This is a genomic window from Pseudomonas thermotolerans DSM 14292 (assembly GCF_000364625.1).
In the GTDB taxonomy this organism is placed as follows: Bacteria; Pseudomonadota; Gammaproteobacteria; order Pseudomonadales; family Pseudomonadaceae; genus Aquipseudomonas; species Aquipseudomonas thermotolerans.
Genome location: NZ_KB822605.1, coordinates 1 through 113,457, shown reverse-complemented (window position 1 = coordinate 113,457; position 113,457 = coordinate 1). Strand labels below are relative to the sequence as shown.

The 113,457-nt window shown below is 67.0% G+C and carries 98 protein-coding genes and 1 pseudogene (1 of these 99 only partly in view); 50 read left to right on the top strand and 49 right to left on the bottom strand.

Going from position 1 to position 113,457, the window contains the following annotated elements; genetic code table 11:
- Positions 1-443 carry the 5' end (the start) of a LysR family transcriptional regulator gene (locus tag H165_RS0107370; RefSeq protein ID WP_017938279.1) on the bottom strand. The gene continues 472 nt to the left of window position 1, outside the view, so 443 of the gene's 915 nt are visible here — the first part of the coding sequence; the start codon lies at positions 441-443; its stop codon lies beyond the left edge, outside the window.
- A 209-nt stretch (positions 444-652) separates the two neighbouring features.
- Between H165_RS0107370 and H165_RS0107365 the strand changes: the two genes are divergently transcribed.
- On the top strand, positions 653-1,666 hold the full coding sequence (locus tag H165_RS0107365) for a zinc-dependent alcohol dehydrogenase family protein (protein ID WP_017938278.1): 1,014 nt from the start codon (positions 653-655) through the stop codon (positions 1,664-1,666).
- 89 nt (positions 1,667-1,755) lie between these two features.
- Positions 1,756-2,751, top strand: a complete 996-nt coding sequence (gene dusA / locus H165_RS0107360; protein ID WP_017938277.1) for a tRNA dihydrouridine(20/20a) synthase DusA — start codon at positions 1,756-1,758, stop codon at positions 2,749-2,751.
- A 51-nt stretch (positions 2,752-2,802) separates the two neighbouring features.
- Here the strand turns inward: dusA and H165_RS0107355 are convergent, their stop codons facing one another.
- The 6 genes from H165_RS0107355 to H165_RS0107330 all read right to left on the bottom strand — a co-directional run bounded on the left by H165_RS0107355 (position 2,803) and on the right by H165_RS0107330 (position 10,064).
- Positions 2,803-3,954 (bottom strand): acyl-CoA dehydrogenase family protein, encoded by a 1,152-nt coding sequence (locus tag H165_RS0107355; RefSeq protein WP_017938276.1) that lies wholly within the window; start codon positions 3,952-3,954, stop codon positions 2,803-2,805.
- 19 nt (positions 3,955-3,973) lie between these two features.
- Complete coding sequence (locus H165_RS0107350; RefSeq protein WP_017938275.1) at positions 3,974-5,044, bottom strand: enoyl-CoA hydratase/isomerase family protein; 1,071 nt, start codon at positions 5,042-5,044, stop codon at positions 3,974-3,976.
- Positions 5,041-5,937 (bottom strand): 3-hydroxyisobutyrate dehydrogenase, encoded by an 897-nt coding sequence (gene mmsB, locus H165_RS0107345; protein WP_017938274.1) that lies wholly within the window; start codon positions 5,935-5,937, stop codon positions 5,041-5,043. Before mmsB ends, H165_RS0107350 begins: the two co-directional genes overlap by 4 nt.
- 61 nt (positions 5,938-5,998) lie before the next feature.
- The gene (locus H165_RS0107340; protein WP_017938273.1) at positions 5,999-6,772 is read right to left on the bottom strand and encodes an enoyl-CoA hydratase; all 774 of its coding nucleotides are present in this window, start codon (positions 6,770-6,772) and stop codon (positions 5,999-6,001) included.
- 52 nt (positions 6,773-6,824) lie between these two features.
- Positions 6,825-8,327, bottom strand: a complete 1,503-nt coding sequence (locus H165_RS0107335) for a CoA-acylating methylmalonate-semialdehyde dehydrogenase (RefSeq protein WP_017938272.1) — start codon at positions 8,325-8,327, stop codon at positions 6,825-6,827.
- A 33-nt stretch (positions 8,328-8,360) separates the two neighbouring features.
- The gene (locus H165_RS0107330; RefSeq protein WP_017938271.1) at positions 8,361-10,064 is read right to left on the bottom strand and encodes an AMP-binding protein; all 1,704 of its coding nucleotides are present in this window, start codon (positions 10,062-10,064) and stop codon (positions 8,361-8,363) included.
- A gap of 266 nt (positions 10,065-10,330) precedes the next feature.
- Between H165_RS0107330 and H165_RS0107325 the strand changes: the two genes are divergently transcribed.
- The 3 genes from H165_RS0107325 (at position 10,331) to H165_RS0107315 (ending at position 13,876) form a co-directional block, all read left to right on the top strand.
- Complete coding sequence (locus H165_RS0107325) at positions 10,331-11,278, top strand: LysR family transcriptional regulator (RefSeq protein ID WP_017938270.1); 948 nt, start codon at positions 10,331-10,333, stop codon at positions 11,276-11,278.
- Between the two features lie 123 nt (positions 11,279-11,401).
- Positions 11,402-11,755, top strand: a complete 354-nt coding sequence (locus H165_RS0107320) for a PilZ domain-containing protein (RefSeq protein WP_017938269.1) — start codon at positions 11,402-11,404, stop codon at positions 11,753-11,755.
- A gap of 183 nt (positions 11,756-11,938) precedes the next feature.
- Positions 11,939-13,876 carry a HAMP domain-containing methyl-accepting chemotaxis protein gene (locus H165_RS0107315; RefSeq protein WP_017938268.1) on the top strand — a complete coding sequence of 646 codons (1,938 nt, stop codon included), beginning with the start codon at positions 11,939-11,941 and terminating at the stop codon, positions 13,874-13,876.
- Positions 13,877-13,949: 73 nt separating this feature from the next.
- Here the strand turns inward: H165_RS0107315 and H165_RS0107310 are convergent, their stop codons facing one another.
- Genes H165_RS0107310 through H165_RS0107280 form a run of 7 tightly spaced genes read right to left on the bottom strand, consistent with a single transcriptional unit; the run spans position 13,950 to position 20,263 of the window.
- The gene (locus H165_RS0107310; RefSeq protein ID WP_017938267.1) at positions 13,950-16,046 is read right to left on the bottom strand and encodes a flagellar biosynthesis protein FlhA; all 2,097 of its coding nucleotides are present in this window, start codon (positions 16,044-16,046) and stop codon (positions 13,950-13,952) included.
- Positions 16,043-17,182, bottom strand: a complete 1,140-nt coding sequence (gene flhB, locus H165_RS0107305; protein WP_017938266.1) for a flagellar type III secretion system protein FlhB — start codon at positions 17,180-17,182, stop codon at positions 16,043-16,045. The genes H165_RS0107310 and flhB overlap by 4 nt, the downstream gene beginning before the upstream one ends.
- Complete coding sequence (gene fliR, locus H165_RS0107300; protein ID WP_017938265.1) at positions 17,175-17,975, bottom strand: flagellar biosynthetic protein FliR; 801 nt, start codon at positions 17,973-17,975, stop codon at positions 17,175-17,177. Before fliR ends, flhB begins: the two co-directional genes overlap by 8 nt.
- A 5-nt stretch (positions 17,976-17,980) precedes the next feature.
- Positions 17,981-18,253: a flagellar biosynthetic protein FliQ gene (locus H165_RS0107295; RefSeq protein WP_017938264.1), complete on the bottom strand. Its 273-nt coding sequence runs from the start codon at positions 18,251-18,253 to the stop codon at positions 17,981-17,983.
- 47 nt (positions 18,254-18,300) lie between these two features.
- Positions 18,301-19,059: a flagellar type III secretion system pore protein FliP gene (fliP, locus tag H165_RS0107290; RefSeq protein ID WP_017938263.1), complete on the bottom strand. Its 759-nt coding sequence runs from the start codon at positions 19,057-19,059 to the stop codon at positions 18,301-18,303.
- Entirely contained in the window at positions 19,056-19,427 is a 372-nt protein-coding gene (gene fliN / locus H165_RS0107285) for a flagellar motor switch protein FliN (protein WP_017938262.1), read from the bottom strand. Before fliN ends, fliP begins: the two co-directional genes overlap by 4 nt.
- Positions 19,424-20,263, bottom strand: coding sequence for a flagellar motor switch protein FliM (locus tag H165_RS0107280; protein WP_026146438.1), 840 nt, complete (start codon positions 20,261-20,263; stop codon positions 19,424-19,426). Before H165_RS0107280 ends, fliN begins: the two co-directional genes overlap by 4 nt.
- A gap of 487 nt (positions 20,264-20,750) precedes the next feature.
- Here H165_RS0107280 and H165_RS0107275 point away from each other — a divergent pair, with 487 nt between their 5' ends.
- From H165_RS0107275 to H165_RS0107245, 7 genes are read left to right on the top strand one after another with little or no spacing between them, the layout of a single operon-like run.
- On the top strand, positions 20,751-22,118 hold the full coding sequence (locus H165_RS0107275; protein WP_026146437.1) for a sigma-54 dependent transcriptional regulator: 1,368 nt from the start codon (positions 20,751-20,753) through the stop codon (positions 22,116-22,118).
- Between the two features lie 19 nt (positions 22,119-22,137).
- Entirely contained in the window at positions 22,138-22,467 is a 330-nt protein-coding gene (fliE, locus tag H165_RS0107270) for a flagellar hook-basal body complex protein FliE (protein WP_017938259.1), read from the top strand.
- Between the two features lie 10 nt (positions 22,468-22,477).
- On the top strand, positions 22,478-24,166 hold the full coding sequence (fliF, locus tag H165_RS0107265; protein WP_017938258.1) for a flagellar basal-body MS-ring/collar protein FliF: 1,689 nt from the start codon (positions 22,478-22,480) through the stop codon (positions 24,164-24,166).
- Positions 24,138-25,190 carry a FliG C-terminal domain-containing protein gene (locus H165_RS0107260; protein ID WP_026146436.1) on the top strand — a complete coding sequence of 351 codons (1,053 nt, stop codon included), beginning with the start codon at positions 24,138-24,140 and terminating at the stop codon, positions 25,188-25,190. Before fliF ends, H165_RS0107260 begins: the two co-directional genes overlap by 29 nt.
- 10 nt (positions 25,191-25,200) lie before the next feature.
- Complete coding sequence (gene fliH, locus H165_RS0107255; protein ID WP_017938256.1) at positions 25,201-25,890, top strand: flagellar assembly protein FliH; 690 nt, start codon at positions 25,201-25,203, stop codon at positions 25,888-25,890.
- Between the two features lie 3 nt (positions 25,891-25,893).
- On the top strand, positions 25,894-27,219 hold the full coding sequence (fliI, locus tag H165_RS0107250; protein ID WP_017938255.1) for a flagellar protein export ATPase FliI: 1,326 nt from the start codon (positions 25,894-25,896) through the stop codon (positions 27,217-27,219).
- Between the two features lie 2 nt (positions 27,220-27,221).
- Positions 27,222-27,647 carry a flagellar FliJ family protein gene (locus tag H165_RS0107245; protein ID WP_026146435.1) on the top strand — a complete coding sequence of 142 codons (426 nt, stop codon included), beginning with the start codon at positions 27,222-27,224 and terminating at the stop codon, positions 27,645-27,647.
- Positions 27,648-27,666: 19 nt separating this feature from the next.
- On the opposite strand, the gene H165_RS18455 is transcribed toward H165_RS0107245, so the two are convergent.
- Together H165_RS18455 and H165_RS0107235 are read right to left on the bottom strand one after the other, a co-directional pair.
- Complete coding sequence (locus H165_RS18455) at positions 27,667-27,891, bottom strand: hypothetical protein (protein WP_017938253.1); 225 nt, start codon at positions 27,889-27,891, stop codon at positions 27,667-27,669.
- 66 nt (positions 27,892-27,957) lie between these two features.
- Positions 27,958-28,851 carry a LysR family transcriptional regulator gene (locus H165_RS0107235; RefSeq protein ID WP_017938252.1) on the bottom strand — a complete coding sequence of 298 codons (894 nt, stop codon included), beginning with the start codon at positions 28,849-28,851 and terminating at the stop codon, positions 27,958-27,960.
- A 102-nt stretch (positions 28,852-28,953) separates the two neighbouring features.
- Here H165_RS0107235 and H165_RS0107230 point away from each other — a divergent pair, with 102 nt between their 5' ends.
- From H165_RS0107230 to nfuA, 5 genes are all read left to right on the top strand, one after another.
- Positions 28,954-29,673 carry an MOSC domain-containing protein gene (locus H165_RS0107230; protein WP_026146434.1) on the top strand — a complete coding sequence of 240 codons (720 nt, stop codon included), beginning with the start codon at positions 28,954-28,956 and terminating at the stop codon, positions 29,671-29,673.
- Positions 29,670-29,912, top strand: coding sequence for a hypothetical protein (locus H165_RS0107225; protein ID WP_017938250.1), 243 nt, complete (start codon positions 29,670-29,672; stop codon positions 29,910-29,912). Before H165_RS0107230 ends, H165_RS0107225 begins: the two co-directional genes overlap by 4 nt.
- Positions 29,905-31,098, top strand: a complete 1,194-nt coding sequence (locus H165_RS18450; RefSeq protein ID WP_017938249.1) for an acetylornithine transaminase — start codon at positions 29,905-29,907, stop codon at positions 31,096-31,098. Before H165_RS0107225 ends, H165_RS18450 begins: the two co-directional genes overlap by 8 nt.
- 3 nt (positions 31,099-31,101) lie before the next feature.
- Positions 31,102-31,806, top strand: a complete 705-nt coding sequence (locus tag H165_RS0107215; RefSeq protein WP_017938248.1) for a type 1 glutamine amidotransferase — start codon at positions 31,102-31,104, stop codon at positions 31,804-31,806.
- 198 nt (positions 31,807-32,004) lie between these two features.
- Entirely contained in the window at positions 32,005-32,589 is a 585-nt protein-coding gene (gene nfuA / locus H165_RS0107210) for a Fe-S biogenesis protein NfuA (protein WP_017938247.1), read from the top strand.
- 66 nt (positions 32,590-32,655) lie between these two features.
- Here the strand turns inward: nfuA and H165_RS0107205 are convergent, their stop codons facing one another.
- From H165_RS0107205 to H165_RS0107195, 3 genes are all read right to left on the bottom strand, one after another.
- Positions 32,656-32,922, bottom strand: a complete 267-nt coding sequence (locus H165_RS0107205) for a hypothetical protein (RefSeq protein WP_017938246.1) — start codon at positions 32,920-32,922, stop codon at positions 32,656-32,658.
- A gap of 186 nt (positions 32,923-33,108) precedes the next feature.
- Positions 33,109-34,233, bottom strand: coding sequence for a catalase family protein (locus H165_RS0107200; protein WP_017938245.1), 1,125 nt, complete (start codon positions 34,231-34,233; stop codon positions 33,109-33,111).
- 9 nt (positions 34,234-34,242) lie between these two features.
- Positions 34,243-36,135 carry a di-heme-cytochrome C peroxidase gene (locus tag H165_RS0107195; RefSeq protein WP_017938244.1) on the bottom strand — a complete coding sequence of 631 codons (1,893 nt, stop codon included), beginning with the start codon at positions 36,133-36,135 and terminating at the stop codon, positions 34,243-34,245.
- Positions 36,136-36,383: 248 nt separating this feature from the next.
- Here H165_RS0107195 and H165_RS0107190 point away from each other — a divergent pair, with 248 nt between their 5' ends.
- Positions 36,384-37,712: a sigma-54 dependent transcriptional regulator gene (locus H165_RS0107190; RefSeq protein ID WP_026146432.1), complete on the top strand. Its 1,329-nt coding sequence runs from the start codon at positions 36,384-36,386 to the stop codon at positions 37,710-37,712.
- 76 nt (positions 37,713-37,788) lie between these two features.
- Here H165_RS0107190 and H165_RS0107185 read toward each other — a convergent pair whose 3' ends face one another.
- The 6 genes from H165_RS0107185 to H165_RS0107160 form a co-directional block, all read right to left on the bottom strand.
- Positions 37,789-39,051 (bottom strand): transporter, encoded by a 1,263-nt coding sequence (locus tag H165_RS0107185; RefSeq protein WP_026146431.1) that lies wholly within the window; start codon positions 39,049-39,051, stop codon positions 37,789-37,791.
- A 45-nt stretch (positions 39,052-39,096) separates the two neighbouring features.
- Entirely contained in the window at positions 39,097-39,840 is a 744-nt protein-coding gene (locus H165_RS0107180; RefSeq protein WP_051414687.1) for a hypothetical protein, read from the bottom strand.
- Between the two features lie 46 nt (positions 39,841-39,886).
- Complete coding sequence (locus H165_RS0107175; RefSeq protein WP_017938240.1) at positions 39,887-40,570, bottom strand: C39 family peptidase; 684 nt, start codon at positions 40,568-40,570, stop codon at positions 39,887-39,889.
- Positions 40,571-40,660: 90 nt separating this feature from the next.
- Positions 40,661-41,611 carry a heme utilization protein gene (locus H165_RS0107170; RefSeq protein ID WP_231492912.1) on the bottom strand — a complete coding sequence of 317 codons (951 nt, stop codon included), beginning with the start codon at positions 41,609-41,611 and terminating at the stop codon, positions 40,661-40,663.
- A gap of 47 nt (positions 41,612-41,658) precedes the next feature.
- A complete protein-coding gene (locus H165_RS0107165; RefSeq protein ID WP_017938238.1) occupies positions 41,659-42,237 on the bottom strand; it encodes a hypothetical protein in 579 nt (192 codons plus the stop codon).
- A gap of 1 nt (position 42,238) precedes the next feature.
- Positions 42,239-42,688, bottom strand: a complete 450-nt coding sequence (locus H165_RS0107160) for a hypothetical protein (protein ID WP_017938237.1) — start codon at positions 42,686-42,688, stop codon at positions 42,239-42,241.
- Between the two features lie 513 nt (positions 42,689-43,201).
- Between H165_RS0107160 and H165_RS0107155 the strand changes: the two genes are divergently transcribed.
- Positions 43,202-44,032, top strand: a complete 831-nt coding sequence (locus tag H165_RS0107155) for an undecaprenyl-diphosphate phosphatase (protein ID WP_017938236.1) — start codon at positions 43,202-43,204, stop codon at positions 44,030-44,032.
- 39 nt (positions 44,033-44,071) lie between these two features.
- Here H165_RS0107155 and H165_RS0107150 read toward each other — a convergent pair whose 3' ends face one another.
- From H165_RS0107150 to H165_RS0107110, 9 genes are all read right to left on the bottom strand, one after another.
- Positions 44,072-44,428 (bottom strand): MmcQ/YjbR family DNA-binding protein, encoded by a 357-nt coding sequence (locus H165_RS0107150; protein ID WP_017938235.1) that lies wholly within the window; start codon positions 44,426-44,428, stop codon positions 44,072-44,074.
- A gap of 15 nt (positions 44,429-44,443) precedes the next feature.
- On the bottom strand, positions 44,444-45,628 hold the full coding sequence (locus H165_RS0107145; protein WP_017938234.1) for an MFS transporter: 1,185 nt from the start codon (positions 45,626-45,628) through the stop codon (positions 44,444-44,446).
- Between the two features lie 108 nt (positions 45,629-45,736).
- Positions 45,737-47,692, bottom strand: coding sequence for an acetoacetate--CoA ligase (locus tag H165_RS0107140; RefSeq protein WP_026146427.1), 1,956 nt, complete (start codon positions 47,690-47,692; stop codon positions 45,737-45,739).
- A 62-nt stretch (positions 47,693-47,754) separates the two neighbouring features.
- Complete coding sequence (locus tag H165_RS0107135; protein WP_017938232.1) at positions 47,755-48,663, bottom strand: hydroxymethylglutaryl-CoA lyase; 909 nt, start codon at positions 48,661-48,663, stop codon at positions 47,755-47,757.
- Between the two features lie 83 nt (positions 48,664-48,746).
- A complete protein-coding gene (locus H165_RS0107130; RefSeq protein ID WP_017938231.1) occupies positions 48,747-50,690 on the bottom strand; it encodes an acetyl/propionyl/methylcrotonyl-CoA carboxylase subunit alpha in 1,944 nt (647 codons plus the stop codon).
- A gap of 78 nt (positions 50,691-50,768) precedes the next feature.
- Complete coding sequence (locus H165_RS0107125; protein WP_017938230.1) at positions 50,769-51,560, bottom strand: gamma-carboxygeranoyl-CoA hydratase; 792 nt, start codon at positions 51,558-51,560, stop codon at positions 50,769-50,771.
- 66 nt (positions 51,561-51,626) lie between these two features.
- Positions 51,627-53,234 carry a carboxyl transferase domain-containing protein gene (locus tag H165_RS0107120; protein ID WP_017938229.1) on the bottom strand — a complete coding sequence of 536 codons (1,608 nt, stop codon included), beginning with the start codon at positions 53,232-53,234 and terminating at the stop codon, positions 51,627-51,629.
- 77 nt (positions 53,235-53,311) lie between these two features.
- Positions 53,312-54,475 (bottom strand): isovaleryl-CoA dehydrogenase, encoded by a 1,164-nt coding sequence (locus H165_RS0107115; RefSeq protein ID WP_017938228.1) that lies wholly within the window; start codon positions 54,473-54,475, stop codon positions 53,312-53,314.
- A 66-nt stretch (positions 54,476-54,541) separates the two neighbouring features.
- Positions 54,542-54,931, bottom strand: a complete 390-nt coding sequence (locus H165_RS0107110; RefSeq protein WP_017938227.1) for a MerR family transcriptional regulator — start codon at positions 54,929-54,931, stop codon at positions 54,542-54,544.
- Between the two features lie 234 nt (positions 54,932-55,165).
- Between H165_RS0107110 and H165_RS0107105 the strand changes: the two genes are divergently transcribed.
- The 5 genes from H165_RS0107105 to H165_RS0107085 are packed head-to-tail and all read left to right on the top strand — an operon-like array spanning position 55,166 to position 61,261.
- Positions 55,166-57,070 (top strand): sigma-54-dependent Fis family transcriptional regulator, encoded by a 1,905-nt coding sequence (locus H165_RS0107105; RefSeq protein WP_017938226.1) that lies wholly within the window; start codon positions 55,166-55,168, stop codon positions 57,068-57,070.
- A 27-nt stretch (positions 57,071-57,097) separates the two neighbouring features.
- Positions 57,098-58,831 (top strand): ABC transporter ATP-binding protein, encoded by a 1,734-nt coding sequence (locus H165_RS0107100; protein WP_017938225.1) that lies wholly within the window; start codon positions 57,098-57,100, stop codon positions 58,829-58,831.
- A complete protein-coding gene (gene qhpE / locus H165_RS0107095) occupies positions 58,821-59,501 on the top strand; it encodes a subtilisin-like serine protease QhpE (RefSeq protein ID WP_017938224.1) in 681 nt (226 codons plus the stop codon). Before H165_RS0107100 ends, qhpE begins: the two co-directional genes overlap by 11 nt.
- Entirely contained in the window at positions 59,494-60,807 is a 1,314-nt protein-coding gene (qhpG, locus tag H165_RS0107090) for a flavin-dependent monooxygenase QhpG (RefSeq protein ID WP_017938223.1), read from the top strand. Before qhpE ends, qhpG begins: the two co-directional genes overlap by 8 nt.
- Before the next feature lie 40 nt (positions 60,808-60,847).
- Positions 60,848-61,261 (top strand): group II truncated hemoglobin, encoded by a 414-nt coding sequence (locus H165_RS0107085; RefSeq protein WP_017938222.1) that lies wholly within the window; start codon positions 60,848-60,850, stop codon positions 61,259-61,261.
- A 117-nt stretch (positions 61,262-61,378) separates the two neighbouring features.
- Here the strand turns inward: H165_RS0107085 and H165_RS0107080 are convergent, their stop codons facing one another.
- Both H165_RS0107080 and H165_RS0107075 read right to left on the bottom strand, forming a co-directional pair.
- Positions 61,379-62,695, bottom strand: a complete 1,317-nt coding sequence (locus H165_RS0107080) for an alginate export family protein (protein ID WP_026146425.1) — start codon at positions 62,693-62,695, stop codon at positions 61,379-61,381.
- 96 nt (positions 62,696-62,791) lie between these two features.
- Complete coding sequence (locus H165_RS0107075; RefSeq protein WP_017938220.1) at positions 62,792-64,285, bottom strand: aldehyde dehydrogenase family protein; 1,494 nt, start codon at positions 64,283-64,285, stop codon at positions 62,792-62,794.
- 487 nt (positions 64,286-64,772) lie between these two features.
- Between H165_RS0107075 and peaA the strand changes: the two genes are divergently transcribed.
- The 10 genes from peaA to H165_RS0107025 all read left to right on the top strand — a co-directional run bounded on the left by peaA (position 64,773) and on the right by H165_RS0107025 (position 77,185).
- Positions 64,773-66,296, top strand: coding sequence for a quinohemoprotein amine dehydrogenase subunit alpha (gene peaA / locus H165_RS0107070; RefSeq protein WP_017938219.1), 1,524 nt, complete (start codon positions 64,773-64,775; stop codon positions 66,294-66,296).
- Between the two features lie 72 nt (positions 66,297-66,368).
- Positions 66,369-67,796: a quinohemoprotein amine dehydrogenase maturation protein gene (gene peaB / locus H165_RS0107065; RefSeq protein ID WP_017938218.1), complete on the top strand. Its 1,428-nt coding sequence runs from the start codon at positions 66,369-66,371 to the stop codon at positions 67,794-67,796.
- A 1-nt stretch (position 67,797) separates the two neighbouring features.
- A complete protein-coding gene (qhpC, locus tag H165_RS0107060; protein WP_017938217.1) occupies positions 67,798-68,121 on the top strand; it encodes a quinohemoprotein amine dehydrogenase subunit gamma in 324 nt (107 codons plus the stop codon).
- A 21-nt stretch (positions 68,122-68,142) separates the two neighbouring features.
- Entirely contained in the window at positions 68,143-69,261 is a 1,119-nt protein-coding gene (gene peaD / locus H165_RS0107055; protein WP_017938216.1) for a quinohemoprotein amine dehydrogenase subunit beta, read from the top strand.
- A 191-nt stretch (positions 69,262-69,452) separates the two neighbouring features.
- The gene (locus H165_RS0107050; protein ID WP_017938215.1) at positions 69,453-71,138 is read left to right on the top strand and encodes an AMP-binding protein; all 1,686 of its coding nucleotides are present in this window, start codon (positions 69,453-69,455) and stop codon (positions 71,136-71,138) included.
- Between the two features lie 18 nt (positions 71,139-71,156).
- Positions 71,157-72,200, top strand: a complete 1,044-nt coding sequence (locus tag H165_RS0107045) for an AraC family transcriptional regulator (RefSeq protein ID WP_017938214.1) — start codon at positions 71,157-71,159, stop codon at positions 72,198-72,200.
- A gap of 84 nt (positions 72,201-72,284) precedes the next feature.
- Positions 72,285-73,913, top strand: a complete 1,629-nt coding sequence (locus H165_RS0107040) for an acyl-CoA synthetase (protein WP_017938213.1) — start codon at positions 72,285-72,287, stop codon at positions 73,911-73,913.
- 22 nt (positions 73,914-73,935) lie between these two features.
- The gene (locus H165_RS0107035; RefSeq protein WP_017938212.1) at positions 73,936-74,703 is read left to right on the top strand and encodes a 3-hydroxyacyl-CoA dehydrogenase; all 768 of its coding nucleotides are present in this window, start codon (positions 73,936-73,938) and stop codon (positions 74,701-74,703) included.
- Positions 74,704-74,782: 79 nt separating this feature from the next.
- Positions 74,783-75,973: an acetyl-CoA C-acyltransferase gene (locus tag H165_RS0107030; RefSeq protein WP_017938211.1), complete on the top strand. Its 1,191-nt coding sequence runs from the start codon at positions 74,783-74,785 to the stop codon at positions 75,971-75,973.
- An 84-nt stretch (positions 75,974-76,057) separates the two neighbouring features.
- On the top strand, positions 76,058-77,185 hold the full coding sequence (locus H165_RS0107025) for an acyl-CoA dehydrogenase family protein (RefSeq protein ID WP_017938210.1): 1,128 nt from the start codon (positions 76,058-76,060) through the stop codon (positions 77,183-77,185).
- A gap of 78 nt (positions 77,186-77,263) precedes the next feature.
- On the opposite strand, the gene H165_RS0107020 is transcribed toward H165_RS0107025, so the two are convergent.
- From H165_RS0107020 to H165_RS0107005, 4 genes are all read right to left on the bottom strand, one after another.
- A complete protein-coding gene (locus H165_RS0107020; RefSeq protein WP_017938209.1) occupies positions 77,264-77,944 on the bottom strand; it encodes a DUF502 domain-containing protein in 681 nt (226 codons plus the stop codon).
- Positions 77,945-78,019: 75 nt separating this feature from the next.
- Positions 78,020-78,697 (bottom strand): RES family NAD+ phosphorylase, encoded by a 678-nt coding sequence (locus tag H165_RS0107015; RefSeq protein ID WP_017938208.1) that lies wholly within the window; start codon positions 78,695-78,697, stop codon positions 78,020-78,022.
- Entirely contained in the window at positions 78,694-79,098 is a 405-nt protein-coding gene (locus tag H165_RS0107010) for an MbcA/ParS/Xre antitoxin family protein (RefSeq protein WP_017938207.1), read from the bottom strand. The genes H165_RS0107015 and H165_RS0107010 overlap by 4 nt, the downstream gene beginning before the upstream one ends.
- 69 nt (positions 79,099-79,167) lie before the next feature.
- Positions 79,168-80,106, bottom strand: a complete 939-nt coding sequence (locus tag H165_RS0107005) for a LysR family transcriptional regulator (protein WP_017938206.1) — start codon at positions 80,104-80,106, stop codon at positions 79,168-79,170.
- A gap of 143 nt (positions 80,107-80,249) precedes the next feature.
- Here H165_RS0107005 and H165_RS0107000 point away from each other — a divergent pair, with 143 nt between their 5' ends.
- Positions 80,250-81,479 carry an acyl-CoA dehydrogenase gene (locus tag H165_RS0107000; protein WP_017938205.1) on the top strand — a complete coding sequence of 410 codons (1,230 nt, stop codon included), beginning with the start codon at positions 80,250-80,252 and terminating at the stop codon, positions 81,477-81,479.
- A 3-nt stretch (positions 81,480-81,482) separates the two neighbouring features.
- Here H165_RS0107000 and H165_RS0106995 read toward each other — a convergent pair whose 3' ends face one another.
- From H165_RS0106995 to xthA, 3 genes are all read right to left on the bottom strand, one after another.
- Positions 81,483-82,469: a TerC family protein gene (locus H165_RS0106995; RefSeq protein ID WP_017938204.1), complete on the bottom strand. Its 987-nt coding sequence runs from the start codon at positions 82,467-82,469 to the stop codon at positions 81,483-81,485.
- Positions 82,470-82,555: 86 nt separating this feature from the next.
- The gene (locus H165_RS18445; protein ID WP_017938203.1) at positions 82,556-83,929 is read right to left on the bottom strand and encodes a substrate-binding domain-containing protein; all 1,374 of its coding nucleotides are present in this window, start codon (positions 83,927-83,929) and stop codon (positions 82,556-82,558) included.
- Positions 83,930-84,030: 101 nt separating this feature from the next.
- On the bottom strand, positions 84,031-84,843 hold the full coding sequence (gene xthA, locus H165_RS0106985) for an exodeoxyribonuclease III (protein WP_017938202.1): 813 nt from the start codon (positions 84,841-84,843) through the stop codon (positions 84,031-84,033).
- Between the two features lie 164 nt (positions 84,844-85,007).
- Between xthA and H165_RS0106980 the strand changes: the two genes are divergently transcribed.
- From H165_RS0106980 to H165_RS0106945, 8 genes are all read left to right on the top strand, one after another.
- The gene (locus tag H165_RS0106980; protein ID WP_026146423.1) at positions 85,008-85,661 is read left to right on the top strand and encodes a GNAT family N-acetyltransferase; all 654 of its coding nucleotides are present in this window, start codon (positions 85,008-85,010) and stop codon (positions 85,659-85,661) included.
- 57 nt (positions 85,662-85,718) lie between these two features.
- A complete protein-coding gene (locus H165_RS0106975) occupies positions 85,719-87,452 on the top strand; it encodes an autotransporter assembly complex protein TamA (protein ID WP_017938200.1) in 1,734 nt (577 codons plus the stop codon).
- Entirely contained in the window at positions 87,449-91,132 is a 3,684-nt protein-coding gene (locus H165_RS0106970; RefSeq protein WP_017938199.1) for a translocation/assembly module TamB domain-containing protein, read from the top strand. The genes H165_RS0106975 and H165_RS0106970 overlap by 4 nt, the downstream gene beginning before the upstream one ends.
- A 182-nt stretch (positions 91,133-91,314) precedes the next feature.
- The gene (gene tpx / locus H165_RS0106965) at positions 91,315-91,818 is read left to right on the top strand and encodes a thiol peroxidase (protein WP_017938198.1); all 504 of its coding nucleotides are present in this window, start codon (positions 91,315-91,317) and stop codon (positions 91,816-91,818) included.
- Between the two features lie 250 nt (positions 91,819-92,068).
- Positions 92,069-93,412 carry an MdtA/MuxA family multidrug efflux RND transporter periplasmic adaptor subunit gene (locus H165_RS0106960; RefSeq protein ID WP_017938197.1) on the top strand — a complete coding sequence of 448 codons (1,344 nt, stop codon included), beginning with the start codon at positions 92,069-92,071 and terminating at the stop codon, positions 93,410-93,412.
- Positions 93,409-96,507: an MdtB/MuxB family multidrug efflux RND transporter permease subunit gene (locus H165_RS0106955; protein ID WP_017938196.1), complete on the top strand. Its 3,099-nt coding sequence runs from the start codon at positions 93,409-93,411 to the stop codon at positions 96,505-96,507. Before H165_RS0106960 ends, H165_RS0106955 begins: the two co-directional genes overlap by 4 nt.
- A gap of 100 nt (positions 96,508-96,607) precedes the next feature.
- Positions 96,608-99,715, top strand: coding sequence for a multidrug efflux RND transporter permease subunit (locus H165_RS0106950; RefSeq protein ID WP_017938195.1), 3,108 nt, complete (start codon positions 96,608-96,610; stop codon positions 99,713-99,715).
- Complete coding sequence (locus tag H165_RS0106945) at positions 99,712-101,178, top strand: efflux transporter outer membrane subunit (protein ID WP_017938194.1); 1,467 nt, start codon at positions 99,712-99,714, stop codon at positions 101,176-101,178. Before H165_RS0106950 ends, H165_RS0106945 begins: the two co-directional genes overlap by 4 nt.
- Before the next feature lie 86 nt (positions 101,179-101,264).
- Here H165_RS0106945 and H165_RS0106940 read toward each other — a convergent pair whose 3' ends face one another.
- On the bottom strand, positions 101,265-101,816 hold the full coding sequence (locus tag H165_RS0106940; protein ID WP_017938193.1) for a TetR/AcrR family transcriptional regulator: 552 nt from the start codon (positions 101,814-101,816) through the stop codon (positions 101,265-101,267).
- A 108-nt stretch (positions 101,817-101,924) separates the two neighbouring features.
- On the opposite strand from H165_RS0106940, the gene H165_RS0106935 reads away from it, so the two are divergent.
- Positions 101,925-102,875, top strand: a complete 951-nt coding sequence (locus H165_RS0106935) for an alpha/beta hydrolase (RefSeq protein WP_040640597.1) — start codon at positions 101,925-101,927, stop codon at positions 102,873-102,875.
- 73 nt (positions 102,876-102,948) lie between these two features.
- Here the strand turns inward: H165_RS0106935 and H165_RS0106930 are convergent, their stop codons facing one another.
- From H165_RS0106930 to glcC, 5 genes and pseudogenes are all read right to left on the bottom strand, one after another.
- Complete coding sequence (locus H165_RS0106930) at positions 102,949-103,488, bottom strand: GNAT family N-acetyltransferase (protein WP_017938191.1); 540 nt, start codon at positions 103,486-103,488, stop codon at positions 102,949-102,951.
- 553 nt (positions 103,489-104,041) lie between these two features.
- Positions 104,042-104,521 carry a VOC family protein gene (locus H165_RS19750; RefSeq protein ID WP_026146421.1) on the bottom strand — a complete coding sequence of 160 codons (480 nt, stop codon included), beginning with the start codon at positions 104,519-104,521 and terminating at the stop codon, positions 104,042-104,044.
- A gap of 168 nt (positions 104,522-104,689) precedes the next feature.
- Positions 104,690-104,983: pseudogene (locus tag H165_RS19745) on the bottom strand (GFA family protein); the annotation flags it as partial.
- 13 nt (positions 104,984-104,996) lie between these two features.
- Positions 104,997-105,227, bottom strand: coding sequence for a hypothetical protein (locus tag H165_RS0106915; RefSeq protein ID WP_017938188.1), 231 nt, complete (start codon positions 105,225-105,227; stop codon positions 104,997-104,999).
- A gap of 158 nt (positions 105,228-105,385) precedes the next feature.
- Entirely contained in the window at positions 105,386-106,159 is a 774-nt protein-coding gene (gene glcC, locus H165_RS0106910; protein WP_017938187.1) for a transcriptional regulator GlcC, read from the bottom strand.
- Between the two features lie 263 nt (positions 106,160-106,422).
- On the opposite strand from glcC, the gene glcD reads away from it, so the two are divergent.
- From glcD to H165_RS18440, 6 genes are all read left to right on the top strand, one after another.
- Positions 106,423-107,922, top strand: a complete 1,500-nt coding sequence (gene glcD / locus H165_RS0106905) for a glycolate oxidase subunit GlcD (RefSeq protein WP_017938186.1) — start codon at positions 106,423-106,425, stop codon at positions 107,920-107,922.
- Complete coding sequence (gene glcE, locus H165_RS0106900) at positions 107,922-108,974, top strand: glycolate oxidase subunit GlcE (RefSeq protein ID WP_017938185.1); 1,053 nt, start codon at positions 107,922-107,924, stop codon at positions 108,972-108,974. The genes glcD and glcE overlap by 1 nt, the downstream gene beginning before the upstream one ends.
- An 8-nt stretch (positions 108,975-108,982) precedes the next feature.
- On the top strand, positions 108,983-110,200 hold the full coding sequence (gene glcF, locus H165_RS0106895; protein ID WP_017938184.1) for a glycolate oxidase subunit GlcF: 1,218 nt from the start codon (positions 108,983-108,985) through the stop codon (positions 110,198-110,200).
- Between the two features lie 90 nt (positions 110,201-110,290).
- On the top strand, positions 110,291-110,689 hold the full coding sequence (locus tag H165_RS0106890) for a heme-binding protein (RefSeq protein WP_017938183.1): 399 nt from the start codon (positions 110,291-110,293) through the stop codon (positions 110,687-110,689).
- Between the two features lie 120 nt (positions 110,690-110,809).
- Entirely contained in the window at positions 110,810-112,987 is a 2,178-nt protein-coding gene (locus H165_RS0106885; protein ID WP_017938182.1) for a malate synthase G, read from the top strand.
- 190 nt (positions 112,988-113,177) lie between these two features.
- Positions 113,178-113,457: L-lactate permease (locus tag H165_RS18440; RefSeq protein ID WP_017938181.1), on the top strand; the 280-nt coding region annotated here is incomplete at its 3' end.

The following is a 113,457-nucleotide window of genomic DNA, read 5'->3' as shown; positions in this document are numbered from 1 at the left end:
CCGGAGGCGAGCATCTGCGGGATCAGCAGGTAGTTGGTTCGGCGCACCACCAGTGCCACCCCCGGCGCCTCGGCGCGGATGCGCTTGAGCAGGGCTGGCAGCAGGGCGAGCTCCACTTCGTCGGAGAGGCCAATGCGGAACACTGCAGTGCTGGTGGCGGGATCGAAGTCCGCGGCGCGGCTGACCGCGGTAGAGATGGCGTCCAAAGCCGGGGAGAGCAGGGCGAAGATCTCCTGGGCGCGCGCCGAGGGTTCCATGCTCCGCCCGGTGCGCACGAACAGCGGGTCGTCGAACAGCGTGCGCAGGCGGGCCAGGGCCGCGCTGATCGCCGGCTGGCCGAGGAACAGCTTTTCCGCCGCGCGGGTGACGCTGCGCTCGTGCATCAGCGTCTCGAAGACGATCAGCAGGTTCAGGTCGACGCGGCGCAGATCGTTGCGGTTCATGGACGTTCCCGTGCTGTGAGGGAATTAAACTGACCGTGCCGGCGGCGGGCGTCAAGTCGCCGGACGGCCGAGCGTTTCGCGGCGCTCGCGGAGGCCGGCATTCCTGCAGCATCATCCCCATTCATGTGTACTATCGATGTCAACGGGTGGTCCTATCCGGAAAGCCCGGATACAGTCCGTGGCATTAGAGATTGCCGGCGAGGTTCGCGATGTCCCGCATGATCCGCTTTCACCAGTTCGGCCCTGCCGAGGTCCTCAAGGTCGAGCAGGTCGAACTGCCGTCGCCCGCTCCGGGAGAGGTGCTGGTCCGCAGCGAGGCGATTGGCGTGAGCTGGTTCGACGTGCTCTGGCGACAGAACCTCTCCAACAGCCGGGCGCGCCTGCCCGCCGGCCTGGGCTTCGAGGTGGCCGGTGAGGTCGTGGCCGTCGGCAGCGGGGTCGAGGACCTCGTGGCCGGCGACAAGGTGGCCAGCTTCCTCGGCCACAGCATCAACGACTACCCGGCCTGCGGCGACCAGGTGCTGCTGCCGCGCAGCTCGCTGGTCCGCTATCCCGAACGGCTCGATCCCCGGCAGGCCGCGGTGCACTACACCGCCTTCCTCACCGCCTGGTTCGCCTACGTCGAGCTGGCCCGGGCCCAGACAGGCGAAACCGTACTGCTCACCGAGGGCGCGCACGGCAGCGGTCCGGCCATGCTCCAGCTGGGCAAGGCCCTGGGCCTCAGGGTGATCGCCGCCACTCGCTGGGCGGAGGAGCGCGAGATCCTGCTCGCCCTAGGCGCCGACAAGGTGATCCTCAGCGAGGAGGAGGACCTGGTCGGCCGGGTCACCGCGCTCACCGACGGGCGCGGCGTGGACATCGTCATGGACGGTCTCGGGGGACCGCAGATGTGTCTGCTCGGCGACGTCGTCGCACCGCGCGGCAGGCTGATCCTCTACGGCCTGCAGGGCGGCAACAACACGCCGTTCCCGGCCTGCGCGGCGTTCCAGAAGAACATCCAGTTCTTCGTCCACTGTCTGGGCAACTTCACCGGCAAGCCGGAGCTGGGCATCCCCCAGGACCGCCAGGCCCTCGAGCGCGCGCTACAGGCGATCGACCAACTGACCTGCGACGGCCTGCTGAGCAGTCGGGTGGGCAAGGTGTTCCCGCTGGACAAGGTGGTCGCCGCGCACCGCTACCTGGAAGGCTGTCCGAAGGACGGCCGGGTGGTGCTGGAGCCCTGAGCACTTCTACCTGGCTTTCCTGCTAGACTACGCGCCCCTGTGCCGGGCGCGTCGTCGCGCTGTGGCCGCATCACCGCTTAGATCCGCCGATGTCCCAAGCTCCTGCCCAACGCCCAGCCTTCTCCCGCCGCTTCAGCGTGGCGCCGATGATGGACTGGACCGACCGCCACTGCCGCTTCTTCCTGCGCCTCTTGTCCAGGGAGGCACTGCTCTATACCGAGATGGTCACCACTGGCGCCATCCTGCACGGCGACGCGGCGCGCTTCCTGCGTTACGACGCCGCCGAGCACCCGCTGGCCCTGCAGCTTGGCGGCAGCAACCCACAGGAGCTGGCGGCCTGCGCGCGGCTGGCGGAGCAGGCCGGCTACGACGAGGTGAACCTCAACGTCGGCTGCCCCAGCGACCGGGTGCAGAACAACATGATCGGCGCCTGCCTGATGGGCCATCCGGCGCTGGTGGCCGAATGCGTGAAGGCCATGCAGGACGCGGTGAGCATTCCGGTGACCGTCAAACACCGCATCGGTATCAATGGCCGCGACAGCTACGCCGAGCTCTGCGATTTCGTCGGCCAGGTGTGCGAGGCCGGCTGCCGGAGCTTCACCGTGCATGCGCGGATCGCCATCCTCGAAGGGCTGTCGCCCAAGGAGAACCGCGAGATCCCGCCGCTGCGCTACGACGTGGCGGCGCAGCTGAAGCGTGACTTCTCGGACCTGGAGATCATCTTGAACGGCGGCATCAAGACCCTCGACGAATGCCGCGAGCACCTGCGCACCTTCGACGGCGTGATGCTCGGCCGCGAGGCCTACCACAACCCCTACCTGCTGGCCGCGGTGGACCGCGAGCTGTTCGGCCGTGACACCCCGCAGGTCAGCCGCAGCGAGGCGCTGCAGGGGCTGCGTCCCTACATCGAGCGGCACTTGGCCGAGGGCGGTGCCATGCACCACGTGACCCGCCACGTGCTCGGCCTGGCCCAGGGCTTCCCCGGCGCGCGGTGCTTCCGTCAGCTGCTTTCGGTGGACGTGCACAAGACGACGGACCCGTTGGGTCTGCTGGACCAGGCCATCGAGTTGCTGCAGGGCCGCTGAGACAGCTCCATGAGGCAGGAAGCCCGCGCCAAGGCGCGGGCTTTTGCGTTTTCAGAGCGGGTAGTTGGCCAGCTCGCGGGCGATCAGCATGCGCTGGATCTCGCTGGAGCCCTCGTAGATCTGGGTGATGCGCGCGTCGCGGTAGTAGCGCTCCACCGGAAAGTCCTCCAGATAGCCGTAGCCGCCGTGGATCTGGATGGCCTTGGAGCACACCCACTCGGCGGCCTCGGAGGCGAACAGCTTGGCCTGGGAGGCCTCCGACAGGCAGGGCTGCCCGGCGCTCTTCAGGTGGGCGGCATGCAGGATCAGCAGGCGCGCGGCATTCAGCCGGGTATGCATGTCGGCCAGCAGATTGCCGATGCTCTGGTGCTCGGCGATGGGCTTGCCGAACTGGATGCGCTCCCGCGAGTAACCCAGGGCCGCCTCGAAGGCCGCGCGGGCGATGCCCAGGGCCTGGGCGGCAATGCCGATGCGCCCGCCCTCCAGGTTGGAGAGGGCGATGGCCAGGCCGCGGCCGCGCTCGCCGAGCAGGTTGGCGGCGGGGATGCGGCAGTCGCTGAGAGAGATGGCGCAGGTGTCCGAGCCACGGATGCCCAGCTTGTGCTCCATGCGCTCCACCTTGAAGCCGGGGGTGTCGGTGGGCACCAGGAAGGCCGACAGGCCCTTCTTGCCCAGTTCCGGGTCGGTGACCGCGAAGACCACGGCCAGCCCGGCGCGTTTGCCGTTGGTGACGAACTGCTTGGCGCCGTTGAGCACCCAGTGGTCGCCGTCCAGCACTGCGCGGGTGCGCAGGTTGTGGGCCTCGGAGCCGGCCTGGGGTTCGGTCAGGCAGAAGCAGCCGATCATCCGGCCGCCGGCCAGGTCGGCCAGCCAGGCCCGTTTCTGCGCTTCGCTGCCGTAGTTGAGCAGGGGACCGCAGCCCACCGAGTTGTGCACGCTCATCAGCGCGCCCAGGGCGCCGTCGGCGGCGGCGATTTCCTCCACGGCCAGGGCGTAGGCCACGTAGTCGGTGTAGCTGCCGCCCCATTCCTCCGGCACCACCATGCCGAGCAGCCCCAGTTCGCCCATCTGGGCGACCACGGCCTCGTCGATCCAGCCGGCCTTGTCCCATTCGGCGGAACGCGGCGCGACTTCGCTGCGGGCGAAGTCGCGGGCCATGTCGCGGATCATGCGCTGTTCTTCGGTCAGTTCGATGTCTTGCATGTCTCTCTCCTGGGCCGGGTCAGGCCCGGCTGGCCTGGAATCCGGCGAAGAAGGCCTGCACCCGCTGCGGGGCCAGCTCTTCCAGGTTGGGGGGATTCCAGCGCGGGCGCTTGTCCTTGTCCACGATAAGGGCGCGCACGCCTTCGATAAAGTCGCCGCGCTCGAACCATTGCAGATCCAGGTGCAGTTCCAGGGCGAAGCAGTCTTCCAAAGACAGCCCGCGGCCGCGGCGCAGCAGTTCCAGGGTCACGGCCATGGCCAGGGGCGAGCGGGTGTCCAGCAGAGCGGCGGTCTCCGTGGCCCAGGCCTGCCATTGCGGGCGGCTTTCCCCGCGCAGGGCGGCGCGGATGGCCGGAACATCGGGCAGCGCGAAGTGTTCGTCGATCAGCGGGCGCAGGGTGGCCAACTCGGCTTCCGGCAGTTCGGCCTGGCCCAGGCTGGCGAGCAGGCGCTGCAGGTCGTCGAGGGGCGCGGTGCTCCAGCTGATACGGTCGAGCCCGGCATCCAGGTCGACGAGGCGTTCGCGGGGCAGGCAGTGGTCGGCCAGCCCGCAGTAGAGAGCGTCGGCAGCGCCGATGTGGCGGCCGCTGACGCCCAGGTAGGTGCCCAGCTCGCCGGGCAGGCGCGGCAGGAAATAGCTGCCGCCCACGTCCGGGAAGTAGCCGATGCCCACCTCCGGCATGCCCAGCCGGGCCCGTTCGGTGATCACTCGCAGGGCCGCGCCCTGGACCAGGCCCATGCCACCGCCGAGGACGAAGCCGTCCATCAGCGCCAGTAGTGGCTTGGGATAGCGATGGATGTAGAGGTCGAGGGCGTATTCCTCCTCGAAGAAGTAGCGCTGTAGCTCGCCGCCGCTCAGGTGGCTGTCGTACAGGGCGCGGATGTCGCCGCCGGCGCAGAAAGCCTTGTCGCCGGCGGCGCGCAGCACTACGACGCGGATCGCCGGATCCGCCGCCCAGGCGTGCAGCTGGTCAGCAAGCAGGCGGACCATCTCCAGGGTCAGGGCGTTGAGCCCGGCCGGACGGTTGAGGATCAGGTGCCCGACGCCGTTGCGGACTTCGGCGAGGACCGGCAGTTCGGAACCACTCATGCGCAGTCTTCCTTGCGGTACAGCTTGATGATCGCCGAGAAGTCCAGCTGGCCGTTGCCCTGCAGGCTGAAGGCCTGATAGAGCTGCTGGGCGAGGGCGCCGAGGAGCAGCGGTTGGCGCACCTGGCGGGCGGCTTCGCTGGCCAGGCCCAGGTCCTTGAGCATCAGGTCGCTGCCGAAACCGCCGCTGTAGCCGCGCGCCGCCGGCACGTTGTCCATCACCCCGGGGAAGGGGTTGTAGGTGTCCGAGCTCCAGCAGCGGCCGCTGGAGGTGTTGATGATTCCGGCCAGCACCTTGGGATCGACGCCCAGGGCCACGCCCAGGCTCATGGCTTCGGCGGTGCCGATCATGGAGATGCCGAGCAGCAGGTTGTTGGCCACCTTGGCGGCCTGGCCGGTGCCGGCGGCGCCGCAGTGCACGATGTTCCTGCCCATGGCGGCGAGGATCGGTCGGGCCCGTTCGAAGGCTGTGGCGCTGCCGCCGACCATGAAGGTCAGGGTGCCGGCGGCGGCGCCACCAGTACCGCCGGAGACCGGGGCATCCAGCATGGGGTTGCCCTGGGCTTCGGCCTTGGCCGCCACTTCGCGGGCGCTGATGGGGTCGATGGTGGAGCTGTCCACCAGCAGCACGCCGGGGCGGACGTGGGCGAGCAGCCCCTCTTTGCCGAGATAAACCTGCTTCACGTGAGGCGCAGCGGGCAGCATGGTGATGATCAGTTCGACCTCACCGGCGGCCAGCTCGGCGGGGGAGGCGGCGGCGCGGGCGCCGGCATCCACCAGGCGTTCGACGGCGGCGGGGACCAGGTCGAAGACGGTCAGTTGGTGGCCTGCCTTGAGCAGGTTGAGGGCCATGGGCGCGCCCATGTTGCCGAGGCCGAGAAATCCGATCTGCATGGGGTGTTCCCTCCGTATGGACAAGGGGCGCTGCCGTCCGCAGGGGAGGCAGCGGCCTGGGTCAGCGGTGCTGGAAGAGCGGCGGGCGCTTCTCGACGAAGGCCTGCATGCCTTCCTTCTGGTCGGCGCTGGCGAACAGCGAGTGGAAGACCCGGCGTTCGAAGCGCACCCCTTCGGCCAGGCTAACTTCGAAGGCGCGGTTGACGCATTCCTTGATCATCAGGGTGGCCGGCAGCGAGCGTGAGGCGATGGTCTGGGCGGCGGCGAGGCTTTCCTCCAGCAGGCGGTCGAGGGGGAATACGCGGGCCACCAGGCCGGCGCGCTCGGCCTCCTCGGCGCTCAGCTGGCGGCCGGTCAGGCACAGCTCCATGGTCTTGGCCTTGCCCAGGGCGCGGGCCATGCGCTGGGTGCCGCCGATTCCGGGAATCACCCCAAGGCTCAGCTCCGGCAGGCCGAAGCGGGCGTTGTCGGCGGCGTAGATGAAGTCACACATCAGGGCCAGCTCGCAGCCGCCGCCCAGGGCGTAGCCGGCCACCGCGGCGATGATCGGCTTGCGGCGGTTGGCGATGCGATCGGCGCTGGCGAAGAAGTCCTCCAGGTAGATCTGCGGATACTGCTTGTCGGCCATCTCCTTGATGTCCGCGCCGGCGGCGAAGGCCTTGGCGGATCCGGTGATGACCAGGCAGCCGATGCCGGGGTCGGCATCCAACTGGGCGAGGGCCTGGTTGAGCTCGGCGATCAGCTGGCTGTTCAGCGCGTTGAGCGCCTTGGGACGGTTCAGGGTGATCAGGCCGACGCGCTCGCGCACCTCGACCAGCAGGGTTTCATAGCTCATCTGCATACTTCCTGGGCCGGGCCGACGACATGGACGCCGGCCCGGCGATGGGTCACTTCAGGGAAATGGTGGTGTTCACGGTGCCAACCTCGGCCTCGTCGAACCAGCGTTCGGTAACGGTCTTGGTCTGGGTGTAGAACTGGATGACCTGCTTGCCGTAGGGGCCGAGGTCGCCCAGCTTGGAGCCGCGGGAGCCGGTGAAGGAGAACAGCGGCACCGGTACCGGGATGGGCACGTTGATGCCCACCTGGCCGACGTCGATCTCCTCCTGGAAGTGCCGTGCGGCGGCGCCGGAGCGGGTGAAGATGGCGGTGCCGTTGCCGTTGGGGTTGGCGTTGATGATCTGGATGGCCTCGTCCATGGTGGCCGCCTGCATCACGCAGAGCACCGGGCCGAAGATCTCTTCCTTGTAGATAGTCATCTCGGGAGTGACCCCGGCGAAGATGGTCGGGGCGACGAAGTTGCCATCGGCGTAGCCCGGCACCTGCGGGTTGCGGCCGTCCAGCAGCAGTTGGGCGCCTTCCTCCACGCCACGGGCGATCAGGCCGTTGACCCGCTCCAGGGCGGCGCGGGAGATCAGCGGGCCGACATCGGTGCCCGGCTCGACACCGGCGCCGACCTTCAGGGCCCTGGCCTTTTCCACCAGCTCAGGCAGCCACTCATTGGCCTCGCCGACCAGCACGGCGACCGAGACCGCCATGCAGCGCTGGCCGGCGGCACCGAAGGCCGCGCCCACCAGGTTGTTGAGGGTCTGCTGCTTGTGGGCGTCGGGCATGACCACGGCATGGTTCTTGGCGCCCATCATGCACTGCACGCGCTTGCCGGCCAGGGAGGCGCGCTGGTAGACGTGCGTGCCCACCCCGGTGGAGCCGACGAAGGAGATGGCCTTGATGTCCGGGTGGTCGCAGAGCAGGTTGACCGCGTCTGCGCCGCCGTGGATCACATTCAGCACCCCGGCGGGGATGCCGGCCTCGAGGGCCAGTTCGGCGAGGCGCATGGTGACCATCGGGTCCTGCTCGGAGGGCTTGAGGACGAAGGTGTTGCCGCAGGCGATGGCCATGGGGAACATCCACAGCGGAATCATCGCCGGGAAGTTGAAGGGGGTGATGCCGGCGCAGACGCCCAGAGGCTGGTTGAGGGTGAAGGTATCCACCCCGCTGGCCACGTTGTTGGCCAGCTCGCCCATCTGCAGGGTGCCGATGCCGGCGGCGTGCTCGACCACTTCCAGGCCGCGGAAGATGTCACCCTCGGCGTCGGGCAGGGTTTTGCCCTGTTCGGCGGTGAGGATCGCGGCCAGTTCCTGCATGTGTTCGCGGATCAGTTGCTGGTAGCGGAGGAAGATCCGCGCGCGGGCGCCGATGGGGGTCTTGCGCCAGGTCTTGAAGGCTTCCTTGGCGGCGGCCACGGCGGCGTTCATTTCCTCCTGGGTGGCGAAGGGTACGCGGGCCAGCACTTCCTGGGTGGCCGGGTTGACGATGTCGCGCCACTGGCTGGTGGCCGACTCGACGAATTCGCCGTTGATCAGCAGTTTGACGGTGGGAATCGGCTTGCTCATGTTCGGTTCTGCCTGTGCTGGGTAAGTGGGCCTTCAGCCCTTGAGGTGGGGGAAGTCGTCTTCGAAGAACTCCAGCTCGCCACGCTCCTCGGCCTGGCGGCGACGGTTCTCCAGCTGGCGCAGTTCCACGCGGCGGATCTTCCCGGAGATGGTCTTGGGCAGCTCGCCGACGAACTCCAGGCGGCGTACCCGCTTGTAGGGGGCGAGCTGGCAGCGGATGAAGGCGAACAGCTCGGCGGCCAATTCACGACTCGGCTGCTGTTCGGCGGCGAGGATCACGTAGGCCTTGGGCACCGCCAGGCGCACCGGATCGGGGCTGGGCACCACGGCCACCTCCATGACCGCCGGGTGTTCGATCAGAGTGCTTTCCAGCTCGAAGGGGCTGATCCGGTAATCGGAGGCCTTGAACACGTCGTCGGCGCGGCCGATGAAGGTGATGTAGCCGTCCTCGTCCATGCTGGCGGTGTCCCCGGTGCGGTAGTAGCCGTCGCGCATGGCTTCGGCGGTCTTCTCCGGGCTGTCCTCGTAGCCGCGCATCAGACCCAGCGGGCGCGGCTCCAGGGGTAGGGCGACCTCGCCGTCGCGGGCCGGCTGGCCGTCCGGGTCCAGCAGGGTGACTCGGTAGCCGGGTAGCGGGCGGCCCATGGAGCCGGGCTTGAGCGGCTGGCCGGGGCTGTTGCCGACCAGCGCGGTGGTTTCCGTCTGGCCGAAGCCGTCGCGCAGGGTCAGGCCCCAGGCTTCCTGGACCTGTTCGATGATTTCCGGGTTGAGCGGCTCGCCGGCGCCCACCAGCTCACGCAGGGCCAGGCGGCCGCGGTAGGCGGCGAGGTCTTCCTGGATCAGCATGCGCCATACGGTGGGCGGCGCGCACAGGGTGGTCACCCGGTACTTCTCCAGCACGCCGAGCAGAGCCGCGGCGCTGAAGCGCGCGACATTGTGGATGAACACGCAGGCGCCGGCGTTCCAGGGGGCGAACAGGCAGCTCCAGGCGTGCTTGGCCCAGCCCGGCGAGGAGATGTTGAGATGGATGTCCCCCGGCTGCAGGCCGATCCAGTACATGGTGGACAGGTGCCCCACCGGATAGCTCTGGTGGGTGTGCAGCACCATCTTCGGCTTGGAGGTGGTGCCGGAAGTGAAGTAGAGCAGCAACGGGTCGTCGGCACGGGTCGCACCGTCCGGCTCGAAGCGCTCCGGATGATCGGCCGCCGCCTCATGGCTGATCCAGCCGTCCACCGGCGCGCCGACGCAGATCCGCGTGCAGCCTTCGGCGAGACCTGCGAACTTGTCGGTGTGGGCGCTGCCCACCACCAGGTGACGGACTTGGCCGCGCTCGATGCGATCGCGCAGGTCCTCGCTGGTCAGTAGGGCGGTGGCGGGGATCACCACGGCGCCGAGCTTGAAGGCAGCCAGCATGGTTTCCCAGAGAGCGATGTGGTTGCCGAGCATCAGCAGGATGCGTTCGCCACGCCGCACGCCCAGGGCGCGCAGATGGTTGGCGACCTGGTTGGATCGCGTGGACAGCTCGGCGAAGCTGTAGCGGCGGTCGCTGCCATCTTCTTCGACGATCCACAGTGCCGGGGTCTGGTTGTCGCGGGCCATGGGGTCGAAGTAATCCAGCGCCCAGTTGAACTGCTCGAGTTGGGGCCAACGGAAATCCCGGGCGGCGGTGAGGTAGTCGGTGCGATGGGCCAGCAGGAAATCGCGGGCGGCCAGGAAGGGGCGGCTGTTCTCGTTCATGCGGCGCCTCCTGGAAGGTCTGAGGAGACGCGGACTGCGCACAGTCCGTCCTGGGAAAATGCCTTCATCTGTCTAAGTCCCTGATTGTTTTTGTTGGACTTGTGCCGATCGGACACTGCACTTGCCGAAGCATCAGGGCCGTTTGGTCAACGGCGCCTAGAGTTCAGTATAGGTAGGCGTAAATTCACCAAGAAGGCGCATAAATTCCGATGGCTTGTGCAAAAAAATCATATGATGGACCGATCTGCCTACCGGAACCGCTTGCCATGCATCAGACTGCTCTCGAACGCCTGAACTGGGATGACCTGCGCTTCTTCCTCGAGGTGGCGCGCAGCGGCACCGCCAGTGGCGCCGCCCGCCGCCTGGGGGTGGACTACACCACGGTGTCGCGACGCATCCGCGCCCTGGAGCAGGCGCTAGGGGCGCTGCTGTTCGAGAAGTCGCGCAGCGCCGGCTTCGTGCTCACCGTCGAGGGCCAGCACCTGCTGGGCCATGCGGAAACCCTGGAAAGTACCCTGCAGGCGGCCTGCGAACAGGTTTCCGGCACCCGCCTGGGGCTCTCCGGGCATTTGCGCATCGCTTGCACCGAGGCCTTCGGTTCCTGCTTCATCACCCCGCAGCTGAGTCGCTTCCTGGAGCGCTACCCGCACATCTCCATGGACGTCCTGCCGGTGCCGCACTTCGTCAGCCTGTCGCGCCGCGAAGCGGACCTGGCGATCACCCTGGAGCGCCCCGAGCGAGGCCCCTATGTGTGCTCCAAGCTGTGCGACTATCGCCTGCGACTGTACGCCACGCCGGCCTATCTGGAAGCCAATGGGCCGATCCGCAGCCGCGACGACCTGGCCCGGCACAGCTTCGTCAGCTATGTGGACGACCTGGCCTTCAGCTCCAAGCTGCTCTACCTGCAGGACCTACTACCGGGCGCGCACAGCCGGCTGCGCAGCACCAGCGTGATCGCCCAGTACCAGGCGGCGCTGCAGGGCAGGGCGCTGGCCATACTGCCGTGCTTCCTCGCCGGGCCCGATCCGCGCCTGTGCGAGGTGCTGGAGGGGGAGGTGGAGGTGATCCGCCAGTTCTGGATCTACTACAGCGAGGACCTGCGCAAGCTCAAGCGCGTCACCCTGCTGGCCGACTACCTGCGTGCCTGCGCCGAGCTCAACAGGCCGCTGCTGATGGGTGAATCCAACGAGATGGCTTACCTGCCGGCTGACTGACGAAAGCCGCGGATTGCCGGGAGTTGACGGTTTTTGATCGTGAATGACGGCGCCGCGGCTTGCCGGGCGTCTGCCCTTCGGGCATAAGGGGCGGCCGAATCCGCCACCGAGACCGATCTGCCCATGCGAGAACACAGCCGCATCGTTTTTCGTTCGATCTTCCGCATCAAAGTGAACGATCGTCGCAACGACCGGCTGATCGGTTACGTGGGCGACATCTCCGAGCACGGCCTGAAGCTACTCGGCGATGCCCCGGTGGAGGTCGGCAGCGAATTGCAGCTGCGCCTGCGCATGCGGAACCACGACGGACAGATGCGTTATGCGGAAGTTGACGTCGTCTGCCTGTGGTCTCGCGAGAATCCGCAGACCGGGTATTTCGAGGCGGGCCTGAAGCTGCAGTGCCCGTCGGTGCCGTTCAGCGAACTGGTCCGCGAGCTGCGCGAGCGGCGCGCCGCCCGAGCGAACCTTCCTTCCTAGGAATGCGAGCGACATGAAGGCTTCGGGATGGAGACGTGCCCCGTGGCTCCCCCCACTTTCTTTTGACTTCGGTTTTCGTGACGGCTGCCGATACGGTAGGTCTGCGTTACGACTGGTTTCAACAAGAACAAGCCCCAGCGTGCCGACAAGAAACCGAATAACGACACAATGCTGGAGAAATTTATGACGGAGTGGTTTGGCAACCTGAAAATGTCGAGCAAGCTGGGCCTCGGGTTCGGCGCGATCCTGCTGATGACCTGCCTGCTGGCAGTGCTCAGCTGGACCACCATCGGCCACCTGGTGCAGCGCGGCGACCTGATGAACAGCATCGCCCAGCTCAACGAGGGGCTGTCCAAGCTGCGCATCACCCGCATGCAGTACATGCTCTCCCAGGGCGATGAACAGGCCGGCGCCAATGCCCAGGAGGCCCTGGATGTCTACCGCAAGCTGCACGACGACATCATCGCCACCTACCAGCAGCGCATCGACGTGCAACTGCTGGACAGACAGGGCGAACTGCTCGCCCAGTATCAGGATGCTCTGAATACCATGCGCGCCAGCTATCGCTCCGCCCAGGAGGCGAAGGAGAAGCTGCGTGCCGAAGGGGAGAAGGCCTCGAAGATCTTCCGCGATCTGGCCGACTCGGTGGCCGGCATGCCCGGCGAGGGCAACCGCGACATGGAGCAGTACCAGGCGCTGGTCAAGGCCATGGAAGGATTCCGGGAAACCCGTTTCGCCCTTCAGGCCTACATGGCCATCAACGTCACCGATGGCAGCGGCCCTGAAGCGGCCAAGCCGGCTCTGGAGCGGCTGGCCATTACCGCCCTCGAGGTTCGCGAGTTGGCCGGTCGTCTTCCCCGCTACTACCAGGACAGCATCGCCAGCCTGAACGATACCCTGGCCGACTATCAGGCTGCCTTCGTGGAGCGCCGCAAGCACGACGACATCATCGCCAAATGCCGTAAGGAAACCATGGTACTGAGCCAGCAGATTGCCGATGTCAGCGACGAGCTCTATGCCCTGCAACTTCAGCAGCGCGACGTCGAGAGCGCCCGCGCCAAGCGGCTGCAGTTGGGCGGCACCCTGCTGGCGCTGTTGCTCGGCTTCATGGCCGCCTGGGCGATCACCCGGCAGATTACCCGGCCGCTGCAGGAAACCCTGGCGGTCCTTGAGCGGGTGGCGTCCGGCGACCTGACCAAGAGCGTGGTGGTGCACCGTCGCGACGAGATCGGCGCCCTGCAGCGCGGCGTCCAGCGCATGGTCGCTACCCTGCGGGAGCTGATTGGCGGCATCCACGACAGCGCCACCCAGATCGCCAGCGCCGCCGAGCAGCTCTCCGCGGTCACCGAGCAGACCAGTGCCGGGGTCAACAGCCAGAAGGTGGAGACCGACCAGGTGGCCACCGCCATGCACGAGATGGCCGCCACCGTCCACGAGGTGGCCCGCAACGCCGAGGAGGCCGCCCAGGCCGCCCTGCGCGCGGACGAGGAAGCCTCCCAGGGCGACCGGGTAGTGGGCGAGGCCATCTCCCACATCGAACACGTGGCCAGGGAGGTGCAGCGTTCGGCCGAGGCCATGTCGCAGCTGCAGCAGGAGAGTGTGAAGATCGGCAGCGTCATGGACGTGATCAAGTCGGTGGCCGATCAGACCAACCTGCTGGCCCTGAACGCGGCCATTGAGGCGGCCCGCGCCGGCGAGGCCGGTCGCGGCTTCGCGGTGGTGGCCGACGAGGTGCGCAGCCTGGCGCAGCGCACCCAGCAGTCCACCGAGGAGATCGAGGCGCTGATCGTGGGGATCCAGCAGGGCACCCAGCAGGTGGCCGAGATCATGGAGAACAGCCGCAGCCTGACCGAGAGCAGCGTGACCCTGAGCCGTCGCGCCGGTGAGGCGCTGGGCAACATCACCCAGACGGTGGCGGGCATCCAGTCGATGAACCAGCAGATCGCCGCCGCGGCCGAGCAGCAGAGTTCGGTGGCCGAGGAGATCAGCCGCAGCGTGCAGAGCGTCCGCGACGTGGCCGAGCAGACCGCCACCTCCAGCGAGGAGACCGCGGCCTCCAGCGTCGAGCTGGCGCGCCTCGGACAGCATCTGCAGACCCTGGTCGGCAGGTTCCGGGTCTGACCCTCTTCACCCGGCCTCTCTCCCACAGACACCCTCTCCCACAGACAGGAGAGGGGCAAGGAGAGGGGCGGGATCAGCCCAGGGTGCCGAGGATGTTCACGCCGACCCGTTCGGGAATCTCGTTCTGCGAGAGCACGTGCAGTCCGGGGCTGAACACCCGGGCGTAGCGGGCCAGCAGCGGGCGCAACTGGGGCATCACGGTGAGGATCGGCGGATGGCCTTCCTTGCGCAGCTTCTCCTTGACCACCGGCATGGCGGTCTGCAGCTGATTGAGCAGGTTCGGCTCCACCGGGAAGTTGTCGAGGCTCACCGGGCCGGCCTGCTGGGCGATGGCCAGGGCGCTGAGGAGGGTGTTCTCCAAGGAGTTCTCGAGGACGAACACCGCCAGTTCGCTGCGGTCCCCGGCGATGCCGGCGACGATGGTGCGGCGCAGGGCGTAGCGCACGTCGGAGGCGAGCAGCACCGGATCCTTGGTGGTTTCGCTGGCTTCTAGCAGGGTGCTGGCGATGGTCACGATGTCCTTGAGCGGCACCTGCTCGGTGAGCAGCTGGCGGTACACGCGGTGCTGCTGGCTGTAGCTGAGCTGGGCCTTGAGGTGCTCGGCCAGCTTCGGTGCCTGCACGGCCAGGCGCTGCATCAGGTGCTCCACGTCATCGTGCTTGAAGATGTCCGGCAGGTGTTCGCGGACCACCTTGTGCAGGTGGGTGGCGATCACGCTGGCGCAGTCGATCACCTGGTAGCCGAGGTTGAGGGCACGCGCCTTGTCCTCCGGGAGGATCCACACCACCTGCATGCGGTAGGCAGGATCGACACCGAGGATGCCGTCGATCTCGCCGTAGAGCTCCGGCGAGGGGATGGCCATCAGACGGTCGGCGTGGATCTCGGCGCCGTCGATCTTCTCGCCGTTGATGTGGATGGCGTACTGCGAGGCCTTCAGGCGCAGGCTGTCGCGGATCTGGATCTCCGGCAGCAGGAAGCCGAGGCTCTCCGAGAGGGTCTGGCGCACCCCGCGCACGCGCTGCACCAGCGGCGCGCCGGAGGACTCGTTGACCAGCCCGACCAGCTTGTAGCCGAGGGAGATGGACAGCCGCTCCACCAGCGGGATGTCCTCCCAGGCCAGTTGCTGGACGCGCTCCTGGTCCATGGCCCTGGCCAGCGACTCGGTCTTCTCCAAGCTGGCACCCTCCTCGGGCAGCTGGCTCTTCGATACCCGCCAGGCGACGAAGGCGATCAGCGCGGCGAAGGAGATGAATGCCAGGTGTGGCATGCCCGGCACCAGGGCGAGAACGAAGAGGATGCCGGCCACGGTGTAGAGCACGGGGGGCGAGGCGAGCATCTGCCGGCGCACCAGGGAGGTGATCTCCGCCGACTCGTTGACCCGGGTGATGATGATCGCCGCCGCGGTGGACAGCAGCAGGGCCGGGATCTGCGCCACCAGGCCGTCGCCGATGGACAGCAGGGCGTACTGCTCGAAGGCCTGGCCGCCGGCCAGACCGTGGACGAACACGCCGATGGCCACGCCGCCGATCAGGTTGATCAGCAGGATCAGGATGCCGGCGATGGCGTCGCCGCGGACGAACTTCGAGGCACCGTCCATGGCTCCGTAGAAGTCGGCCTCCTTGGCCACCTCGGCACGCCGGCGCTTGGCCTCGGCCTGGTCGATCAGGCCGGCGTTGAGGTCGGCGTCGATGGCCATCTGCTTGCCGGGGAGGGCGTCCAGGGTGAAGCGCGCGGTCACCTCGGAGATGCGCTCGCCACCCTTGGTGATCACCATGAAGTTGACGATGGTGAGGATCACGAAAACGATCAGGCCGACGATGAAGCTGCCGCCGATCACCACGTGGCCGAACGCCTCGATCACCTTGCCCGCGGCGGCCGTGCCGGTGTGGCCGTCGAGCAGTACCACGCGGGTGGAGGCCACGTTCAGCGACAGGCGCAGCAGGGTGGTGACCAGGATCACCGTCGGCAGCAGCGAGAAGTCCAGCGGGCTGCGCGAGGACACGCTAACTATCAGCACCAGCAGGGCGATGCCGATGTTGAAGGTGAACAGGATGTCGAGCACCAGCGGCGGCAACGGCAGGATGATCATCGCCAGGATCGACAGGATGATCACCGGGATGCCGATGCGCCCGCTGTGCAAGGTAGGCAGGAGTTGCTGGAGGAAGTTCATGTCAGGCCCCTGTTCGCGAGACTCTCTGGGATGGGTAAGTGCCTGCTCAGTACGGGCTTGCCGCGCCGTCCCTGGCGCCAGGCCCGCAGTTGCAGGACGTAGGTGAGAACGTGAGCCACGGCGGTGTAGAGCGCCGTGGGGATCTGCTGGTTGACCTGGGTGGTGAAGTAGATGGCGCGCGCCAGCGGCGGCAGTTCGAGGACTTCGCGGTCATGGGCCTGGGCCATCTTGCGGATGTACAGGGCCATCTCGTCGATGCCACGAGCGATCACGTAGGGCGCCTGGGCCTTCTTCGGGTCGTAGCGCAGGGCCACCGCGTAGTGCTGCGGGTTGACGATTACCACGTCGGCGTCCTTGATCACCTTGTTGATCTGCCGCTGCATCAGCTGGCGCTGCATCTGGCGGATGCGCGCCTTCACCTCCGGGCGGCCCTCCTGGGTCTTGTGCTCTTCCTTCTTTTCCTGCTTGGTCATGCGCATCTTCTTGAGGAAGAAGAAGCGCTGCAGGGGGATGTCAATCAGCGAGAAGGCCACGAACACCAGCAGCAGGCTGAGGGTGGTATCGAAGGTCAGGCCCAGGGCGCCGCTGATGGCGTTGCGGGTATCGGTGCGCTGCAGGGCGATCAACTGGGGCAGGGCGTCGCGGATCAGGTACCAGCCGATGCCGAGCAGGACCAGCACCTTGAGCACCGACTTGAGCAGCTCGCTCCAGTTCTGCAGGGAGAAGATCCGTCCCAGGCCGCTGAGCGGGTTGAGCTTGCCGAGCTTGAAGGCGAAGTTCTGCGAGGCGAAGGTCCAGCCGCCGGGGACCAGCCCGAACAGCACCACCAGCAGCGGGGTGATCAGCAGCGGGCTGAGGATCAGCATGAAGATTCCCAGGTTGTGGCCGAGGATCAGGTCGATGTCGTCCAGGCCGATCTCGCTGCTGGCGAAGTTCAGGTAGCTGATCCGGAAGCTGTCGCGCAGCCCTTCGAGGAACCAGCCGGCGCTGAACTTCAGGGTCAGCAGGGTGGCGAGCAGCGAGATGGTGGTCGCCAGGTCACGGGAGCGGGCGACCTGGCCCTGCTCGCGGCTCTTCTTGAGCTTGTGCTGGCTGGCCTCTTCGGTCTTTTCCTGGGCGCTGTTCTGCTCAGCCATTGGCGCCGCTCCGCATCAGGGTGCCCAGGTTGTCGAGAACCTCGCGGGTCAGCCGCAGGTAGTTGGCCGGCAGGTCCGGCAGGGTCAGGTGGACGCACAGCAGGCCGGTGAGGATGGCCATGGGGAAGCCCAGGGAAAACAGGTTCATGGCCGGCGAGATGCGGTTGAGCAGGCCGAAGCAGAACTGCACCAGGGTCATGCAGAACACCACCGGCAGGGTAATCAGCACCGCGGCGGCGAACACCCAGCCCATGGCATAGGCCAGGGTGGTGAAGCCCAGGTACTGCAGGCCGCTGCCCACCGGCCAGTGCACGAAGCTCTGGTAGAGCACGCTGACGGTCAGGAGGTGGCCGTCGATGGCCAGGAACAGCAGGATCAGCAGCAGGAAGTAGAGCAGCGAGAGGATCGACGAGGAGGACACGCCGTTCACCGGGTCGTTGAAGCGCGCCATGCTCATGCCCATCTGCGTGGAGATCACCTCGCCGACCAGGCTGAACACCACGAACACCAGCTGCAGCGCGAGGCCCAGCAACAGGCCGATGGCGATCTGCTCCAGAGTGGTCAGCACGGTGGCCGCCGAGAGTCCGTCGATGTGCGGCATCGCCGGCAGGGCGCGGCCGAGTACCAGGGTCAGGGCTAGGCCGAGCAGCAGGCGCACGCGCACCGACAGGCCGCGGTGGCTGAACAGCGGCGCCAGGCCGAACAGCGCCATGATCCGGCAGAACGGCCACCAGTAGGCCTGCAGACCGTGCAGGTACTGGACGGCGTTCAGCAGCGGTTCGTTCCCCGGCATGCCCGTCAGCCCACCAGATGGCCGGCCTGCCTGAAGGTTTCGATGAACAGGTCGCTGAGGGTGCGCAGGATCCAGTGCCCAGCGAAGATCAGCATGCCAAGGGTGATCAGCAGGCGCGGCAGGAAGCTCAGCATTTGTTCATTGATCTGGGTGGCGGCCTGGAAGATGCTCACCAGCAGGCCGCCGATCAGGCTCGGGACGATCAGCACGCAGACCACCAGCGCGGTGATGTGCACGGCGTTGGCGATGATTTCCACGGCGGTATCTGGGGTCAGCATGGGGGGTTACCTCGTCGGGCCGGCGTCAGGGGCCGGGCGCCGGTTCGTCAGAACGGCTGGATGCTCGTGGTGAAGGTGCCCATCAGCAGTGTCCAGCCGTCCACCAGCACGAACACCATCAGCTTGAAGGGCAGCGAGATCATCATCGGCGAGAGCATCATCATGCCCATCGCCATCAGCACGCTGGCCACTACCAGGTCGATGACCAGGAAGGGCACGAAGATCATGAAGCCGAGCTGGAAGGCGGTCTTCAGCTCGCTGAGCACGAACGCTGGCAGGAGCAGGGAGAAGTCCAGCTCGGCCAGGTCATGGGGCATTTCTTCGCCAGCCAGGGAGACCATGGTTTCCAGCGAGTTCTTGTTGGTCTGCGCCAGCATGAAGCGGCTCACCGTGGCCTTGGCCCTGCCGAGGCCTTCCTCGAGGCTGATGGCGTCGGCTTCGAAGGGCTGGTAGGCCTCGGTGTAGATCTCGTTCCACACCGGGCGCATCACCAGCAGGGTCATGCACAGGGCGATGCCCACCAGCACGTTGTTCGGCGGGCTCTGTTGCAGGCCCAGGGCCTGGCGGAGGATGGCCAGGACGATGATGAAGCGGGTGAAGCAGGTCATCATCAGCAGCATCGCCGGCAGGAAGCCGAGCAGGGTCATGACCAGCAGGATCTGCAGCTTGACGCTCAGTTCCTGGCCGTTGCCCGTGTCGTTCAGGCTGAACAGGCTGATCTCGCCGCCCGCGGCCATGGCCTGCGGCGCCAGCAGGGCGGCACCGACCAGCAGGCAGAACGGGATCAGGCGTGCCAGGCGGATCATGCGGTGAGGTCGTCCAGACCGTTGCTGCACAGCTCGACGATGCGCAGCCCGTAGTTGCCGTTCATCACCACCACCTCGGCCTTGGCGAACAGCGCGCCGTTGACCTTCACGTCCAGCGGCTCGCCGGCCAGCTTGTCGAGGACGATCACGCTGCTGGTGTCGATCTCCATCAGCTCCTTGAGCGGTACCTCGGTGGAGGCCACTTCCAGGGTGACGTGCACCGGGATCTTGCCGAAGAAGCTCAGGTCCTTGTGGGGCGCCAGCGTCGCGCTTTCCGCATCGAGGGTGCCGTCCAGCGGCTCGGCCAGGTCCAGTCCCCCGTCGTTGATCAGGGAGTCCAGGTCGGTATCGGTCAGTTGGCTGCTCATGGGCTTTTCACGCTCTCGAGAGAGGTCAGAAAGAGGGCGCCGTCTTCCTCGAAGATGGTGCCGCGAAAGAGTTTCTGCTGGTTCACGCGTACCTCGCAGCGCTCCAGCAGGCGCACCGACACCACGTCGCCCGGGCGCAGCCGGAGCACCTGGGAGAGCGGCAGCTGCAGGGCGGCGATCACGCAGTCGAGACGTACCGGTAGGTGCTTGATGTAGTGCGCCGGGTTGCCGTTCAGGCGCGCCGGTTGCGGGCTGGCCAGGCGGCTGGTCAGCTCGTCGACCAACTGGTGGTCCAGGTAGATGTAGATCGACGACTGGATGCCGGTGATGTGGCTGGTGTAGTGGAACTCCGCCACGTACTCCCACTGGACGATCTCATAGTCGTTGTCGTGGGGGGTCAGCTCGCCGAAGGTCCCTCCGGAGAGCAGCGAACGGGCGAAGATCTGGGCGATGTCCACGCCCAGGCGGTTGCGCATGCGCTGCTCGGAGGTGCTGATCGGCGGGGTGTCCAGGCTGGGCAGGCAGGTGCCACCGTAGTAGCACTCCAGGGCCTCGGCCAGCAGGGCCCGGTCGATGGCGAAACCGACCTTGCCGTAGGCACAGCGATATATGCAGTCGGCTTCCTGTTCACGCTGTTCGTGAACGTCCAGTTTGATCAGTTCCAGATTGATCCGGTAATTGCGCAGGAAATAGTCGCTGATCAGTCGCGGATGCTTGTGGGCGATCTCCCGGATGAACTGGGGAATCTTGTGGTAGTGCCTGCCCAACTTTTGCGGCTTGAGCCTGGTGAGATGTTCGGCGGGCACGCCATGGTGGACTTTTGAATGACCCGTCATTTGTTGAGCTGTATTCCGGAAGTTTTACCGCAGGATTTCAGGCGGTCGGTCTGGTTCCAGACAGGAGACCGACTCCGCAAACGCCATGATCGCCCAGGCATTAAGCCGCGATGACGAGGCACGCCCATGTCGGCGCTCGCAGGAGGCCGGTTCGGGCGAAGGCGGAGTCTAGGGAGGAGGGGGCGCCGGATTAAATCAATAGAAATCAAATGACGTCTTTGATCGTCAGCGGAGACATTTTTGACGGCATTTAACGAGATGTGACTCGCGATTTTTCGCGGGGCTATTAAGGTGCCGCCCCTGAACTGTAGCGCGCCGGCATGGAAGGCACATGGTTAGTCCTTCAAGGCGGCGAAAAGTTCCCAGGAATTAAACGCTTCTGCATAAATGGTTCATCGCGGCACGACTTTGTAGCTGCATGGAAGTTGATGGCCGCAGAACTGGCCGAACGAGCAGGTGGTTAACATTGAAACATGTCGATCAATCGGTGAATTATGCGCGTGGCGAGCGGGTCGTTATCATTGGCGGCAAGGATGGAGAGAACAGCCTGGCGTTCCTGAAAGACATATTGGCGCGGCAGGGTTGCCGAACTTTCGAGGTCGACCTGGACTCCCGGCTGGACAGCCGTCAACTGGCCAACGCCGGTCTGCTGTTCGTGTTCGCCAATTGCCTGCAGGCTCCCGAATCCTATCGGCAGATCTCCGGACTGCTGCGTCGGGCGCCCCGGCTCAGCGTGGTGCCCATCGTCGAATACGCCGACCAGGAAAAGGCCGCCGCGCTGCTCGAACTGGGCTGCGTTGACTACCTGCTGTCGCCGTTCAGCGAAGCCCAACTGATCGCCCTGCTGCGCCGCCACGAGCTGGCTGCCAGTGCCGAAGAGAGCTTCGTGTCCTGTTCCCAGGCCGGTCGCCGCCTGCTGGCCATGGCCCAGCGCGTGGCGCAGACCCGCGCGCCGATCCTGATCACCGGCGAGACCGGCACCGGCAAGGAGCTGATGGCCCGCTACATCCATCGCTTCTCCGCCGAGGCCGACGCGCCCTTCGTTGCGGTCAACTGCGCGGCGATTCCCGAACAGATGCTCGAATCCATTCTCTTCGGCCACGAGAAGGGCGCCTTCACCGGCGCGGTCAGCGCCCAGCCGGGCAAGTTCGAGCTGGCCAACGGCGGCACCCTGCTGCTCGACGAGATCGGCGAGCTGCCCCTCGGCCTGCAGGCCAAGCTGCTGCGCGTGCTCCAGGAACAGCGCGTTGAGCGCCTGGGCGGGCGCCGCGAGATCGCCCTGGACGTGCGCATCATTGCCGCCACCAACCGCGACCTGCAGGCTGAGGTGGCTGCCGGGCGCTTCCGTGCCGACCTGATGTTCCGGCTCGACGTGCTGCCGCTGCATATCAGTCCGCTGCGCGAGCGCAAGGACGACATCCTGCCGCTGGCCCGCCGCTTCATTCGCCAGTATGCGCCCCACGAGCCGCACGACGACCTGCTCACCCCGGAAGCCTGCCGGGCGCTGCTGGCCCACGACTGGCCGGGCAACGTGCGCGAGCTGGAGAACACCGTGCAGCGCGCCCTGGTGCTGCGCAACGGCCTGTACATCCAGCCTGCCGACCTCGGCCTGCCGCTGCCGGCCGCCGCCGAGGAGGCGCCGCGTCCGCTACCGGCCATGCCGCTGCCCGCCGAGGGGGGCCGCGCCGCGCTGCGCGCCAGCGGTAAATGGGCCGAGTACCAGCACGTGATTGACACCATCCGCCGTTTCGGTGGCCACAAGACCAAGGCGGCGCAGAGCCTGGGCATGACCCCGCGGGCGCTGCGCTATCGCCTCAACGCCATGCGCGAGCAGGGCGTGCAGATCCCCGTCTGATGTTTCGCGGAGACCCGAGATGAAACCGATCATGCAGGTCCAACAGGACATGTTGGACCGAATGAATCAGCTGAAGGAGCTCTCCGGTGCGGCCATCCGTCCCGCCGAGCAGATCCAGGGACAGGCTCCCGGGGGGCTTTCCGTCGCCTTCGAGGCCGCCCTGCGTGCCGTGGATGCCCAGCAGCACGAGGCCGGTGCGCGGATGGCGGCGGTGGACAGCGGGCGCAGCGACGACCTGGTGGGAGCGATGATCGAGAGCCAGAAGGCCAGCGTGTCCTTCTCCGCTCTGGTGCAGGTACGCAACAAGCTGACCAGTGCCTTCGACGAAATCATGCGGATGCCGCTGTAGGAACCCGACCGTGCTGGAAAACCTCAAGAGCAAGCTCAAGCTGCCCCTCGACAAGTTGAACCTCGACCCGCGCCTGCGACTGCTGGGCATGGCGGCGGTCGCCGCCGTACTGGCCGTGGGCGTGGCCTTCTACCTGTGGCGCGACCAGGGCGCCTTCCGCCCGCTGTACGGCGCCGGCGAGGCCTTTCCGGCCGCCGAGGTGATGCAGGTGCTGGACGCCGAGGGCATCGCCTACCGGCTGCACCCACAGAGCGGCCAGGTGCTGGTGCGCGACGATCAGGTCGGTCGCGCGCGCATGCTGCTGACCGCCCGCGGCGTGAAGGTTGCAGTACCACCCGGCTACGAGCTGTTCGATCGGGACGAGCCGCTGGGCACCAGCCAGTTCGTCCAGGACGTGCGCCTCAAGCGCAGTCTGGAAGGCGAGCTGGCGCGTACCGTGATGACCCTGGAGGGCATCGAGCGGGCCCGCGTGCACCTGGCCCTGGAGGAGAGCACCTCCTTCGTGGTCGGCAAGCGCGAACCGGCCAAGGCCTCGGTGACCCTGCGCCTGGGGCCCGGCTACCGGCTCAAGCCAGAGCAGGTCTCGGCCATCGTCAACCTGGTGGCCAACAGCGTGCCGCAGCTCAAGGCCGGCGACGTCAGCGTGGTCGACCAGCACGGCACACTGCTGTCCCGCGGCCTCGACGCCTGGGGTGGTCCGCAGCAGAGCTGGCAGGTGATCGACGACTACCGCCAGAAGGCGGTGGCCAACATCGAGGAAGTGTTGGCACCGGTGCTTGGCAGCGGCAACTACCGGGTCAGCGTGGCCGCCGACATCGACTTCAGCCAGAAGGAAGAGACCTTCCAGGCCTACGGCGACACCCCGCGCCTGCGCAACGAGGTGCTGCGCGACGAGAGCGTGCTCGACCAACTGGCCCTCGGCGTGCCCGGCTCGCTGAGCAACAGCCCACCGCCGAAGCCGGACGGCCAGCAGGCGCAGAACGCTCGGAAGGAGGGCAAGGACACCGAGAACAAAGCGGCCACCTCGCTGCGCAAGGAATCCAACCGCCAGCTGGACTACGACCAGACCGTCACCCATATCAAGCACGCGCCCTTCAGCCTGCGTCAGCAGAGCGTGGCGGTGGTGCTCAACGCCGCCAGCGCGCCGGAAGGCGGCTGGACGCCGGAGGCCCGCGCCGAGGTCGAAGCCATGGTGAAGAGCGCGGTAGGCTTCAACGCCGCCCGCGGCGACACCCTGACCCTGAGCGTGCTGCCGTTCAGCGACGCGTCGGCGGACGTGGAGCCCATGCCCTGGTGGCAGGACGACCGTCTGTTCGAACTGATCCGCCTCGGCGTGTTCGGTCTGATCAGCCTGCTCCTGCTGCTCATCGTGGTGCGTCCGGCAGTCCGCAACCTGACCGGCCCCGCGCAGCCGAGGCTGAGCCAGGACGATGCCGAGGGGACCCTGGCGGCGCTGCCCGCTGAACAGGCCGAACGGCTGCTCGCCCGGGTGGGTGGCAGCGACGATGCGCAGCGGGCACTGGGCCTGTTCAGCGAGCTGAACCCCCTCTCGGAAATCCGCCTGCCGGCACCCGGCTCGGGTCTGGAACACCAGATCGAGCACCTGCAGATGCTGGCCAAGAACGACCCCGAGCGGGTCTCGGAAGTCATCAAGCAATGGATAGGGCGCAATGAAAGAGACCTCCACACAGCAGGCTGACGGACGCGCGGTCAAGGTGCGGGCGCAGCAGAGCCGGTCGATGACGCCCCTGGAACAGGCGGCGATCCTCATGCTGAGCATGGGCGACGAAGCTTCTGTCGGCGTGCTGCGCCACTTCTCCCGCGAGGAGATCATCAGCATCAGCCAGGCCATGGCCCGCCTGTCCAACGTCAAGCTGCCGATGGTTTCCGACGTGATCAGCCGCTTCTTCGAGGACTACAAGGAGCAGAGCAGCATCAAGGGGGCCTCGCGCGGCTACCTGGCCGGCATGCTGGAGAAGGCACTGGGCAGCGAGATTACCCGCACCCTGCTGGACAGCATCTACGGCGAGGAGATCCGCGCCAAGATGGCCCGCATGGAATGGATCGACCCCAAGCAGTTCGCCGCACTGATCGCCAAGGAGCATGCGCAGATGCAGGCGGTGTTCCTGGCCTTCCTGCCGCCGGGCATGGCCAGCGAGGTGCTGGAATGCATGCCGGCCGAGCGCCAGGACGAGCTGCTGTACCGCATCGCCAACCTCAGCGAGGTGAACAGCGACGTGATCGCCGAGCTGGAGCAGCTGATCGAGCGCAGCCTGTCGGTGCTCTCCACCCAGGGCTCGCAGGTGCGCGGCATCAAGCAGGCGGCGGACATCATGAACCGCTTCAAGGGCGACCGGAACCAGATGTTCGAGCTGCTGCGCAGCCACGACGAGCAACTGGTCTCGAAGATCGAGGAGGAGATGTACGACTTCTTCATCCTCTCCCGGCAGAGCCAGGAAGTGCTGCAGACCCTGCTGGAAGCCATTCCCATGGAGGAATGGGTGGTCGCCCTCAAGGGCGCCGAGCCGGCGCTGGTCAAGGCCATTCAGGGCGCGATGCCGAAGCGCCAGGCGCAGCAGATGGAAACCATCAAGCGCCGCCAGGGGCCGGTGCCGCTGAGCCGCGTCGAGCAGGTGCGCAAGGACATCATGCAGGTGGTCCGCGAGCTGGCCGCCCAGGGCGACATCCAGCTGCAGCTGTTCCGCGAGCAGACGGTGGAATGAGGAGCGTGGCATGAGGGGCAAGGTCATCCGCAACGCCGGCAGCAACTGGCGTCCGTACCGCTTTCCGCCGCGCTGCAGTTCGCCGCTGCCGGACGACGGCGACCCGGCGAGCATGCAGCGCGCCATGGCCGACGGCTTCCAGCAGGGCATCGAGAAGGGCTACCAGGACGGCCTGCAGCAGGGCCGGGAGGCCGGCCACCGCGAGGGCTTCGACAAGGGCCGTCAGGAAGGCCTGCGCCAGGGCCGTGAGGAGGGCCGCCAGCAGGGCCGGCAGATCTTCGAGGAGGCCAGCCGCCCGCTGGAACGGATCAGTGAGCAGCTGCGCGAGTTCCTCGCCGGCTACGAGCTGCGGCGGCGCCAGGAACTGCTGGAACTGGTGCAGAAGGTCGCCAAGCAGGTGATCCGCGTCGAGCTGACCCTCAACCCGGCGCAGTTGCTGACCCTCGCCGAAGAGGCCCTGGCCGCTATGCCGGCCGAGGGCAACGACGTGCAGATCCTCCTCAACCCCGAGGAGTGCGCACGCATCCGCGACCTGGTGCCGGAACGCGCCGCCGCTTGGCGCCTGGTACCGGACGAGCGCCTGGCCCTCGGCGAGTGCCGGGTGGTCACCGCCCAGGCCGAGGCGGACATCGGCTGCCAGCAGCGCCTGGATTCCTGCATGGAAACCCTGGCCAGCCATTTGCTGCCGAGCGAGGCCTGACGCATGTCGCAGCTCGCCGACTTCAAGCTCGACGAGGCGCTGCGCTCGCTGGACTCGGTGCAGCTGGCCAAGGTCAGCGGTCGCCTGGTGCGGGTCTCCGGCATGGTTCTGGAAAGTCTCGGCTGTCAGCGCACGACCGGCCAGCGCTGCCAGGTCGAACAGGCTGACGGCAGCCTGCTGGAGGCCCAGGTGGTGGGCTTCAACCGCGAAATCAGCTACCTGATGCCGTTCAAGAAGCCGGTCGGGCTGATGGCTGGCTCGCGGGTCTTCCCGGTGCGAGACGAGGCGCGCCTGCACATCGACGAATCCTGGCTGGGGCGGGTGGTCAACGGCCTCGGCGAGCCGCTGGATGATCTCGGCCGGCTGGGCGGGCGCGACCCGCTGCCGACCCAGCTGCCGGCGGTCAACCCGCTCAAGCGCCGCCCGGTGGAAGAGCCGCTGGACGTCGGCGTGCGCGCCATCAATGCCATGCTGACCATCGGCAAGGGCCAGCGCGTCGGCCTGTTCGCCGGCAGTGGCGTGGGCAAGAGCGTGCTGCTCGGGATGATCACCCGGCAGACTAAGGCGGACATCGTGGTGGTCGGCCTGATCGGCGAGCGCGGCCGCGAGGTGCAGGAGTTCATCCTCCATTCCCTTGGCCCGGAGGGGCTGCGCAAGGCTGTGGTGGTGGTGGCGCCGGCCAACGAGTCGCCGCTGATGCGCCTGAAGGCCGCCGAGCTGTGCCATAGCATCGCCGCCTATTTCCGCGACCGGGGCAAGGACGTGCTGCTGCTGGTCGACTCCCTGACCCGCTACGCCATGGCCCAGCGCGAGATCGCCCTGGCCCTGGGCGAGCCGCCGGCCACCAAGGGCTACCCGCCGTCAGTGTTCGCCATGCTCCCGGAGCTGGTGGAAAGCGCCGGCAACGGCGAGGGCGGGCAGGGCAGTCTGAGCGCCCTGTACACCGTGCTGGCCGAGGGCGACGACCAGCAGGACCCGGTGGTGGACTGCGCGCGGGCGATCCTTGACGGGCACATCGTGCTGTCGCGCAGGCTGGCGGATGTCGGCCACTACCCGGCGATCGACATCGCCGCCTCGGTGAGCCGCTGCATGAGCCAGATCACCACGCCGGAGCACCGCGCGGCGGCGCGCCAGCTCAAGGAGTTCTACACCACCTACGAGAAGATCAAGGAACTGATCCCCCTGGGCGGCTACACCCCCGGCATGGACGCCAAGACCGACCGAGCCGTGCAGCTGGCGCCGGGCATCGAGCGCTTCCTGCGCCAGGACGTCGGTGACGGCGCCGAGCTCGGGGCCAGCATCGCCATCCTGCGCAGCCTGATCAAATGACCATGAAGGACCAGATCCAGACCCTCTCGCGGCTCGCCGACCTGCGCGGCAACAAGGTGCGACAGATGCTCGGCCGGGTCACCTACCAGCAGAACCTCTGCCAGCGCTACCGCAACAACATCGCCGGCCTGGAACGCCTGTGCAGTTTCTCGGTGCCCGTCAGCACGCCGCTGCAGCGCCACAACCAGCAGCAGTACAAGGCCACCCTGCACAAGATGATCGAGCTGCAGCGCCGCGAGCTGATACTCGCCGAGGAGAACCTCAAGCGCATCCAGCGCGAACTGATGGTGGCGATGCGCAACGAGAAGGTGGTGGTGCAGGTGATGGAGGCGAAGATCGACCAGTGGCAGCAACTGCTGGCCCGTCAGGAGCAGAAGATCCAGGACGGCCTGGCGGCCCAGGCCTGGATGCGCGGACGGCTGGCCTGAGGCCGCCACCCGGCTGGGGTCAGCGGCTCAGGCGCTCCAGCTCGCGACGCACCATGTTGGCGAACGCTGGCGGGCTCATGGCGTAGAGCTCGCTGGCCACCCAAGTCAGCCAGCGCCCCTGCAGGCGCTCGCGCTCGGCGAGCAGACGCTCGGCCTCGGCAATGGCACGGGCCTGGTTCTGGCGATGGAACTCGGCCCGGCCGCCTGGAGTGTGGTGGTGAGGGTGGTCGTGGTCATGCGCCATGGCTACTCCTCCGGATGCAGGTCGTAAGGTCTATTTCACGGATATCGACAACGAGCCGGCAGGGATTCAGGTCACCGGCGGCGTGAAGGAGCCTTCCAGCATGGTCTGCAGCAGCTCCAGGGTCGCCTGCTGGCGCTGCGCGTCCCGGTACACCAGCCCCACCCGCAACGGCACCCGCGGTTCGCTGAGCGGCTTCCAGAGCAGCTCCCGGTTGGCGTGCAGCTGCCGCGCGCGGCCGGGCAGCACGGTGGCCAGCCGGGTGTGCGGCAGGCTGTCGAGGATCCCGGCCATGTGGTTCAGCTCGGCCTGCACCTGCGGGCGACGGCCGAGGAGGGCGAGCTGCTCCTGCCAGATCTGGCGGATGCGGAACTCCTCGCCGAGCAGCAGCATCGGCAGCTCGGCGGCCTGGGCCAGGGAGACCTTGCGGAAGTCCTTGAGCGGGTGGTCGTCGGGGATCACCAGCTGCAGTTCGTCTTCGTACAGCTGCAGGCTGTGCAGGCCGGGCTGGCGCGGCGGCAGGAAGCCGATGCCGATGTCCAGGTTGCCGGTCAGCAGGCGGCGCTCGATGTCCAGGCCGGACAGCTCGTAGATCTGCACCACCAGGTGCGGCTGGGCGGCGCGCAGGCGTTCCAGCAGCAGCGGCACCAGGCTGGCGTTGACCGTCTGCAGCACGCCGATGGACAGGCTGCGCGGCGCCTGGCCGCGGAAGTTGCGCAGGGCCTCGCGGGCGCGCTCCAGGCCGTCGAGCAATGGAAGGGCATGGTTATAAAGGGTGTGCGCAGCAAGGGTCGGCAGCAGGCGCTTGCCGGTGCGCTGGAACAGGCTGACGTCGAGGCCCTGTTCCAGCTGGCGGATCTGCTGGGAAAGCGCGGGCTGCGAGAGGTTCAGGCGTTCGGCGGCGCGGCCGACGTGACCTTCCTCGTAGAGTGCGACGAAATAGCGGAGCTGGCGAAAATCCATAAGATAAAGTTATCAAAGAACCTGAAAAAACGAAATGGCAACGCCGCCGAGTTGTCCCTAGTCTAGCCCCTACAGAACCTTATTTCAGCGCTGGAGCGGCGTATGTCACGGGTGGATGTTCAAGGGGTTTTCATAGGGAAAGCAAAAGATCTTGGCGGTGGCTTGCGGAGCGCCATCGACAAGGAACGGGTCACCAAGCGGCTCTGGCTCTGGGAACAGGGCCTGGGCGGCGACGAGCACGGCGACCCACGCTACCACGGCGGCCCCGAACGCGCCCTGCATCACTATCCCGCCGAGCATTACCGCTACTGGCGCAAGCACTACCGTCAATGGTCCTGGAAGGCCCCGGCGTTCGGCGAGAACATCTCCACCTACGGCCTCACCGAGGACCAGGTGTGCATTGGCGATATCTTCCGCTGGGGCCAGGCCTTCCTGCAGGTCAGCCAGCCACGCTCGCCCTGCTACCGGCTGAACAATCGCTGGGGCATCCCCGAACTTGCCCAGTACGCCCAGGAAAGCGGCCGCTGCGGCTGGTTCTACCGGGTGCTGCGGCCCGGCTACGTCAGCCCCACCGATCCTCTGGAACTGATCCAGCGCAGCTACCCGGCGCTGAGCGTCGCCCAGGCGATCCAGCACTTCTTCCATTACCCCCTGGAACGTCCCGGCCTGCAGACGCTGATCGACTGCGAGGCGCTCTCCGAGCGCTGGCGCGAGCTTGCCGCCCAGCGCCTGGAAACCGGCGTGGTGGAGGACTGGGAGCCGCGCCTGCTGGGCCTGCCCCTGGAGGGCATGCAGGAGCAACAGGAGAGTCTGCCGGCATGAACGACGATTACCAGATCGCCCTGCATCACGACGAGGTCCTGCTGACCACTCTGAGCGTGGCACCGGCCCGCTACGTCGAGGTGGTGGCCCTGCTGCACGAGCGCTTCCCCGCCGACCAGGGGTTCAGTCTGCACATCCAGCGTCGCCGCGAAATGCGGCGGATTCTCGAGCAGAGCCCGGAAGGCCTGCGCCTGCTGGGAGTCGTCTATCGCCATGAAGAGGTGCCGGAAAATGCGTGATCCACTGGCGGCCCTGCGCCTGATGCGCACCGTCGAACGGCCCGAGCAGGTGTTCGTGCGCGGCCAGGGCTCCTGGTTGTGGGATGCCGACGGCCGCGCCTACCTGGACTTCAGCCAGGGCTGGGCGGTGAACAGCCTGGGCCACAGCCCCAACGTGCTGGTCGAGGCACTCAAGCGCCAGGCCGACGCTCTGATCAACCCGGGCCCGTCGTTCTACAACCGCGGCATGCTCAAGCTGGCCTCGCGGCTCTGCCAGGTTACCGGCAGCGACCAGGTGTACTTCCTCAACAGCGGCGCGGAAGCCAACGAGGGGGCCATCAAACTAGCCCGCAAGTGGGGGCGCCTGCATCGTGACGGCGCCTTCCGCATCGTCACCGCCACCCACAGCTTTCATGGTCGCACCCTGGCTGCCATGTCGGCCTCCGGCAAGCCGGACTTCGAGGAGCTGTTCGAACCCAAGGTGCCGGGCTTCGCCAAGGTGCCCTACAACGATCTGGAGGCCCTGGAGGCCGCAGTCGACGAGCAGACCGTGGCGGTGATGCTGGAACCGGTGCAGGGCGAGGCGGGGGTGATCCCGGCGACCCTCGACTACCTGCAGGGCGTCGAGCGGCTGTGTCGTTCGCGCGGCATCCTGCTGATCCTCGACGAGGTGCAGACCGGCGTCGGCCGCTGCGGTGCGCTGCTCGCCGAAGAGCTCTACGGCGTGCGCGCCGACATCATCACCCTCGGCAAGGGACTGGGCGGCGGCGTGCCCCTGGCGGCCCTGCTGGCCCGCGGCAACGCCTGCTGCTTCGAGCCGGGCGAGCAGGGCGGCACCTACCATGGCAACGCGCTGATGACCGCCGCCGGCCTTGCGGTGCTGAACACGGTGCTGGAGCCGGGCTTCCTGGAGGGCGTGCGCGAGGCGTCGAACTACATGCGCGACGGTCTGGCCCGGGTTTCGCGCCGCCACGGCCACGGACCGCTGCGCGGTCACGGCCTGCTGGTCGGCCTGCCGCTGATCGGCCAGGAAGCTTCCCAGGTGGTGGCGGCCGCGCTCAACGAGGGGCTGCTGATCAATGCGCCGCAGTCCACCTGCCTGCGCTTCTCCCCGGCACTGACGGTCAGTCACTCGAACATCGACGAGATGCTCAAGCGCCTGAATCGCGCCTTCACGCTCAGCAAGAACAAGGTTGCAGAGGTCTGACACATGCGAGTTTCGATCCTTCAGCACGCTTCCTTCGAGGGCCTTGGCCGCATCGCCGAATGGCTCGACTCCTACGCGTCCCGCGTACGCCTTCACTACCTGTACGCCGGTGGCCATCTCCCGACCCTGGACGACTTCGACCTGCTGATCGTCCTCGGCGGACCGATGAGCGTCCACGACGAGGCCGAATACCCCTGGCTGGTGGAGGAGAAGGCGCTGATCCGCCGGACCCTGGACGCTGGCAAGCGCGTGCTGGGCATCGGCCTGGGCGCCCAGCTGCTGGCTCAGGCCTTGGGCGCCGAGGTGCACAAGGGCAATACCGAAATCGGCTGGTGGCAGCTGGAGAAGAACGCCCGTTCGGCCGAGTCGCCCATCGGCCGCATGCTGCCGCAGCGCCTGATGGCCCTGCACTGGCACAGCGAGACCTTCGACCTGCCGTCCGGCGCCATTCCGCTCTACAGCTCGGCAGCCTGCCAGAACCAGGGCTTCGTCTGGGAGGAGCGTGCCATCGGCTTGCAGTGCCGCCTGGAAAGCACCCCGGAAAGCATCAAGGAACTGCTGGACGCGCGCCGTGCCGACCTGGAGCGCAAGGGCGCGGTGGAGGATGCCGCCTCGATTCGTGCCGGCTACCCGCACTGCAGCGCCATGGCCCCGACCATGCTGCGCCTGCTCAACTATCTGACGGGGCCGCATGCCATCTTGACTTGAGTGTTGACAGCTTTCGAGAGTTTCTCGATCCGCCCGGCGACTTTCCGTCTTCGTAGCCCGGGCGGTTTTCTTTTCTGGGGTTCGCGAAATTTTCCGGCAGTTTTGCCACGGTATGCGGATCTATTCCTACTGAATTGCTAAGTCTTTCTCGCCGAGGCCGATTGGCGTAAACTTCCCGCACGTTCGCGAGGAGTTGCCATGAGCGCCATCACCATTACCGACGCTGCCCAAGAGTATCTTGCCGACCTGCTCAGCAAGCAGAACACTGAGGGCATCGGGATCCGTATCTTCATCACTCAGCCCGGTACCCAGTACGCCGAGACCTGCATCGCCTATTGCAAGCCGGGTGAGGAAAAGCCCGACGACACGCCGCTGGCCCTGAAGGACTTCACCGCCTGGATCGACAGCGTCAGCGAGCCCTTCCTGGAGGATGCGGTGGTCGACTACGCCACCGACCGCATGGGCGGCCAGCTGACCATCAAGGCGCCGAACGCCAAGGTGCCGATGATCAGCGAGGACAGCCCGCTCAACGAGCGGATCAACTACTACCTGCAGACCGAGATCAACCCCGGCCTGGCCGGCCATGGCGGCATGGTCACCCTGGTGGACGTGGTCGAGGACGGCATTGCAGTGCTGCGCTTCGGCGGCGGCTGCCAGGGTTGCGGCATGGTCGACATGACCCTCAAGGATGGTGTCGAGAAGACCCTGATCGAGCGCATTCCCGAACTGAAGGGAGTGCGTGACGTCACTGACCACAGCAACCGCGAGAACGCCTACTACTGAGAGCGTTGCGGCATGAAAAAGGCGACCTTCGGGTCGCCTTTTTCGTATCCGGAACAGGGCCGCCGATCAGGCGGGCATGTCCCAGGGCTCGAGGCTGTAACCCTGGCGGGCCAGCTTCTCGCGGGACTTCTTCAGCTCCTCGGCGAGACGGTCCGGGTCGCTGTAGATGTCGCTCGGCAGCAGGGTGCGGCCCAGCAGACGGGTGTTGGTACGGTCGATGACGGTGAGGCTGAGGTCGCCGGCACCTTCGGCGGCCCAGGCTACGCAATGGAAGGGCTTGAAGGCACGACCGGCGATCAGAAGTGCCTCGTTGAAACGGAGCGGAGCGTTCATGCGGGCGATTCTCCCAAAGTACCCAATGCGATGGACCATGAGTGTCATGATCTGTTGCTCATATGGATGGCTGGAGTTGACCCGAAAGTCACATGGCGACGCAAAAATATTCTTCCTTGGCGCATTTTCGTAATTCTTGCGCGTCGAAAGCGGTTGCTTCCGTTCCGAAAGCGAACCGCAATGCCGCTAGCGGGCGGCATTGCGTTCGTGACGATAGGTGCTTAGGGCTTCGTATACCGCCTTGCGCAGGCGGTTGATGCCACCGATGGGGCGATGCTCGGGCAGAGCGTGCCAGGGATTGAAGGAGAGGTTGTCGCAGAACAGGTTCTGCTCGGGGGTATCGAAGTCCTGGGGCGGAATGGTGATGCGCGCGACCGTTTCGAACGGGGCGATGTCCTCGTCCCACTCCACGCTGGTGTCCTCGATGGGCATGTAGTGCTCGGGATTCTGGCGCTGCACCTGCAGCTCGAAGCAGGCCGGGACACGGTCGAGGGACAGCTGCCGGTAGAGCGTGCTGCGCAGGAAGTTCGGCATGTCGCGGTTCTGTTCTGGCGGCTCATAGGCGGGGCAGCCGCTTTCCGCCGGCACCACCCGGTACTTGATGTTGTGCGGGCCGAACTTGAACGGCGCGATGGAGTTGTAGGTGGTGCGCACCGGGCTTTCCGGCGCCGGGGCAAGGGTCCTGAGGGCGATCAGCAGGTGGCGGATCTCCCAGCTGCGCGGATCCCAGCCGGGGAAGAAGGCGAGGATCCTGTTGCCCTCGGCCTGGGCGGCGAAGTTGCTCCTGTACTCGGCGACGTCGCGAACGAAGAACACCGAGTTGTTGAACATCACGAAGTCCTGCTCGCTTTCGCCCAGCAGCTTTTCGCCCGGCACGTCGAGCAGCTTGATCGCCATGCCGCGTGCGTCGCGCACCCGATCGAACTGCGGGTAGGCATTGCCGTTGGAGAAGCGCACCCAGGCCTGCCAGATCTTGCCGGGATCGCGGAACACTCCCTGGCGCAGGGTTCCCGGCAGGTCGGCGAGCACGCTGACCTCGGCGCGCACACAGCCGTGGGCCTTGGCGTGGGCACCGCGCAGCACCCGGGTGTTGTCGCGGTGGGCTTCGACGATGCGAATGGCATCGTCGATGATCCCGCGGGTCAGCTCGGCCTCGCCGGGCGGGATCTCCTCCTCGCTGGACACCGGCCCGGAGAATTTCGAGGCGTAATAGAGCGCGCCGATCCCCCAGCCGCCCAGTCCGACGACCAGCAGCAGGAGCGTCAGTCGGCCGAGCAGGCGCCCGAGCCATAGCCACAACCGTTTCAGCATGGTGACTCCTCAGTGGGCCTGTGCGAGCTGGCCGGGGCAGGCCGGGCCGGGTGTCCAGGGCTTGGGTTCGATATGGGTGAGGCGGGCTTCCAGCTCGGGGTTGCCGAGCACCTTGAGGTACTCGACCAGCGCCCGGCGCTCGTCGGGCTGCAGGCCGCGACCGATCACCCCGGTGGTGCGGCAGCCGTCGCGGAATTCGTGGCCCTGGTTGCCGTTGCCGCGGATGCGGGTGTCGAACAGGAAGCCGCCGGGGAATTCCTCGGTGCGGAAGCCGGCGAATTTCGGGTCGTACTCGTGGTTGCCGACCCAGAAGGTGGTGGCCCGTTCGCTGACCGGCGACAGCAGCTGGAACAGGTTGGGCACCGAGCCGTTGTGCAGGTAGGGCGCGGTGGCCCAGATGCCGTCCAGCGGGCGAGCCTTGTAGCCGCGCTTCTCCTGCACGCCGATGGACAGGCCGAAACCGTCCATGCCTGGCCGCTCCGTGGGGGAGATGCCGGCATCCTGGTAGGCGCGGTTCTCCACGTAGGCGGTGAGGTAGGCCAGGCCCTGGGCGCTGGAGATGCTGGCCAGGTCGAGAGTCGCGGGATCGGCGTCGAACAGGCGCACTGCCAGCTTGCTCAGCTCATCGCGGGTCCAGCCGAGCTTGCGGATGTCGAAACGGTGTTGGGCGATGTTGTCGGCGGTGGTCGGGTCGGTGCCGACCACTTCGACGGGCACCACGTGCATCCGCCACTCCGGGTCGCGGCTGGGGGCGAAACGTTCGTCTTCCGGTTTGGGCGCCGGGGCATGACAGTGGGCGCAGTTCTCCACGAAGAGTGCGCGGCCCTGGCTGGCCAGTTCGACATCGATGGGGCCGAGGATCTCCTCCGGCCAGCGCGGTGCCTGCAGGCGCTTGAGGGTTTCCTCCAGGGTGTGCAGGTCGCGGGGGCGAACACTGGACGCATAGCGCTGCTGTTCCGGTAGGGGCTGGCCGTGCTCGTCGAACAGCCGCAGGGTGGCGCCGACGCCCAGCGCCTCGCCGACGTTGCGGGCCATCGGCTGCATGGCCGAGCCGTTCCATTGCACCCAGTCGAACTTCCAGATGTCCCAGAGGTGTGGATAGCTCACTGGCGCGTCGGCCACCCGGTAGTTGGCCGGGGCGATGGCATCACCGAACACCGTGTTGGCGATGCGTCCGAAGGCGTCGGTGCGGCCGAAGCCTTCCTCGGTGGGGTAGAGACCACGGTGCCAGTCGTTGAAGGCGGTAGCCAGCAGGCGGTCGAGCACGGCCTTGAAGTCGCGGCGCAGTTGGTCGCGCTCTTCCTCGTAGCGTTCGCCGAGGACTTCCCGGGCGAAGCGCTTGAACTTCAGCGGGTTGTAGTAGGTGAAGGCCATGCTCATGCCGAGGGCCTGTCCGAAGCTGCCACCGCGCAGGGTGGGTACCGTGGAGGCCAGGGAGTGCAGGGCGGCACCGCCGTCGATGCGTACGGCCTTGCCCTGGTAGCGCAATTCGCCGGTGTGGCAGGCCGAGCAGGTGATGTCCAGGTAGTGCTCGCCGGTTTCCTCGTCGGTATGCCGGGCGAATCCGACCGGCAGGTTGCCGGGATTGCGTGCGCTGGCCTGCTGTTCGGGGTCGACGAGAAAGCCGAAGCGGGCCAGGTACGCGGGCTCGGCCAGGCGGTCGCGGGAGAAGGGCTGCTCCAGGGCGACGAACCAGTCGTAGCGCAGGCCTTTCAGGCGGGTGCCCTGGGGGGTGTAGTAGTAGGTCTGTCGGGCCTCGTCGTCCCACTGGTCCAGGTAGTGCAGCTCCCGGGGCGGGTCGTATTCCGGGAGGTTGGGGTAGGCGACGTAATACAGCGGTATCGCCAAGGCCACGACCAGCAGACAAAGGAGAAGCTTGAGAATGCGGCGGAAGGTGTGCATGGAGTACATCCCTGTCAGGTATTCGCTGCCGGACCTTAAGTGAGCGATGAAGGTATTGGCAATAGGCCAGCAGGAGGATGGCGCTCCAATGGCAGATAGCTATCCAGAGGAGGCACAAGTTATTGATCCATATGAAGTTATGAATAAAAGGTCCAAGAAGCGTCAAAAAAGCTACTAGCCTCCTACTCGGCACTGGGAAGTTCTTGTTTTTCTAAGGAAGACCAAAAAATTGGCGCCAAGGAACGACAATGTTCGACGTGGTTGATACGACGCGATTGTTGTTGGTGGTCGACCCCGAAGGCGATTGTGCGCAATTGCTGCCGAGACTGGGGCTGGCCGGCTGGAAGGTAGCCACCTGTGCGCTGGACAGTCTTTCTCCTCCCCCCTCCGACGTAGGTCTGATGTGCCTCGGCTACCAGCAGCTGCAACGGCCGGAGGCTGTGAAAGAGCTGATCCGGAGGAGCAGCACGGAGTGGATCGCCGTGCTGAGTCAGGACATGCTGCGCACGCCCGGTGTCAGCAACTTCATCAGTGAATGGTTCTTCGATTTCCATACCTTGCCTTTCGATGTGGAACGCCTGCAAATCACCCTTGGCCGGGCGTTCGGCATGGCGCGCCTGCGCCAGCGTGATAGGGAGTTCGAAGGCGCGCTCGACTGCGAGCTGCTGGGCAGGAGCAAGGCCATGGAGGACTTGCGCCGGCTGATCTGCAAGCTTGCGTCGACCGACTCCACCGTGCTCATCCACGGCGAGAGCGGCACCGGCAAGGAACTGGTAGCGAGGACGCTGCACCGTCAGTCGCGGCGCCGTGGCGGCCCCTTCGTGGCGGTCAACTGCGGGGCGATTCCCGAGCAGCTGATCCAGTCCGAGCTGTTCGGCCACGAGAAGGGCGCCTTCACCGGTGCGCATCAGCGCAAGATCGGTCGCTTCGAGCTGGCCAATGGCGGCACTTTGCTGCTCGACGAGGTGGCGGATCTGCCCCTGGACCTGCAGGCCAACCTGCTGCGGGTGCTGCAGGAACGACAGATCGAGCGGGTCGGCGGCACTCAGCCGATCCCCATCGACGTGCGCGTGCTGGCGGCGACCCACGTAGATCTGGAGAAGGCCATCGAGGCCGGGCGCTTCCGTGAGGACCTCTATTACCGTCTCAATGTCCTGCAGGTGGAGACTCTGCCCCTGCGCGAACGGATCGAGGACGTCCCTCTGCTGGCCGATAGCTTCCTGGAGCAGTTCAGCCAGGAAGTCGGCCGTCGGCCGCGGCGCTTCAGCGAGTCCGCAGTGGCGGCGATGAAGGCGCATAACTGGCCGGGCAACGTCCGCGAGCTGGCCAACCGTGTGCGTCGTGGCTTGGCCCTGGCCGAGGGGCGGCAGATCGAGGCCGCGGATCTCGGCCTGAGCCCGCGCAAGCCCAAGGGGGGGATGCACCAGACTCTGGAGGAGTACAAGCTGCACGCCGAGCGCCAGGCGCTCTGCGAGGCGCTGGCGGAGTGCGCGGACAACTGCAGCCAGGCCGCGCGCCTGCTGGGTATTTCCCGCCCGACCTTTTACCGCCTGCTGAGCAAGCACGGCATCCGCTGACAGCACTATCCGATGACAGCACTGTCGCGCAAATGAAACGAGTATCGCGTGGGGGCCGCTTTCTTTCGATCCTTGCTCAGAAGTAGTAGGGGAATCTCAGGCTGAAGCTGAAGTCCGGTGCGTCCGGGGTCAGGCCGATGGAGAGGTTGGGAACGATGGTCAGGTTGTCGCTCACCGCGTAGGTCATGCCGATGTTGAAGTAGCCGGCGTTGGCATCGCTGCTGGATATGCTGTTCCAGTCCTGGCCGTCCGGCTTGATGCGGCTTTTCTGGGCGATCAGCTGCGAGTAGGACATGGAAAGGCTCATCCGCTCGTTGAGGGCGAAGGCCACGCCCAGTCCGTACTGGAACCAGTTGCCCAGCTTCACCTTGCCGCCCAGTTTGGTGCCCTGTTGGGGGCTGATGTCGCTGAAGGATTCCTCGAAGTTGTAGGTGTAGGACAGGTTGCCGAAGATCACCGCCGGGTCGACCGTCTTGACCAGCGAAATGCCCGGGGTGACGGACCAGACGCCGTTGCCGGTGGGGAGTTCCTCGGGAACTGAGAGGTTGTCGTTCTCGGGGGACTGGATCAGCTTGATGCCGTAGGGATCCTTCCCGGTAGGCGCCTTGACCCGCAGGGTGAAGACCCCGTCCGGGCGGTTCACGTCCTCGCGCATGAAGCGATAAGCGACGCCGAAGTTGATGTCGCCCAGCTCCGGATCGCGGGTCACCTTCTCCGACGATACCTCCGAGGTGGAGCCGCCCGAGGCGCCCGCCGACTCGTAGGTGGACTCCCGGTAGACGATGGGCACGTTGATGTCGAACTGCCAGCGGTCGTCCATGTTGTAGCGGGCGGTGAGGTCCAGGGTGAAGGTGTCGGCGTTGATCTGGTCGACGTTGATGTTGCCGAGGAAGATGGAGTCGAGGGCCAGGAAGCCGTTGAGCACCAGTTGCCGCGTGTCGTAGTGGCTGTAGGTCAGGCCGGTTTCCAGACTGAAGGTGCCGCCGAAGAAACCGCTGGCTTCCTCGTAGATGTTTTCCACGCTGCGGGGCGCGGAGCTTTCGTCGCGCAGACTCTCGCCGTAACCGGCACCGCTGCCCGCTGCCGCGGTCTGCTGCCGGTCATTGCGGGGCTGGCGAACCAGAGGCTGCGGCTGCTGTACCTGGGGTTGGGATTCCACCTGCCGCAGGCGCTGTTCGAGGACCATCAGGGCTTTCTGCTGGGCCTCGTAACTCCTGCGCAATTCCTCGAGTTCCTGTTGCAGGGCCTGAACTTCCGCTTCGGTGGCTGCGTGCAGCCAGGCCGAGGGAAAAAAGGTTGCTACGCATACTGCCACGTGAAGCGGTCTGAGCTTGTTCATAGCAACGAACCGTCCTGTTGGGAGTGTTCTGGGCAGAAGCGTAGATCAGATTCCTGATGGACGAAGTCCTCGCAATTGATCCCAGTTGCAATTCAGGGTGTTGATCGTGGCTCTGTTCTCCCGGAGCACCACGTCCAGTGCCGCTAGATTCTTCACGACGTTGTGCGAGCTCATGATCTGGGTGTTCTGCATCAGTGCACCCGCACCGATCTTGTGAATGGCAGAACCCTGGCCGTTGTTGGCCTGGATGGTGATCTGCAGAGCATTGTTCCCGGGCGTCACCTGCACCGAGCCGGCACCGTTGCTGGAAGTGATCTGGGAGGTCAGCGGCTTGCCCGAAGTGTTCAGGGCCGGAGCGGTGTTGCCGTACTTGACGTTCAGGGCGATGCGGTTCTCGGCCGTGTTGTGGTCGCCGGCGGCACGGATGCTCTGCGAGGCGCCGTCGACCCTGGTCAGGCCGGCACCGCCGGTGATGGTGCCCTGCGGCAGGCTTTCGGGAAGGCCGCCATAACCCGCATCATCGTTCAGGGTGCTGACCCGGAACACCGGACGGTACATGCCGTGCTGGGCCTGCATGTCGACCTTGGCACCAATCATCTGGCCCTGGGCGTTTTGCCAACTGCTGACCATGGTGAAACCGAAGTGGACGACCCGTCCCGGCATAACGAAGCGACCGCGCAATTGCGACAGCTCCTTGTCACTGAGTTCCTCGGGGTTGAGAACCGAGGCTCCCTGGACAGGTAGACTGACGGCGAGTGCGATCGCTGTCAGCAGCATATAGTTTTTCATGTTCCCTCCTGGGCATCCTGGCCCTTCAGATCTACTACCTGCACGGTTAGAAGAAGTCGCTCTGGATGAACCCGTACTCCATCAGTTCGGCGTCCTGGACCGGCCTGAAGGCATTGATGCGGTCCTTGGCCGTCAGGGGCTCGGGCGGCGAGAGCAGGGCATTGGTCCTGTCGTAGCCGGGGCCGATCACCGCCAGGACGATGTTGTTCCAGCCCCTGCTGAATTCCTCTAGCGTGTAGCGTTTGTGGCCGAGGACTGGATCGCCGATGTACACCCAGCCGCGCTCGGCGCGCTGCATCACCACGAAATGCTTGTAGCCGCGCACGTCGAGAAGCACGATGACCGGCACCTTGAGCTGCTGCAGGGCCTCGACGCTGATCCGGTAGCCACGGGCGCGCATGCCGATGTTCTGCACGTAGCGCTTCATGTCGAGCATGGAAAAACCCTGGCTTTGCACCAGTTCGGGGTCTGCGCCGGCCAGCATGCCCTCGATGACGAAGTCCTCGTCGACGTCGAGGTTGTAGGCTTCGCGCAGGATGGTGGCGAGGGCTGCCGCACCACAGCTGAAGTCGGTCTTCTGCTCGACCAGGTTGCTGAAGCGGCGTTCGCGGATGCTTTCCACCGGTTTGAAGGCAAGCATGCCGCCTTGCAGGACGGCAAAGGGCACCTGTGCGGCCAGCACGCTACCCTGCAACAGGCAGCCTGCGAGCCCGGCGATTATCCAGCGCATGGCGATGTTCCTTCGCAGGGAAAAGGAGGGGTCCGCTGGAACCCCTCCCCAAACTACACAGCTAGAACGACAGTTTGTTTCCCTGCGGTATCACTTTGGGCAAGCGTTACAACCAGCAGCGATCGACAGCGAGTTGATCTGCTGGTTGTGGCTGCCCGCTGCGATGTTCGCACCGACGTTGCCGGAGCTGTTGTTCAGCGAGTTGCTCAGACTGGCGTTGTTGACCACGGCCTGGTGAACGGTGGCGCCCACCGGAACCCAGCCGGAGGCTACGCCACCCAAGGCGATGGCGCCGGCTTCCACGAATCCGAACGGATCCGGATCGTACTTGGACTTGATGGTGTCGCTCTTGCGGCCATCCTCGATCTTGTACGGCTCTTCGTCGTGGATCACGCCGACACCGCCACCGACATAGCCACCACCCAGGGCTACGCCCAGTACCACGGGTTTGTACTCGGCCTTGAGATTGGCTTCGTTGAATACCTGAGCGCCACCAAGGGACTGGGTAGCTCCGGCATAGGCTTCGACGTAACGCCCGCCGGAAACGGCTGCGGTCATGGCGTTTTTCTGCTGGATGTAGTTGCCGGCCGCCAGGTTGATGCCGATGTTGCCCGAGGCACCATTGGCGACGCCGTTACCCGTGGCATTGTTCTGGGTGGAGAAGTTCTTCACCGTGTTGCCATGGTTGTTCTGGGTAACGTTCACGCTGGCAACTGCAGTACCGAAGATGAATGCTTCATCCGCGGTGGCCAGAGCCGCTTCATTGGCCTGCTGGTTGACGTTGCCGCCTGCCAGGTTGACGCCGAGGTTGCCCGCGCTGCCATTGCCGACGTTGTCGGCGTTGGCAGTGTTCTTGGTTGCTTCGTTATTGACGAAGTTGCCGCTCATGTCCTGGTTATTCCTGACTTCCGCCTTCGCTCCGGCATCCCAGGTGAGGTACGGATCGTGGGGTCTACGGTCCCGGCTATCTGCCCATGCCCCGGCTGCCATTGTGGCTGCAATGGCGAATACCAGAGGTTTCATTGCCATCGATGCTCTCATGGTGTTTCTCCTTGCCAATTACGTGTTGACGTCACGAGTTATTAGGGTCAATCCGCGACCCTGATGCTGAAGGTGTTGACCGTTCGGTTTCCCACCCCTGCACTCTGGTTCAGCTGTACGACACCACTACTGCCTGCGAATGCACGGTCGTCGGTATTGACGATCCGCCTGCCGGCCTCCGATCCAGCCGGACCCGAGCTCTTCGGCAACGCCACGCTCTGCTGAGCGAGGACGCTGTCATCCAGACTTTCCCCGCGGGTGCTGATACTCGTGCGGAAAGCGTTGATCTGTTGGTTGCCTACTCCAGCGGACTGGTTGACGCCCAGCACGCCCGCTCCCCGGCTGAAGGCACTGCCGTTGATGGAGGCGGTGGCATCGAGCGGGACGGCGGGCAGCTCAGCGTTGTTGCTCTGGCGATAGCGGAGCTTGGCGCCGGCCTGCTCGCCGATCGCCAGGGCCCGACCGTTGATCTGCTGATGCAGGTCGCCGGCGGCCTGGTTGATCGACATCACGCCGCTGTAGCCGCTGCCGCTGGCGGTCAGGCTGGCGGTGTTTTGCGAATGCAGGCCGTCGGCCAACGCCAGCGCAGGTAGCGCGACCCCCAGAAGGAGTGCCAGGCGTTTCATGTCAGCGCCCTCCGGTGAGCGCCTGCAGCGGGGCTAGGCCCTGCTTCACGGCGCTATTGACCTGATTGGCGATGGCATTGCCACTGGCGCCCGGAGCGGACCCGCCGCCAGCCCCAGGCAACGACTGGCTTGACCCCGCATTCAGGCCGGGGATGTGGCCGCCGGGCATGATGTGGCGGGTCAGGGTGGAGCCGGAGGTGACCTGGGCGAAGTCGCCGTCATCCAGCTCGGTGGTGCTCATCAGGCCTTGGACCTGGGGGGAGATGTTCGGATTGACGGTGATTGGATTGGGATCCGGCACCATGGTCGGCCGGGTGGCCATGCGCGGCTGCACGGTACGCTGCAGCACTATGGTGCCGTCTCCTGCGGCCTGCGGAAGGTCCACAGGAAGCATGGAAAGGCCAGCCACGGCGATGAACGAAAACGCGGCGAAGCGAATGTAACGATCCATGGCAGTAGTCCTTATTCCTTGTCAGGCCTTGGGCCCGGTGCTCGTTGCACCTGAGGCAGGACTTGTGCCGTTTTGAAAATCCTTTGGCCAATCAATGACTTGGCGGGGATTTTAAGAGGCGGAGGGTGCCATCTGTCTCATTTCTGAAACATTCCAGAGGCCGTCCGGAGCCGCGAAAACCGCCGCAAGTCCGGTGCTAGGCGGCCTGAAGCCGAATTCAGCGCCTGTAACCAAACTGATACAGCTTCCGCTCAAGCCCCGACGCCGGCGGATTCCAGGGGCTCCACGCCTGCCGAGTGTTGCGGGAGCAAGACAGTGCGCCCCCTGCCGGGCTCTGGTAGCATTCCGTCCCTTCGACGCGGGCACCAGGGGCCTAGAGGCTCCTGACGCGCCCTCGGATTCCAGGGAGCCGGCATTCGCCAGGGCGGGTCTGCCGTCCGCTGGCAACCCTCTACTCATTCGCATCCATTCATAGGCAACGGCGCACCGGCGCGTCGCACACGGGGGATTTACATGGACTTCTGGGTTAACGCTCAGGCGATGATTCTGGGCATCGTCGAGGGATTGACGGAGTTCCTGCCCATTTCCAGCACTGGCCACCAGATCATCGTCGCGGACCTGCTCGGCTTCGGCGGCGAGCGTGCCATCGCCTTCAACATCATCATCCAGCTGGCCGCCATCCTCGCGGTGGTCTGGGAGTACCGCGGCAAGATCCTCGACGTGACCCTCGGCCTGCCCAGGGAACGTCAGGCCCAGCGCTTCACCGCCAATCTGCTGATCGCCTTCTGCCCGGCGCTGGTCCTTGGCGTGCTGTTCGCCGACCTGATCCACGAATACCTGTTCAACCCCATCACCGTGGCCGCAGCGCTGCTGGTCGGCGGAGTGATCATGCTATGGGCGGAACGCCGTCAGCATCGGGTGCATACCGAGACGGTGGACGACATGAACTGGACCTCGGCGCTGAAGATCGGCTTCGCCCAGTGCCTGGCGATGATCCCCGGCACCTCGCGTTCCGGCGCGACCATCATCGGCGGCCTGCTGTTCGGCCTGTCGCGCAAGGCCGCCACCGAGTTCTCCTTCTTCCTGGCCATGCCCACCATGGTGGGCGCGGCGGTGTACTCCGGCTACAAGTACCGCGAGCTGTTCCAGCCCGAGGACCTGCCGGTGTTCGCCGTGGGCTTCGTGACCTCCTTCATCTTCGCCATGATCGCCGTGCGCGGCCTGCTCAAGTTCATCGGCAGCCACAGCTACGCGGCCTTCGCCTGGTACCGGATCGGCTTCGGCATCCTGATCCTGCTCACCTGGCAGTTCGGCTGGATCGACTGGTCCACCGCCCAGGGCTGATCGTCCGGCACGGGGAGCGCAGCGGGCATCCTGCGCTGTCTAGCCCACATCGTCCAGCAGCAGCCCCGGCTGACGGCGTTTCGGTAGCCTGCGCACCACCAATTGGTGGGAACGAATCAGCAGCCTGCGCAGTTCCTCGTCGCCCATGGTGAAGGGCGGATCCATGCAGATCCAGTGCGCCCGCGCCAGGTAGGGCGCCGGATGGATACCGGGGCGATCCACGTAGCCGAGGAACAACTCCGCATCGACCTTGAACGCCAGGCTGCCGTCGTACAGGTCCAGAATCGCGAACATCTTGTTGCCGGCCACCGAGAACACCCGGTTGCGCACCCACTTGACCTCTTCCTGGGTACCGGGCAGCTGCAGGCAGAAGGCGGCGACCTCATCGGCGGTCATCAGGCACTCCTTCTCCTAACGTCGGTTCAGGGCCAGGCCCAGGCTCAGCAGCATGCCGGCGGCGGACAGCAGGGCGGCGACCAGAAAGGCCGCCGGATAGCCGTGCTGGCCGATCACCAGGCCCATCAGCGGGCCGGCGGCACCCAGGGCCAGGTCGAAAAACACCGCATAGGCCCCCAGGCCGGCGCTGCGGTTGCTGGCCGGGATGCGGCCGATGACCTCCATGCCCAGCGCCGGATAGACCAGCGACAGGCCGAAGCCAGCCAGTCCCGATCCGAGCAGGGCCAGAGCCGGCGAGGCGGTCAGCCAGAGCAGCAGCAGCCCTAGGGCCTCGATGCCCAGGCAGGCGATGGCCACGTTATAGCCGCCCAGGCGGTTGATGCTGTTGATGAACAGCAGCCGGGCGACGATGAAGGCCGCGCCGAAGGCGGTCAGGCAGTAGGCCGCGCCGCTCCAGCCTCGGCTGGCGAAGAACAGGGTGATGAAGGTGGTCAGGGTGCCGTAGCCGATGGAGCCGAGCGCCAGGCCCAGGCCACAGGGGGTGACCTGCCAGAGCACAGAAACGAACGGCAGTCGCTCGCCGGCAATCACCGCCGGCGCCGGCTTCGGCCAGAGCAGCAGCAGGCCCAGCCCGGCAAGCAGGGCCAGGGCCGCGCCTATTGCCCAGACGCCGAGCAGCTCGGCCAGGCCGACGCCCAGGGGCGCGCCTATGCCCAGCGCCGCGTAGGCGGCGATACCGTTCCAGGAGATCACCCGCGCGGTGTTGTCGGCGCCGACCCGGTCGATGCCCCAGGCGATGGCGCTGATGCCGATGATGCTCAGCGCCGCGCCGAGCACCAGACGCCCGGCGAGGAGGACCACCAGGCTGGGCAATGGCCAGTGCTGCAGCAGCGGGGAGAGCAGGGTCAGCATGCCGCTGATGGCGATGCCGAGCAGTCCGTAGTGGACCCCCGGCTTGCAGCCGAAGGTATCGGCCAGGCGGCCGGCCAGCGGGCGGAAGAGCAGGGTGGCGAAATACTGCAGGCCGATCGCCAGGCCGGCGACCACGCTGCTGAAGCCCAGGTCGTGATGCACGTAGCCGGGCAACACCGCCAGGGGAATGCCGGCGCACAGGTAGCCGAGAAAGGAAAAGAGCACGACGGCGAGGATGCGCAGGGTGACCGCCGTGGAATGGGCTGTGGATGCGTCTGGGTTGGCCATCTCGAAGCGTCGGGAGCCAGGAGGAGGCGCCATCATCGCCGTTGCCTGCGGGAAAGAAAAGCGGGCGGACCGGAGCGCGGCGGCTCGTCCGGTCCGCCCAAGGAACGCTCAGTCCCGTAGCTCGGGCAGGTCGCGGTACAGCTCCAGGGCCTCGGGGTTGGCCAGCGCATCGGTGTTCTTCACCGGCCGGCCGTGCACCACGTTTCGCACCGCGAGTTCGACGATCTTGCCGCTGATGGTGCGCGGGATGTCGGCGATCTGGACGATCTTCGCCGGCACGTGGCGCGGGGTGGTGTTGGCACGGATCACCTGGCGGATCCGTTCGCGCAGCGCGTCGTCGAGGGTCAGGCCCTCGCGCAGGCGGACGAACAGCACCACGCGCACGTCATCCTGCCAGTCCTGGCCGATGGCGATGGACTCCAGCACCTCCTCGATCTTCTCTACCTGGCGGTAGATCTCCGCGGTGCCGATGCGCACCCCACCAGGGTTGAGCACCGCATCGGAGCGGCCGTGGATCACCAGCCCGCCGTGCTCGGTTTCCTCTGCGTAGTCGCCGTGGGCCCAGACGCCGGGGAAGTTCTCGAAGTAGGCGGCGTGGAACTTGGCGCCGTCCGGGTCGTTCCAGAAGCCCACCGGCATCGAGGGGAAATGCCGGGTGCAGACCAACTCGCCCTTCTCGCCGCGCAGCGGCTTGCCGTTCTCGTCCCAGACCTGCACGTCCATGCCCAGGCCCTTGCACTGCAGCTCGCCGCGCCACACCGGCAGCACCGGGTTACCGAGAGCGAAGCAGGAAACGATGTCGGTGCCGCCGGAGATGGAGGACAGGCAGAGGTCGGGCTTGAAGGCGCGGTATACGTAATCGAAGCTCTCGTGGGCCAGCGGCGAGCCGGTGGAGAGCACCGCCTTGAGGCGTTCCAGGCGGTGGCTGCGGTTCGGTTCCACGCCGGCCTTTTCCAGGCTGGCCAGGTACTTGGCGCTGGTGCCGAAAATGCTGATCTCCTCGGCGTCGATCAGGTCGATCAGGCGCTCCGGCCCGGGATGGAATGGCGAGCCGTCGTAGAGCACCAGGGTGGCGCCCAGGGCCAGGCCGGAGACCAGCCAGTTCCACATCATCCAGCCGCAGGTGGTGTAGTAGAACAGCGTGTCGGAGGCCGACAGATCGGTGTGCAGGCCCAGCTCCTTGACGTGCTGCAGCAGGGTGCCACCGACGCCGTGAACGATGCACTTGGGCACCCCGGTGGTGCCGCTGGAGTAGAGGATGTACAGCGGCTGCTCGAAGGCCACAGGGACGAACTCAGGCTCGCCGCCGGGGCGGTAGAAGTCGCGCCACAGGCTGACCTTCGCAGTGCATCGGTAGTCGGTGGGGCGTGCCTCGGGACGCGCGTAGGGCACCACCACGAGCTGCTGCAGGGAGGGCAGGCGTTCGAGGATCTCGTTGAGCTTGGCGGTCAGATCGATGTTCTTGCCGGCGTAGCGGTAGCCGGCGGCGGCGATCAGCACCTTGGGCTCGATCTGCCCGAAGCGGTCGATCACCCCCTGGGTGCCGAAGTCCGGCGAGCAGCTCGACCAGGTGGCGCCCAGACTGCTGGTGGCGAGCATGCCCACCACGGTCTGCCAGGTGTTGGGCATGAAGGCCGCGACACGGTCGCCGATGCCCACGCCCGCCTCACGCAGGCTGCGCTGCAGGCCGGCGACCTGGGCGGCCAGCTCGGCGTAGGTCAGCTGTTCGCGGCTGCCGTCCTCGGCCACGGCCACCAGCGCGGGATGCCCGTCGCGGCGGCGCAGCAGGTGCTCGGCGAAGTTCAGGGTGGCACCGGGGAACCAGCGTGCGCTGGGCATCGCCGGGCCTTCCTCCAGCACGGCGTGCGGCGCGCTGTGGAAACGCAGGTCGAAGAACTCGGCCACGGCCGGCCAGAAGTCCTCGCGGCGTTCCACGCTCCAGGCGTGCAGGGCCGGGTAGTCGGCCAGCTGCAGCCCGTGGCGATCGTTGACGAACCGCCGGAAGGCATCCATCCGGCTGGCGGCGATGCGTTGCGGGGAGGGACTCCAGAGTGGTCGGGACATACGGGAGGCTCCGGTGTTTCTTGTTATCGATCAGTACAGCAGAGGGAGCGTCGCCCGCAGGCTCAGGCCGCGCACTCCGGGTTCCGGGCCCGGGCGACCCGCGAGCCGCTGGCGCGACCCAGCACCCGGCAGATGCGCTGGCCGGCGGCGATCAGACGGTCGAGGTCGATGCCGGTGTCGATGCCCAGACCGTCGAGCAGGTAGACCACGTCTTCGCTGGCCACGTTGCCGGTGGCGCCCTTGGCGTAGGGGCAGCCGCCGAGGCCGGCCACCGAGCTGTCGAACACCGCGATGCCTTCCAGCAGGCTCGCGTAGATGTTGGCCAAGGCCTGCCCGTAGGTGTCGTGGAAGTGCCCGGCGAGCCTCTCCCGTGGCACGTCACGGCCGACCACCTCGAACAGGCGGCGGGCCGCGCCGGCGGTGCCGACGCCGATGGTGTCGCCCAAGGACACCTCGTAGCACCCCATGGCGTAGAGTTCCCGGGCCACGGCGGCGACCTGCTCGGTCTTCACCTTGCCCTCGTAGGGGCAGCCGAGCACGCAGGACACGTAGCCGCGCACCCGCACGCCATGGGCTTTGGCGGCCTCCATCACCGGCACGAAGCGCGCCAGGCTCTCGGCGATGGAGCAGTTGATGTTCTTCTGCGAGAAGGACTCGGAGGCGGCCGCGAACACCGCGACTTCCTCGACCCGGGACTCGAGCGCCGCCTCGAAGCCCTTGAGGTTGGGCGTCAGCGCCGCGTAGGTGACGCCCGGCTTGCGCTGGATGCGGGCGAACACCTCGGCGCTGCCGGCCATCTGCGGTACCCACTTGGGCGACACGAAGCTGCCGACCTCGACGTAGCCGAGCCCGGCGGCGGACAGGTCGTCCACCAGGCGGACCTTGTCGTCCACGCTGATCGGCTGTTTCTCGTTCTGCAGGCCGTCGCGCGGGCCGACTTCTACCAGGCGGACGTGTTTGGGCAGGTTCATGGCATTCCTCACGAATGGGTTCGTTGGGGCAGGGCAGAGGGCCCTCACCCTAATCCTCTCCCGAGGGAGAGGGAATAGCGGATTCAGGCCTCTTCCAGCTCCACTAGCGTGGTACCCTCGCTGACCTGCTCACCCTCGGCGCAGAACAGCGCCTTGACCACCCCGGCCTGGGGCGCGCGGATGCTGTGCTCCATCTTCATCGCCTCCACGACCACCAGAGCGGTGCCGGCCTCGACCCGCTGCCCGGCCTCCACCAGCACGCGGACGATGCTGCCGCTCATGGGCGCGGTCAGGCCGCCTTGGTGGCCGTGGCTGGCCTCCACCGCGGCGATGGGGTCGAAGCGGCTGACGGCCTGCAGCTCGCCCTGCCATTCCAGGTACAGGGTCGTGCCGCGGCGGATCGCCGGCAGGCGGTACTGGACCTGGGTGTCGCCCTCCTGTCGGGGGCAAACCAGGTTTTCGCCCTGCAGCTGGTTGCGGCCGCTGGGGCGCACCTTGCGCTCGCTACCGTTGCATACCAAGTGCAGCTCGGTTTCCGCGCCTAGGCCAGCGCGCCAGCCGTTGCGCGCGCTCCACGGCGAATGGGGATCGTCGGCGCGGCACATGGACGCCTCGCTCTGGATGAAGGCGTCGGCGGCGGCCTGCCAGAAAGCTTCTGGCAGCTGGCCGGGTAGCGGCAGCAGAACCGCCTGGTGGCGGGAAATGAAGCCGGTGTCCAGTTCCGCGGAGGCGAACGCCGGATGGGCCAGCACGCGGCGCAGGAAGGCCAGGTTGGTCTTCACCCCGCCGACCAGGGTTTCGTCGAGCATGGCCAGCAGGCGCTGGCGGGCCTCCTCGCGGGTCTCGCCCCAGGCGATCAGCTTGCCGAGCATGGGGTCGTAGAAGGGCGAGACCAGGTCGCCCTCGCTGACCCCGCTGTCCACCCGGCGGCCCGGGCCGGGGGCCGGTTCGCGGTACAGCTCGAGGGTGCCGGTGGCGGGCAGGAAGTCGTTGTCCGGGTCCTCCGCGTAGAGACGCACCTCAATGGCGTGGCCGTGCAGCGGTACCTGCTCCTGGGTGATCGGCAGGGGTTCGCCGCGGGCCACTCGGATCTGCCAGGCGACCAGGTCGAGGCCGGTGATCGCTTCGGTGACCGGGTGCTCCACCTGCAGGCGGGTGTTCATCTCCATGAAGTAGAAGTCGCCGCGCTCGTCGAGCAGGAACTCCACGGTGCCGGCGCCGACGTAGCCGATGGCCTGGGCCGCCTTGACCGCCGCCTCGCCCATGGCGCGGCGCAGTTCCGGGCTCAGGCCGGGAGCGGGAGCTTCCTCGACCACCTTCTGGTGGCGCCGCTGGATGGAGCAGTCGCGCTCGTTGAGGTACAGACAGTTGCCGTGGCGGTCGGCGAACACCTGGATCTCCACGTGACGCGGCTTGAGGAGGTACTTCTCGATCAGCATGCGCGCATCGCCGAACGCCGCCTGGGCTTCGCGCTGGGCGGAGGCCAGGGCTTCGGCCAGGTCGGCCTCGCGTTCCACCACCTTCATGCCCTTGCCGCCACCGCCGGCGGCGGCCTTGAGGAGTACCGGGTAGCCGATACGCTCGGCGGCGGCACGGAAGGTCGCCAGGTCCTGGGCCTCGCCGTGATAACCGGGCACCAGGGGCACGCCGGCTTCTTCCATCAGCGCCTTGGCCGCGGACTTGCTGCCCATCGCCTCGATGGCCGATGCGGGCGGGCCGAGGAAGATCAGCCCGGCGTCCTCCACGGCACGGGCGAAGCCGGCGTTCTCGGAGAGGAAGCCGTAGCCGGGATGGATGGCCTGGGCGCCGCTGGCCCTGGCGGCGGCGATCAGCTTGTCCACCAGCAGGTAGCTTTCCGCCGGCTTGGCGCCGCCGAGGTCCACGGCTAGGTCGGCTTCGCGCACGTGGCGGGCGGCGCGGTCGATGGCGCTGTGCACGGCGACGGTCTTCAGACCCAGGGCCTTGGCGGTGCGCATCACCCGGCAGGCGATTTCGCCACGGTTGGCGACGAGGAGGGTGGTGATCATGGGGCTGGGCTCCAGGAATTTTGCTGTTGTTCTTGTTCTGCTCCGCGGCCCGGCATCAGCTGGGCCGCAGGCTGAGGCTCATTGCTGCCAGGCCGGCTTGCGCTTCTCCAAGAAGGCGCGCAGACCTTCCTGGCCTTCCGGACTGATGCGGATGCGGGCGATGGCGCTTTCTGTGTAGCGACGCAGCGCCGGGGTCAGTTCGCCGCCACCGATCTCGTGGAACAGCGCCTTGCAGGCCACCATGGCGGCTGGGCCGTTGAGCAGCAGGTTGGTGATCCAGGCCTCGGCCTGGGCGTCCAGCTCCTCGACCGGGTAGGCCTCGCAGAGCAGACCGAGCTGTACCGCACGCTCGGCGCCGAAGCGCTCGGCAGTCAGCGCGTAGCGGCTGGCGGCGCGCTGGCCGATGGCCTTGACGACGAAGGGCCCGATGGTCGCCGGCACCAGGCCGATGCGCACCTCGGAGAGGCTGAACTGGGCGTCGGCGGCGCCGATCGCCAGGTCGCAGCAGCTGACCAGCCCCAGACCGCCGGCAAAGGCTGCACCCTGCACCACGGCGAGGGTGGGGACCTTCAGGTGGTAGAGGTTGTGGAGCAACTCGGCGAGCAGCCGGGCGTCCTCCAGGTTGCCGTTGTAGTCCAGCTCGGCGGCCTGCTGCATCCAGGCCAGGTCGCCGCCGGCGCAGAAGTGCCTGCCGCGGCCGCGGAGGACCAGCAGGCGGATCGCCTTGTCGTCGGTGACCGTATCCAGGGCGGCGATCAGCTCGCGGATGGTCTCGGCGTTGAAGGCGTTGTTCTTCTCCGGGCGGTTGAGCCAGAGGGTGGCGACGCCGCGCTGGTCTTTCTCGAGTTGGATGGTGGTGAAGTCGCTCATGAATGTTCCTTGCAGCGGCAGGGGCGGGTGGCAGGCAGCGCGTGCCGGCCGTCCGGGCCTGCGGTCTTACATGCGGAAGACCCCGAAGCGGGTTGCCTCGATGGGCGCGTTCAAGCTGGCTGACAGCGCCAGGGCCAGCACCTCGCGGGTCTGCGCCGGGTCGATCACGCCGTCGTCCCACAGCCGGGCGCTGGAGTAGTAGGGATGCCCCTGGCGCTCGTACTGGTCGAGGATCGGCTGCTTGATCTTCGCTTCTTCTTCGGCGGATAGCACCTGGCCGGCGCGCTCGGCCTGCTCGCGCTTGACCTGGGCGAGCACCCCGGCGGCCTGTTCACCGCCCATCACGGCGATCCGCGCGTTGGGCCACATCCACAGGAAGCGTGGGTCGTAGGCGCGGCCACACATGCCGTAGTTGCCGGCGCCGAAGCTGCCGCCGATGATCACCGTGAACTTCGGCACCCTGGCACAGGCCACCGCGGTGACCAGCTTGGCGCCGTGCTTGGCGATGCCGCCCTCTTCGTATTTCTTGCCGACCATGAAGCCGGTGATGTTCTGCAGGAACAACAGCGGAATGCCGCGCTGGCAGGCCAGCTCGATGAAATGCGCGCCTTTCTGCGCAGATTCGGCGAAGAGGATGCCGTTGTTGGCGATGATCCCGATGGGATAGCCGTGCAGGTGGGCGAAGCCGCACACCAGGGTGGGGCCGAACAGCGCCTTGAACTCGTCGAAGGCCGAGTCGTCGACCAGCCGGGCAATCACCTCGCGCACGTCGAAGGGCTGCTTGCTGTCGCTGGGGATCACCCCGTACAGCTCCTCGGCGGCATAGCGCGGGGCGATGGGCTGGCGGCACTGCAGCTGGCCGAGCTTGCGCCAGTTGAGGTTGGCCACGCAGCGGCGCGCCAGGGCCAGGGCGTGCTCGTCGTTCTCCGCGTAGTGGTCGGCCACCCCGCTGGTCCGGCAGTGCACGTCGGCGCCGCCGAGATCCTCGGCGCTGACCACTTCACCGGTGGCGGCGCGCACCAGGGGCGGGCCGGCGAGGAAGATGGTGGCCTGGTTGCGGACCATGATGGTTTCGTCGCTCATCGCCGGCACATAGGCCCCGCCGGCGGTGCAGGAGCCCATGACCACAGCGATCTGCGGAATGCCCATGGCGCTCATGTTGGCCTGGTTGAAGAAGATCCGTCCGAAGTGCTCGCGGTCCGGGAACACTTCGTCCTGGCGCGGCAGGTTGGCGCCGCCGGAGTCCACCAGGTAGATGCACGGCAGGCGGTTCTCCCGGGCGATGGCCTGGGCGCGCAGGTGCTTCTTGACGGTCAGCGGGTAGTAGCTGCCGCCTTTCACCGTGGCGTCGTTGGCGACGATCATGCACTCGACGCCTTCGATCCGACCGATGCCGGCGATCATCCCGGCGGCGGGTACGTCCTCGCCGTACACCTCATGGGCAGCCAGCTGGCCGATTTCCAGGAACGGCGAACCGGGGTCGAGCAGGCGGTTGATGCGTTCCCGGGGCAGCAGCTTGCCCCGCGATACGTGGCGTTCCTGGGCCTTGGCGCCGCCGCCTTCGTGAACGCGGGCGAGTAGGGCGCGCAGGTCCTCGACCTGGGCGCGCATGGCCGCGCTGTTGGCGATGAACTCCGGCGAACGGGTATTGATCTGGGTATGCAGGATGGCCATTTGGCGCACTCCGGATTGCAGACTTTGGCCCCCCTCTCCTCCGCGCGGGGAGAGGGGACTTTCCCCATGGCTAAGGGCTACTTGGTCTCGTTGAACAGCTCGCGGCCGATCAGCATGCGGCGGATCTCGCTGGTGCCGGCACCGATCTCGTAGAGCTTGGCGTCGCGCAGCAGGCGGCCGGTGGGGAACTCGTTGATGTAGCCGTTGCCGCCGAGAATCTGGATGGCGTCCAGGGCCATCTGGGTGGCACGCTCGGCGGTGTAGAGGATCACCCCGGCGGCGTCCTTGCGGGTGGTCTCGCCACGGTCGCAGGCCTGGGCCACAGCGTACAGGTAGGCGCGGCTAGCGTTCAGTTGGGTGTACATGTCGGCCACCTTGCCCTGGATCAGCTGGAATTCGCCGATGCTCTGGCCGAACTGCTTGCGGTCGTGGATGTAGGGGACAATCACGTCCATGCAGGCCTGCATGATGCCCACCGGGCCGCCAGAGAGCACCACGCGCTCGTAGTCCAGGCCGCTCATCAGTACCCGCACGCCGCCGTTGACCTGGCCCAGGACGTTCTCTTCCGGGACTTCCACGTCGTCGAAGAACAGCTGGCAAGTGTTGGAGCCGCGCATGCCCAGCTTGTCGAACTTCTCGCTGCGGCTGAAACCCTTCCAGTCGCGTTCGACGATGAACGCGGTGATGCCGTGGGGGCCCTTCTCCGGCTCGGTCTTGGCGTAAATCACGTAGGTGTTGGCGTCCGGGCCGTTGGTGATCCAGGTCTTGCTGCCGTTGAGCACGTAGCGGTCACCTTTCTTCTCGGCACGCAGCTTCATGGAAACCACGTCGGAGCCAGCGTTCGGCTCGCTCATCGCCAGGGCGCCGACGTGTTCGCCGCTGATCAGCTTGGGCAGGTACCTGGCCTTCTGCTCGGCGGTGCCGTTGCGGCGGATCTGGTTGACGCACAGGTTGGAGTGGGCGCCGTAGGAGAGGGCCACGGAGGCCGAGCCGCGACTGATCTCCTCCATGGCTACCACGTGGGCCAGGTAGCCCAGGTTGGCGCCGCCGTATTCTTCCTCGACGGTGATGCCGAGCAGGCCCATGTCGCCGAACTTGCGCCACATGTCCATGGGGAACTGGTTGCTGCTGTCGATCTCGGCGGCGCGCGGCGCCAGTTCGGAGGCCACGAAGGCGCGGACCTGCTCGCGCAGCATGTCGATGGTTTCGCCGAGGGCGAAGTTGAGGCTCGGATAGCTCATGGGGTCACCTGTGGGTCTTGTTCTTGTCGAAGTCGGGGATGCTGGCAGCAGGCACTGGCCTGCCGGTCAGGTCTGGCTTTCGGTTTCCGCGAGGGCAGTACGGCAGCGCTCCTCGGCGGTATCCAGCTCCAGCTGCATCTGGCGGATGTCCAGCAGTTGCTGCTCGAGCTGGGCGCGGCGTGCCTGGATTTTCTCCAGGAAGGTCTCCAACTGCTTGCGGTTGCCGCTGCTCGGGTCGTAGAGGTCGATCAGCTCCTTGCATTCGGCCAGCGAGAAGCCAAGGCGCTTGCCGCGCAGGATCAGCTTGAGGGTCACCAGGTCCTTGGGTCGGTAGATGCGCTCCTGGCCGCGGCGTTCGGGGCTGAGCATGCCCTGTTCCTCGTAGAAGCGGATGGCACGGGTGGTGACATCCAGTTCGCGAGCAAGGTCGGAAATGCTGTAGGTGATGGAGGGCATGGGCAGATCCCGTTTCGTTTACCTTTACGTTAACGTAAACCTGTGCCAATCTCCCTGTCAACAATCTCCATCGTCGCGTTCGGAGCGCCGATGGCCGCCGGCCTGGACTCTTGCCGATTCTTGCCTTTACGGGCGGCGGCAAGGGGTGTAGACATGCAGGCTGTCACTCTTCCTTCCGCGTACCCCAGGCGGCCATGCCGGCCGCTCTGGATCGCGGGTCGCCGGGAGCGATGCATGGTGCCGCAGACTCGAACAACAAACGACGACTTTCTTTCCTTCGCCCGTCAGGTGCGTCTTCGCCTGCGCAGCGAAGGCCGGCTACCGCGCGGGGTGCTGCGCGAGGAGATCGACGCCTCCTGGCGACGCAGCCTGCAGCACGGCCTGGACTGTCTGGACAGCGCTAGCGAGGGGCCGGACGGCCGGGCCGACCTGGAGTCCCTGCTGGCCCGCAACCGCGCGCTGATCGACGCCACCGCCCCGGAGCTCGAATACCTGGCTCGCCAGCACGCGCAGGACGGCATCATCATCCTCGGCGACGCCGAGGCCAACGTGCTGATCGTCGAAGGGCGCACCGACTCCCTGTCCGATCTCGGCCTGCGCGACCTGCGTCCCGGCAGTTGCTGGAGCGAGGCGCGGCGCGGCACCAATGCCCTGGGCACCGCCCTGGTGGACGTGCGCCCGACGTTGATCAACCAGGGCGAGCACTACCTGGAACGGCTTAGCCGCTTCTCCTGCACCTCGGTGCCGATCAAGGACCCGCAGGGCCGGGTGATCGGCGTGCTCGACCTGACCCGCGACGAGCTGATGACCCGGCCCGGCGACTGTCTCACCGCGCTGATGCTCGCCGCCAGCAACATCGAGGGCCGCCTGTTCGCCGCCCAGTACCCCGAGCACATAGTGCTGGCCTTCCATAACCGTCCGCAGTACCTCGGTTCCGCCTGGCACGGCCTCCTGGCCCTGAGCCTCGATGGCGAGGTGCTGGCCGCCAACGAACAGGCCTGCGGCCTGCTGCAGCTGAGCCGCGAGGCGCTGGTCGGTCGGCGCAGCAGCGACCTGCTCGGCAGCCGTTCCCAACAGTTCATTGCCCGCCTGCTGCAGGGCGGGGTAAGTAGCGTGCAGACCCTCAAGGGCGACTTCTACTTCCGCGTCCTGCAGGTGCCGCGGCATGCCGCCCTGAGCCACGGTGCCAGCCTGCCGCCACGTCGTCCGATGGCCAGGAGCGAGCCGCTGGAAGCCCTGGCCGGCAACGATCCGCGTCTGGCCCGCGCCCTGCGCATGGCCAGCCAGGGTCTGGACAGCGACCTGCCGATCCTGCTGCTCGGCGAGACCGGTACCGGCAAGGAAGTGGTGGCCCGCGCCCTGCACGAGGCCAGCCGGCGCGCCGACAAACCTTTCGTGGCGGTCAACTGCGCGGCCATTCCCGAGGGGCTGATCGAGTCCGAGCTGTTCGGCTACCGTGAGGGCGCCTTCACCGGCTCGCGCAAGGGCGGCATGGTCGGCCGGCTGATGCAGGCCCACGGCGGCACCTTGTTCCTCGACGAGATCGGCGACATGCCCATGGCCCTGCAGGCGCGACTGCTGCGCGTGCTGCAGGAGCGCAAGGTGTCGCCGCTAGGCGCCGGCGAGGAACAGGACATCGACGTGGCGGTGATCTGTGCCACCCATCGGGACCTCAAGCTTCTGGTCCGCGACAAGCAGTTCCGTGAGGACCTCTACTACCGAATCAACGGCATCAGCCTGCGCCTGCCGGCGCTGCGCGAGCGCAACGACCTGGCGGCGCTGATCGACCGGCTGCTGCACAAGCTGGGCGCCAGCGAGGTCAGCCTGGACCGCGACCTCATGGAACTGTTCGGCAACTACGACTGGCCGGGCAACATCCGCCAGCTGGAGATGGTCCTGCGCTCGGCCCTGGCCATGCGCGAGCCCGGCGAGACGGTGCTCGGCCTGGACCACCTGACCGACAGCCTGCTGGACGACCTCACCGTCAGCTGCCGGCAGCCGGGGAGCATCCGCGAGACCGAGCTGGAGCTGATCCGCAGCGCCCTGGAACGCCACCAGGGCAACGTCTCGGCGGCCGCCGACGCGCTGGGCATCAGCCGTGCGACCCTGTACCGCAAGCTCAAGCAGTTGCGGGGTTGAGATGGCCGGACACACTGGTGGCCGAGCATGATCGGCCTGCTTCTGCGCCTGGTCGAGTCCTCCGACCCGGACCGCCTGCGTCGCGCCCTGCACTGGCTGTACGGCTTCGTGCGCCCGCAGCGCGGCGCCATCCTCGGCCTGCTCGGTCTGTCCCTGTGCGCCTCTCTGCTGGTCCTCGCCCAGCCCTGGCTGACCAAGATGCTGATCGACGACGGCCTCTTGGCCGGCGACTTCCCCGCGCTGGTGAAGATCGCCGTGGCGATGATCCTGGTGGGCATCCTCGGCACCCTGCTCAGCGGGTTGAATCGCTACCTGCACACCCGCCTGTCCGGGCGCATCCTGTTCGCCCTGCGCGATGCCCTGTACCGTCACCTGCAGCGCCTCTCGCCGGGCTTCTACGCCAGGCGCCGGGGCGGCGACCTGCTGTCCCGACTGGACGGCGACGTGGCGGAGATCCAGCGCTTCGCGGTGGACTCTCTGTTCGCCGGGCTGTCCAGCGTGATCGGCCTGGTCGGAGCGGTGGCGCTGATGCTCAGCCTGTCCTGGCAGCTGTCGCTGCTGCTCGCCGTGCTGGTGCCCATCGAGGTGCTCTGGTTGCGCTGGATGCGCCGCAAGGTGGAGCGTGAGACCCGCGCCCTGCGCGAACGCTCGGCGGACGTGTCGTCCTTCCTGGTGGAAACCCTGCCGGCGATGAAGTTCATCCAGTCGCTCGGCCAGCAGCAGCGCGAGGCGCAACGCCTGGAGGGCCTCGGCCAGGGCTACATGCGCCAACTGCTCAAGCTGCAGGTCACCGAGTTCCTCACCCAGGCGGTGCCGGGCACCCTGACCTCGCTGTCACGGGCCTGCGCCTTCATCGTCGGCGGTTACTGGGTGGTGCAGGGGAGCTGGCAGCTGGGCGCGCTGATTGCCTTCTCCACCTATCTGGGCATGGCGGTGGGCCCGGTGCAGAGTCTGCTCGGCCTCTATGTGGCGCTGCAGAGGATGACCGTGAGCCTCGGTCGAGTTGCCGAACTGCGCGACGAGCCGGCCCGGGTGGAATCCCCGGCAACCCCCAGACCTTTCCCGGAGGGGCCGGGCGAGCTGTGTCTCGAGGGCGTCTGGTTCGCCCACGAAGGGCGTGCCGAGGCGATCCTCCGGGGCGTCGACCTGCGTATCCCGGGCGGCTGCAAGGTGGCTATCAGCGGCGCCTCCGGGGTGGGCAAGTCGACCCTGATCGACCTGCTGCAGCGCTTCTACGACCCCGAGCGGGGGCGCATCCTGCTTGATGGCACGGACCTGCGCGAGCTGGACCTGGCCGCCCTGCGCCGACGCATCGCGGTGGTCAGCCAGGAGATCGTGCTGTTCCGCGGCAGCCTGGCTGACAACCTGGCCTATGGCGCGCCCGGCGCCAACCGCGAGCAGCTGGAGGCGGTGGTGCGCCTGGCCCGTCTCGACGCCCTGGTGGCGGCGCTGCCGAACGGCCTGGACAGCCTGCTCGGCGAGCGCGGCCAGCAGCTGTCCGGTGGGCAGAAGCAGCGCATCGCCATCGCCCGAGCGCTGCTGCAGGACCCGGCGATCCTGGTCCTCGACGAGGCCACCTCGGCAGTGGACGAGGCCACCGAGCGCGAGGTGATCGCCGCCATCGACCAACTGTTCGCCGGGCGTACCCGGATCCTGATCAGCCACCGCGCCTCGACCTTGGCGGAAACCGATCTGCATCTGCAGCTGCGCGACGGCCAGCTGCGCGTACTGGAAGGAGAGACCCTGGATCATGACGCATGAGGTACGCGTCGGCCTGATCGACAGCGGCTGCACGCCGGCCCAGCTGGAGCGCCTGGCGGCTGCCCGACGCTTCTGGCTGGAAGATGGCGAACTGCGCAGTGGCGAGGTGCTGCCCGACCGTCTCGGCCACGGCACCGCGCTGCTGGATATCCTGCAGGCCCAGGTGGCCGGCGCCGAGGTGCTGATCGCCCAGGTGTTCACCGAGCGCTGGGCCACCACGCCGCTGCAGGTGGCGGCGGCGCTGGACTGGCTGGTCGCGCAGGGCGTGCAGCTGGTCAACCTCAGCCTGGGCCTGCGCCACGACCGCCCAGCGCTGCGCGAGGCCTGCGGTCGCGCCTTGGACGCTGGGGTGCTGCTCTGCGCCTCCAGCCCGGCACGTGGCGAGCCGGTGTTTCCCGCCAGCTACCCAGGGGTGATCCGGGTCAGCGGCGATGCCCGCTGCGCGGCAGGGCAGTGGTCCTGGCTGGACAGCCCGCAGGCGGATTTCGGCGCCCATGTAGTGGCACCCTGCGGAATGGCCGGGGCCAGCGTCGCCTGCGCGGCCTTGAGCGGACTGATCGGCGCCTTCCTGCAGGATCATCCGGAAGCCGACCGCGAGGCGGTGCTGACGCATCTGCGCCGCGGAGCGGCCTTCATAGGCCCCGAACGCAAGGGGGTGAGCCATGGCTGAGCCGCGCATCCTGGTGCTGGGCGCCGGACCTGCGGGGGCTGCCGCGGCCATCGGGCTGCGCCGTCTGGGCTATTCGGTCGCCGTGATCAGCGAATGGCGACGCTTCGCCGCAGTGGAAGGAGTCTCCCAGCGGGTGCTCGAAGGGCTGCGCCATGCCGGACTAGTGCATGCCATGGCCAGCGCCGCGCCGCCCGCGCCACGGCGGGTGCACTGGAACGGCGACGCCCACGGGGTCAACCAGGAATGCCTGGTGGATCGCCCGGTGTTCGACGCGGCGCTGCGCGAGGATCTGCGCCGGGCCGGCGTCGAACTCATCGAGGCGCGGGTGCGCAGCGTGGAGAGCAGCGCCGCCGGCCATCGCCTGTATCTCGAGCCGGGTGGCGTGCAGCACGCCGACTTTCTGGTGGAGGCCCGCGGCCGTCAGGCGCCGCTGGCCGCCGGGCGCCTGCGCGGCCCGGAAACCGTCAGCCTGCTCAATTTCTGGCGCCAGGCGCCCGGAGTGGCCGCCTCGGCGGTGGAAAGCCTGTCCGACGGCTGGGCCTGGATGGCGCGCCTGGCCGACGGTCGCTGCTACTGGCAGATCACCTTGGACGTGGCCAGCGCCGGCCTGCCGCCCCGCGAGCAGCTGCCGGCCTACTGCGCGGAGCGCCGCCGGCACTCCGCCCTGGTGGCGGAGATCTTCGGCGCCGCGGCCCTGCAGCCGGCGGAGGTGCATGCTCGCAGCAGCACGGCGATCCTCTTCCACGATTGCGGCGGGGCCAACTGGCTGCGTGTGGGCGATGCAGCCATGGCGGTGGATCCGCTGTCCGGCAACGGCATCTTCCAGTCGCTGTCCTCGGCCCTGCAGGCTCCGGCGGTGATCAACACCCTGCTGCGTCATCCCGAGCGCGCCGAGCTGGCGCTGGGCTTCCACCAGCGCCGGGTGGAGCATCTGTTCCTGCGCTTCGCCCGCACCGGGCGGGATTTCTACGCCCTGGAGCAGCGCTGGGCGGCGCAGCCGTTCTGGCATAAGCGCAGCGCCTGGCCGGACAGCGAGCCCATGCACGCTGCCGTGGATGCCAGCCAGGTGCGGGTGGAGCGCCTGCCGGTTATCCGCGACGGGCTGATCGAAGAGGCCGAGGTGGTGGTCACCGCCGACCAGCCGCTGGGCATCTGGCACCTCCAGGGGGTGGCGCTGGCGCCGCTGGTACGTGCCGTGCAGGACGGCAGGATGCTGGATGAGCTGCTTCTGGAGCAGGCCCCGGAACTGCGCCCGATGCTGCGCAGCTGGCTGGTCAGCCAGGGCCTGGCCGTCCCGCGGAGCTGAGATTGCCGCTAGAATCGGACTTTTCCCTGGAGTACCCGGCATGACCTTCGGCGAAGGCGACGCATCCTACCGGGCCGCAGGCGGTATCGAGGGCATCCGCCGGCTGGTCGACGACTTCTACCGGATCATGGACGAGACGCCGGCCATGGCCGAGCTGCGCCGCCTGCATCCCGCAGACCTCAGCCTGTCCCGCGACAAGCTGGCCTGCTTCCTGAGCGGCTGGCTGGGCGGCCCGAAGCTGTTCGCCGAGAAGTACGGCCCCATCGCCATCCCCGCCTTCCACGCCCAGTGGCCGATCGGCGAGGCCCTGAGCCAGGCCTGGCTGGACTGCATGGCCCAGGCCATCGCTTGCCAGGACTATGCCCCGGAATTCGCCGAGTATCTGCTCACCCAGTTGCGGGTACCGGCCCAGCGCATCGTCCAGGCCAGCCGCAACAGGCACGGGCATTCCTGAGCGGGCTGGGTGGCCGTTGCCTTTCGGGCGTCGACCATCGCCGAAAAGGCAGCGAGCGTTGTTGATCCCAAAAGCCAACGGGGCCATGGGGCCCCGTTGACTTCCAGTCGCCAGTGATCAGAAGAAGGTGCCAACCACCAGCTGCAGGTAGGTATTGGTCCCCTTGCCACCCAGCTGCAGGCCGCCTTCCTCGGCACTGCGATCGGGCTGGTAGAAGCCGATCAGCGGGCTGATCAGCAGGTGGTCGTTGACCATCCATTCCGCGTAGAGGTCCAGCTCGCGGCCGCCGAGGTTGCCGCGCTCGTCGTCCAGGGTGTTGAAGTCGAAGTACAGCGCACCCAGGGTCAGGTTGTCGCGGGGCGTGGCCTTCAGGCCGACATGGTGGACCTGGGCGTTGCTGTTGAAGGGGCCAGAGTAGTTGGCCGCCACTTCGCCCTGGAACCAGGTGCCGTAGCCGCGGCTGAAGCCGTAGAACAGCGGGTCGAAGGCTTCCGAGAAGCGGCTGTAGCGGTAGGTGGCGGTGGGCGACCAGGGCAGGTCGGCGAAGGTCCAGGAGCCTTCCAGGTACCAGGCGTTCTCGTCGCCGCTGTCCTTGTCCTGAGTGACGTATTCAGCAGCCAGCTCGAGATTTTCCACGCCCAGGCTGCCGCGGCCGCGCAGGCTCACGGTGTCCATGTCGTCGCGCTCTTCCAGGCCGAGGATCTCGGCGTAGCGCTGGTTGACGTCCAGGGCGCGGATCCAGGTCAGGCCGAGGGTGCCGGCCTCGGAGACGTGTTCGAGGTTGCCGATGGCCAGTTCGGTTTCCGCCTGGTAGCGGTTATCCGATTTCAGCCAGATCAGGTCACCGCGCAGCCCCTGGTTGCCGCCCAGGCGCAGCGCTGCGGTCTGATCGAAGGCCTTGCGCGCGGCCAGGTAGTAGGCGCCGCCGCGGTCGAAGTCGGCCCCCAGGTCGACGTCGCCGAAGTTCACCGGGTCGCCCTGGATCAGGAAACCGTCGCCGATGACGATGACCTGCCGGCCGCCGGAGATGTCCACGCCGTCTTCGCCCAGGGCGGGGAACAGGTTGCCGGAACGCCAGCCGAGGTAGGCATCTTCCACTGCGGTGCGGCGTTCGCTGCCGAGGGTCACGCCGGCTGCGTCACCGTCGCCCCAGGTGCCGGAGCTGACCAGATTGAAGGCGCCGTAGAGCGTGCCGTTGCCGCCCAGCCCCTGGCTGCCGCTCAGCCCGTATTTGACGTAGCCCTCGCGCCAGCTGGAGCTACCGGCGCTGCGGTTGCCCATCAGGGCGTAGTTCTCGCTGCTGCGGATGGCCGCGAACACGGCTTCGAGGTCGGCGTTGAGGACGCTCTCGCCCTGGTTGTAGAGCTCGTGGGCGACGACCGGACTGGCGCCGATGGCCCAGCCGATGGCCAGGGCGAGAAGGGAATGGCTCAGTCGATCACGGTGAGGACGTTTCATACGGGGACTTGCTCCTGGTTTGTTGTTTTTGTGGAAAGGCGGACGGCCGGGCCGCCCGCCGGATGAGCAGGATCAGAGACGGATCAGTACCGACTTCAGCTCGGTGTAGTGCTCGATGGCCGCGGCGCCCATTTCGCGGCCCAGGCCGGACATCTTGTAGCCACCGAAGGGCAGGGCCGGGTCGAGGGCGCTGTGGCAGTTCACCCACACCGAGCCGGATTGGATGCGCGGAACCAGCCTGTGCACCGCGGCGAGGTCGTTGGACCAGATGCTCGCGCCCAGTCCGTAGGGATTGTCGTTGGCCAGGCGCACCACTTCGTCGAGATCGTCGAAGGGCATGGCCACCAGCACCGGACCGAAGATTTCCTCCTGCACCAGGCGGTGCTTCTGGTCCACGTCGGCGATCACCGTGGGCCTGACGAAGTAGCCGGGGCCGAAGGCCTCGCCGCCGCAGACGATGGTCGAGCCGAGCTGGCGGCCCAGGTCGATGTAGCCGGCGACTCGGCTCTGCTGTTTGGCGGAGATCAGCGGGCCCATGTCCACGCTCGGGTCGAGGCCGTTGCCGAGCTTCATGGAGTTGGCGATGCCGGCGATGTCGGCGACCAGGTTGTCGAAGTGCTTGCGGTGCGCGTAGAGGCGCGAACCGGCGCAGCACACCTGGCCCTGGTTGAAGAAGATCGCCTGGGCGGCGCCGGTGGCGGCCTGCTGCAGGTCGGCGTCGGCCAGTACGATGGTCGGGGACTTGCCGCCCAGTTCCAGGGTTACCCGGGTCATATTGTCCATGGCGGCCTTGCCGATCAGCTTGCCTACCTCGGTGGAGCCGGTGAAGGTCAGCTTATTCACCCCCGGATGGGCGCTGAGCGCCGCGCCGGCCCGTACGCCGGTACCGGTGACTACGTTGAACACCCCGGCCGGGTAGCCGGCCTCGAGGACCAGTTCGGCCAGGCGCAGGGCGGTCAGCGGGGTCTCGTCGGCCGGCTTGAGCACCACCGTGCAGCCAGTGGCCAGGGCCGGGCCGAGCTTCCAGCAGGCCAGCAGCAGCGGGAAGTTCCAAGCGACGATGGCACCCACCACGCCCACCGGCTCGCGGCGCACGTAGGCGTGGAACTGGTCGTCGGGCATCAGCGGCAGGGAGGGTTCGACGCTCAGGCCCTCGATCTTGGTGGCCCAGCCGGCCATGTAGCGAAGGAAGTCGACGGCCAGTTGCACGTCCATGGCCTGAGCCACGGCGGCGCTCTTGCCGTTGTTCAGGCATTCCAGCTCGGCCAGATGGCGGGCGTCGCGCTCCATCAGATCGGCCAGGCGCCACAGCAGATTCTGCCGATCCCGCGGGCGCATGCGGCTCCACGCCGAGTCCTCGAAAGCCTGGCGGGCCGCTTGCACGGCGCGGTCCACGTCCTCGGCGGTGGCCGCCGGCACCTGACCGAGGATTTCCCCGGTGGCCGGGTTTCGGATGTCCAGGGTTTCTCCGCTGGAGGACTCCAGCCACTGGTCACCGATCAGCATGCGCTGGCGACGGGCGACGAATTCCCGGGTCTGGGGCAGGATAGGCAGTTCAGAAAGCATGGTCGAAGCCTCTTTTTCGAATACTGCCGAGGGCTTCGGCAACCGTCATGCCAACCGGCAGCGTCATTCCAACCAATTGAAATAAAAGGAATTTTTCCGGAATTCAGAGGCGTCCGGCAATTCCTTGCTGTTGCACTTTGAGACGGCCTGAGACAGCGGCGGGACAGTCGCGGTCTAGTGTGAGGGAGCCGCTCCAGCCGGAGCTGGCGGGGCGGCTGCACTGTTCTGGTGCTGGCGGGCTATACCGAAGGAGGTTGTCTCAGAGTTAGACAGCCAATTCGCGAAATTAGACGCAGAAGTCCCCTGAGTAGAACCCGTAAAAGCTCGTAAGTGATTGTTTGTAAAGGATTTATTGAGACTGGCACGCAATGTGCCACCACCTGGACAGAGTCCCTGCCCGAGGCATGGATTTCAATAACAAGAACCTGGAGGCCTGACCTTGAAAGCAACAAGAATCTGGCGATACCTGAGTGCCGGTGCCCTGGCCATGACGGCCTTTGGCGTGCTACAGCCGGCGCTGGCGGCGGATGGCAAAGCGCTCCTAGAAGCCAAGTGCAAGGTATGCCATTTGCCGGATGACAATGGCGTGCAGCGTCGTATCGGTTACCAGCGCAAGACCCCCGAGGGCTGGCTGATGACCATCGCCCGGATGCAGATCATGCATGGCCTGGAGATCAGCGACGACGACCGTCGCACCCTGGTCAAGTACCTGGCCGATACCCAGGGCCTGGCGCCGGCGGAGGCCGAGGGACTGCGCTACGCCATGGAGCGTCGCCTGAACACCATCGAAGAGTTCGACACCCAGTCCAAGGAAATGTGCGGTCGTTGCCACTCCCCCTCGCGCTTCGCCCTGCAGCGGCGCACGGCCAAGGAGTGGGAGCATCTGGTGCACTTCCACCTCGGCCAGTGGCCGTCCCTCGAATACCAGGCCATGTCCCGCGACCGCGACTGGCTGGAACTGGCCCTCAAGGAAATGGTGCCGACCCTAGCCGAGCGCTATGGCTTGGACGATCCGGCCTGGAGCAAGTGGCAGCAGGAACGTCCGGCGCCCACCGCGCTGGTCGGACGCTGGAGCTTCAGCGGCCACATGCCGACCCGTGGCGATCTGCACGGGGTGATGAGCGTGGAAGGCGGTGAGGGTGACAACTTCCGCATCAGCCTGGATGGCCGCTATGCCGACGGCAAGCCGTTCAAGGGCAAGGGCAGCGCGATCCTCTTCACCGGCCACGAATGGCGCGCCAACGTGGAGATCGACGGCGTGGCCATGCGTCAGGTGTTCAGCGTGGTCAACGGCGAGATGAAGGGCCGCATGTTCGAGACCGAGCATGACGAGCGCGGCCTGGACTTCGTCGCGGCGAAGAGCGACCAGGCCAGGCTGCTGGCCGTGCAGCCGGAATTCCTCAAGGCCGGCGAAGAAGCCGAGCTGACCCTGGTGGGCAGCGGCCTGTCCGGCAAACCGGATTTCGGCCCGGGCGTGCAGCTGGTCAAGGTCCTGGAACAGTCCCCCGAGCGCCTCGTGGTCAAGGTGCGTGCCGCCGCCGATGCCGCCCCGGGCAGCCGCGAGGTCAAGCTCGGCAAGCTTTCCGGCCCGAGCCTGGCTGTCTACAAGCGCATTGACGAGGTCAAGGTAGTGCCCGGCTACGCCATCGCCCGCATCGGCGACAACGGCGGCGCCACGCCCAAGGTGCAGGGCCGCTTCGAAGCCGAGGGCTGGGCTACCGACGCCGCCGGCAAGGCCTACCGCGTCGGCATCCTGCCTGCCAGTTGGTCGGTGGAGCCGTTCAACGAGCGTGCCGCCGAGGACGAGGACGTGAAGTTCGCCGGGGTCATGCAGAAGGATGGTGTCTTCCTGCCCGGTGATGCCGGCCCCAACCCGGCCCGCCGCATGTCCACCAACAATGCCGGCAACCTCAAGGTCATCGCCGAGGTCGAGGACGGCGGCCAGACCCTCAAGGGCGAAGGCCAGCTGATCGTTACCGTTCAGCGCTGGAACAACCCGCCGCTGCCGTAAGGCAAGGCCCGGGCGGGGTTCGCTCCGCCCGGATCGGCAAGGCCGAATTGGGATGAATTCCGGGAGGTCGCCATGGGCGCAATCTTGAATCTGGTGGAGCGCAACCTGCACGAAGTGCGGGTGGACGCCGACCGCCTGCTGTTCCACATCCCGAGTAGCTCGCTGTTCGCCGCCGATGAACTGATCGGCAGCATCATCGATACCCTGCGCGAGCAGGGCTGCTCCTCGGAAGAGCTGCTACAGCGTCTGAACCATTTCGATGGCCAGGCGGTGAACGAAACGCTGCGCGAGCTGATCGCCCTCGAGGTGGTCAGCGACGGCTCGCCGCTGACGCCGGAAATCGGACTCAAGCGGGTCGAACGCACGGCGCTGAACACCGTGGTGCTCAACGTCAACACCGGCTGCAACCTGAGCTGCACCTATTGCTACAAGGAGGACCTCGACAAGCCCTCCGCCGGCAAGAGGATGAACGCGGAAACCGCCGAGGCCTCGGTGGAGATGCTGCTCCGGGAGTCGCCGGACGAACAGCGCTACACCGTGGTGTTCTTCGGTGGCGAGCCGCTCTCCAACCGTCCGCTGATCGAGCATATGGTCGATTACTGCGAGCGGCGTTTCGCGGAGGAGGGCAAGCAGGTGGAGTTCGTGATGACCACCAACGCCACCCTGCTCACCGAGGAGATCGTCGACTACCTGAACGCTCACCGCTTCGGGTTGTCGGTGAGCATCGACGGGCCGAAGGCGGTGCACGACCGCAACCGCATCACCGTGGGCGGGCAGGGCACCTATGACGTGGTGCGGCGCAAGGTGGAAATGCTCCTGGCGCGCTACGACAGCCGTCCGGTTGGCGCCCGGGTCACCCTGACCCGGGGCATCACCGATGTCGAGACCATCTGGGATCACCTGTTCAACGAGCTGGGGTTCGCCGAAGTCGGCTTCGCTCCGGTCACCTCCGGCGACATCAGCGCCTTCAACCTCACCAGCGAGGAGCTGGTGGATGTGTTCGCCAACATGAAGGCGCTGGGCCGTCGCTACCTGGAGGCAGCCCTGGAGAACCGTAATATCGGTTTTTCCAACCTCCACCAGCTGATCACCGACCTCCACGAAGGGCACAAGAAGGCCCTGCCGTGCGGCGCCGGGCTGAAGATGCTGGCGGTGGACCACAAGGGCGAGCTGAACCTCTGCCACCGTTTCACTGGCTCCAGCCTGCCGACCTTCGGCAACGTGCATGGCGAGCTGAAGCAGGAGGCGCTCAACGACTTCCTCTCCCAGCGCCTGGACCGCACCAATACCGGCTGCGCCAGCTGCCGCATCCGCAACCTGTGCTCCGGTGGCTGCTACCACGAGAGCTATGCGCGCTACGGCGACCCGACCCATCCGACCTATCACTACTGCGAACTGATGCGCGACTGGGTGGACTTCGGCATCGAGGTCTACAGCCGCATCATGGCCGAGAACCCGGCCTTCATCAGCCGCTACATCACTCCGCGGAAGGCTCACTGACATGAAACACCTCAAACCGATCAACGACAAAGCCCGCAAACTCCAGCAAGCCTCCAGCGAGGACCGTATCGAGGAAGTGCTGGCCATGACTTCGGTGGCTGGCTGCACCGCAACGACCGACCCGGGCTGGGAAGTGGACGCCTTCGGTGGCGTGACCTCCCTGTGCCAGCCGATGGAAGCCGACCTCTACGGCTGCGCCGACCCCTGCTGGTGGCCGGCCCAGGTGCCCGACCTGATGAGCACCTATCCGGACTGGAACAAGGACGCCCTCAGCTCGGCAGAGAGCTGGCGCAACCTCAATGCGGTTTTCCCGAAAGACAAGTAAGGGGCAGGAGAGAGCATTCCCATGAACAACAAGAACCGTTTCGCCCTGGTCTCCACCCTGGCCCTGCTGGCCGCGCTGCAGGCCCACGCCGACACTTCCGGCAAGGCGCTGGTCAAAGGCCACGAGTACATGGCGGTCACCAACACGCCCAACAACCTGCACCTGATCGACCTGAAGACCGAGAGCGTCTACAAGACCTGCGAGATGCCCGACCGCTTCGGGCCCGGGACCCTGTTCATCAGCCCGGACAAGACCCGTGCCTACGTACTGAACAACAACTACCGGGACATCTACGGCGTCGAGCTGGATACCTGCAAGCAGGTATTCCATGCCCGTCTGGCGCAGAAGGCCGGCGAGGACGCCCGCTCCATGTTCTCCTTCACCGTCAGCGCCGACGGCAAGGAGCTCTACGCGGTGGCCAACCCCATGCAGCGGGCCATCGACCACTACGTGGTGGGCGAGCCGCGCATGCAGGTCTACAGCACTGATGCCGGTCTGGACGCCAAGCTGCTGCGCAGCTTCCCGGTGCCGCGACAGAGTTACGTGATGCAGGCGGCAGACGACGGCTCCCTGTACCTGGCCGGTCCGGACATCTACAAGATCGACCCGAAGACCGGCGAGCGGACCGTGGCCCTGGCGAGCCGGAACTGGCAGCGTCCGGGCTACAGCGCGCCCGACGTACTGTACTTCTGGCCGCACCAGCAGCCGAATCGCGACTTCACCCTGCTCTACACCGCGGCGCGCTTCGCCGACGAGAAGCAGGACCCTGAGACCGCTGAGTACCTCTACGGCTACATGAACATCAACCTGAAGACCGGCAAGACCGAGGTCCGCGACTTCGCGCCGCTGACCGAGCTGTACTTCACCGGCCTGCGCTCGCCGAAGGACCCGAACCTGATGTACGGCGTGCTCAACCGCCTGACCAAGTACGACATCGCCAAGCAGCAGCTGATCAAGGCGCAGGAGCTGGACCACTCCTACTACTGCATCGCCTTCAACCATGCCGGCGACAAGGTCTACCTGGCCGGAACCTTCAACGACATCGGCATCCACGACGCCGAGTCCCTGGAGAAGATCGGCAGCATCAAGCTGCCCGGCGGCGACATGGCCGTGTCCACTACCCAGGTGTTCATCCGCTGAGCGAAAGGGGCAGGCGGCCTGTCTGGGCCGCCTGCCGTTCGACCGATTGGCGCGTATGCGGCCAATGGGTCACTGGACAAGGGTCTCAAAGGTTGTTTAGGTTTACGTTAACGTAAACGGCATGCTTCGTCGCGGGACGAAGCGGCTCGACGGCAACCATTCCCACAACAAGCACAAGAAGGGAAAGCCTCATGAATGACCGCAGTTACACCCGAGGTCCCCAGGACAAGCCGCTGCTGGCGATGACCATTGGCCAGGCCTTCGACGCCACCGTGGCGCGCTTCGCCGAGCGCGATGCCCTGGTGGTCCGTCACCAGAACCTGCGCTACAGCTGGGCAGGACTGGCCGAGCAGGTCGACCAGTGCGCGCGCGCGCTGCTGGCCCTGGGCATCCAGGCCGGCGACCGTCTGGGGATCTGGGCGCCGAACTGCGCCGAGTGGTGCATCACTCAGTTCGCCAGCGCCAAGGTCGGCGCCATCCTGGTCAACATCAACCCGGCCTATCGCCTCAGCGAGCTGGAATACGCGCTGCGCCAGTCCGGCTGCAGCTGGATCATCTGCGCCGACGCCTTCAAGACCTCTGACTACCACGCTATGCTCCTGGAGCTGGTGCCCGAACTGGCTACCAGCCGACCCGGTGAACTGTGCAGCGAGCGGCTGCCCGATCTGCGTGGGGCGATCAGCCTGTCGGCGACCCCGCCGGCCGGTTTCCTGGCCTGGCGCGAACTGCCCGCCAGGGCCGCCGAGATCAGCAGCCAGGCCCTCGCCGAGCGCCAGGCGTCGCTGCAGTTCGACGATCCCATCAACATCCAGTACACCTCGGGGACCACCGGCTTCCCCAAGGGCGCCACCCTCAGCCACTACAACATCCTCAACAACGGCTACATGGTCGGCGAGAGCCTGGGCCTCACCGAGCACGACCGCCTGGTGATCCCGGTGCCGCTGTACCACTGCTTCGGCATGGTGATGGGCAACCTCGGCTGCCTGACCCACGGCGCCACCATGATCTATCCGGGCGACGCCTTCGACCCGCTGCTCACCCTGCAGGCGGTGGCCGAGGAGAAGGCCACCGCGCTGTACGGCGTGCCCACCATGTTCATCGCCGAGCTGGACCACCCGCGACGCGGCGAATTCGACCTGTCCAGCCTGCGCACCGGAATCATGGCCGGCGCCACCTGCCCGATCGAGGTGATGCGCCGGGTGATCAGCGAGATGCACATGGCCGAGGTGCAGATCGCCTACGGCATGACTGAAACCAGCCCGGTATCCCTGCAGACCGGCCCGGACGACGAACTGGAACTGCGCGTCACCACCGTGGGGCGCACTCAGCCGCACCTGGAGACCAAGATCGTCGACGAGCACGGCCGCATGGTGCCGCGCGGCCAGGTGGGCGAGCTGTGCACCCGCGGCTACAGCGTGATGCTCGGCTACTGGAACAACCCCGAGGCCACCGCCGAAGCCATCGACCGGGCACGCTGGATGCACACTGGCGACCTTGCGGTGATGGACGACAACGGCTACGTGCGCATCGTCGGGCGCAGCAAGGACATGATCATCCGCGGCGGCGAGAACATCTATCCGCGAGAACTGGAGGAGTTCTTCTTCACCCATCCGGCGGTCGCCGACGCGCAGGTGATCGGCATCCCCGACGAGAAGTACGGCGAGGAGATCGTCGCCTGGATCAAGCTGCACCCTGGGCAGAGCCTCAGCGCCGAAGAGCTGCGCGAGTGGTGCAAGGGGCGTATCGCTCACTTCAAGATCCCGCGGTACATCCGCTTCGTCGACGGATTCCCGATGACCGTGACCGGCAAGATCCAGAAGTTCCGCATGCGCGAGATCACCCTGGAGGAGCTGGCAGCCGGGCAGGGCGCGGCCTGAGCGCCACCCCTGATTGCGATGAACGTCCAGGGCCACGAAAAAGGCACCATCTCCGTCCGTCTGGTGGAGGAGGCCCTGCTGGCTCTGCGTCGCCGCGGCGAGGCGGTGGACGCCCTGCTGGCCGCAGCGGGCATCGACGCCAGGCTGCTGGCCTCGCCGCGCGCGCGGGTCTCCTCGCAGGCCTACGCGCGGCTCTGGCTACAGCTCGCCGAGCGGATGGACGACGAGTTCTTCGGCATGGACAGCCGGCGGCTGAAGTCCGGCAGCTTCGCCTTCATGGCCCGTACGGCGGTCAAGGAGCCGACCATCGGCGCCGCGCTGCAGGGCATGCTGCGCTTTCTCAACCTGAGTTTCGACGACCTGTCACTGCGTCTGGAACACAGCGGCGGGATGGCCGCCATCGTCCTCCACGAGCCGGGAGAGGCGCGCCTGCGCGCCTTCGGCCACTTCACCCTGTGGATGATCCTCCACGGCCTGTGCTGCTGGCTGGCCGGGCGGCGCCTGCCGATCCTCGCCGTGGAGCTGCGCTGTCCCCAGCCGGAGTACATCGCCGACTACCGGGTAATGTTCAGCGACAACCTGCACTTCGCCAGTGCGCATAGCCGCCTGCTGCTCAACGCCGACTGCCTGGAGCTGCCGGTGCTGCGTGGCGAGCGCGATCTCAAGCGCTTTCTGGCCGGCGCCCCGGCCAACATCCTGGTGCGCTACCGCGACCCGCAGAGCCTGGCGGCGCGCATCAAGGCCTACTTGCGCAGCCTCAAGCCGGAGCGCTGGCCGGACCTGGAGGCGCTCTCCGGGCACTTCTACATGGCACCCTCCACCCTGCGCCGCAAGCTGGCCCTGGAGGGCCAGTCCTACCAGGGGCTCAAGGATCAGGTGCGCCGCGACCTGTGCCTGGCGCGCCTGCAGGCCGGGGAGGGCAACTTCACCGAGCTGGCCTTCGAGCTGGGCTTCTCCGACAGCAGCTCCTTCTACAAGGCGTTCCGCAAGTGGACCGGCTCCACCCCCGGCCAGTACCGTGAGCTGCTGCATCCCGAGGCGTTGTCCAAAACGCTCGAATAGCTTGAAGCCTTTCGCCATTGTTCGGCACCTGGGCGAGGGCGAAGATCCCGCCAGCACAAGAACAACAAGACGGGACTCAAGCTCATGCGCGATTATCAGACTGCCGCCCGCGAATTCGACTACCAACGCACCCTCGAAGAAACCCTGGCCGGCTCCCTGGAAGCCATCAATGCCTGCATCGAGTGCTGCGACCGCCACGTCGGCGCGCAGCGCGTCGCCCTGTACTGGGAAGGCGTCGATGGTCGGCGCGCCAGCTGGACCTTCGAGCAGCTGCAGGAAGCCTCCGCACGCTTCGCCAATCTGCTTTACAGCCGTGGCGTGCGTCCCGGCGACTGTGTCTCCGGCCTGCTGCCGCGAACCCCTGAACTGCTGGTGACCATCCTCGGCACCTGGCGCCTGGGGGCCATCTACCAGCCGCTGTTCACCGCCTTCGGGCCCAAGGCCATCGAGCACCGGGTGCGCTTGGCCGGTTCCAGGCTGGTGGTCACCGACGCCGGCAACCGGCCCAAGCTGGACGAGGTGGAGCAGGCGCCGCCGGTGCTCTGCGTCGGTGCCCCGGCCGGCCAGGCGGACTTCTGGAGCGAGCTGGAAGGCCAGTCGAGCCGCTTCGAACCGGTGCTGCGCACAGGCGAGGACGCCTTCCTGCTGATGTTCACCTCGGGCACCACCGGCCTGCCCAAGCCCCTGGAAGTCCCCCTCAAGGCCATCGCCGCCTTCGTCGGCTACATGCGCCATGCCGTGGACCTGCGTCCCGAGGACGCCTTCTGGAACCTGGCCGATCCGGGTTGGGCCTACGGTCTCTACTATGCGGTCACCGGTCCTCTGGCCATGGGCCACGCCACCACTTTCTACGAAGGCCCGTTCAGCGTGGAAAGCACCTGCCGGATCATCCGCCAGTACGGCATCAGCAACCTGGCCGGCTCACCTACCGCCTACCGTCTGTTGCTAGCCGCGAAGGAGGAGGTGGAGGCACAGCTCAAGGGCCGCCTGCGCGCGGTGAGCAGCGCCGGTGAGCCGCTTACCCCGGAGGTGATCCGCTGGTTCGCCGAAGGACTGGGCGTCACCATCCATGACCACTACGGGCAGACCGAGCTGGGCATGGTGCTCTGCAACCACCACGCCCTGGCCCATCCTGTGCGCCTCGGCGCCGCCGGCTACGCCGTCCCCGGGCACCGCGTGGTGGTGGTCGACGAGCAGCTCCGCGAGCTGCCGCCCGGCCAGCCGGGAATCCTCGCCGTGGACCGGCCGCGCTCGCCGCTGTTCTGGTTCCGTGGCTACCGCGACATGGAGACCTCGTCCTTCGCCGGCGACTACTACTTGAGCGGTGACACCGTGGAACTCAATGAAGACGGCAGCATCAGCTTCGTCGGTCGCGCCGACGACGTGATCACCACCTCCGGCTACCGGGTCGGCCCTTTCGACGTGGAAAGCGCGCTGATCGAGCATCCCGCGGTGATCGAGGCGGCGGTGATCGGCAAGCCCGATCCGGAGCGCACCGAGCTGGTCAAGGCCTTCGTAGTGCTGCACGGACATGCCAACCCGGGTCCGCAGTTGGTCGAGGAGCTGCAGCAGTACGTGCGCAAGCGCCTCTCTGCCCATGCCTATCCGCGGGAGATCGAGTTCGTCGCCGAGCTGCCCAAGACCCCCAGCGGCAAGATCCAGCGCTTCCTGCTGCGTAACCAGGAAGTCGCCAAGGCCTCTGCCGCCCACTGATCGAACCAAGAGGATTAACTTCATGCGTATCCAGGACCGCGTATTTCTGGTCACTGGCGGCAGCTCCGGGCTGGGCCTGGCCGCTGCCCGTGAACTGCTGGCCCAGGGCGCCAAGGTGGTGCTGGCCGACATCAACGCCGCCGCCGGCGAGGCCCAGGCCCGCGAGTTGGGCGAGCAGGTCCGCTTCGTGGCTACCGACATCACCCGCGAGGAAGAAGTGCGCCGTGCCGTGGAGACTGCCCTGGAAGCCTTCGGCGCCCTCCACGGACTGGTCAACTGTGCCGGCGTGGCCCCCGCCGAGCGGCTCCTCGGCCGCAACGGCGTGCATGGCCTGGAGAGCTTCCGCCGGGTGATCGACATCAACCTGGTGGGCAGCTTCAACTGCCTGCGCCTGGCTGCCGAAGCCATGGCCCGCAACGCGGCGGACGCCGAGGGCGAGCGTGGGGTGATCGTCAACACCGCCTCGGTGGCGGCCTTCGATGGGCAGATCGGCCAGGCCGCCTATGCCGCCTCGAAGGGCGGCGTGGTGGGCATGACCCTGCCGCTGGCCCGCGAGCTGGCGCGCAATGGCATCCGGGTGATGTGCATCGCCCCCGGGGTGTTCGAGACACCGATGATGGCCGGCATGCCCCAGGAGGTGCGCGACTCCCTGGCCGCCAACGTGCCTTTCCCGCCGCGCCTCGGCCGGCCGGAGGAATACGCCGCGCTGGTCCGGCACATCGTCGAGAACTCCATGCTCAACGGCGAGGTCATCCGCCTGGACGGCGCCCTGCGGATGGGAGCCAAGTAAGCCTAGATACCGCGACCGGGCCAGGGCCCGGCCAGCGCTCCCTGAGGGGAGCCAGCAACGAATCGATGAGGAATACAGCATGAGCATTGCAAAGGATCCCGTGGTCATCGTCGGCGCCGCCCGCACCCCCATGGGCGGCTTCCTGGGCGAACTGTCCGGCCTGAGCGCCGCCGAACTGGGCGCCGCGGCCATCCGCGCCGCTGTGGAGCGGGCCGGCATCTCCGCCGATGCGGTGGACGAGGCGTTGATGGGCTGCGTGCTGCAGGCCGGACAGGGCCAGGCGCCGGCGCGCCAGGCGGCGCTGGGTGCCGGATTGCCGCAGTCGGTGGTGTGCACCACCCTGAACAAGATGTGCGGCTCAGGCATGAAGGCGGTGATGGCCGGCCACGACCAGCTGCTCGCCGGCAGCGCCAGCGTGCTGGTAGCCGGTGGCATGGAGAGCATGTCCAACGCTCCCTACCTGCTGGAGCGCGCGCGCAGCGGCTACCGCATGGGACATGGTCGGGTGATCGACCACATGTTCCTCGACGGCCTCGAGGATGCCTACGACAAGGGCCGCCTGATGGGCACCTTCGCCGAGGATTGCGCCCAGGCCTACGGCTTCAGCCGCGAGGAACAGGACGCCTTCGCCATCGCCTCGCTGAGCCGCGCCCAGAAGGCCATGGCCGAGGGCCGCTTCGCCGAGGAACTGGTGGCGGTGCAGGCACGCATCGGCCGGGAAGTACGGACCATCGACAGCGACGAACAGCCGCCGAAGGCCCGCCTGGACAAGATCCCCACCCTCAAGCCGGCGTTCCGCGAGGGCGGTACCGTCACCGCGGCCAACTCCAGCTCCATCTCCGACGGTGCAGCTGCCCTGGTGCTGATGCGCCAGTCCGAGGCCGAGCGCCGCGGTCTGACCCCGCTGGCGCGGATCGCCGGACATGCCAGCTTCGCCCAGGCGCCGAACCTGTTCACCACCGCGCCAGTGGGAGCGATTCGTCGCGTCCTGCAGCGTACCGGCTGGCAGCTGGGCGACGTGGACCTGTTCGAGGTCAACGAAGCCTTCGCCGTGGTGGCCATGGTCGCCATGCGCGATCTGGACATCCCCCACGAGAAGCTCAACGTGCACGGCGGCGCCTGCGCCCTCGGCCACCCCATCGGTGCTTCCGGGGCGCGGGTGCTGGTGACCCTGCTGGCCGCGCTGCGCCAGTACGGTCTGAAGCGCGGCATCGCCTCGCTGTGCATCGGTGGCGGCGAGGCCACGGCCCTGGCTATCGAGTGCCTGTGAGCCTTGCCGAAAGAGCGGATCCGCTTTCCGCTCTTTCAATAAAACAAACAGTTATCAAAGACTCCTAAAGAAGGCTCGAGAAGAATGATCCCCTCTGAAGAAGAGCTGCAGATCCGCGACATGGCCCGCCAGTTCGCCCAGGAACGCCTCAAACCGTTCGCCGCCGACTGGGACCGCGAGCACCGTTTCCCCGCCGAGGCCCTGCGCGAGATGGCCGAGCTGGGCTTCCTCGGCATGCTGGTGCCGGAGGACTGGGACGGCGCGCAGACCAGCCACCTGGCCTACGCCCTGGCCCTGGAGGAGATCGCCGCCGGCGACGGCGCCTGCTCGACCATCATGAGCGTGCACAATTCGGTAGCCTGCATGCCGATCCTCAAGTTCGGCAGCGAGGAACAGAAGGAGCGCTTCCTGCGCCCGCTGGCCCGTGGCGAGCTGCTCGGCGCCTTCGCACTCACCGAGCCGCAGGCCGGCTCGGATGCCAGCGACCTGCGCACCCGGGCTCGGCGTGATAGCGATCACTACGTGCTGGACGGCAGCAAGCAGTTCATTACCTCCGGCAGCCATGCCGGCGTCGCCATCGTCTTCGCGGTCACCGATCCGCAGGCTGGCAAGAAGGGCATCAGTGCCTTCATCGTGCCCACCGACACCCCCGGCTATCAGGTGGTGCGCGTCGAGGAGAAGCTCGGCCAGCACGCCTCGGACACCTGCCAGATCCAGCTGGACGGCGTGCGCGTCCCGACCGCCTATCGGCTGGGCGAGGAGGGCGAGGGCTACCGCATCGCCCTGGCCAACCTGGAGGGAGGACGCATCGGCATCGCTGCCCAGGCGGTAGGCATGGCCCGCGCGGCCTTCGAGGCCGCCCGCGACTATGCCCACGAGCGGCGCACCTTCGGCAAGCCGATCATCGAGCACCAGGCGGTGGCCTTCCGTCTCGCCGACATGGCTACCCGCATCGCCGTGGCGCGGCAGATGGTCCACCACGCCGCCAGCCTGCGCGAAGCCGGCCTGCCGTGCCTGACCGAGGCTTCGATGGCCAAGCTGTTCGCCTCGGAGATGGCCGAGCAGGTCTGCTCCGCGGCCATCCAGACTCTGGGCGGCTACGGCTATCTCAAGGACTTTCCGGTGGAGCGCATCTACCGCGATGTGCGCGTGTGCCAGATCTACGAAGGCACCAGCGACGTACAGCGCATGGTGATCGCCCGCAGTCTCTAGAATCCCCCTTGCCGCCGTGCAGGCGCATCGGCCTGCCCCATGAGCCCTGGCTCCCTGTCGGTACGGGAGGGCGGACTTTTATTCCCGCAGCGGTGCCTGCTCGGGCACCGCGGCTTCCTTCACTGGCGCTACGGCCGGCGGGGTGATGCCCATGGACACGTAGATGCTGGTGAAAGCCTCGATCCCCATGTTGGCCGGCTTCACCCAGTCGCAGGGTACGTAGAGCAGGCCGCCGCCCACCGGAATGGGCGCGGTGGGCACCAGCACCGCGAAGTAGGCGCGGCCGTCGATCTCCACCGGCTCGGGGTTGGGCAACAGAGCCAGCACCGCCGCGCCCTGGCCGCCGAAGAAGCACCACACCGGACTCATGGCCTCGATGCCGACGCCCTCGCGCTTGTCGAGCAGGGCGACGAAGCGCTCGGCCAGGGTGTAGAGCTTGTTGAACACCGGGATGCGTCGCAGGGTCAGGTCGGTGACCCTGCGCAGCGGTCGGCGCAGGCCCAGCTGCACCGCCAGGCCCACCGCGTAGATGGCAGCGAGCAGGATCAGGGTGCCGAGCAGGTAGGACAGTGAGGGCGAATGGGCAAACGGCTGGCCGAGGGCGGCGAACATCCGCCCGATGGGGGTGGCCGGGCCGACCAGGCTGTTGATCAGCCCGAACAGCCAGGCGCTCAGGATCAGCGTCAGGGTCAGGGGCAGCAGCACCAGCAGGCCGGTCAGCCAGGTAGTGAGCAGAGAGTTGAAACCTTTTTTCAGCATGGCAGGGCGTCCTGGTGGTCCTGTTGCGAGCGCGGTCGCGCGGCGGGTGTTTCCCTTTGGCGAAGGCTCAGTAGTTCATTCCAACTGCCTGATTTCGAAGACGTTGACGATCTTCTGCAGCTTGCCGTCCCAGACGTAGCGCAGGTGCACGCCCTGCAGCGGGATGGTCGCTGCCGGCGGACGAAACAGCGCCGCGCATTCCCCGCCGGGATGCCGCACGCTGCGGTACAGCAGGCCCCAGGCGCGGGCCTTGCGCTGCTCGGCGGCGAAGCGCTGGGCGAGCGGGTAGCTGGCCGGGTCTGGGTCGTGCAGCTCGTCGTGGCCGTCGCGAATGTCCACCAGTGGCTTGACCACCTGGCACACGTAGCTGCGCATGGTCAGTTCCAGGCTCGGCTCGTGGGTGGCGCGCAGGAAACGCTCCTTGTGGTAACGGGTCTCGGCGATGGCGGTCGGCAGGCTGTCGCCACAGTAGTAGACGCCATACTGGCCATCGCTGAAGCGACTGGGGTGGCCGATGTGGGTGAAGGCGGCCATCAGCGGCGAGGAGCCGGGGCCAGAGACCCGATCCTCCGGCGCCACCAGGGCGAGCAGGCCGGCCTGCTCGCGCAGGCGGTCGTTGGTCAGCCCCTCGATCAGATAGGCCTGCTCCAGGTCGGCCGGATCGAGCACGTCCTCGAACACCGAGATCGGCGGGAAGGCGCTGGAGACGATGCGGTAGGCCCGGGGCCAGGCCGGGAGGGTTTCACGCTTCAACCGCGAACCCCGTCCAGGTAGCGGCGCACGGTGGCCAGGTCGACCACGCTGCCGGCAAGCATCAGCTCGAGGGCGCTCTTGCCGTTGAAGGGGGCTTCGCTGTTGGGCTTGCGCACCCATTCGTAGGTGGACGGCTTGTCGCCGAACAGGATACGCAGTGACTTGTGGATGCCCATCAGGTAGGAGACCCGCTCCAGGGTGTCACGCGGCAGACGGATCTCCGGTAGCTGGCGGTACTTGTAGAGGGTGCTGCGACCGATGGAGCCGAGGAGCACCATCTGTTCCTCGACCGAGCAGCGCCACTTGTCCATCAGACTGAAGAAGAACTTGAGCGCCACCTGGCCGGCCTTCGGGGAATCGAGGTCGGCGAGCGGATCAGGCTTGCGGGCGGCGTTGGTCATGGCGCTTCTCCACGAATGGACTCTGAATCGATGTTAGTCCAGATATGGACAAGCGACAACCGCCGGGGTTCAACCTGCCGGGCTGCGCGGAGCGGCTTCCTTCTCCTTCTGGGCGATCTGCCGGGACAGCTCGATGAGCTGCTCGCGCATCCACCGGTTGGCCGGGTCTTGGTCGGTGCTCTCGTGCCAGTACAGGTGGGTTTCCAGAGGGGGCACGTCACTCACCGGCAGCTCTACGAAGTGCAGGTCGTGGCGGCGGGCCAGGCGTTCCGGCACGGTCATCGCCATGTCGGTTTCGCGCAGCACCATGGTGGCCATCAGGTAGTGCTGGGAGCGCAGGGCGATCTTGCGCTGGATGCCCATCTTGCCGAGGGCCAGGTCCACGTAGCCGAGGCCGCTGCGCCGGCTGGAAATGTGGATGTGGGTCAGCGACAGGTATTCGTCGAGGCTGAGTTTGTCCTTGGCTAGCGGATGCCCCTTGCGCATCACGCACACGTAGCGGTCGTCCAGCAGCTTGACGTGGCGCACCTGGGGATCGGTGTTGAGCGGCGCGTCCACGGCGAAGTCCAGGCGTCCGGCGGCCAGTTCGCTGGTGGTCTCGCGGCGCTTGGCCAGGAAGCTCTCGATGCGCACTCCGGGGGCCTGGCGGCGCAGGCGCTGGAACAGCGGCGGCAGGAGGATCTCCTCGCTGAGGTCGGTCATGCTGATGCGGAAGGTCTTGCTGGCCTGGGCCGGGTTGAAGACGCGGCTTTCCTGCACAGACACGCGCAGCAGCTGCAGGGCGTTGCGAACCGGACCGATGATGTTCTGCGCCATGGGCGTGGGCACCATGCCCTGGGCGGTACGCACGAACAGCGGGTCGTTGAAGGTCTCGCGCAGGCGGGCGAGGGCGTTGGACACGGCTGGCTGGGTGATGCCGACGATCTGCCCGGCGCGAGTCAGGTTGCCTTCGGTGTAGATGGCGTCGAAGACGACGAACAGGTTGAGATCCACCTTGTTGAGGCTCATGTCGGCACGCTCCAGTGAGAAAGGGGAGAGGGCTTACATATCATTTATGAATGTTCATACACAACGAAAATTGGCTCGATAAATCAAGACCGCTGCTCTAGCATCAGTCCGCCCCCAATCATTGCCAGCCAGAAAGGTGCCCCATGGATTTCGCCTATTCCCCCAAGGTTCAGGAGCTGCGTGAACGCGTCACCGCCTTCATGGAAAGTTACGTCTACCCGGCCGAAGCCGTCTTCGCCCAGCAGGTGGCCGAGGGTGACCGCTGGCAACCCACAGCGATCATGGAGGAACTGAAGGCCAGGGCGAAGGCCGAGGGGTTGTGGAACCTGTTCCTGCCCGAGTCCGAGTACGGCGCCGGGCTGAGCAACCTGGAGTACGCGCCGCTGGCGGAGATCATGGGGCGCTCGCTGATCGGCTCCGAGCCGTTCAACTGCTCGGCGCCTGACACCGGCAACATGGAGGTGCTGGTCCGCTACGGCAGCGCGGAGCAGAAGCGCCGGTGGCTGGAGCCGCTGCTGGCCGGGGATATCCGCTCGGCCTTCGCCATGACCGAGCCGGGGGTGGCCTCCTCGGACGCCACCAACATGCAGGCCCGCGCGGTGCGCGACGGCGACGAGTGGGTGATCAACGGCCGCAAGTGGTGGACTTCCGGAGCCTGCGACCCGCGATGCAAGGTGATGATCTTCATGGGCCTGACCAACCCGGACAACCCGCGCCACCAGCAGCATTCGATGATTCTGGTGCCCACCGATGCCCCCGGGGTGACCATCCTCCGCCCGCTCACCGTGTTCGGCTACGACGACGCGCCCCACGGCCACGCCGAGGTGATCTTCGAGAACGTCCGGGTACCCTACGAGAACGTGATCCTCGGCGAGGGCCGCGGCTTCGAGATCGCCCAGGGGCGTCTCGGCCCGGGACGCATCCACCACTGCATGCGCTCCATCGGCATGGCCGAGCGGGCCCTGGAGCTGATGTGCAAGCGCTCGGTGAGTCGCAATGCCTTCGGCAAGCCGCTGGCACGCCTGGGCGGCAACCTGGATCTGATCGCCAACTCGCGCATCGAGATCAACCAGGCGCGCCTGCTGACCCTGAACGCGGCCTACATGATGGACACCGTGGGCAACAAGGTGGCGGCCAGCGAGATCGCCCAGATCAAGGTGGTGGCCCCCAACGTGGCGCTGCAGGTGATCGACCGCGCCATCCAGATGCACGGCGGGGCGGGGGTTTCCGGCGACACCCCGCTGGCCTACTTCTACGCCATGCAGCGCACCCTGCGCCTGGCCGACGGCCCGGACGAGGTGCACCGGGCGGCCATCGGCAAGTACGAGCTGGGCAAGTACGTGCCGAAGGAGCTGCTGCGCAGCGGCCGCTGAGGCTCAGGACTCGGCGTCGGCGGCCTGCCGGCGGGTCTTGATCAGGGAGAGGATCACCCCGCCAGCCAGCAGGCCGAGGGTCACGCTCAGGGACAGCAGCGCCGGGATCTGGCCGACGAAACCGTGGGCGAAGATCTTGCCGCCGATGAAGATCAGCACGAGTGCCAGGGCGTACTTGAGGTACACGAAGCGGTGCATCAGCGCGGCCAGGGCGAAGTACAGGGAGCGCAGGCCGAGGATCGCGAAGATGTTCGAGGTGTAGACGATGTAGGGGTCCTGGGTGATGGCGAACACCGCCGGCACGCTGTCCACCGCGAACATCAGGTCGGCCAGCTCGATCAGCACCAGGGCCAGGAACAGCGGGGTGGCGTAGAGCAGCGGTCGACCCGCGGCGTGCGGCAGGCGCACGAAGAAGCGTCCGTCATGCAGCTGGTCGCTCACCCGGATGTGCCGGCGCAGGAAGCCCAGCACTGGATTGTGCGCCAGGTCGGGGTGGGCTTCCTCCTTGACGAACAGCATCTTCACCCCGGTGAACAGCAGGAAGACGCCGAACAGGTAGAGCACCCACTCGAACTCCTTCACCAGCGCGGTGCCCAGGCCGATCATGATGGCGCGCAGGACGATCACTCCGAGAATGCCCCAGAACAGCACGCGGTGCTGGTAGCGGCGGGGGATGCCGAAGAAGCCGAGGATCATCGCCATCACGAACACGTTGTCCATGGACAGCGATTGCTCGACCAGGAAGCCCGTGTAGAAGTCCAGGGCGCTGTGGGCGCCCAGCTCGTACCACACCCAGCCGCCGAACAGTACGCCCACGACGAAGTAGCCGGCGTACAGCAGCAGGCTTTCGCGCATTTCGATTTCACGGTTGTCGCGGTGCAACACGCCCAGGTCGAGGATCAACAGGGCCAGCACGATGACGAGAAAGCCCAGCCAGAACCAGGCGGGAGTTCCCAGGAAGGGGGTTGTCAGAAAGTCGAACGGATGCATCGGTCAGGCCCTCCAGCATCGGATTGTCGAAAACAGCTGACTCCGACATCACGGTGGGGAAACCCACCGCCAGAGGGGCCCGGTAGTCACTGCGCGCAATAGGCTATGCCTGTTGGCCGTCGAGTGCAACGGTCCCTGGCTCGCCCCTGGCGTACCCAGATCTCCACCCGCCGGTTGCGCAGTCGCCCGGCCGGATCGTGGTTGTCGGCCACCGGCAGGTCGTCGCCGATGCCCAGGGTCTGCACGGCGGTCACGCCGGCACGGAACAGCGCCTGGCGCACCGTTTCGGCCCGCAGGCGCGACAGCAGCCGGGCGCGCGCGGGGTCGTCCTTGGTGTCGCCGAAGCCCACCAGCACCAGTTGCGCTCCGGTTTCCCGCACGTGATCGCGTACCCGCTCCAGGTCCCGCAGGGCCTTGTTGTCCAGCTGCGCGCTGCCTTCGTGAAAGCGGAAGTTGACCGACAGGCGCCGCGCGCCACCGGCCAGGTCGCGGTAGGCCGCCGGCATGCGCGGGTCCGCCTGGACCGGCACCAGGCGCAGGTTCTGGCCAACGAAGCCCACCTGTTCGACGATCCGCTGGCCCTCGCGGCTCTGGGCGAAGTCCAGCAGTGCCTGGGCCCAGGGGCTGGCATCTCCCGGCGCGCGGTAGAGGAACAGGCGACGGGCCAGGGGATAATCCTCGGTGGCAATGCTGTCGGGGGTTGGCGGCAGTGCCTGCGCGCCCCCGGAAGACACCGCCAGGGCGCGGGCGCCGCCCACCGAGGCCAGGCCGACGAAGCCGATGCCATGGGGATCCTTCAGCACCGCCTCGGCCAGCCGGTCATTGGACTCGAAACGTTGTGCCGTGCTGGCCAGCGCGTCGCCCCGGGGCGCCAGCACCAACTCGTTGAAGGTGTCGAAGGTGCCGGAGCGGTCATCGCGGGCATACAGGCGCACCGGCGCGTCCTCGCCGCCCACCTGGCGCCAGTTGCGCAGCTTCCCGGAGAACAGCGCGGCCAGTTGGTCGATGGTCAGGCTGCGCAGCGGATTGGTCGGATGCACGATGATGGCCAGGCCATCGATGGCGATCACCTGTTCGGCGGCGGCCGAGCGCAGGTCCCCGCGTTCGGCAAGGGCCGCCACCTCGCTGTCCCTGACTGGCCGGGACGCGGCGGCCAGCTCGGCGCGACCTTCGCGCAGGGCACGAAAACCGGTGCTCGAACCATGGGCGGCGATGGTCATCTGCACGCGAACCCCATCGGGCCGGCGTGCCAGCAGGATCAGCTCGTTCTCCTCATCCCCCGGTTGTCGGGCGATGTCGCTGAAGCCCTGCTGACGCAGCAGCCCTTCCATCAACGCGGGAGCCAGGGCGGCGCCGATGGTGTTGGAACCCTGGATGCGCAACAGCGACGCAGGGTCGCCGTGGCTGCTCAGCGCGGCGGACAGCAGAAAAATGGCGAGAAAGGCACGCGACAGCGTCATGCGGCAACTCCGGCGGATTGAGACCGCGCACAGGCTAGGGCCGCTTCATGACGGTCGCGTTACAGCGGAACCCGCGCCGCAAAAGCGCGGGGCAGAGCGCCTCAGTCAATCTCCAGCCAGATCGGCGCGTGGTCGGAGGGCCTCTCCATGCCGCGCAGCTCGTAGTCCACGCCGGCGTCCTTGAAGCGCGGCAACAGCGGGTTGGTGGCGAGGATGATGTCGATGCGTAGGCCACGTTTGGGATCGTCCTCGAAGCCTCGGCTGCGGTAGTCGAACCAGCTGAAGCGGTCGTTCACCCCGGGGTTGAGGTGGCGGAAGCTGTCCACCAGCCCCCAGCCCTTCAGCCGGGCCATCCACTCGCGCTCCTCGGGCAGGAAGCTGCACTTGCCGGTGCGCAGCCAGCGCTTGCGGTTCTCCTCACCGATGCCGATGTCGCAGTCCTCCGGGGAGATGTTCATGTCGCCCATCACCACCAGCGGCTGCTCGGGGCTGAAGCGGGTCTCCAGAAGCTGCTGCAGGTCGGCGTAGAAGCGCTGCTTGGCGGGGAACTTGACCGGATGGTCGCGGCTCTCGCCCTGCGGGAAATAGCCGTTCATCACGGTGATCGGCTCCCCCTGAGCATCGGCGAAGGTGGCCCAGATGAAGCGCCGTTGCGCCTCCTCGTCGTCGCCGGGGAAGCCTTTGTGCACCTCCAGGGGCGCCTGACGTGAGAGCAGGGCGACGCCATAGTGACCCTTCTGGCCGTGGTAGTGCACGTGGTAGCCGAGTTGGCGGATCTCCGCCTCGGGGAACTGGTCGTCGCTGACCTTGGTTTCCTGCAGGCCGATCACGTCAGGCCGGTGCTTCTCGATCAGCGCCGCCAACTGGTGCGGACGGGCACGCAAGCCGTTGATGTTGAAAGAAACGATCTTCATAGCGGGCATCCTGGGAAAACGCCGATGCTAGGGCGCTGCCGGCACCTGTGCAAGCAAGGGCCTGGTGTCTGGCGGTGGCGCGGGGGCGGTGCTAACGTGGCTGAGGGCCTCTCCGGGCCGGGCCCGGAAGTCATGGACAACAATAACAAAGAGGTCGATCGCGAATGCCGAATGCCCAACGTCCCACAGCCCCTGCCGAAGTCCGCATGCTCGACGACGGCTATTCCCGCGAGGCGCGCTCACTGCTGTATCACGCCTATCGCCACGAGCCCACCTTCGCCTACCTGTTCGAGGCCGAACGGCCCGGCTACGACCATCGGGTGCGCGCCACCATCCGCGAACTGGTGGACCAGCACTTCTCCGAGGATCTGCCGGCCATCGGCCTGCTGATCGACGACCGCCTGGTGGGCGTCGCCCTGATCGCCCCGCCGCAGCGCCGTCTGGACATCACCGAGAGCTGGGGCTGGCGCCTGCGCATGTTGCTGACCACCGGCTTCCGCTGCACCCGCCGCTATCTGGACTATCACGACGCTGTGCTCGCCTGCCTGCCGCCGGGGCCCTACCATGTGCTGCCGCTGCTCGGCGTGCACCCGGAATTCCAGGGCCTGCGTCTCGGCGAGCAACTGCTCGCCGCGCTGCACGACTGGTGCGCCCAGGACACCAGTTCGCAGGGCATAGTGTTGGACACCGGCAACCCCCGCTACCTGGACTTCTACGTCCGCCAGGGCTACGAGGAGATCGGCGAGGTAGCCTTGGGGCCGATCTGCGAGCACGTGTTCTTCCACCCCAATCCCCAACCGGTCAGCCTGAGCGCCTGAGACGATGGGCGGGAGCCGTACTGGTCTGCGGCTCCCGCCGTGTTAGCATCCGCCCCCATGAGTTTCCAAGGAAAGATAGGCACGGCCCTGATTCTGCTGGCCGTTGCCACCAGCGCGCTGGCACAGGGTCAACTGGACGTGCGCATCGAACCGGCCAACAGTGCGCTCAAGGCCAACGTGGAAGGCTATGTCGGAACCGTCGAGGCGGAAGACGTGCAGGCCCTCTACCGCCTGAGCCGCTCCGTCATGCGCCAGGCGCGGCGGGCCGCCGAGGCGCTGGGTTACTACCAGGCACGCATCCGTCCCGAAGCTGGCACGGACAAGAATGGGCAGCCGCGCCTGGTCCTGCACATCACCTCCGGCGAGCCGGTGCGCCTGCGCAACGTCAGCGTGCGCATCGAAGGGCCGGCCAGCCAGCTCAAGGGCTTCCGGGTCCCGACCAGCAAGCACCTGAAACCCGGCGCGCAGCTCAACCACGGGCATTACGAGGACACCAAGCGGCTCATCCAGAACCTCGCCTTGCGCTACGGCTTCTTTCACGGCCGGTTCATCCGCCAGCGTCTGGAAATTGATCCGGCGGCCGGTAGTGCGGACATCGAACTGGTATACGACAGCGGCCCGCGCTACCGGCTGGGCGAGGTGCGCTTCGCCGGCGACGCGCCGTTCGACGAGGAGCTGCTGCAGCGCATGGTGCCGTTCGAGCCTGGCACGCCTTACGACTCGGAACTGATCGCCGACCTCTACCAGTCGCTGCTGTCCAGCGGTTATTTCGAGGGCGTGCGGGTGGACGCCGTGCCGCTGGAGGGCGGCGGCGAGAACATCCCGGTGGAGGTCCACCTGACCACCCGCAAGCCACGCACCTTCGGCATCGGCCTGGGCTTCTCCACCGACGTAGGCCCGCGCGGGCGCTTCAACTGGACTCGCCACTGGGTCAACCCGCAGGGGCACAGCTACGGTCTGGAAAGCGAACTGTCGGCGCCGCGGCAGAACGTCGGGCTCTGGTACGACGTGCCCCTCGATCCGCCGCTCACCGACAAGCTGCGCTTCGCCGGCGGCTACCAGTACGAGGAGATCGCCGACACCGACAGCCTGAGCCGGCTGATCAAGCTCGGCCCGGAATGGCACCACCGCCTGGACAGCGGCTGGCAGCAGGTTCTCTCGCTCACCTGGCGGCGCGAGGAATACCGCCTCGGTGACGACTCGGGGATCAGCAACCTGCTGATGCCGGGGATCAGCTACAGCTACCTGCAGAGCGACCACAACCTGGACCCACAGAACGGCTACCGCATCCAGTTCGACGTGGCGGTGGCCAAGGAGGGGTTGGTCTCGGACGCCGACCTGGTGCACGCCAACCTGCTGCTCAAGGGGCTGACCACCCTCTGGGAGCGCCACCGCCTGCTCGGCCGCCTGCAGCTAGGCGGTACCGAAACCACCGACTACGCCTCCATCCCGCCGTCGCTGCGCTACTACGCCGGTGGCGACCAAAGCGTGCGCGGCTACGACTACCAGTTGCTGTCTCCCCAGGACAGGCGCGGCGATCGGGTCGGCGGCCGCTACCTGGTGGCCGGCAGCGTCGAGTACCAATACACCTTCGCCGAGAAATGGCGGCTAGCCAGCTTCGTCGACCAAGGCAACGCCTTCGATTCCCTGGACTTCCCGACCCTGAAGACTGGTGTCGGCCTGGGCCTGCGCTGGATATCGCCGGTGGGGCCGCTGCGCCTCGACCTGGCCCATGCGCTGGATGGCGACGGCGGTTTCCGCCTGCACTTCTCCATGGGGCCTGAGCTATGAGGGCGGCCAAGCGCATCGCTTGGGGCTTGCTGGCCCTGCTGCTGACCGTCGCCCTGGCGCTGGCCCTGCTGTTCGGCACCGCGGCGGGCAGTCGCTGGCTGCTGGGGATGCTGCCCGGCGTCGAGATCGAAGACTTCACGGGGCGCCTCGGCGGAGCCTGGCAGGCCGAGCGCCTCGCCTGGCGGCAGGACGGGCAGCGGGTCGAGGTGCAGGCGCCGCGCTTCGCCTGGTCACCGGCCTGCCTGCTGCGCCTGACCCTGTGCCTGGAGCGGCTGCAGGCCGAACGTCTCGAACTCGGCTTCCCGCCTGGCGAGGAGCCGGACGACGCCGGCCCCTTCCGACTGCCCAGCCTGCGCCTGCCGCTGGCCCTGGAGCTGGGCGAGGTGCGCATCGGCGCCATCCGGCTGAATGGCGCGCCCCTGCTGGACGACGCCGAGCTGCGGGCCAGTTGGACCGCCGCCGGGCTACGTATCGAGCGCCTGCAGCTACGCCAGGGCAGTCTGGCCCTCGACCTGCAGGGCAGTCTGCGCCCCGAGGGCGACTGGCCCATGGAACTGGCCGGCAGCCTGGACCTGCCGGCCGCGGGCGCCCAGTCCTGGCGCCTGGAGCTGCAAGCCAATGGCGACCTGCAGGGCACTCTCGAGCTGAGCGGCAGGAGCAGCGGCTATCTGGCCGGCACCCTGGCAGGCGAGCTGCAGCCGCTGGCCGAGCACCTACCGGCGAAGCTGGAGATTCGCGCCGACGGCTTCCGCGCCGCCGCCGGGCTGCCGGATCCCCTGGTGCTGAATGCCGTGCAGCTGACCGGCGAGGGCGACCTGGCCGCCGGCTACCGGGTGAAGGGCCGGGCGACGCTGCCGGGCGAGGGCGGCGAGGTGGCCCTGCGCCTGGACGGCCGGGTGGATGCCGAAGGGGCCGACATCGCCAGCCTGGTCCTGGAGGCCGGCGCCCAGCAGCGCCTGAGCCTCGACGGCCGCCTCGACTGGCAGGATGGCTTCGCCGTCGACGGCCGCCTCGACTGGCAGGACTTCCCCTGGATGCGCCTCTATCCGCTGGAGGAGCCGCCGCCGGTCAACCTGCGGCGCCTGAAGGCGGAAGTCGCCTACCACGACGGCAACTACCTGGGCAACTTCGCCGCCGAGCTGGACGGACCGGCCGGCGCCTTCAGTCTGCATAGCCCGGTCAGCGGCGACCTGCAGCAGATCCATCTGCCAGCCCTTGAGCTCGCGGCCGGGCAGGGCAAGGCGGAGGGCAAGCTCGGCCTGCGCTTCGCCGCCGGGCTGGCCTGGGAGGCGGACCTGACCTTCAGCGCCCTGGATCCGGCCTACTGGTTCGAGGAGCTACCCGGCAGGCTGGCCGGCACCCTGCGCAGCCATGGCAGCCTGCGCGACCAGCAGCTAGATCTGGCCGCCGACCTCAACCTCGACGGGCGCCTGCGCGGTCAGCCGGCGGCGTTACACCTCCAGGCCCAGGGCGCCGGCAACCTGTGGCAGGTACCGCGCCTGGAAGTGCACCTCGGCGACAACCGTATCCAGGGCAGCGGTGAGCTGAACCGACAGCTGCGCGGCCAGCTGGACCTCGCCCTACCACGTCTCGGCCAGCTGTGGCCCGGCCTGCGCGGACAGCTTGGCGGTCGCTTGGACCTTGCCGGCAGCGCTGCCGCTCCCCAGGGGACACTCAAGCTGGAGGGCCAGCGCCTCGGCCTGGAGGATCTGCAACTGCGCCGCCTCGATCTGGACGCCAGCCTCGACGCCGCCCAGCGTGCCCGTCTGAACCTGACGGCCAGCGGCATCCGCAGCGGCGACAGCCTATTCGGCAGCCTCAGCGCCCAGGGCGACGGCGATATTCGTCACCAACGCCTGGAACTGCAGCTCAGGGGGCCCAGGCTACAGGGCAGCCTGGCCTTCGACGGCAGGCTGGAGGAGCAGCGCGGGGGCTGGGACTGGCGCGGCCAGCTGGCCCGCGGCGAGCTCAGCGCCGGGCAGATGGACTGGGTGCTGCAGCAGCCGGCGCGCCTGGAGCGCCTGGCCGACGGCCGCATCAACCTGGGCGCGCACTGCTGGCGCTCCGGTGCGGCCAGCCTGTGTGGCGAGGAGTCCCGACTGCAGCCCGAGCCGAAGCTGCGCTTTCGCCTGCGCGACTTCCCGCTGGCCGACCTGGCGCCCTGGCTGCCCGACGACTTCGCCTGGGACGGCAGTCTCACCGCCGACCTGCAGCTTGACCTGCCGGCTGGCGGACCCAAGGGCCTGGTGCGAGTGGATGCCGGCAGCGGCGTGTTCAGGGTCCGTGAGCAGGAACAGTGGCTGGAGTTCCCCTATGGCCGCCTGCTGTTGGACAGCACTCTGGCGCCGCGGCGCATCGACAGCCGTCTCGATTTCCAGGGCGAGCGCCTCGGCGAATTGACCGCGCAGCTCAGCCTCGACCCACGTCCGGCGGACAGGCCGCTTGCCGGCGACTTCCGCCTGAGCGGTCTGGATCTGGCGGTGGTGCGGCCCTTCCTGCCGCTGGTCGAGCACCTGGCCGGCCAACTGAACGGCAGCGGGCGGATCTCCGGCGGCCTGCTGGCACCGCGCATCGACGGCGCCTTGACCCTGAGCGGCGGCGAGATCGACGGCACGCTGCTGCCGACATCCTTCGAGGGCCTGCAGTTGCGCGTGCAGGTGGCCGGTGAGCAGCTGCAGCTGGCCGGTGACTGGCGCAGCGGCGAGCAGGGCCGAGGTAGCCTGAGCGGCCAGCTGAACTGGATCGGAGAACCGGAAGGCGACCTGCACCTGCGCGGCGAGCGTCTGCCGGTGAACGTCGAGCCCTACGCCGCGCTCGAGGTGGAGCCTAACCTGGTGGCGCGCCTCGCCGAGGGACGGCTGGCGGTGGCCGGGCAGGTGCGGGTGCCGCGCGGAGCCATCGAGATCCGCCAGCTACCGGCTTCCACCGTGAAGGTCTCCGACGACGCCGTGGTGGTCGGCCGTGCCCAGGAGGAGAAGCAGCAGCTGCAGATGGACATGGACATCGACGTGAGCGTCGGCAGCGACAAGCTGACCTTCAAGGGGTTCGGCCTGACCGCCGAGCTGCTCGGCAACCTGAAGATCGGCGACGATCTGGACACCCGCGGCGAGCTGCGCCTCGACAAGGGGCGCTACCGCGCCTACGGCCAGCGCCTCAACATCCGCCGCGCACGCCTGCTGTTCACCGGGCCGATCGACCAGCCGTACCTGGACATCGAGGCGATCCGCCGGGTCGACGACGTGGTCGCCGGCCTTCGAGTCAGCGGCAGTGCCGCGCAGCCGCGCACCCAGGTGTTCTCCGAACCGGCGATGGGTGAGGAACAGGCGCTGTCCTACCTGGTGCTCGGCCGGCCACTGGGCGGCGGCACCGGCGAGGAGACCAACCTGCTGGCCCAGGCGGCTCTCGGCCTGGGCCTGGCCGGTGGTTCCTCGGTGGCCGGCAGCCTGGCGCAGAGCCTCGGCATCAGTGACTTCCAGCTGGACACCAGCGGCACCGGACAGCAGACCAGCGTGGTGGCCAGTGGGCGGATCACCGATCGGCTCAGCCTGCGCTACGGGGTGGGGGTATTCGAGCCGGCCAACACCATCGCCCTGCGCTATGAGCTGACCCGCCAGCTGTACCTGGAGGCGGCCAGCGGCCTGGCCAGTTCCCTGGACATCTTCTACCGCCGGGATTTCTGAACCGGCGGGGAACCTTGGCGGCCTTCCGGCTTCTCAGTGGGCGGGGAGAGCGGGGCAGCCGTCGTTCGGCAAATCAAACCGCATACCTGCCACAGGTTGCTCAGGACATTTGCTCCCGGGCATGTTTAACTTTTCGAGCAAGACCGACTCATTCACTCAGGTAAACAAGAAGGACCCGTCTCATGACTCAAGTGACCCTCAAGGGCAACCCGGTCGAAGTTGCCGGTCAGCTGCCGCAGCCTGGCCAGCAGGCGCCGGCGTTCAGCCTGGTCGGCAAGGACCTGGCCGACGTGACCCTGGCCAGCCTGGCCGGCAAGCGCAAGGTGTTGAACATCTTCCCGAGCATCGATACCCCAACCTGCGCCACCTCGGTGCGCAAATTCAACGAGAAGGCCAGCCAGTTGGCCAACACCCTGGTGCTGTGCATCTCCGCCGACCTGCCGTTCGCCCAGTCGCGCTTCTGCGGCGCCGAGGGTCTGACCAACGTGATGACCCTGTCGACCCTGCGCGGCAGCGAATTCCTCAGGAACTACGGCGTGGCCATCACCAGCGGACCGCTGGCCGGCCTGGCCGCCCGTGCCGTGGTGGTGCTGGACGAGCACGATCGAGTGCTGCACAGCGAACTGGTCGGCGAGATCGCCAACGAGCCGAACTACGATGCCGCCCTGGCGGCCCTGCAGAAGTAATTCCTCCCTGCGAGAACGGCCTGCCCGTCAGGCCGTTTTCCCGTGCCGGCGGAACGCGAAGGGCAGGGGCCCGCCCCTGACATGGCCGGAAATGCCTTGTACCGCCGTCCCGGATCACCATCCCTGCAGCTTTTCATTGCCCGTCAGTGGGTTAGCAACGTCAGCTTTAGGTAAAAAGCCGGTAAAGAGACTTTGCTTGACGACCCGCTGTGCTTATCGTGCAGCCTTCCGAAAATTCTGACTGTCCATCATGGCCGACTTCCCTACCAACAACTCCGCTTCCCGAATCCGTCGCTACTGGCCGTTGTTCCTTCTGGTCGCCGTCGTCGTGGCCCTGCTGGCCTGGTGGCTGTGGCCATCCGCCAACCCCGACCAGCAGGCGAGCGGGCAGAGGTTCAAGCCCCAGCAGGGCAGTTCGCTGACCCAGCCCCAGGGCCCGCGCCGGCGTGGCGGCCCGCCCGGCTTCGGCGGCTTCGATTCCGGTCCGACCCCGGTCCGGGTCACCGCCGCCACCGAGGGCGACTTCTCCGTCTATTACAAGGCGCTGGGCACGGTGACCGCGCTCAACACGGTGAACGTGCGCGGTCGGGTCAGCGGCCAGCTGGTCAAGCTGGCCTTCGAGGAAGGGCAGCTGGTCAAGGAGGGCGACGTGCTTGCGGTGATCGACCCGCGCCCCTTCGAGGTGGCCCTGCAGCAGGCCGAGGGCGCCCTGGCCCAGAATCTGGCGCAACTGCGCAACGCCGAGCTGGACCTCAAGCGCTACCGCGACCTGTACGCCGAGGACAGCATCGCCAAGCAGACCCTGGACACCCAGGAGGCTCTGGTCGCCCAGTACCGAGGCACCCTGAAGAGCAACCAGGCGGCGGTCGCCGAGGCGCGCCTGAACCTGGAGTTCACCCGCGTCAAGGCGCCGATTTCCGGGCGTCTCGGTCTGCGCCAGGTGGACGTCGGCAATCTGGTCAACTCCAGCGACGCCACCCCGCTGGTGGTGATCACCCAGACCCAGCCGATCAGCGTGGCCTTCACCCTGCCGGAGCGCGACCTGCCGGAGGTGCTGGAGCGCTACCGCGCCGGCGATCGGCTGCTGGTAGAGGCCTGGGACCGCAATGACACCCGGAAGCTGGCCGAGGGCGTGCTGCACAGCCTGGACAACCAGATCGACACCACCACCGGCACCCTGAAGCTCAAGGCGCGCTTCGCCAACGAGAAGGAAACCCTGTTCCCCAACCAGTTCGTCAACGTGCGCCTGCGCGCCGCCACCCTGGACAAGGCGGTGCTGCTCTCCAGCTCGGCGGTACAGCACGGCAGCGAAGGCGCCTTCGTCTACGTGGTGGATGCCGACAACAAGGCGCGCGTGCGCAACCTGCAGCTCGGCCCGAGCGACGGCGAGACTACCGTGATCCGTGACGGCCTGAAGGCCGGCGAGCGCGTGGTACTGGAAGGCACCGACCGCCTGCGCGACGGCAGCGAGGTGGAAGTGGTCAGCGGCGACCAGAGCATCCCCAGCCTGCCCGGCGAGCAGCTGCAGGGCAGCGACAACGGTTCCTCCCGCCCGGGCCGCCTGGGCGACGCTAACGGCAAGCCTGGCGTATGAACCTCTCGCGGATCTTCATCCTCCGGCCGGTCGCCACCACCCTGAGCATGGTGGCGATCCTCCTTGCCGGGCTGATCGCCTATCGGCTGCTGCCGGTCGCCGCGCTGCCCCAGGTGGACTACCCGACCATCCGCGTCATGACCCTCTACCCGGGGGCCAGCCCCGAGGTGATGAGCAGCGCGGTGACTGCTCCCCTGGAGCGCCAGTTCGGGCAGATGCCGGGCCTGGCGCAGATGTCCTCGACCAGCTCCGGTGGCGCCTCGGTGATCACCCTGCGCTTCACTCTGGAAATGGGCCTGGACGTCGCCGAACAGGAAGTCCAGGCGGCGATCAATGCGGCCAACAACCTGCTGCCCAACGACCTGCCGGCGCCGCCGGTGTACAACAAGGTCAACCCGGCCGACACCCCGGTGCTCACCGTGGCGGTCAGTTCGCCGACCATCCCGCTGCCGCGCCTGCATGACCTGGTGGACACCCGTATGGCGCAGAAACTGGCGCAAATCAGCGGCGTGGGCATGGTCAGCCTGGCCGGCGGCCAGCGCCAGGCGGTGCGCGTGCGGGTCAATCCCGAGGCCCTGGCGGCCAACGGCCTGAATCTCTCCGACGTGCGCGCGCTGATCACCTCGGCCAACGTCAACCAGCCGAAGGGCAACTTCGACGGCCCGACCCGAGTGTCGATGCTCGACGCCAACGACCAGCTGAAGTCCCCCGAGGAGTACGCCAACCTCATCCTTGCCTACAACGACGGTGCCGCGCTGCGCCTGAAGGACGTCGCCGATATCGAGATGGGCGCCGAGAACGAGCGCCTGGCGGCCTGGGCCGACCGCCAGCAGGCGGTGCTGATCAACATCCAGCGCCAGCCGGGAGCCAACGTCATCGAGGTGGTCGACCGCATCGAGAAGATGCTTCCGGCGATCGCCTCCACCATGCCCTCGGGCGTCGACGTGCGCATCCTCAGCGACCGCACCCAGACCATCCGCGCCTCGGTCGAGGACGTGCAGCACGAGCTGCTGCTCTCGGTGATCCTGGTGGTGCTGGTGACCTTCCTGTTCCTGCGCAAGCTGTCCGCCACCATCATTCCCTCGGTGGCGGTGCCGCTGTCGCTGATCGGCACCTTCGCGGTCATGTACCTAGCCGGCTTCTCGATCAACAACCTGACCCTGATGGCGCTGACCATCGCCACCGGCTTCGTGATCGACGACGCCATCGTCATGCTGGAGAACATCGCCCGCCACCTGGAGGAGGGTGAGACGCCGCTCAATGCCGCGCTCAAGGGCGCCCGGCAGATCGGCTTCACCCTGGTCTCGCTGACCTTCTCGCTGATCGCCGTGCTGATCCCCCTGCTGTTCATGGCCGACGTGGTGGGCCGGCTGTTCCGCGAGTTCGCCATCACCCTGGCGGTGGCCATCCTGATCTCCCTGGTGGTGTCCCTGACCCTGACGCCGATGATGTGCGGCCGGCTGCTTAAGCGCGAGGCGGAGAAGAGCGAGCAGGGCTGGTTCTACCGAGTCAGCGGCGAATGGTTCGAGCGGCTGATCGCCGGCTATGGGCGCCAGCTGCAGTGGGTGCTGCGCCACCAGCCGCTGACCCTGCTGGTGGCCATCGCCACCCTGGGGCTGACCGTGCTGCTCTACCTAGCGGTGCCCAAGGGCTTCTTCCCGGTGCAGGACACCGGGCTGATCCAGGCCATCTCCGAGGCGCCGCAGTCGATCTCCTTCCGCGCCATGAGCGCCCGTCAGCAGGAACTGGCCGAGGTGATCCTCCAGGATCCGGCGGTGGAGAGCCTGAGCTCCTACATCGGCGTGGACGGCGACAACGTCACCCTGAACAGCGGGCGCCTGCTGATCAACCTCAAGCCCCACGGCGAGCGCGACGTCACCGCCAGCGAGGTGATCCAACGCCTGCAGCCGCAGGTCGACCGCCTGAGCGGCATCCGCCTGTACATGCAGCCGGTGCAGGATCTGACCATCGAGGACCGGGTCAGCCGCACCCAGTACCAGTTCAGCCTGGAGTCGCCGGACAAGGCGCTGCTCAGCGAGTGGACCCGCAAGCTGGTTGACGCCCTGCGCGAGAAGCCGCAGCTGCGCGACGTGGCCAGCGACCTGCAGGACCAGGGCCTGCAGGTCTACCTGAACATCGACCGCGACCTGGCCGGACGCCTCGGCGTCAACGTGTCGAGCATCACCGACGCGCTCTACGACGCCTTCGGCCAGCGGCAGATCTCCACCATCTTCACCCAGGCCAGCCAGTACCGGGTGGTGCTGCAGTCGGCCAGCGGCGCGGATATCGGCCCGCAGGCGCTACGCCAGATCCACGTGAAGACTGCCGGCGGCAAGCAGATTCCGCTGTCCAGTCTGGCGACCATCGAGGAACGCAACGCCGAGCTGGTGATCAACCACATCGGCCAGTTCCCGGCGGTCAACCTGTCGTTCAACCTGGCTCCCGGGGTGTCTCTCGGCGAGGCGGTGGAGGTGATCGAAAGCACCCAGCAGGAAATCGGCATGCCGGCCGGCGTGGTGAGCCGCTTCCAGGGCGCCGCCGAGGCCTTCCGCGCCTCGCTGTCGAGCACCTTGCTGCTGATCCTCGCCGCGGTGGTGACCATGTACATCGTGCTGGGCGTGCTCTACGAGAGCTACATCCACCCGATCACCATCCTCTCCACACTGCCCTCGGCGGGCGTCGGCGCCTTGCTGGCTCTGCTCCTGACCGGCAACGACCTGGGGCTGATCGCCATCATCGGCATCATCCTCTTGATCGGCATCGTCAAGAAGAACGCCATCATGATGATCGACTTCGCCCTGGAGGCCGAGCGCAACCAGGGCCTGAGCCCCCGCGACGCCATCTACCAGGCGGCGCTGCTGCGCTTCAGACCGATCCTGATGACCACCTTCGCGGCGCTGTTCGGCGCCATCCCGCTAATGCTCGCCAGCGGCTCCGGCGCCGAGCTGCGCCAGCCGCTGGGCCTGGTGATGGTCGGCGGCCTGCTGGTCAGCCAGGTGCTGACTTTGTTCACCACCCCGGTGATCTACCTGTACTTCGACCGCCTGGCGCGCCGCTTCAAGCGTCGCGAGGAAGGCGAGGAGGCCTTGGCATGAGCCGTGGCGGAGCAGGACAAGGCCTGGCTCCCCTCACCCGCGGAAAGACGGGCCGGGGGAGAGGGGAACGCAGCGGCGCGCCGCAAGCCGGGGGACTGCGATGAATCTCTCCGCCCCCTTCATCACCCGCCCGGTGGCGACCATGTTGTTCAGCCTGGCGATCCTCCTGCTCGGCGGGCTCAGCTTCGGCCTGCTGCCGGTGTCGCCGCTGCCGCAGATGGACTTCCCGGTGATCACCGTGCAGGCCAGCCTGGCCGGAGCCAGCCCGGAAGTCATGGCCTCCAGCGTCACCACGCCGCTGGAACGCTCCCTGGGCACCATCTCCGGGATCACCCAGATGACCAGCCGGACCAGCCAGGGCAACACGCGGATCATCCTGCAGTTCGAGGCGACCCGCGACATCAACGGCGCGGCCCGCGACGTGCAGGCGGCGATCAACGCGGCGCGCAACATGCTGCCCAGCGGCATGCGCAGCATGCCCACCTATCGCAAGGTCAACCCCTCGCAGGCGCCGATCATGGTGCTCTCGCTGACCTCCGACGTGCTCTCCAAGGGCGAGCTCTACGACCTGGCCGACACCATCCTGGCGCAGAGCCTGTCCCAGGTGACCGGCGTCGGCGAGGTGCAGGTCGGCGGCAGTTCGCTGCCGGCGGTGCGCGTCGAGCTCGAGCCGCAGCTGCTCAACCAGTACGGCATCAGCCTCGACGAGGTGCGCAACGCTATCTCCCAAGCCAACGTACGCCGGCCCAAGGGCATGGTGGAGGACGGCGAGCGCCACTGGCAGGTGCAGGCCAACGACCAGCTGGAACGCGCCAGGGACTACCAGCCGCTGATCATTCGCTATCAGGATGGCGCCGCGCTGCGCCTGTCCGACGTGGCCAGGGTCCGCGACGCGGTGGAGAACCGCTACAACAGCGGCTTCTTCAACGATCGCGACGCCGTGCTGCTGGTGATCAACCGCCAGGCCGGCGCCAACATCATCGAGACCATCAACACCATCAAGGCGCAGCTGCCGGCGCTCCAGGCGGTTCTGCCGCCCACCGTCAAGCTGGGCATCGCCGCGGACCGCTCGCCGGTGATCACCGCCACCTTGCACGAGGCCGAGCGCACCCTGCTGATTGCCGTGGCCCTGGTGATCATCGTGGTGTTCCTCTCCCTGGGCAACCTACGCGCCTCGCTGATTCCCGCCCTGGCGGTGCCGATATCGCTGATCGGCACCTTCGCGGTGATGTATCTGTGGGGCTTTTCCCTCAACGTGTTGTCGCTGATGGCGCTAATCCTCGCCGCCGGCCTGGTGGTGGACGACGCCATCGTGGTGCTGGAGAACATCGCCCGGCACATCAACGCCGGCGAGAAGCCGCTGCGTGCCGCGCTGCTCGGCAGCCGCGAGGTGGGCTTCACCCTGCTGTCCATGAACCTCTCGCTGGTGGCGGTGTTCGTCTCCATCCTGTTCATGGGCGATGTGGTGGGCCAGCTGTTCCGCGAGTTCTCCATCACCCTGGCGGCGGCCATCCTGGTGTCCCTGGTGGTCTCCCTGACTCTCACGCCGATGCTCTGCGCGCGCTGGCTGAAGCCGCACCACAGCGGCGACGAGAACGCTCTGCAGCGCTGGAGCCAGCGCATGCACGAGCGCCTGGTGGCGTTCTACGACCGCACCCTGGGCTGGGTGCTGCGCCATCCGCGGCTGACCCTGGCCAGCCTGCTGCTGACCATCGGGCTGAACGTGTTCCTGTACATCGTGATTCCCAAGACCTTCCTGCCGACCCAGGACACCGGCCAGTTGATGGGTTTCATCCGTGGCGACGACGGCCTGTCGTTCAGTGTGATGCAGCCGAAGATGGAGATATTCCGCCGCGCCGTGCTCAAGGATCCGGCCGTGGAGAGCGTGGCCGGCTTCATCGGCGGCTCCGGCGGTACCAACAACGCCTTCATGATCGTCCGCCTCAAGCCGCGCAGCCAGCGCGACCTGAATGCCCAGCAGGTGATCCAGCGCCTGCGCCAGAACCTGCCCAAGGTACCCGGTGCACGGCTGATGCTGATGCCCGACCAGGACCTGATGTTCGGCGGCTCGCGCGGCGACGACAGCTCCCAGTACCAGTACGTGCTGCAGACCGGCGAGCTATCCCTGCTGCGTGAGTGGCTGCCGAAGGTCACCGAGGCCCTGAAATCCCTGCCCGAACTGACCGCCATCGACGCCCGCGAAGGCCGCGGCACCCAGCAGGTGACCCTGAAGATCGACCGCGAGCAGGCCAAACGCCTGGGGGTGGACATGGAAATGGTCAGCAGCGTGCTGAACAACGCCTACAGCCAGCGGCAGATCTCCACCATCTACGATACCCTCAACCAGTACCAGGTGGTGATGGAGGTCAATCCCAAGTACGCCCAGGACCCGACCACCCTGGAGCAGGTCTACCTGATCACCACCGACGGACAGCGGGTGCCGCTGTCCACCTTCGCCAGCTACGAGTACAGCCTGCAGGAGGATAGGGTGAGCCATGAGGGGCAGTTCGCCGCGGAAAGCATCTCCTTCGACCTGGCCCCCGGGGTCAGCCTCGACCAGGCGACCCGCGCCATCGAGCGCGCGGTGGCGGCCATCGGCATGCCCACCGAGGTGATCGGCCGCCTGGGCGGCGCCGGCGATGCCTTCAAGCAGACCCAGGAAAGCCAGCCGTGGATGATCCTCGGCGCCCTGGTGCTGGTCTACCTGGTGCTGGGCATCCTCTACGAGAGCTACGTGCATCCGCTGACCATCCTCTCCACGTTGCCCTCGGCAGGGGTAGGGGCGCTGCTGGCGATTCTCCTGGTCGGCGATCAGTTCAGCCTGATCTCGCTGCTCGGCCTGTTCCTGCTGATCGGCATAGTCAAGAAGAACGCCATCCTGATGATCGACCTGGCCCTGCAGCTGGAGCGCGAGAACGGCCTGCCGCCCGACGAGTCCATCCGCCAGGCCTGCCTGCAGCGCCTACGGCCGATCCTGATGACCACCCTGGCGGCGATCCTCGGCGCCGTACCGCTGCTGATCGGCGGCACCGAAGGCGCGGAGATGCGCCAGCCGCTGGGCCTGAGCATCGTCGGCGGGCTGATCCTCAGCCAGATCCTCACCCTCTACACCACCCCGGTGGTCTACCTCTACTTCGATCGCCTGCGCCACCGCTTCAACCGCTGGCGCGGTGTGAAGACCGATGCCGCACTGGATACGCCGCTATGATTCCGCACGCCAAACCCTACCTGACCACCCTGGCCCTGGCGCTGGCCCTGAGCGCCTGCGCCGTCGGCCCCGACTACCAGCGCCCGGAGGTGGCCAGCAGCGCCGCCTTCCGCCAGGTCGAGGGCTGGAAGGCCACCGCGCCGGCCGATGCGCTGATCGGCGGCGAGTGGTGGAAGCTCTATGGCGACGAGGAGCTGAACCGCCTGGTCGAGCGCCTGAACGCCAGCAACCAGAACCTGGCTAGCGCCGAGGCCCAGTACCGCCAGGCCAAGGCGCTGGTACGCGGCGCCCGGGCGTCCTTCTTCCCCAGCCTGGGCGCCGACGTGGGCGTGACCCGCTCGGGGCAGGGCAGCGGCAGCATCGGCAATGACAGCAATGCCAGCGCAGCCTCCAGCGTCTCCAAGAGCTACAACGCCAGCCTCGGAGTGAGCTGGGAGCTGGATCTCTGGGGACGCCTGCGTCGCCAGCTGGAAGGCGACAGCGCGAGCCTGGAGGCCAGCGCCGCCGATTTGGCCGCTGCGCGCCTGAGCTTGCAGGCGGAACTGGTGCAGAACTACCTGCAGCTGCGCGTACTGGACGAGCAGAAACGCCTGCTGGACGCCACCGTGAAGGCCTACCAGCGCTCCCTGAAACTCACCGAGAACCAGTACAAAGCCGGCATAGTGCCGAAGTCCGACGTCACCCAGGCGCGCACCCAGCTGAAAAGCACCGAAGCCCAGGCCATCGACCTGGAATACCAGCGTGCCCAGCTGGAGCATGCCATCGCCGTGCTGATCGGCGTGCCGCCGGCGGAGTTCCGCCTGGCCGAGGTGGAACGGGTGCCGGAGCTGCCCGAGGTGCCGGTGAGCGTGCCCTCGGCACTGCTCGAGCGACGCCCGGACATCGCCGCCGCCGAGCGCCGGGTGATGGCCGCCAACGCCTCGATCGGCGTGGAGAGGGCCGCCTACTTCCCCGACCTGACCCTGTCCGCCTCCGGCGGCTACCGCAGCGGCGCCCTGGACAACTGGATCAGCACGCCGAACCGCTTCTGGTCCATCGGCCCGGCCTTCGCCATGACCCTGTTCGACGGCGGCATCATCCGCTCCCGCGTCGAGCAGGCCGAGGCCAACTACGACCAGACCGTGGCCAGCTACCGGCAGACCGTGCTGGAAGGCTTCCGCGAGGTGGAGGACTACCTGATCCAGCTCAAGGTCTACGAGCGCGAGGCCGAAGTGCAGCAGGAAGCCCTGGAGGCCGCCCGGGAATCCCTGCGGCTGATCGAGAACCAGTACAAGGCCGGCCACGTGGACTACAACAGCGTGGTCAGCGTGCAGACCAGCGCACTCGCCAACGAACGCTCCTTGCTCAGCCTGCGCGGCAACCGGCTGCTGGCCAGTGTGCAACTGATCGCCGCCCTGGGCGGAGGCTGGGACGCCAGTCAGCTGCAGGAAGAGCCGCAGATGCAGGTGTCGGAAAAGCGCTAAGGCAGGGCCAGGCTTGGCGGAGGAGGGGTAGGGCGAGCATAGCCAGTGCCAGGGCCGTTAACTGACCGGAAGCGGACTCGTCGGGATCAGGGCTGCTCTGCAAGGGCGCAGCGGGCAAACCAGTCGAGAATGTCGTCCCTTTGCCGCTCACTGTGGGGATGAGCCAGGAGCCCTTCCACCAGAAAGGTCGCCACCGTGGCCAGTGTCCGCGCCCGCTCGTGGCTGATACCCCTGGCTTGCAGGACGTGGACCACTGCAGCCTCCATGCCCTGGTGAAAGCGCTCATGCCAGTCTCGGATCACCGTAGACTGACTCAGTCGGCCGTGCACCGTATTGACCAGCGGCCGGCTCTTTTCGAACTGCCGTAGCGCCCAGTCCATCTGCTCCCTGGGGTGCAGCCCCATGATGGCGGGCAGCTGCCGGAGGCTCTCGGCGAGCAGGCGATTGAGCACGCCGACCAGCAGCTCGTCCTTGCTGCCGTAGTACCAATACAGAGTGTTGGGAGCGACGCCCAGCTCTGCGGCGATCCGCCCCATGGAGGTGGCCTCGTAGCCACAGCTGAGGAACAGGCGGGCCGCGGTCTCTTCCAGTTCCTGCTTTTTGATCTGCGGATCTATGTCGCGTTTGTTCTTGGCCATGCTGCCGGCTCCCTGGGTCGTTCAGGCCAATCTTGAAGCGTGTTCAGGAGTGTTAGCTTAGAGATTCTTGAATGCCGAACAAGATAATTCTGCCCGCGGAGCCACGCCATGGAAAAGCTCAGACATAGCCCCGAAGACCTCACCTGCCGCAGCGAACGGACAGGCTTCTACTCACAGGGTGTCTGGTGCGCGGCAACCCTGCATTGGCCGGCGAGCCCCTGCCAGGGGGAACGTCCGGCCATTCTCATGGTGCATGGCTGGGGCGGCATCCAGAACGCCCTGACGGTGCCTTTCTACGAAGAGTTCACCCGTGCCGGGTTCGTGGTCATGACCTTCGACTACCGTGGCTGGGGGGAAAGCGCCGGACTACCTCGGCAGACCATCTCGGCCCGCCAGCGCCTGCGCGATGCCGATGCGGCACTGGCCTTCCTGAAGTCTCAGCCGGGCGTCGATCCCCTCAAGGTGGTGATCTGGGGTTCCTCGTTCGGCGGCGGCCATGCGGTGGAGCTGGCTGCGGATCACCCCGAGCTGGCCGGGGTGATCGCCCAGGTGCCCATGCTGGATGGCATCGCCACGGTGCGGGCCGTGCCGCCCCTCCGTCTGCTGCGCTTCGCCCTCTACTGCCTGGCTGATCTGTTCAAGCCGGGCAAGCCGATTTATATCCCGGTGGTCAGCGAGCCCGGGGCCTTTTCCTCGATGGACAGGGATGACGCCCACAAGGCGCTGGTGCTGGCCGAGCGCAGCCTGCAGCGCAGGTACGACAACCGCGTCGCGGCGCGTTCCCTGCTGACCATGGGACCCTATCGGCCCTTCAAGCGCCTGAAGGAAATCAGGGTTCCCACACTGCTGCTGGAGGCCAGCGAGGATACCGTCGCGCCCTTCGTGGAGTCGGCGATCCGCGCGGTGAACAATCCCTGCATCCGGGTGGAAAGGGTCAAGGCCAACCATTTCGAACCCTACTTCGAGCCGGTGTTCAGCGAGGTGATTGGCAAGCAGCTGGAGTTTCTGCGCAGCCTGAATCTGATCCGGGAAGTGCGGCGGGAGCAGAGTGTTGCCTAGCTGACGCATTGCCGATGGCGGATGGGCAGGGCGGCTGAAACGGGCGACTGGCCTGGCGGAGCGAGGGCTCTGGCTAGCGCAGCTTCATGCTGTGGATCAGTTGCCCGGGGTCGTCCGGGTCGCGGCGGCATTCCGAGCCCAGGTAGCTGGCCAGGGACTGGACGGCACGGTTGGTCGGCGCATCCACCGAGTACATCTGGGCGAAGCCCTGGCTGCGCGCGTAGTCGAGCAGATGGCGGATCAGCAGGCTGGCCAGGCCCTTGCGGCGCCAGTCGTCGGCCACCACCACCGCGCACTCGCAGCTGTCCGGCGCCGTGGCCCCGTATCGGGCGATTCCTACCTCGATTATCCGGCCGTTGCGGTGGACCAGGGCCACGAAGGCCATAGTGTTGCGGTAGTCCAGGTTCATCAGGAAGTCGAGCAGCCCGGGGGAGGGTTCCTGGAAGGCGCGGAAGAAACGGAAATAGCGCGCCTCCGGGGACAGGTTGGAGATGAATTCCGCCTCGCGCTCCCGGTCCTCCGGCAGCAGCGGCCGGATCAGCACATGGCTGCCGTCCTTGAGCTTCTCGATCCAGCGGATGCGGGGCGGCTCGGCGGGCGGGATGCTGGACATGAAGCGACCTCTGCTGGGGAAAGTCTCTATCTTGCCTGCCATTTCCGACCCAGGCGAGAGCCCTCCGGCGGAAGCCGGGAGAATGGCGCAGGCGCCCTTACTGGCTGCTCGAGGCCGGCTCGAAGCTCGGTATGTGCATGAGGATCACGATCACTTCGATGATCAGGCCAAGAGCCTCACGATCCACGCGATACGGCGGCCGGTTTTTTCTGGCCGTGGAATTCCGCGGCGCGTTCCATCGTCAGCCGAGGTGGTCGGAGCGCTCTCTGGCGCGCGTGACCATTGAATGCAACCTGGGATAAAAGAAAAGTCCGCCAAGCCGGTGTTGCAGACGAAAAATGCTGCTGGGCTTCACCTACATCCTGCAACCCAAAAGTTCGCATAATGTATATTATGTTAAATTGTATATACGCCAAGCCAGCCTGTCGTCCTCCTCGTCAGCCGGCGTGGCTGCGCCTCTCATCCCGTAGCCTCGCGTCTCTCTGATCTCGGGCTGCTTCATCAACCGCAACCACCAGCAACTGCAAAGCCATCATCCGTCCGTAAACCGATTTCAGCCCTTCAGCGCTGCCTCGATCTTCGCCACGTCGATCTTGCGCATGGTCAGCATGGCTTCGAAGGCTCGGCGTGCGGCAGCACGATCCGGGTTGGCCAGTGCCTCGCTGAGCACCCGCGGGGTGATCTGCCAGGAAATGCCCCATTTGTCCTTGCACCAGCCGCACTCGCTTTCCTGGCCGCCGTTGCTGATGATGGCGTTCCACAGGCGGTCGGTTTCCTCCTGGTCTTCCGTGGCGATCTGGAAGGAAAACGCCTCGTTATGACTGAATGCCGGCCCGCCGTTCAGTCCGATGCAGGGAATGCCGGCCACGTTGAACTCGACCAGAATCACATCGCCTTCCTTGCCTGCCGGATAGTCGGCCGGTGCATGGATGACCCTGCCAATCGAGCTGTCCGGAAAGGTCCGGGCATAGAACTGCGCCGCCTCCAGGGCGGTGCCGTCGTACCAGAGACAGATGGTGTTCTTGCTGGTCATTGCGAGTCCTCCTCTGCTGAATCTGCTGAAAAGGCTTGGCCGGTCGTCTGCTGAAGCATCGCCAGGAGGCCAATCCTCGGTCCTCCCTTTGCCCGCCCTGTCGCGCGGGTAGTGCCTGGCCAGCGGAAACGCCGGCAGCCAGGACTCCCGGCGGATGATCCAGCTTTCGTAGGTGGGCAGCAGCTGATCAGGGGCATCCAGCGCGCCCAGGTGCACCTCGACTTCGTCGCCGGTGCGGGCGAACACGGATGAGCCGCAGCGCGGGCAGAAGGCGCGGCCGGCGTAGTTGCGGGTTTCACCTGCGATGCTCACTGCGTCCTGCGGAAAAATCGCCGAAGCGGAGAACAGGGCGCCGTGGTGCTTGCGGCAATCCAGACAGTGGCACAGCCCCACCCGGTAGGGTCGGCCTGTAGCCTGGATGCGCACGGCGCCGCACAGGCAACCGCCGGTGAAAAGCCGCATCGCTCTGCCCCGGTCAGATCTTGGCAATGCCAGTGATAGTGATGCCGTACAGATGCAGCAGTTCCACCGCCGGCTCGTCGCTGAGCCGGTCCTCGCGGTCGCCGAAATCACCCCGCTCCAGATGCTGGTCGGCCCACTGCCGTACATGGACCACCGCCTCCTCCATGCTCGGCTTGTGGTCGGAGTGGATCTCCAGGGTATCCGTCGCGTTGTCCTTGCTGAAGGTGATGAGCCACTTCGCCATGAGGTCCTCCCTTGCAGTAGTGAAGGCATGCCCGAAGGGCTGCCCTTTTGATGGTTTGAGCGGGGAAGCCGTCAGCGGTTCAGCCTGACAGGCGATTTTTTGGCCAGGCTGCAGGGGCGGACCAGGGGTACTACTCCCCTCCTCCTCGGCCCAGCCAGCTACTGCCAGCCCTCCAGACGCATGGTGGCGCGCACCAGACGCTGTTCCTCCTGCTCGATCTCGCGCAGGTTGTCACGGATGCTGTTGATGTGCTCGCGGGCGGCACGCTGGGCCTGTTCGGGCAGGCGTTCGATCACCGCGTGGTAGAGCCGGGTGTGCTGGCGGTCGATCTGCCGCTTCTGGGCGGGACGGTGGTAGAGGTTGTTCACCGAGGCGAACACCGTGCTCAGCATCAGCTCGCTCAGCGACTGCAGGGTGTGGACCAGCACCGGGTTGTGGGAGGCCTCGCTGATCGCCCGGTGGAAGGCGTGGTCGCGCCGCGCATGCTCGCGGGGATCCAGGGGCTGCGGCTCGTCGTAGGCGGCCAGCATGTCCTCGTAGCGGCGCTTGATCATCAGCAGGTCGACGTCGGTAGCGCGTATCGCCGCCAGGCGCGCCGACTCCCCTTCCAGCAGCGCACGCACCTCCAGCAGGTCGTAGAGGGTGCGTGGCTGCGAGCTGAACAGGTGCATCAGCGGCGTGATGTCGTTGCCACGATTCAGGTCGGCAACGAAGGAGCCCCGGCCCTGCTCGGTATCCACGATTCCGCGCCCACGCAGGATGCGCAGGCCCTCACGCAGCGCCGAGCGCGAGCAGCCGAGCTTCTCCACCAGGCGCCGTTCGGAAGGCAGAGCCTGGCCTACCTTGAGTACTCCGTCGACGATCAGGCGCTCGATGCGCTCTGCCACCTCGTCGGCGACCCGGCGTTTCTGCTGTGTAGTAGCGCTGTCCATCAAAGCCTCGCTAACTGGTCGGACCAGTGGTAGGACAAGTGAAAAACCTGGACACACACTACTCCATAAACTCCCGTAATTACAGGCTGTGACTCAAGGTTGCGCCTAAAAAACTGGTCCGACCAGTCATGTAGTAAGTGGACGAGGTTCACTCCAAGAGGCCAACCTGATTCCGCCTGAAGCTCGACGAGCCCGGCCAGCGCCTCCTGCCAAGCGGCAGTGGGCCGGTTCCGAGGACCACGAAAACGCGACCCAGAGCCCGCATGAACATTCTTTACGACGAACGCCTCGATGGTGCCCTGCCCAAGGTGGACAAGGCCGCCCTGCTCGCGGAACTGCGCGAGGCACTGCCCGATCTGGAAATCCTGCACAGCCAGGAAGACCTGAAACCCTACGAATGCGACGGGCTTTCCGCCTATCGCACCATGCCGATGCTGGTAGTTCTGCCGGAGCGCATCGAGCAGGTCGAGACCCTGCTCAAGCTCTGTCACGCCCGCAACGTGCCGGTGGTCGCCCGCGGCGCCGGTACCGGCCTGTCCGGCGGCGCCCTGCCCCTGGAACAGGGCATTCTGCTGGTGATGGCGCGCTTCAACCGCATCCTCGAGGTGAACCCCGCGGGCCGCTTCGCCCGCGTCCAGCCCGGCGTACGCAACCTGGCCATCTCCCAGGCCGCAGCGCCCTACGATCTTTATTACGCCCCGGACCCTTCCTCGCAGATCGCCTGCTCCATCGGCGGCAACGTGGCGGAAAACGCCGGCGGCGTGCACTGCCTGAAGTACGGCCTGACCGTCCACAACCTGCTGAAGGTGGACATTCTCACCATCGAGGGCGAGCGCATCACCCTCGGCAGCGACGCTCTGGATGCTCCTGGCTTCGACCTGCTGGCGCTGTTCACCGGCTCCGAAGGCATGCTCGGGGTGGTCACCGAGGTGACCGTCAAGCTGTTGCCCAAGCCGCAGGTGGCCAAGGTGCTGCTGGCCGCCTTCGACTCGGTGGAGAAGGCCGGCCGCGCGGTGGGCGACATCATCGCCGCGGGCATCATCCCCGGCGGTCTGGAGATGATGGACAATCTGTCGATTCGCGCCGCCGAGGACTTCATCCACGCCGGCTACCCGGTGGATGCCGCGGCCATCCTGCTCTGCGAGCTGGACGGCGTGGAGGCCGACGTGCAGGAAGACTGCGCACGGGTGGAGGCGGTGCTCAAGGCCGCCGGCGCCACCGACGTGCGCCTGGCCCGCGACGAGGCCGAGCGGGCGCGCTTCTGGGCCGGCCGCAAGAACGCCTTCCCGGCGGTCGGCCGCATCTCCCCGGACTACTACTGCATGGATGGCACCATCCCGCGCCGCGAGCTGCCGCGCGTGCTCAACGGCATCGCCAAGCTCTCCGAAGAGTTCGGCCTGCGGGTGGCCAACGTGTTCCACGCCGGCGACGGCAACATGCACCCGCTGATCCTCTTCGATGCCAACGTCCCCGGCGAGCTGGAACGCGCCGAGGCCATCGGCGGCAAGATCCTCGAGCTCTGCGTGGAAGTCGGCGGCAGCATCACCGGCGAGCACGGCGTGGGCCGCGAGAAGATCAACCAGATGTGCGCCCAGTTCAACAGCGACGAAATCACCCTGTTCCACGCGGTGAAAGCGGCCTTCGACCCGCAGCGCCTGCTCAACCCCGGCAAGAACATCCCGACCCTGCACCGCTGTGCCGAATTCGGCGCCATGCACGTGCACCACGGGCAGTTGCCCTTCCCCGAACTGGAGCGATTCTGATGCGAGCCGATTACGACGCCAGCACCGCCCTGCTGGAACAGGTCAGCTATGCCCTCAACGAGGGCGTCGCCCTGCGCATCCAGGGCGGCAACACCAAGAGCCTTCTCGGCCGTCCGCTGAACGGCGAGGTGCTGGACACCCGCATCCACCACGGCATCGTCAGCTACGACCCCACCGAGCTGGTGCTCACCGCCCGCGCCGGCACCCCGCTGAAGGAAATCGAGGAAGTCCTCGACGCCGCCGGGCAGATGCTGCCCTGCGAGCCGCCGCACCTAGGCGACGGCGCCACCCTGGGCGGCATGGTCGCCAGCGGCCTGTCCGGCCCGCGCCGCCCCTGGGCCGGCTCGGTGCGCGACTTCGTCCTCGGCACTCGGGTGATCACCGGCCACGGCAAGCTGCTGCGCTTCGGTGGCGAGGTGATGAAGAACGTCGCCGGCTATGACCTGTCGCGCCTGCTGGCCGGCAGCTTCGGCTGCCTGGGGCTGATCACCGAGGTGTCCCTCAAGGTGCTGCCCAAGCCGCGTCAGTGCGTCAGCCTAAGCCTGGAACTGGGCGTGGCCGAGGCCCTGCGCGAGCTGGCCATCTGGGGCCAGCAGCCGATGCCGATCAGCGCCGCCTGCTACGACGGCCAGGCCCTGCACCTGCGCCTGGAAGGTGGTGAAGGCTCGGTGCAGGCCGCCCGCCAACGTCTCGGTGGCGAGCACCTCGACAACGGCTTCTGGCAGGACCTGCGCGAGCAGCGCCTGGCGTTCTTCGCCAACCCGGCGCCGCTGTGGCGGCTGTCGCTGCCCAACAACACCCCGCCGCTGGAGCTGCCCGGCGAGCAACTGATCGACTGGGGCGGCGCGCAGCGCTGGCTGAAGTCCGAGGCCGACGCCGAGACCATCCGCCGCGTGGTGAGCGCAGTCGGCGGCCATGCCACCCGCTACGCGCCCGGCGACGACTCCTTCCACCCGTTGCCCGCGGCCCTGCTGCGCTACCACCAGAGTCTCAAGCGCCAACTCGACCCCCAGGGCATCTTCAACCCCGGTCGCATGTACGCGGAAGTCTGAGAACAGCCATGCAAACCAATCTGAGCGAACAAGCCAAGCGCCTGCCCCGCGCCGAAGAGGCTGAACGTATCCTGCGCGCCTGCGTGCATTGCGGCTTCTGCACCGCCACCTGCCCCACCTACCAGCTGCTGGGTGACGAGCTGGACGGCCCGCGCGGACGCATCTACCTGATCAAGCAGGTTCTCGAAGGCCAGGAAGTCACCGCCAAGACCCAGCTGCACCTGGACCGCTGCCTGAGCTGCCGCAACTGCGAGACCACCTGCCCGTCCGGCGTGGACTACCACAACCTGCTGGACATCGGCCGCGCGGTGGTCGAGGAGTACGTGCCGCGCCCCCTCGGCGAGCGCATGCTGCGCAGTGGTCTGCGCGCCGTGGTGCCGCGACCCAAGCTGTTCAAGGCGCTGACCCGCGCCGGCCAGGTGTTCCGCCCGCTGCTGCCGGAAAACCTGCAGAACAAGCTGCCACGCCAGCCGCACCCGGCCAAGCCGCGTCCCGAGCCGCGCCATGCTCGCCGCGTGCTGATGCTGGAAGGCTGCGTGCAGCCGTCCCTGTCGCCAAACACCAACGCCGCCGCCGCGCGCGTCCTCGACCGCCTGGGCATCAGCGTGATCGCCGCCCCGCAGGCCGGCTGCTGCGGCGCTGTGGACTACCACCTGAACGCCCAGGAACAGGGGCTGGAGCGCGCCCGTCGCAACATCGACGCCTGGTGGCCGGCCATCGAGGCCGGTGCCGAGGCCATCGTGCAGACTGCCAGCGGTTGCGGCGCCTTCGTCCGCGACTACGGCCACATGCTGGAGAACGACCCGCAGTACGCGGCCAAGGCCAAGCGGGTCAGCGAACTGGCCCTGGACCTGGTCGAGGTGCTGCGCAAGGAGCCGCTGGAACGGCTCGGCATCCGCGGCGACAAGCGCCTGGCCTTCCACTGCCCCTGCACCCTGCAGCACGCCCAGAAGCTCGGCGGCGCGGTGGAGGATGTGCTCAAGCGCCTCGGCTTCGACCTCACCAGCGTGCCGGACAGCCACCTGTGCTGCGGCTCGGCGGGCACTTACTCGCTGACCCAGCCGGAGCTCTCCAGGCAGCTGCGCGACCGCAAGCTGGATGCCCTGGAAAGCGGCAAGCCCGAAGTCATCGTCACCGCCAACATCGGCTGCCAGACCCACCTCGACGGCGCCGGACGGACCCCGGTTCGCCACTGGATCGAACTGGTGGAAGAAGCCATCAACTGAACCCGTCCTCTTTACCCAGAGCGACACGGACAACCGCCGCGCCGGGACACGCAAGTCCCGGCACGGCCACGAATCAACCGGAGTAAAGCCATGCAACAGAAAGCAGTCCTGACCCAGAGCGAAGTCACCCGCATCCTCGCCGCCGCCCGCGCCGAGGCCGAGAAGAACAGCTGGCCGGTGGCCATCGTGGTGGTCGACGACGGCGGTCATCCCCTGGCCCTCGAACGTCTCGACGGCTGCGCGCCGATCGGCGCCTACATCGCCACCGAGAAGGCCCGCAGCGCCGCCCTCGGCCGCCGCGAGACCAAGGGCTACGAAGACATGGTCAACGGCGGCCGCACCGCCTTCGTCACCGCGCCCATCGTCACCGCTCTGGAAGGTGGCGTGCCGGTGCTGGTCGACGGCCAGGTGATCGGTGCGGTGGGCGTCTCCGGGGTCAAGGCCGAGCAGGACGCCCAGGTGGCCAAGGCCGGCATCGCCGCGCTCTGAGGCTGAACGCGGCGGCGACCTCGGCCGCCGCCGGATGAGTTTGTCGGAACAGGGACCACGATCCCTCCCCTGGCCCTCTTACCCGCGAAGAAGGGCACAACGAAGCAGGAGAAGAAAAGAATGACCGAGCGCGTAAACTGCCAACGCCTGCAAGTAGCCAGCCATTTCAAGCGCTTCATCGAAGAGGAAGTGCTGCCGGGCACCGGCATTGCCGCCGATGCCTTCTGGACGGGATTCGATGCCCTGGTGCATGACCTGGCGCCGCGCAACCGCGAGCTGCTGGCCGAGCGCGACCGCCTGCAGAGCGAGCTGGACGCCTGGCACCGCGCCAACCCCGGCCCCATCAAGGACATGGCTGCCTACCGCGCCTTCCTGGAATCCATCGGCTATCTGCTGCCGCAGCCGGAGCAGGTACAGGTCGGCACCAGCAACGTGGACAGCGAGATCGCAGTGCAGGCTGGCCCGCAGCTGGTGGTGCCGGTGATGAACGCCCGCTATGCGCTGAACGCCGCCAACGCCCGCTGGGGCTCGCTGTACGACGCCCTGTACGGCACCGACGCCATCCCCGAGGACGACGGCGCCGAGAAAGGCCAGGGCTACAACCCGGTGCGTGGTGCCCGGGTGATCGCCTTCGCCCGCAACTTCCTCGACCAGGCCGCGCCCCTGGCCAGCGGCAGCCACGCCGAGGCGACCGCCTACCGCGTGGAAGGCGGCCAGCTGGTGGTGGCCTTGCAGAATGGCAGCACCACCGGCCTGGCCCAGCCGGAGAAGTTCATCGCCTACCAGGGCGACGCCGCGGCCCCCAGCGCCGTGCTGCTGAAGAACAACGGCCTGCACTTCGAGATCCAGATCGACCGCACCAGCACCATCGGCAGCAGCGACGCCGCCGGGGTGAAGGACGTGGTGGTGGAAGCCGCGCTGACCACCATCATGGACTGCGAGGACTCGGTGGCCGCCGTGGACGCCGACGACAAGATCGTCGTCTACCGCAACTGGCTGGGCCTGATGAAGGGCGACCTGGAGGAAACCCTGGAGAAAGGCGGAAAGACCATCGTCCGCCGTCTGAACCCGGACCGCACCTACACCGCCGCTGACGGCTCGGCGCTGACCCTGCACGGCCGCTCCCTGCTGTTCGTGCGAAACGTCGGTCACCTGATGACCAACCCCACCATCCTGGACGGCGAAGGCAACGAGATTCCGGAAGGCATTCTCGACGCCGTGGTCACCAGCACCATCGCCCTGCACGACCTCCAGCGCCGCGGCAACTCGCGCACCGGCAGCGTGTACATCGTCAAGCCGAAGATGCACGGTCCCAAGGAAGTGGCCTTCGCCGACGAGCTGTTCGGCCGCGTCGAGGACCTCCTCGGCCTGCCGCGCCACACCCTGAAGATGGGCATCATGGACGAGGAGCGGCGCACCAGCGTCAACCTCAAGGCCTGCATCGCCGCCGCCAAGGACCGCGTGGCCTTCATCAACACCGGCTTCCTCGATCGCACCGGCGACGAGATGCACACCGCCATGGAGGCCGGCGCCATGCTGCGCAAGGGGGACATGAAGAGCACCACGTGGATCCAGGCCTACGAGCGCAACAACGTGCTGGTCGGCCTGGCCTGCGGCCTGCGCGGCCGGGCGCAGATCGGCAAGGGCATGTGGGCCATGCCGGACATGATGGCCGCCATGCTGGAGCAGAAGATCGGTCATCCCAAGGCCGGCGCCAACACCGCCTGGGTGCCCTCGCCGACCGCCGCCACCCTGCACGCCCTGCACTATCACCAGGTCGACGTCCAGGCCGTGCAGCGCGAGCTGGAACAGGTCGACCTGGCCAGCCAGCGCGACAGCCTGCTCAACGACCTGCTCAGCGTGCCGGTGGCCGCCGAGCGCAACTGGAGCGCCGAGGAGATCCAGCAGGAGCTCGACAACAACTGCCAGGGCATCCTCGGCTACGTGGTGCGCTGGGTCGAACAGGGCGTCGGCTGCTCCAAGGTGCCGGACATCCACAACGTCGGCCTGATGGAAGACCGTGCCACCCTGCGCATCTCCGCCCAGCACATCGCCAACTGGCTGCACCATGGCGTGGTCGGCGAGGCCCAGGTCCGCGAGACCCTGCAGCGCATGGCCAAGGTGGTGGACAGCCAGAACGCCGGCGATCCGGCCTACCGGCCGATGGCCCCGGACTTCGAGCGCTCCCATGCGTTCCGGGCCGCCAGCGATCTGGTCTTCAAGGGCCGCGAGCAACCCAGCGGCTACACCGAGCCGCTGCTGCATGCCTGGCGCCTGCGCTTCAAGCAGGAAGCCTGACCCCAAGCCCCGGTGCGCAACCCGCACCGGGGCTTTTCCGTAACTGCTGAATCCCTTTCATCACACCACAAGAGGAACAGCCCATGTCCACCCGACTGCCTCCCCCGCTGCTCTCCGATCCGCCAGACACCCTGGCCGGCTCGCTAGAACACAACAAGAAACCACATCCACAAGAATAAGGGACAACCCCATGGATACCTGGCAGCAGCTCTACACTCCCCTCGGCAGCCTCGGCCTGTCGGCACTTGCGGCCCTCGTGCCGATCGTCTTCTTCTTCCTTGCTCTTGCGGTTCTCCGTCTCAAAGGCCACGTCGCCGGCACCATCACCCTGGCGCTGTCGTTGCTGGTCGCCATCTTCGTCTACGGCATGCCCGCCGACATGGCCTTCGCCTCCGCCGCCTACGGCTTCGCCTATGGCCTCTGGCCGATCGCCTGGATCATCGTCGCCGCAGTGTTCCTCTACAAGCTGA

Excerpts from the sequence above, each read along its gene's own strand:
- H165_RS0107365 (WP_017938278.1), top strand. The coding sequence starts at position 653 with ATGTCCCGCATGATCCGCTTTCACCAGTTCGGCCCTGCCGAGGTCCTC.
- dusA (WP_017938277.1), top strand. The coding sequence starts at position 1,756 with ATGTCCCAAGCTCCTGCCCAACGCCCAGCCTTCTCCCGCCGCTTCAGC.
- H165_RS0107355 (WP_017938276.1), bottom strand. The coding sequence starts at position 3,954 with ATGCAAGACATCGAACTGACCGAAGAACAGCGCATGATCCGCGACATG.
- H165_RS0107350 (WP_017938275.1), bottom strand. The coding sequence starts at position 5,044 with ATGAGTGGTTCCGAACTGCCGGTCCTCGCCGAAGTCCGCAACGGCGTC.
- mmsB (WP_017938274.1), bottom strand. The coding sequence starts at position 5,937 with ATGCAGATCGGATTTCTCGGCCTCGGCAACATGGGCGCGCCCATGGCC.
- H165_RS0107340 (WP_017938273.1), bottom strand. The coding sequence starts at position 6,772 with ATGAGCTATGAAACCCTGCTGGTCGAGGTGCGCGAGCGCGTCGGCCTG.
- H165_RS0107335 (WP_017938272.1), bottom strand. The coding sequence starts at position 8,327 with ATGAGCAAGCCGATTCCCACCGTCAAACTGCTGATCAACGGCGAATTC.
- H165_RS0107330 (WP_017938271.1), bottom strand. The coding sequence starts at position 10,064 with ATGAACGAGAACAGCCGCCCCTTCCTGGCCGCCCGCGATTTCCTGCTG.
- H165_RS0107325 (WP_017938270.1), top strand. The coding sequence starts at position 10,331 with ATGCATCAGACTGCTCTCGAACGCCTGAACTGGGATGACCTGCGCTTC.
- H165_RS0107320 (WP_017938269.1), top strand. The coding sequence starts at position 11,402 with ATGCGAGAACACAGCCGCATCGTTTTTCGTTCGATCTTCCGCATCAAA.
- H165_RS0107315 (WP_017938268.1), top strand. The coding sequence starts at position 11,939 with ATGACGGAGTGGTTTGGCAACCTGAAAATGTCGAGCAAGCTGGGCCTC.
- H165_RS0107310 (WP_017938267.1), bottom strand. The coding sequence starts at position 16,046 with ATGAACTTCCTCCAGCAACTCCTGCCTACCTTGCACAGCGGGCGCATC.
- flhB (WP_017938266.1), bottom strand. The coding sequence starts at position 17,182 with ATGGCTGAGCAGAACAGCGCCCAGGAAAAGACCGAAGAGGCCAGCCAG.
- fliR (WP_017938265.1), bottom strand. The coding sequence starts at position 17,975 with ATGCCGGGGAACGAACCGCTGCTGAACGCCGTCCAGTACCTGCACGGT.
- H165_RS0107295 (WP_017938264.1), bottom strand. The coding sequence starts at position 18,253 with ATGCTGACCCCAGATACCGCCGTGGAAATCATCGCCAACGCCGTGCAC.
- fliP (WP_017938263.1), bottom strand. The coding sequence starts at position 19,059 with ATGATCCGCCTGGCACGCCTGATCCCGTTCTGCCTGCTGGTCGGTGCC.
- fliN (WP_017938262.1), bottom strand. The coding sequence starts at position 19,427 with ATGAGCAGCCAACTGACCGATACCGACCTGGACTCCCTGATCAACGAC.
- H165_RS0107280 (WP_026146438.1), bottom strand. The coding sequence starts at position 20,263 with ATGACGGGTCATTCAAAAGTCCACCATGGCGTGCCCGCCGAACATCTC.
- fliE (WP_017938259.1), top strand. The coding sequence starts at position 22,138 with ATGAAACCGATCATGCAGGTCCAACAGGACATGTTGGACCGAATGAAT.
- H165_RS0107260 (WP_026146436.1), top strand. The coding sequence starts at position 24,138 with ATGAAAGAGACCTCCACACAGCAGGCTGACGGACGCGCGGTCAAGGTG.
- fliH (WP_017938256.1), top strand. The coding sequence starts at position 25,201 with ATGAGGGGCAAGGTCATCCGCAACGCCGGCAGCAACTGGCGTCCGTAC.
- fliI (WP_017938255.1), top strand. The coding sequence starts at position 25,894 with ATGTCGCAGCTCGCCGACTTCAAGCTCGACGAGGCGCTGCGCTCGCTG.
- H165_RS0107245 (WP_026146435.1), top strand. The coding sequence starts at position 27,222 with ATGAAGGACCAGATCCAGACCCTCTCGCGGCTCGCCGACCTGCGCGGC.
- H165_RS18455 (WP_017938253.1), bottom strand. The coding sequence starts at position 27,891 with ATGGCGCATGACCACGACCACCCTCACCACCACACTCCAGGCGGCCGG.
- H165_RS0107235 (WP_017938252.1), bottom strand. The coding sequence starts at position 28,851 with ATGGATTTTCGCCAGCTCCGCTATTTCGTCGCACTCTACGAGGAAGGT.
- H165_RS0107230 (WP_026146434.1), top strand. The coding sequence starts at position 28,954 with ATGTCACGGGTGGATGTTCAAGGGGTTTTCATAGGGAAAGCAAAAGAT.
- H165_RS0107225 (WP_017938250.1), top strand. The coding sequence starts at position 29,670 with ATGAACGACGATTACCAGATCGCCCTGCATCACGACGAGGTCCTGCTG.
- H165_RS18450 (WP_017938249.1), top strand. The coding sequence starts at position 29,905 with ATGCGTGATCCACTGGCGGCCCTGCGCCTGATGCGCACCGTCGAACGG.
- H165_RS0107215 (WP_017938248.1), top strand. The coding sequence starts at position 31,102 with ATGCGAGTTTCGATCCTTCAGCACGCTTCCTTCGAGGGCCTTGGCCGC.
- nfuA (WP_017938247.1), top strand. The coding sequence starts at position 32,005 with ATGAGCGCCATCACCATTACCGACGCTGCCCAAGAGTATCTTGCCGAC.
- H165_RS0107205 (WP_017938246.1), bottom strand. The coding sequence starts at position 32,922 with ATGAACGCTCCGCTCCGTTTCAACGAGGCACTTCTGATCGCCGGTCGT.
- H165_RS0107200 (WP_017938245.1), bottom strand. The coding sequence starts at position 34,233 with ATGCTGAAACGGTTGTGGCTATGGCTCGGGCGCCTGCTCGGCCGACTG.
- H165_RS0107195 (WP_017938244.1), bottom strand. The coding sequence starts at position 36,135 with ATGCACACCTTCCGCCGCATTCTCAAGCTTCTCCTTTGTCTGCTGGTC.
- H165_RS0107190 (WP_026146432.1), top strand. The coding sequence starts at position 36,384 with ATGTTCGACGTGGTTGATACGACGCGATTGTTGTTGGTGGTCGACCCC.
- H165_RS0107185 (WP_026146431.1), bottom strand. The coding sequence starts at position 39,051 with ATGAACAAGCTCAGACCGCTTCACGTGGCAGTATGCGTAGCAACCTTT.
- H165_RS0107180 (WP_051414687.1), bottom strand. The coding sequence starts at position 39,840 with ATGAAAAACTATATGCTGCTGACAGCGATCGCACTCGCCGTCAGTCTA.
- H165_RS0107175 (WP_017938240.1), bottom strand. The coding sequence starts at position 40,570 with ATGCGCTGGATAATCGCCGGGCTCGCAGGCTGCCTGTTGCAGGGTAGC.
- H165_RS0107170 (WP_231492912.1), bottom strand. The coding sequence starts at position 41,611 with ATGAGAGCATCGATGGCAATGAAACCTCTGGTATTCGCCATTGCAGCC.
- H165_RS0107165 (WP_017938238.1), bottom strand. The coding sequence starts at position 42,237 with ATGAAACGCCTGGCACTCCTTCTGGGGGTCGCGCTACCTGCGCTGGCG.
- H165_RS0107160 (WP_017938237.1), bottom strand. The coding sequence starts at position 42,688 with ATGGATCGTTACATTCGCTTCGCCGCGTTTTCGTTCATCGCCGTGGCT.
- H165_RS0107155 (WP_017938236.1), top strand. The coding sequence starts at position 43,202 with ATGGACTTCTGGGTTAACGCTCAGGCGATGATTCTGGGCATCGTCGAG.
- H165_RS0107150 (WP_017938235.1), bottom strand. The coding sequence starts at position 44,428 with ATGACCGCCGATGAGGTCGCCGCCTTCTGCCTGCAGCTGCCCGGTACC.
- H165_RS0107145 (WP_017938234.1), bottom strand. The coding sequence starts at position 45,628 with ATGGCCAACCCAGACGCATCCACAGCCCATTCCACGGCGGTCACCCTG.
- H165_RS0107140 (WP_026146427.1), bottom strand. The coding sequence starts at position 47,692 with ATGTCCCGACCACTCTGGAGTCCCTCCCCGCAACGCATCGCCGCCAGC.
- H165_RS0107135 (WP_017938232.1), bottom strand. The coding sequence starts at position 48,663 with ATGAACCTGCCCAAACACGTCCGCCTGGTAGAAGTCGGCCCGCGCGAC.
- H165_RS0107130 (WP_017938231.1), bottom strand. The coding sequence starts at position 50,690 with ATGATCACCACCCTCCTCGTCGCCAACCGTGGCGAAATCGCCTGCCGG.
- H165_RS0107125 (WP_017938230.1), bottom strand. The coding sequence starts at position 51,560 with ATGAGCGACTTCACCACCATCCAACTCGAGAAAGACCAGCGCGGCGTC.
- H165_RS0107120 (WP_017938229.1), bottom strand. The coding sequence starts at position 53,234 with ATGGCCATCCTGCATACCCAGATCAATACCCGTTCGCCGGAGTTCATC.
- H165_RS0107115 (WP_017938228.1), bottom strand. The coding sequence starts at position 54,475 with ATGAGCTATCCGAGCCTCAACTTCGCCCTCGGCGAAACCATCGACATG.
- H165_RS0107110 (WP_017938227.1), bottom strand. The coding sequence starts at position 54,931 with ATGCCCTCCATCACCTACAGCATTTCCGACCTTGCTCGCGAACTGGAT.
- H165_RS0107105 (WP_017938226.1), top strand. The coding sequence starts at position 55,166 with ATGGTGCCGCAGACTCGAACAACAAACGACGACTTTCTTTCCTTCGCC.
- H165_RS0107100 (WP_017938225.1), top strand. The coding sequence starts at position 57,098 with ATGATCGGCCTGCTTCTGCGCCTGGTCGAGTCCTCCGACCCGGACCGC.
- qhpE (WP_017938224.1), top strand. The coding sequence starts at position 58,821 with ATGACGCATGAGGTACGCGTCGGCCTGATCGACAGCGGCTGCACGCCG.
- qhpG (WP_017938223.1), top strand. The coding sequence starts at position 59,494 with ATGGCTGAGCCGCGCATCCTGGTGCTGGGCGCCGGACCTGCGGGGGCT.
- H165_RS0107085 (WP_017938222.1), top strand. The coding sequence starts at position 60,848 with ATGACCTTCGGCGAAGGCGACGCATCCTACCGGGCCGCAGGCGGTATC.
- H165_RS0107075 (WP_017938220.1), bottom strand. The coding sequence starts at position 64,285 with ATGCTTTCTGAACTGCCTATCCTGCCCCAGACCCGGGAATTCGTCGCC.
- peaA (WP_017938219.1), top strand. The coding sequence starts at position 64,773 with ATGACGGCCTTTGGCGTGCTACAGCCGGCGCTGGCGGCGGATGGCAAA.
- peaB (WP_017938218.1), top strand. The coding sequence starts at position 66,369 with ATGGGCGCAATCTTGAATCTGGTGGAGCGCAACCTGCACGAAGTGCGG.
- qhpC (WP_017938217.1), top strand. The coding sequence starts at position 67,798 with ATGAAACACCTCAAACCGATCAACGACAAAGCCCGCAAACTCCAGCAA.
- peaD (WP_017938216.1), top strand. The coding sequence starts at position 68,143 with ATGAACAACAAGAACCGTTTCGCCCTGGTCTCCACCCTGGCCCTGCTG.
- H165_RS0107050 (WP_017938215.1), top strand. The coding sequence starts at position 69,453 with ATGAATGACCGCAGTTACACCCGAGGTCCCCAGGACAAGCCGCTGCTG.
- H165_RS0107045 (WP_017938214.1), top strand. The coding sequence starts at position 71,157 with ATGAACGTCCAGGGCCACGAAAAAGGCACCATCTCCGTCCGTCTGGTG.
- H165_RS0107040 (WP_017938213.1), top strand. The coding sequence starts at position 72,285 with ATGCGCGATTATCAGACTGCCGCCCGCGAATTCGACTACCAACGCACC.
- H165_RS0107035 (WP_017938212.1), top strand. The coding sequence starts at position 73,936 with ATGCGTATCCAGGACCGCGTATTTCTGGTCACTGGCGGCAGCTCCGGG.
- H165_RS0107030 (WP_017938211.1), top strand. The coding sequence starts at position 74,783 with ATGAGCATTGCAAAGGATCCCGTGGTCATCGTCGGCGCCGCCCGCACC.
- H165_RS0107025 (WP_017938210.1), top strand. The coding sequence starts at position 76,058 with ATGATCCCCTCTGAAGAAGAGCTGCAGATCCGCGACATGGCCCGCCAG.
- H165_RS0107020 (WP_017938209.1), bottom strand. The coding sequence starts at position 77,944 with ATGCTGAAAAAAGGTTTCAACTCTCTGCTCACTACCTGGCTGACCGGC.
- H165_RS0107010 (WP_017938207.1), bottom strand. The coding sequence starts at position 79,098 with ATGACCAACGCCGCCCGCAAGCCTGATCCGCTCGCCGACCTCGATTCC.
- H165_RS0107005 (WP_017938206.1), bottom strand. The coding sequence starts at position 80,106 with ATGAGCCTCAACAAGGTGGATCTCAACCTGTTCGTCGTCTTCGACGCC.
- H165_RS0107000 (WP_017938205.1), top strand. The coding sequence starts at position 80,250 with ATGGATTTCGCCTATTCCCCCAAGGTTCAGGAGCTGCGTGAACGCGTC.
- H165_RS0106995 (WP_017938204.1), bottom strand. The coding sequence starts at position 82,469 with ATGCATCCGTTCGACTTTCTGACAACCCCCTTCCTGGGAACTCCCGCC.
- H165_RS18445 (WP_017938203.1), bottom strand. The coding sequence starts at position 83,929 with ATGACGCTGTCGCGTGCCTTTCTCGCCATTTTTCTGCTGTCCGCCGCG.
- xthA (WP_017938202.1), bottom strand. The coding sequence starts at position 84,843 with ATGAAGATCGTTTCTTTCAACATCAACGGCTTGCGTGCCCGTCCGCAC.
- H165_RS0106980 (WP_026146423.1), top strand. The coding sequence starts at position 85,008 with ATGCCGAATGCCCAACGTCCCACAGCCCCTGCCGAAGTCCGCATGCTC.
- H165_RS0106975 (WP_017938200.1), top strand. The coding sequence starts at position 85,719 with ATGAGTTTCCAAGGAAAGATAGGCACGGCCCTGATTCTGCTGGCCGTT.
- H165_RS0106970 (WP_017938199.1), top strand. The coding sequence starts at position 87,449 with ATGAGGGCGGCCAAGCGCATCGCTTGGGGCTTGCTGGCCCTGCTGCTG.
- tpx (WP_017938198.1), top strand. The coding sequence starts at position 91,315 with ATGACTCAAGTGACCCTCAAGGGCAACCCGGTCGAAGTTGCCGGTCAG.
- H165_RS0106960 (WP_017938197.1), top strand. The coding sequence starts at position 92,069 with ATGGCCGACTTCCCTACCAACAACTCCGCTTCCCGAATCCGTCGCTAC.
- H165_RS0106955 (WP_017938196.1), top strand. The coding sequence starts at position 93,409 with ATGAACCTCTCGCGGATCTTCATCCTCCGGCCGGTCGCCACCACCCTG.
- H165_RS0106950 (WP_017938195.1), top strand. The coding sequence starts at position 96,608 with ATGAATCTCTCCGCCCCCTTCATCACCCGCCCGGTGGCGACCATGTTG.
- H165_RS0106945 (WP_017938194.1), top strand. The coding sequence starts at position 99,712 with ATGATTCCGCACGCCAAACCCTACCTGACCACCCTGGCCCTGGCGCTG.
- H165_RS0106940 (WP_017938193.1), bottom strand. The coding sequence starts at position 101,816 with ATGGCCAAGAACAAACGCGACATAGATCCGCAGATCAAAAAGCAGGAA.
- H165_RS0106935 (WP_040640597.1), top strand. The coding sequence starts at position 101,925 with ATGGAAAAGCTCAGACATAGCCCCGAAGACCTCACCTGCCGCAGCGAA.
- H165_RS0106930 (WP_017938191.1), bottom strand. The coding sequence starts at position 103,488 with ATGTCCAGCATCCCGCCCGCCGAGCCGCCCCGCATCCGCTGGATCGAG.
- H165_RS19750 (WP_026146421.1), bottom strand. The coding sequence starts at position 104,521 with ATGACCAGCAAGAACACCATCTGTCTCTGGTACGACGGCACCGCCCTG.
- H165_RS0106915 (WP_017938188.1), bottom strand. The coding sequence starts at position 105,227 with ATGGCGAAGTGGCTCATCACCTTCAGCAAGGACAACGCGACGGATACC.
- glcC (WP_017938187.1), bottom strand. The coding sequence starts at position 106,159 with ATGGACAGCGCTACTACACAGCAGAAACGCCGGGTCGCCGACGAGGTG.
- glcD (WP_017938186.1), top strand. The coding sequence starts at position 106,423 with ATGAACATTCTTTACGACGAACGCCTCGATGGTGCCCTGCCCAAGGTG.
- glcE (WP_017938185.1), top strand. The coding sequence starts at position 107,922 with ATGCGAGCCGATTACGACGCCAGCACCGCCCTGCTGGAACAGGTCAGC.
- glcF (WP_017938184.1), top strand. The coding sequence starts at position 108,983 with ATGCAAACCAATCTGAGCGAACAAGCCAAGCGCCTGCCCCGCGCCGAA.
- H165_RS0106890 (WP_017938183.1), top strand. The coding sequence starts at position 110,291 with ATGCAACAGAAAGCAGTCCTGACCCAGAGCGAAGTCACCCGCATCCTC.
- H165_RS0106885 (WP_017938182.1), top strand. The coding sequence starts at position 110,810 with ATGACCGAGCGCGTAAACTGCCAACGCCTGCAAGTAGCCAGCCATTTC.